The organism is Mesorhizobium sp., from assembly GCF_004963255.1.
Lineage (GTDB): Bacteria > Pseudomonadota > Alphaproteobacteria > Rhizobiales > Rhizobiaceae > Mesorhizobium.
In genome coordinates, this window is sequence record NZ_SUGA01000005.1 from 156,815 (window position 1) to 271,204 (window position 114,390).

A 114,390-nucleotide genomic window follows, 5' to 3' on the forward strand; every position below is an offset into this window, starting at 1 on the left:
TCGTCGGAGAGTTTGACGATGTCGGCCATCGCCATCATCTCGCGGATGCGCCGCAGGTGCTTGGCCTTGTCCGGGATGAAATTCGGCCGGATATTCGGGTCGAGCATCATCACACGGGCTTGGTGCTCGCGCCGCATGAACTCCTCATAGGCCGATCCGGCAGGCTCCGAGATCAGGCTGATGGCGCCGAACAGCATCGCCTCGATCTCGGCGCCGAGCTTCGGCAGGTCCTCGATGGTCAGCATGCGCCCGGCGGTGTTCTCGTCATAGAAGGTGTAGGTCGCCTGGCCGTTGGTGAGCCGCACGAAAGCGAGCGTCGTCGGGCGAGGGGACGTGTGCGCATAGGTGGAACTCACCTTGCTGGCGCCGAGCGCGTCGCGGAACTGGCCGCCGAACAGATCTGAAGAGAGGCCGGAGAAGAAGCCGGCCGGGGCGCCCAGCCGTCCAAGCGCGATCGCCGAATTGAACACCGCGCCGCCGACATAGGGGGCGAAGGCGGCTTCGCCCTCCGTGGTGATGCGCGGCAGCATGTCGATCAGGGCTTCGCCACAGCAAAGGATCATGTCGTCTTGGTCTCCGGCGGATGAATCACGCCCTTGCGGATGATAATGTTGGCAAAGAGCCTGGGTTCGCTGGTCGCCACGATTGCATGCGCGGCCTTGACGCGTGCATAGAAGTCGGGTCCGGCCAGCGCAACCACCTTGTGACCCGGCGCGCGTCTGGCGCAGACCGCTTCCATCTCGCGATGCACGGGGTCGGCCAGCGTCGGGTCGCCCTGCACCGAGGCGCGGAACAGCGCTTGCGGCACCGCTTCGTCCACCGGCAGCACGCTGAGCACGGCGTCGAGGACCGGTATGACCCGGTGGCCGTCGGCGCGGATCAGCCGCCGCGCCTGTTCCTCGGCCGGATAATTGCCGTCGACGATCGCGATCTCGTCGCCATGGCCCATCGCCCTGAGCGTCGCCAGGAACTGCGGCCCGAGCAGCGAGGGGATGCCGATCAGCATGTCAGGCGCCTCCGGTCGTGTTCGGTCTGACCAGGAAACGCTCGGAAAGCGGCAGGCTGGCGCCGCCCAGCGCCCGCGCATGGATGCCGACGGTGCCCTCGCGCACGAAGGGCAGCTTCAGTCCCTCGGCATCGATGCCGGAGATGGCGTGCCGGATCGCCTCGACAAGACGGCGCCGGACCTCGAGCGGCATCCAGCCGTCGATCACCGCCGCTTCGAAATCGATGACCGACGAGGCCGCGACGATGGCATAGGCAAGCGCGCGCGAGGCGCTGGCGATCCATTCGTCGAGCTCGGGGCTGATGTTGCCCCAGTCCTGCGGCGAGGTCCAAAGATAGGAGCCGTCGATGCCCTTGGCGGAAAGCGCCTTCTCGAGCATTGCAATCGAGGCGACGTCGATGAGCTGCGTCGGCTTGCCGTCCGGCCCCGGCACCGGCATCGATCCGAGCGCGCCGGCGTTGCCCTTCGGCCCGCTGTAAAGACGGCCGTTGAGAACGATGCCGCCGCCGGCAAAGGCGCCGATATAGAAATAGACGAAGTCGCGCGCCGCGCCCGCCTGGCCGAAGACAAGCTCGGCGCCGCAGGCCGAAGTCGCGTCATTCTGCAGGTAGACGGGGAACTCGCACTGCGCCTGGATGTCGGCGCGTATGTCGCGATGACGCCATTCATCCATGACGTCGCGCGGCGCGCCGGCCGTGTCGGCCCAGTTCCATAGCTCGAACGGCATGGCGATGCCGAGGCCGGCGATGCGCTTGTCCTGCGCCGGCGTCAGCTCGCCGCGCATCGTCCTGATGCCGGCGGTGACGAATTCGACGGTCTCCCGCGGCGCCGGATAGCGATAGGAATGCTGCAGCATGGCGCGCACATTGCCGAGAAAATCGATCAGCACCAGCTCGGCCGAGCGTCTGCCGATCTTGAGGCCGATGAAGAAGGCGCCTTCCGGGTTGAGCGCCATCGGGATCGAAGGTTGGCCGATCTTGCCGCGCAGCGGCGCCTGGCGCACCAGCAGCTTGTCTTCCTCGAGCTCGCGCATGATCACCGACACCGTCTGCGCCGACAGCCCGGTCATGCGCGCGATATCGGATTTGGCCAGGCTGCCGTGCTGGCGCACCAGGGACAGCACCAACCGTTCATTGTGGTCGCGCATGCCGCTTTGGTTGGTGCCGCGATGCAGCCGACTCTCCAAAGCCTCGGGCGAACCGTGCCTCGCAATGCCGGTCTCCACCCTGTTCCTCCCGTTTGTTTCCCCGCGATGCTTTTCGTTCAGAATGAGTGAACGACGCAAGAGTGTCAATAATAAATAAGAGTGATTTAATTATTGACAGCCGTTCAGTCCTGGTGTTTTTTGAGATGTATCCACGCTGGGAGAAAAAGGTGGATGCGCTTGGGATGCCGGGTGGCCGGCGTCCGCAACAGTTCCATTGGGAGGAAAATCGTGACCAAGAAATCACTGCTGAAGTCTACCGTGTTTGCGGCCGCAGGCTTGGGCCTGATGGCGTTCGCTTCGTCGGCATCGGCCGCCGGCGTCGGCGCCTGCCTGATCACCAAGACCGACACCAACCCCTTCTTCGTCAAGATGAAGGAGGGCGCGACCGCCAAGGCCAAGGAGCTTGGCGTCGACCTCAAGACCTATGCCGGCAAGATCGACGGCGACAGCGAAAGCCAGGTGGCGGCGATCGAAAGCTGCATCGCTGACGGCGCGAAGGGCATCCTGATCACCGCGTCCGACACCAAGGGCATCGTGCCGACGGTGAAGAAGGCGCGTGACGCCGGCCTGCTGGTCATCGCGCTCGACACGCCGCTCGATCCGATCGATGCCGCCGACGCCACCTTCGCCACCGACAACCTCGAAGCCGGCAAGCTGATCGGCGCCTGGGCCGCCGCGACGCTTGGCGACAAGGCCAAGGATGCCAAGATCGGCTTCCTCGACCTCACTCCCTCGCAGCCGACCGTCGACGTTCTGCGCGACCAGGGCTTCATGATGGGCTATGGCATCGACGTGAAGGATCCCAACAAGATCGGCGACGAGGACGATCCGCGCATCGTCGGCCATGACGTGACCAACGGCAACGAGGAAGGCGGCCGCAAGGCGATGGAGAACCTTCTCCAGAAGGACAACACCATCAACGTCATCCACACCATCAACGAGCCCGCCGCCGTCGGCGCCTATCAGGCGCTCAAGGCTGTCGGTCTCGAAAAGCAGGTGCTGATCGTCTCGGTCGACGGCGGTTGCCCGGGCGTGAAGTCGGTCACTGAAGGCGTGATCGGCGCCACCTCGCAGCAATATCCGCTGCAGATGGCCGCGCTCGGCATCGAGGCCATCGCCAATTACGCCAAGGACGGCACCAAGCCTAAGCCGACCGAAGGCAAGAACTTCTTCGACACCGGCGTCAACCTCGTGACCGACAAGCCGGCCAACGGCGTGAAGTCCATCGACACCAAGGAAGGCCTCGCCAAGTGCTGGGGCTGATGCCCGCCTGAGCGCACAAACCTCGCGGCTGGGGACTTGATCCCCGGCCGCATCGGGTGGACGATGCATTTTCGTAAGCGCTGATAAGCCCGGCGACAGACCGGAATGCGTAAACGCGGCACGGAGCCATGACGAAGTTCCGTGAGACGGGAGGAGATATGTCCCAAATCCAGGAATTCGAGAAGGTTCTCTCGGGCAGCGATACCAACGTCGCCGCCTTCGAGGAGCACGGCAAATCGTTTGTGAAGCGCGCCCAGCATTTCCTGCATTCCACGCCGGCGGCGGTGCCGCTGATCGTGCTGGTGCTGTCGATCATCATCTTCGGTGTCGCCATCGGCGGCCGCTTCTTCTCCTCCTACACGCTGACGCTGATCCTGCAGCAGATCGCCATCGTCGGCATCCTAGGCGCCGCCCAGACGCTGGTCATCCTGACCGCCGGCATCGACCTTTCGATCGGCGTGATCATGGTGATCTCGGCCGTGATCATGGGCAACTGCGCCATCACCTACGGCATGCCGACCATCCTGGCCGTGCTGCTCGGGCTTGCCGCCGGCGCGGCCTGCGGCCTGCTCAACGGCCTGCTCGTCGCCTACATGAAGCTACCGCCCTTCATCGTCACGCTCGGCACCTGGAACATCGTCATGGCGACGAATTTCATCTATTCGGCCAATGAGACGATCCGCGACGCCGACGTCGACGCCCAGGCGCCGCTGCTGCACTTCTTCGCCCTGAGCTTCCGGGTCGGTTCCGCCGTGCTGACGGCCGGCGTCATCGCCATGGTGCTGCTGGTGATGCTGCTCTGGTATGTGCTGAACCACACCGCCTGGGGGCGCCATGTCTATGCCGTCGGCGACGACCCCGAGGCGGCCAAGCTTTCCGGCATCCAGACCAAGAAGGTGCTGATGGCCGTCTACACACTTGCCGGCCTGATCGCCGCCTTCGCCGCCTGGGTCTCGATCGGCCGCAACGGCTCGATCTCGCCGTCCGCCGCCGTCACCGACTACAATCTGCAAGCCATCACCGCCACGGTGATCGGCGGCATCTCGCTCTTTGGCGGCCGCGGCTCGATCCTCGGCACGCTGTTCGGCGCCATGATCGTCGGCGTCGTCTCGATGGGTCTCAACATGCTGGGCGCCGATCCGCAATGGAAAGTGCTGCTCACCGGCGTGCTGATCATCGGCGCCGTCGCGGTCGACCAGTGGATCAGAAAGGTTTCGGTGTAATCATGAGCCAAGTGCCTGTTCTTACCGCGCGCGGTCTCACCAAGCGCTACGGCCGCGTGACGGCGCTCAACAACTGCGACTTCGATCTCTATCCGGGCGAGATCCTGGCGGTGATCGGCGACAACGGCGCCGGCAAGTCGACGCTGATCAAGGCGATCTCCGGCGCCGTGATCCCCGACGAGGGGACGATCGAGCTCGACGGCAAGCAGGTGTTATTCCGCTCGCCCATCGAGGCGCGCGAGGCCGGCATCGAGACCGTCTATCAGAACCTCGCTCTGTCGCCGGCGCTGTCGATCGCCGACAACATGTTCCTTGGCCGCGAGATCCGCAAGCCGGGCCCGCTCGGCAGCTGGTTCCGGATGCTCGATCGTCCGGCGATGGAAAAGCGCGCCCGCGACAAGCTTACCGAGCTCGGCCTGATGACCATCCAGAACATCAGCCAGGCGGTGGAGACGCTTTCCGGCGGCCAGCGCCAGGGCGTGGCGGTGGCGCGCGCCGCCGCCTTCGGCTCGAAAGTGGTGATCATGGACGAGCCGACCGCAGCCCTCGGCGTCAAGGAAAGCCGGCGCGTGCTGGAACTGATCCTCGACGTCAAGAAGCGCGGCCTGCCGATCGTGCTCATCTCGCACAATATGCCGCATGTTTTCGAGGTGGCCGACCGCATCCACATCCACCGGCTCGGGCGCCGGCTCTGCGTCGTCGATCCCAAGCAGATTTCGATGTCGGACGCCGTCGCGCTCATGACCGGCGCCAAGAAGCCGCCGGAGGATGCGCTGGCGGCTTGATCTCCAGGACAAGTCAATTGCAGCAGGCAGGCTGTCGGCTCGATCACTTAATCGATTGAACGCATGCTGCAATGCGATAGGATGGGCTGGGAGAAACGGCGAAAGCCGGTATGATCAGGCCAACTGAACGAGAGGCGATATGACATCCGCCATGACGATCGAAGCCCCAGTCCTCGACCATCCCGATCCAAAGACGCTTGCCGAAGAAGTCCTGATGTCGCTCAAATACCGGGTCGGCAAGGATACCACCGTCGCCACGCCCTATGACTGGCTGACCGCCTCGATCAAGGTGGTGCGCGACCGCATCGTCGACCACTGGATCCAGGCGACCAAGGAAGCCTACGACCAGCAGGAAAAGCGGGTCTATTACCTGTCGCTCGAATTCCTGATCGGCCGCCTGATGCGTGATGCCTTCTCCAATCTCGGTTTGATGGAGAACATGCGCGAGGCGCTGTCCTCGCTCGGCGTCGACCTCGATCTCATCGCCGGCCTCGAGCCGGACGCAGCGCTCGGCAATGGCGGCCTCGGCCGTCTCGCCGCCTGCTTCATGGAAAGCATGGCGACCGTCGATATCCCCGCCCATGGCTACGGCATCCGCTACGCCAACGGCATGTTCCGCCAGGAAATCCAGGGCGGCTGGCAGGTCGAATTGCCGGAGACCTGGCTCGACCACGGCAACCCGTGGGAGTTCGAGCGGCGCGAGCGCTCCTTCGAGGTCGGCTTCGGCGGCTCGGTGGAATCGATCACTTCGAAGGACGGCCGGCTGGAGCGCCACGTCTGGAAGCCGACCGAGCACGTGCTGGCCGTCGCCTATGACACGCCGGTGGCCGGCTGGCGTGCCAACCGCGTCAACACGCTGCGGCTCTGGTCCGGCATGCCGATCGACCCGATCCTGCTCGACAAGTTCAACGCCGGCGATCACATCGGCGCGCTGGCCGAAAGCAACAAGGCCGACGCGCTGTCGCGTGTGCTTTATCCGGCCGATTCCCACATGGCCGGCCAGGAGCTTAGGCTCAGGCAGGAATATTTCTTCTCGACCGCCTCGCTGCAGGACATCGTCCAGCGCCATCTCAGCCAGTATGGCGACCTGAAGTCCTTGCCCGACAAGGCGGCCATCCACCTCAACGACACCCATCCCGCGGTCGCGGTGCCGGAGCTGATGCGGCTGCTGATGGACGTCCATGGCATGGATTTCGACCTTGCCTGGGATATCACGAAGCGCACCTTCGGCTACACCAACCACACGCTGCTGCCCGAGGCACTGGAAAGCTGGCCGGTGCCGCTGTTCGAGCGGCTTTTGCCGCGCCACATGCAGATCGTCTACGCCATCAATGCGCAGGTGCTGCTGGAGGCCCGGGCCACCGGAAAATTCTCGGGCGACCAGATCGCACGCATCTCGCTGATCCAGGAAAATGGCGACCGCCGCGTGCGCATGGGCAACCTGGCCTTTGTAGGCTCGCATTCGATCAACGGCGTCTCGGCGCTGCACACCGAGCTGATGAAGGAGACGGTGTTCGCCGATCTCCACAAGCTCTACCCCGACCGCATCAACAACAAGACCAACGGCATCACGCCCCGCCGCTGGCTGATCCAGTGCAATCCGGGGCTGACCTCGCTTGCCCGCGAGGCGATTGGCGACCGCTTCATGGACGACATCGAGAAGATCAAGGATCTCGATCCGCTCGCCGAAGACGCCGCGTTCCGCGAGAAATTCGCCGCTGTGAAGCGCCAGAACAAGGCGCGGCTCGCCAACCTCGTCGCCGACCGTCTCGGCATCAGGCTCGACCCGTCGGCGCTGTTCGACATCCAGGTCAAGCGCATCCACGAATACAAGCGCCAGCTGCTCAACATTCTTGAGGCGATCGCGCTCTACGACCAGATCCGCTCGCATCCCGAGCGGGACTGGATGCCGCGCGTGAAGTTCTTCGGCGGCAAGGCGGCGCCGAGCTACCACAACGCCAAGCTGATCATCAAACTGGCCAACGACGTCGCGAAGGTCATCAACGGCGATCCGTCGGTGCGCGGCCTGCTGAAAGTCGTGTTCGTGCCGAACTACAATGTCAGCCTGGCCGAGGTGATGATGCCGGCCGCCGACCTCTCCGAGCAGATCTCGACCGCCGGCATGGAGGCGTCGGGCACCGGCAACATGAAGTTCGCGCTGAACGGCGCGCTCACCATCGGCACGCTCGACGGCGCCAATGTCGAGATCAAGGAACATGTCGGCGACGACAACATCTTCATCTTCGGCCTCACCACCGCCGAAGTCGCCGAGCGGCGCAACAATGGCTACAATCCGCGTGAAGTGATCGAGGCCTCGCCCGAGCTGTCGCAGGCGGTGTCCGCCATTTCCTCCGGCGTCTTCTCGCCCGACGATCCCGGCCGCTATCGCGACCTGATGAACGGCCTCTACCAGAGCGACTGGTTCATGGTGGCGGCCGACTTCGATTCCTACGCCGCCTGCCAGCGCGAGGTCGACGCCGTCTGGCGCAACAGCCCGGACTGGCACGCGCGCGCCATCCGCAACGTCGCCCGCGTCGGCTGGTTCTCGTCCGACCGCACGATCCGCCAATATGCGAAAGACATCTGGAACGTGCCCGTCTGATATGATTGCATGAGCCACCAGGAATGTGGCCCCGGTGCATGCCGCCCAAATCACGGCATGCACCAAGACTAAGTTAGTGCATGCCGCCCAAAAGTGCGTAGCGGTTTTGGGATCGCGACATGCGCCAAGACAAAGAACGGCGCGTGCCGCACCAAGGCATGCGCCAGAACAAAATGCCCAGGGAGGGCGACCGCTTGATGAGGAAGCCGGGCGCGACCGCTGCGACAAGCGGGCCGGACGGACTGGCGCCAGCCGGTGATGTCGCGGCGATTGTCGCCGGAACGCATGGCGATCCCTTCGCGGTTCTGGGCGTGCATGAGGCCGGCAAGGGCTTCGTCGCCCGCTGCTTCGTGCCCAACGCCGAATTCGTCACCGCCTATACGCTGACCGGCAAGGAGGCCGGCGAGCTCTCGCGCCGCGACGATGCCGGCTTCTTCGAGGGCAAGGTCTCGATCCGCAAGCGCCAGCCGCTGCGCTATCATGCCCGGAATGGCGGCGGCGACTGGTGGCTGACCGATCCTTACTCCTTCGGCCCGGTGCTGGGACCGATGGACGACTATTACATGGCCGAGGGCTCGCACTTACGGCTATTCGACAAGCTCGGCGCCCACATCATGGACCATGAGGGCGCCACCGGCGTGCATTTCGCGGTCTGGGCGCCCAATGCCAGGCGCGTCTCCGTGGTCGGCGCGTTCAACGACTGGGACGGTCGCCGCCACACCATGCGCGACCGCAAGGACACCGGCATCTGGGAGCTGTTCATTCCCGATATCGGCGCGGGCCAGCCCTACAAATTCGAGATCATCGCGCCCGACGGCGTGCGCCTGCCGCTCAAGGCCGACCCGTTCGCCTTCGAATCGGAACTGCGCCCGGCGACCGCCTCGGTGACGGCGCCGCCGATGGCGCATCAGTGGGGCGACGAGGCGCATCGCGGCTACTGGCGCAAGGCCGATCCCCGGCGCGAGGCGATCTCTATCTACGAGGTCCACGCCGGCTCCTGGCAGCGCCGCGACGACGGCACGTTCCTCTCCTGGGACGAGCTTGCGGCGCGGCTGATCCCTTACGTGGTCGACACGGGTTTCACCCATATCGAATTCCTGCCGATCTCGGAGCATCCTTACGACCCGTCCTGGGGCTACCAGACCACCGGCCTTTATGCGCCGACGGCCCGTTTCGGCGACCCCGACGGCTTCGCCCGTTTCGTCGACGGCGCGCACCGTGCCGGCATCGGCGTCATTCTTGACTGGGTGCCGGCGCATTTCCCGGTCGACGAGCATGGGCTGGTGCAATTCGACGGCACCGCGCTTTATGAGCATGCCGATCCGCGCCAGGGGTTCCACCCGGACTGGAACACCGCGATCTACAATTTCGGCCGCCGCGAGGTGGTGTCGTTCCTCGTCAACAACGCGCTCTTCTGGGCCGAGAAATACCATGTCGACGGATTGCGCGTCGACGCGGTCGCCTCGATGCTCTACCTCGATTATTCGCGCAAGGCGGGCGAATGGATCCCCAACGAGAAGGGCGGGCGCGAGAACCTGCAGGCCGTCAGCTTCCTGCAGAAGATGAACAAGGAGCTTTACGGCCACCACCCCGGCGTGATGACGATCGCCGAGGAATCGACCTCATGGCCGAAAGTGTCGCGTCCAGTGCACGAGGGCGGGCTCGGCTTCGGCTTCAAGTGGAACATGGGCTTCATGCACGACACGCTGGAGTACCTTTCCAAGGAACCGATCTTCCGCAAGCACCACCACAACGACATTACCTTCGGCCTGGTTTACGCTTTCTCCGAAAACTTCGTGCTGCCGCTGTCGCATGACGAGGTCGTGCATGGCAAAGGCACGCTGCTGAACAAGATGGCCGGCGACGACTGGCAGAAGTTCGCCACGCTGCGTGCCTATTACGCCTTCATGTGGGGCTATCCCGGCAAGAAGCTCTTGTTCATGGGCCAGGAATTCGCCCAGCGCCGCGAGTGGAGTGAGGAACGCGCGCTCGACTGGAACCTGCTCGAATTCGCGCCGCATCGCGGCGTCTGGCAGACCGTGCGGGACTTGAACTACCTCTACCGTTCGCGCCCGGCCCTGCATGCGCGTGACTGCGAGCCGGAAGGCTTTTCCTGGCTGATCGTCGACGACCGCGACAATTCGGTCTTCGCATGGCTGCGCAGCGCGCCGGACGGCAACCCGGTCGCCGTCATTTCCAATTTCACGCCGGTGCCGCGCGAGAACTATCGCGTGCCGCTGCCGAAGGCGGGAAAGTGGCGCGAAATCATCAATACGGACGCCGCCGACTATGGTGGCTCCGGCATGGGCAATGGCGGCGCGGTCAAGGCGAGCGGGGAAGGGGGCGGCGTATCGGCGACGATGCTTCTGCCGCCGCTGTCGACGATCATGCTGGAATTCGTCGCGGACTGAAGCAGATGATGTCTCATCCTGCCCTTGCAACGGTCCGGGCAGCTTGTTTGGGAGGGTAACAAAATGGCAGAGATCAAAAGAACCCAGCCGCTGGCGCGCGACGCCATGGCCTATGTGCTGGCCGGCGGCCGCGGCAGCCGCCTCAAGGAGCTGACCGACCGGCGCGCCAAACCCGCCGTCTATTTCGGCGGCAAGACGCGCATCATCGATTTCGCGCTGTCCAATGCGCTCAATTCCGGCATCCGCCGCCTCGGCGTCGCCACCCAGTACAAGGCGCATTCGCTGATCCGCCACCTGCAGCGTGGCTGGAACTTCCTGCGGCCGGAGCGAAACGAAAGCTTCGACATCCTGCCGGCGTCGCAGCGCGTTTCGGAAACGCAATGGTATGAAGGCACGGCCGACGCCGTCTACCAGAACATCGACATCATCGAGGCCTACGGTCCCGAATACATGGTCATCCTTGCCGGCGACCACATCTACAAGATGGACTACGAGCTGATGCTGCGCCAGCACGTCGATGCCGGCGCCGACGTCACCGTCGGTTGCCTGGAAGTGCCGCGCCTCGAGGCGACCGGATTCGGCGTCATGCATGTCGATGCCAAGGACAACATCATCGCCTTCGTCGAAAAGCCGGCCGATCCGCCCGGCATTCCGGACAAGCCGGAATTCGCGCTCGCCTCGATGGGCATCTATGTCTTCAAGACCAAGTTCCTGATGGAACAGCTGCGCCGCGACGCGGCCGAGCCCGGCTCCAGCCGCGACTTCGGCAAGGACATCATCCCCTATATCGTCCAGCACGGTAAGGCGATCGCCCACCGCTTCGCCAAATCCTGCGTGCGCTCCTCGCATGAGTCCGAGCCCTACTGGCGCGACGTCGGAACCGTCGATGCCTATTGGGAAGCCAATATCGACCTGACTGATATCACGCCCGAGCTCGACCTCTACGACCGCGACTGGCCGATCTGGACCTATGCGGAACTGAAGCCGCCGGCAAAGTTCGTGCATGACGAGGATGGCCGCCGCGGCGAGGCGATCTCCTCGCTGGTGTCCGGCGACTGCATCGTCTCGGGCGCCTCGCTGCGCCGCAGCCTGATCTTTACCGGCGCGCGCATCAATTCCTACTCCAAGCTCGAGGAAGTGGTGATGCTGCCCGACGTGACTGTCGGCCGCAACGCGCGCCTCAAGCGCGTCGTCATCGACCACGGCGTTAACATTCCGGAGGGCCTGGTGGTCGGCGAGGATCCGGCGCTCGACGCCAAGCGTTTTCGCGTATCGGAAAAGGGCATCTGCCTGATCACGCAGGACATGATCAACAAGCTGTCGATCCCATAGGGTCGATCAAGCCGTCAATTTGCCGATCAACCCTATCGGGTTGACGGCTTGATCAACAGATTGTCACTTTGACCTGTCACGTTGAGATCGGAATGTGGAGCGCATGCAGGTTCTGTCGGTCACGCCCGAAATCTTCCCGCTGATCAAGACCGGCGGTCTGGCCGACGTGACCGGCGCCCTGCCGATCGCGCTGGCTGGCAAGGGCGTGGCGATGCGCACGCTGGTTCCCGGCTATCCCGTCGTGATGGCTGCCTTCGCCAAGAAGAAACCCGTCTACCAGTATCCGTTGCTGCAGGGCGGCAAGGCTTCGATCCATGCCGTCAAGATCGGCGACCTCGACCTCTTCGTTTTGGACGCGCCGCATCTCTTCGATCGCCAGGGCGGCCCTTACGGCACCGCATCCGGCGCCGACTGGCCGGACAATTGGCGCCGCTTTGCGGCGCTGAGCCAGGTCGGCGGCGACATTGCCGGGGGCGCGATCTCCGGTTACCAGCCCGACATCGTGCATGCCCATGACTGGCAGTCGGCGATGACGCTTGCCTATATGCGCTACGGCAAGGCGGTCGGCGTGCCGTCGCTGATCACCGTGCACAACCTTGCCTTCCAGGGCCAGTTCGGCGCCGGCATCTTCGGCGAGCTCGGCCTGCCGGGTGTGGCGATGCAACTCGACGGCGTCGAATATTATGGCGGCGTCGGCTTTCTGAAGGCCGGTCTGCAGGCGGCCTGGGCGATCACCACGGTGAGCCCGACCTATGCGCAGGAAATCCGTTCGGCGGAGTTCGGCATGGGCCTCGACGGCCTGATCAACATGCGCGCCACCGACCTCTACGGCATCGTCAACGGCATTGATGTCGACATCTGGAATCCCGAGACGGACAAGCATCTGGTCGCCAAATACTCAGCGACGACTCTCGAAGCCCGCGCGAAGAACCGCAAGGCGGTCGAGGAGCGCTTCGGCCTGGAGGCGGATGGCAGCCCGATCGTCTGCGTCGTCAGCCGGCTGACCTGGCAGAAGGGCATGGACATCCTGGCGGCGGTCGTCGACGGCATCGTCGCCGCCGGCGCGCGCCTCGCCATCCTCGGCTCGGGCGATGCCGGCCTCGAAGGCACGCTGCTTGCCGCCGCCGCGCGCCATCGCGGCCGCGTCGGCGTCGTCGTCGGTTACGACGAGGGGCTTTCGCATGTCATGCAGGGCGGCTGCGACGCCATCATCATCCCGTCGCGCTTCGAGCCCTGCGGGCTGACCCAGCTCTACGGCCTGCGCTATGGCTGCGTGCCGGTCGTCGCCAGGACTGGCGGTTTGGCCGACACCATCATCGACGCCAACGAGGCGGCCTTGTCGGCCGGCGTCGCCACCGGTTTCCAGTTCGCGCCCAACAATGGCGGCGCGATGCTCCATGCCATCCAGCGGCTGGTCGAGCAGCATGCGCGGCCGGCGACCTGGGCCTCGATCCAGCGCCAGGGCATGAAGGCCGATGTCTCCTGGGACAAGAGCGCCGAAAAATACGTCGAACTCTATCGCTTGCTGCTTTCGAAAAGGGCTGCCTGAGGCATGATAAAAACCGTCCCCACCAAACCCTATACCGACCAGAAGCCCGGCACGTCCGGCCTGCGCAAGAAGGTGCCTGTGTTCCAGCAGGAGCACTACGCCGAAAACTTCATCCAGTCGATCTTCGACGCGCTGGACGGTTTTCAGGGCAAGACGCTGGTGATCGGCGGCGACGGCCGCTTCTACAACCGCGAGGTCATCCAGAAGGCGATCGCCATCGCCGCCGGCAACGGCTTCGGCAAGGTGATGGTCGGCCAGGGCGGCATTCTCTCGACACCCGCCGCCTCCAACGTCATCCGCAAATACAAGACATTCGGCGGCATCATCCTGTCGGCAAGCCACAATCCCGGCGGCCCGCATGAGGATTTCGGCATCAAGTACAATGCCGGCAATGGCGGCCCGGCGCCGGAAAAGATCACCGACGCGATCTTCGCCAAGTCGAAGGAGATCAAGAGCTTCAAGATCGCCGATATCGGCGAGATCGACATCGACACGATCGGCACCGTCAAGGCCGGCGATATGACGGTCGAGATCATCGACCCGGTCAAGGACTATGCCGAATTGATGGAGACCCTGTTCGACTTCGACGCGTTGAGGAAGCTCTTCAAATCGGGTTTCCGGATGCGCTTCGACGCCATGCACGCGGTGACCGGTCCCTATGCCAAGGAGATTCTGGAACGCCGGCTCAGCGCGCCGGACGGCACCTGCCGCAACTTCAAGCCGCTGCCGGACTTCGGCGGTCATCATCCCGATCCGAACCTCGTGCACGCCAAGCATCTTTATGATGAGATGATGGGCCCCGACGCGCCCGACTTCGGCGCCGCGTCGGACGGCGACGGGGACCGCAATCTGATCATCGGCAAAGGCATCTTCGTCACCCCGTCGGACTCGGTGGCGATGCTCGCCGCCAATGCCAAACTGGCGCCGGGCTACAAGGACGGCCTGAAGGGCATTGCCCGCTCGATGCCGACCAGCGGCGCCGCCGACCGCGTCGCCGAAAAGCTCGGCATCGGCATCTACGAGACGCCGACCGGCTGGAAGTTCTTCGGCAACCTGCTCGACGCCGGCATGGCGACCATCTGCGGCGAGGAAAGCGCCGGCACCGGCTCCAACCATGTGCGCGAGAAGGACGGCCTTTGGGCGGTGCTTCTGTGGCTCAACATCCTCGCCGCGCGCGGCGAGAGCTGCAAACAGGTCGTCACCGAGCACTGGGCGACCTACGGCCGCAACTACTATTCGCGCCACGACTATGAAGAGGTCGAGAGCGACCGCGCCAACGCGCTGGTGGATGAGCTGCGCGCCAAGCTCGGCTCGCTCCCCGGAACGAGCGTGCGCGGCCTGAAGATCGCCAAGGCCGACGATTTTGCCTATCACGATCCGGTCGACGGCTCGGTGAGCAAGAACCAGGGCATCCGGATATTGTTCGAAGGTGGCTCGCGCGTCGTGCTGCGCCTCTCCGGCACCGGCACCTCTGGCGCGACGCTGCGCGTCTATATCGAGCGATACGAACCGGACAAGGCCAGGCACGACCTCGACACGCAGGAAGCGCTGGCCGACTTGATCGCCGCCGCCGACGACATCGCCGGCATCAAGAGCCACACCGGCCGCAACAAGCCGAGCGTGATTACTTGAGGGGGGTAGCAGGCTCCTTTCCTTCCCCCTTTGTGGGGGAAGGTGGATCGGCGCGCAGCGCCGAGACGGATGAGGGGTGTTGGCCGGATCGCCGGCATCGCCAAGCTGGAGCACCCCTCATCCGTCGCCTTCGGCGACACCTTCTCCCACAAGGGGAGAAGGGGGAGCCTACATGACCCTCGGCGCCGTCATCACTCCCGAAGGCATCCGCTTTGCCGCCTGGTCCTCATCGGCGCGACGCCTCTGGGTCTCGCTCTTCGACGACAGCGGCAACCGCGAAACCGACCGGCTGGAGCTGAAGCCTGAAGGCGAGGGGGTGTTTGACCTCCTCGTCGCCGGCCTCGCCGAGGGCACGAGATACGGCTTTCGAGCAGACGGTGACTACGCGCCGGAAAGCGGCCTGTGGTTCGATCCGGACAAGCTGCTGGCCGACCCCTACGCCATCGAGATCGATCGTCCCTATCAATATCACTGGCGTCTCGCCGCCAAACGTAACGAGGGCGCCGACACTGCACCCCTGATGCCCAAGGCAATCGTGGTAGCGCCGCTTGAGGTGGTGGCGCCTTTGCCACCCCTCTTCAATCCCGGCGGCCTGATTTACGAACTGAATGTCCGCTCCTTCACCAGGCTCCATCCCGACATCCCGGAAGCGCAGCGCGGCACCATCGCGGCGCTCGCCCATCCCGCCATCATTGAGCACCTGAAACGTCTCGGCGTCTCTGCCGTCGAGCTGATGCCGGTCACCGCGTCGATCGACGAGCGGCATCTGCCGCCGCTGGGCCTCAGCAACGCCTGGGGCTACAACCCCGTCACCTTCATGGCGCTCGACCCGCGTCTTGCGCCTGGCGGCCTCAACGAGTTGCGCGACACCGTCGCCGCGCTGCGCAAGGCTGGCATCGGCACTATCCTGGACCTCGTCTTCAACCATACCGGCGAAAGCGACCGGCTCGGGCCAACGCTGTCGTTGCGTGGGCTCGATGCGCTGGCTTACTACGGGCATCAGCCGGATGGCCGGCTGGTCAACGACACCGGCACCGGCAACACCGTCGCCTGCGATCATCCGGTGGTGCGGGAGATGGTGCTCGACACGCTGCGCCACTTCGTCCGCTTCGCCGGCGTCGACGGCTTCCGTTTCGATCTGGCGCCGGTGCTCGGCCGCGTCGACGGCGCCTTCGATCCGGAGGCGCCGCTGCTCGGGGACATCGCTGGCGATCCGGTGCTCGCCGACCGCGTGCTGATCGCCGAGCCCTGGGATATCGGCCCGAACGGCTATCAGCTCGGCAATTTCCGCCCGCCCTATCTGGAATGGAACGACCGTTACCGCGACGATGTCAGGCGCTTTTGGCGCGGCGACGCCGGCGCGATCGGTGCGCTGGCGACACGGCTTGCCGGCTCCTCCGACGTCTTCGGCAGGGACGGCCGGCCGACGACCCGAACGGTCAACTTCATCGCCGCGCATGACGGAATGACGCTCGCCGATATCGTCGCCTATGAGCGCAAGCACAACGAGGCCAATGGCGAACAGAACCGCGACGGCCATAACGACAATCTGTCCTGGAACAACGGCGCCGAAGGCGAGACGGACGACGAGGCGATCAGCCTGGCCCGCTCCAACGACCGGCGCGCGTTGCTCGCCACCCTCTTTGCCTCGCGCGGCACCATTATGCTGACGGCCGGCGACGAGTTCGGCCGCACGCAAAACGGCAATAACAACGCCTATGCGCAGGACAACGCCATCACCTGGCTCGACTGGGCCGGCCGCGATCAGGCACTGGAGCGATACGCATCATCGCTGGCCACGCTGCGCCGCGCCTTCCCGGTGCTGGCGGATACACGCTTCCTGACCGGCGTGCCCGCCGTCGTATCGGAAGTCCCCGACGTCGCCTGGCTGAGCGAAACCGGCGCGCCGCTGGGTGAGGGCGATTGGAACGATCCCGGACGACACCGCCTCGTCATGCTGCTCGGCGATAGACAAGGCGAGCGCCTCGCGATCCTCGTCAATGGCGACCGCCGCCAATGCGTTTTCTACTTGCCGGCGCGCGAGGGTTTTGAGTGGCGCCCCGCAATCGAAGGACAGCCTGACGACATCGCGCGACCGCTCTCCGGACGCAGCGTCAATTTCATGATCGAGCAGCGTGCCGCTGAGGCGCGCAGCAGGAAGGGTTCCTAATGGCTGACGAGAATGCGGAGCGGAGGAGCGAATGGTGGCGCGGCTGCGTCATCTACCAGGTCTATCCGCGCTCCTTCCAGGACACGACCGGCAACGGCAGCGGTGACCTCAAGGGCATCACGTCGCGGCTCGCCCATATCGCGTCGCTCGGTGTCGACGCCGTCTGGCTCTCGCCCTTCTTCAAGTCGCCGATGGCCGATATGGGCTATGACGTGTCCGACTATCGCGACGTCGATCCGATGTTCGGCACGCTGGAGGATTTCGACGCGCTCATCGCTGAGGCGCACCGGCTCGGCCTGAGGCTCATCATCGACCAGGTGATCTCGCACTCTTCCGACAAGCACGAATGGTTCGTCGAAAGCCGCGCCAGCCGCGACAACGCCAAGGCTGACTGGTACGTCTGGGCCGATGCGAAGCCGGACGGCAGCGCGCCTAATAATTGGCAATCGCTATTCGGCGGCCCCGCTTGGGAGTGGGATGCCACCCGCCGGCAGTATTACATGCACAATTTCCTCGCCGCGCAGCCGGACTTGAATTTCCACAATCCGGAGGTCCAGGATGCGCTGCTCGACACCGTGCGCTTCTGGCTGGAGCGCGGCGTGGACGGTTTCCGGCTGGATACCGTCAACTACTATGTTCACGACCGCTGGCTGCGCGACAACCCGCCTTTGGCCGCGAGCGTCGCCGGCACCAACGGTGCGACCAGCACCTATGCCTTCCAGGAGCATCTCTTCGACAAGACGCGGCCCGAGAATCTCGAATTCCTGAAGCGCTTCCGCGCGCTGCTCGACGAATATCCGGACCGCGCTGCGGTCGGCGAGGTGGGCGACGAGGAGCGTTCGCTGCAGACGCTCGCCGCCTATGTCTCCGGCGGCGACAAATTGCAGATGTGCTACACTTTCGACCTGCTCAGCCCGCAATTTTCCGCCGCCCATGTGCGCGGCTGCGTCGAGGCATTCGAGACGACCGCCCCGGACGGCTGGGTCTGCTGGGCCTTCTCCAACCATGACGTCGTGCGCCACGTCAGCCGCTGGACACGGCCGGGCGAGAGTCCCGACGCGATGGCGAAGTTCTCGATCGCGCTGCTGTCATGCCTGCGCGGCTCGATCTGCCTCTACCAGGGCGAGGAGCTTGGCCTCGAAGAAGCGGAACTCGCCTATGAGGATCTGCGCGATCCCGTCGGCATCCGCTTCTGGCCGGTCGTGAAGGGCAGGGACGGCTGCCGCACGCCGATGCTCTGGCAGGCGGACGCCGAAAATGCCGGTTTCTCGACGGCCAAGCCCTGGCTGCCGGTGCCGCTGGCGCATCGCGGCCGCGCGGTCGACATTCAGGATGGCGAGGGCGGTTCCGTGCTCGCGGCCTATCGTTCGATCCTTGGCCTGCGCAGGCGCCATCCGGCGCTGATCGCCGGCTCGATCCGTTTTCTCGAGGCCGAGGGCGATGTGCTGGCCTTCATACGCCAGCGGGAGGATGAGAGACTGCTGTGCGTCTTCAACTTCGCCGCCGAGCCGGCGAGCTGGGCGCTGCCGGCCGAGATTGGGGATGTCGAGATAACGGCCTTTGACGTCGACGCCGCCGGCGTTCTTGGCGGCGTTGTCGAGGAGAGCGTGCTGGCGCTGCCGCCCCTGGGCAGTTTCGTCGGAAGGATTGGCTGATAGCGGGCTACTGGACGAGCACCGAGCGGCCGCAGGTCGCGCCGGTCACGCGCACATCGGCCTCGCCGACATGCACGCCGAGCGCCCCAAGCACATTGTAGACCAGGTCGTCGACCGGCGCGGTCACGCCGTTGAGCAGCGTTGTCACCGCCGGCTTGACCGCGCCGAGCAGGGCGGTCACATCGAGGCCGAGCCCCAGCGCATTGACCGAAAGCGACAGGTTGTTGATCAACGATGTTGTGAGCGACTGCGTCAGGTTCCTTGTCGACACCGTCTTGATTGCCTTGTTGGCGATGTCGGCGGCACTATAGGTCAGCGTGGTCGGCGCCATGTTGGTGATTGAAAAGGCCGACGATCCTTTGATCTGCAGCAGGTTGAGGTTGATCAGCAGCAGCTTGAGGCTGACATCCGCGATCTCGGCGTCGGAGAAGGATTGCGGCTTGGTGAAGTCCGCGAAACCACTGGTATTGCTGTCGGCCAGATGAGCCTCGACGACACCCGGCTGCGCCGCGATCGAGACCTTGATGCTGGAGGGGCCGGTCGGGCAGGTGATATCGGTCAGCTTGGCCTCGGCATAGGCGACCTCGATATTGAGCGGCAGGTTGACAGCAAGCAGATTGATGCCGCCGCCCAGATTCACACCTGCATTGCCGTTTCCATTTGCATTGCCGTAGCCGTTGCCATTGTTGCCGTTTCCAATGCCGACGCTGGCGTTGAGCTTGATGCGCGTCTGCGCCGTGCGCACCACGGTGCCTGCTTCTCCCACCGCCAGCCAGGCCGAGTTTTGCATCGGCTCGCCGATGGCTATCGAAACCGTCGTCGATGTCAGCCCGGGTATGGTGGCGCCGAGATTGACCGCGACCTGATTGGTGCCATTGGCCAGAGCGGCCGCCGCGGTGACCATGCTGAGCGCGCTGGCCGTCACGTTAAGCCCAGCCGGCTTTTGCCCGATGCCGAGATCGCCGACCGAGCCGAGGTCGATAAAGGTGCTGAGCGGAATCTTGACCGTGCTGGTGGCGCTGGAAGCCATGGTCTGCAGGGCGATCTTGGCCGGGTGGTCGAGCCCGGGCACATTGGCCATGGCGGTGGCGATCTGGCCGATCGTTGCCTTGGAGGCGAGCACGTCGGAATAGCTCACGCCGGTCAGGTGCAATTGCGTCGCCAGCGCATCGGTGAACGAAAGAACGTCGACATCAGCCGACACCAGTGAATTGTAATCCATCACGCTGAGCGAGATGTTGCCGCCGAGAAGGCCGCCAAGAAGCGCGTTGAGAATGCCGCCGTTGAGGCTGGCGAGTCGCGAACCGACCGAGAAAGCCGCTTGCGGCTGCGCGCTGGCGATTGCCGTCGTGCCGAGTGTGGGCGGCGCCATGATCGAGCCGGCGAAATAGAGCGTGCCTTGCTTCTTCAGCGACACCTGCACGGCATTGTAGGGCAGCTTGCCCGCCTCGAACCGGTTGCCGGCGGCAATGGTGCTGACGCCTGTGTAGCGCCCCGGCACGATCTGGACGACCGCCTTGGTGGCGGTTGGCGCCACGTTGGTGCCTTGTTGCTGCACCGCGACCGAGGTGATGCCGTTGTCGGCGAGCGTCGTCAGCACCGCCTGCCGGGCATTGGTGATGTTCGAGGCCGCGGTGATGGCGGCGAGGTCGACGATCGACTGCGCGGCACGGCGCTCGTTGTAAAGGGAACCCTCGTCGATCGCGAAGGCGGTCAGCGCCAGCGCCACTGGCGTGCACAGCGCCGTCATGACGGCGAAATTCGCGCTACGGTCGGCGACGAGCCTCCTCGTCGCCGCCATCAATCCCCCCTTGATGGACATCATATGCCTCCGACACGAATCGTCGACTGGCGCTGTATCGTCGTACCCGGCAGCGGCAGCGTCCTGAACAGGTTCCAGATCGGCAGGTTGCGCGCATCGTAGGTGACGGAGACGATGAACTGGCTGCCGTCGGCGACACTGTCCTGTGCGTTGACGGTCAGCTTGTTGGGATCGACGAACGGATAGCCCGAGACGTCGTGAGCAATGAAATTGGTCACCAGTGCTTGCCGTTCGGTCTGGTTGAGGCCGGCGATCGCCGTTCGCGCCGCATCGGCGGCGATCTGCTGCACTGAGTGGCTGGCGCCGAAATAGATTCCGTATGCAACCATGCCGAGCAAAAGCAGGATGAAGACCGGCGCAAGCATGGCGAATTCAATCGCCGACGTGCCCGTGGCGTCTGCCCGGAAAAAAGACCAAGAGACAAGGAATTTTCGGTTTTTCAGCATGTTGCGGAGAATGCCAAAACCTGCTTGCAAAAACAGAAAACGCATCGAACAACCGGCAGGTGTGCCAAGTTGAAGTAAGGTTTTGAGCATTAGTTTTCGCTGTTTTAGCGTGATGACGCTCACTTTGCGTCAAGCAGGCAATGGTTGAAATAAGATTTCGGTCTGTCTAGTGTCCTGCCACCAGCCACCGGAAGGGACCGGTGGCACGCCTGAAAGGGGCCGTTTCAACGGTTCCGGGGCGTCAACATTTAAGAAAGGCGCGGCTGAGGGGCTGCGCCGACAGGGAGAACTTCATGCTGACAAACATGCTGAAGGCGACGGCGTTCGCCACCACCTTGGCTCTGGCCACGGGCTCCTTCTACACGCATGCTTTCGCCGAAATCGTCTACAACCGCGGCAGCGCCGCGGAGGCGGAGACGGTCGATCCACACAAGACGTCGACGACCTACGAAGCCGATATCATACGCGACCTGTTCCAGGGCCTCGTCATGCATGACCAGAAGACGAACCTCATTCCGGGCGCCGCCGAAAGCTGGACGGTGTCCGACGACGGCACGGTCTACACCTTCAAGCTGCGCAAGGACGGCCTCTGGTCGGACGGCACCCCGGTGACGGCGGACGACTTCGTCTATTCGTTCCATCGGCTGGAAGATCCGGCCACCGCCGCGGAATACGCCTCGATGCTCTATCCGGTGAAGGGCGCCGAGGACTTCAACACCAAGAAAGGCAAGGCCGAGGATATGGGCGTGAAGGCGATCGACGCCAACACGCTTGAAGTCACGCTGAAGGCGCCGACGCCTTATTTCCTGGAGATGCTGACCCATCAGGCGACCTATCCGGTCAACAAGGCTTCCATTGACAAGCTCGGCGCCGATTGGATCAAGCCCGGCAAGCTGGTTTCCAACGGCGCCTATACGCTGGCCGAATGGGTACCCAACGACCATCTCAAGATGGTCAAGAATCCGAAATTCTGGGACGCAGCGAGCGTCAAGCTCGACGTGGTGAACTACATCCCGACCGAGGATCGCTCGTCGGCGATGAAGCGCTTCGAGGCTGGTGAGCTCGACAGCTATGGTGACCTGCCAACCGAGCAGCTCGCCGATCTCAAAGCCAAATTCGGTGACCAGGTCCGTGTCGGGCCATATCTCGGCACCTATTATTATGCGGTCAAGACCGACAAGGCGCCGTGGGACAATGTCGAGCTGCGCAACGCCATCTCGATGGCGATTGATCGCGACTTCCTGGCCGAGAAGGTCTGGCAGAACTCGATGCTGCCTGGATATTCGATGGTGCCTCCGGGCATCGAGGGCTACACGCCGTCGCTGGCCAAATACGCCGACATGCCGCAGATCGATCGCGAAGATGCGGCCAAGAAGATCCTGGAGAAGCTCGGCTACACGCCCGAGCATCCGCTGAAGATGGAAATCCGCTACAACACCTCGGAAAACCATAAGAATACGGCGGTTGCTATCCAGGAACAGCTGAAGCCGCTCGGCGTCGAGGTCACGCTGCTCAACACCGACACCAAGACCCACTACGGCTTCCTCGAGCAGAAGGGCAACTACGACGTCGCTCGCGCGGCCTGGATCGCCGACTACAAGGATCCGGAGACCTTCCTCGGCATCTCGCGCAAGGCGAGCGGCAACAACTACTCGAACTACAACAGCCCGGCCTATGAGGCTGCGATGGACAAGGCGGCCGCTGCCGGCGGCAAGCCCGAAGAGCGCATGAAGGACCTCGCCGAGGCCGAGCGCATCCTCGTCGACGATGTCGGCGAGATTCCGCTTCTCTACTACAGCTATCACGACATCGTTTCCTCGAAGCTGCATGGCTTCGAGGACAATGTGATGGACATTCATCCGTCCCGCTTCATCTCCAAGGACTGACAATCAACCTTGGCCGCGTCGCCGCTCTCTTTTCGAGAGCGGCGCTCGCGGTCTGTCGTCGTGCCGGGCCGAAAGTCGGGTTGGATTTTCGAGTGCCCCGGTGCGAAGATCAGAGATGCCAGCGCGCCACGATCTCGTCTGGAGAGCCGTCGCCCTGGCTGAAGCGGGGCGCCGATGCTGCGTTATGTCTTCCGGCGGCTGTTGACCGCCATCCCGACGCTGTTCGTCATCGTGACGGTGGCGTTCTTCCTGATCCGCGTCGCGCCTGGCGGCCCGTTCAACCAGGAGCGGGGCCTGAGCCCCGAGATCAGGGCCAATCTCGAAGCCCAGTTCGGCCTCAACGATCCGCTCTGGCTGCAATATCTCCACTATCTCGGCAATCTTTTGCGTGGCAGTTTCGGCCCGAGCTACAATTTGCCGGATTTCACCGTCACCGAACTCTTCGCCAAGGGCCTGCCGATCTCCGTTCAGCTCGGCACGTCGGCATTGGTGCTGGCGCTGATTGTGGGCTCGATCCTGGGTACGATCGCGGCGCTCAACCAGAACAAAATCGCCGACTATTCGGTGATCGCGCTCGCCACTGCCGGCAGCACTATCCCGACCTTTGTCATCGCCCCGGTGATCCAGCTTGTCTTCGGGCTGTCCTGGAAGCTTTTACCGATCGGCGGCTGGGGCGACGGCGCCTTGATCAACAAGGTCGGCCCCGTGCTGACGCTGGCCTTGCCGCAGATCGCCATCGTCGCCCGCCTGATGCGCGGCTCGATGATCGAGAGTCTGCGCTCCCACCACATCCGCACCGCCCGCGCGCTCGGTCTCTCCGACTGGTCGGTGGTGGTCAAGCACGCGCTACGCGGCGCCGTGCTGCCGATCGTCTCCTTCACCGGCCCGGCGGCCGCGGCCCTGCTCACCGGCTCGATCATTGTCGAGACGATCTTTTCCATCCCCGGCGTCGGCCGCTACTTCGTCGATGCCGCGCTCAACCGCGACTACACGCTGGTCATGGGAACCGTGGTGGTGATCGCGCTCTTCACCATCGTCTTCAACCTGATCGTCGATCTTCTCTACGCGGTCGTTGATCCGAGGGTGCGCTATGACTGACCTTGCCGTCGCCGTGCCCGAGCCGATCGTCGGCCGCTCGCTCTGGGGCAACGCCTGGGCGCGGCTGAAGCGCAACCGCGCCGCCATGTTCAGCCTTTATTACCTGGCCTTCATCGCCGTCATCAGCGTGTTCGGCCCAATGGTGGTGCCGCATGAATACACAACCATCTACGGCGACTATGTGCGCATGCCGCCGAGCCTGTCGGCCTATCCGAAGCCCGACATGATCCAGGGCGCGCTGGGCGACGCCATCAAGCGCATGCGCGCCGACATCAAGGAATGGCATCAGGACGGCAATCGCGTCATCGTCACCGTAACCTCGACCAGGCCGATCGACGACCGCAACATTCGCTATCTCGACCGCTCCGACGCTTTCGACGACACCAGGATCGAGAACAAGTCGCCCGACGGCCGCGAAGTGACGATGAGCTCGGCCGTCAAGCAGCAATATTTCTACTTCGGCACCGACAACACCGGACGCGACCTGCTTTCGCGAACACTGATGGCCGGCCGCATCTCGCTCGCCATCGGCCTGCTTGCCGGCGTCGTCGCCGGCGTCATCGGCGTCATCTACGGCGCGACTGCGGGCTTCGCCGGCGGCCGGGTCGACGAGGTTATGATGCGGATCGTCGACGTGCTCTATTCGCTGCCCTTCATCTTCTTCGTCATCATGCTGGTGGTGTTCTTCGGCCGCAACTTCGTGCTGATGTTCCTGGCGGTGGGCGCCGTGCTGTGGCTCGACATGGCCCGCATCGTGCGCGGCCAAGCGCTGTCGATCCGCAGGCAGGAATATGTCCAGGCGGCGGAAGCGATGGGCGTCGGCCAGCGCGGCATCCTGCTCCGCCATGTCATCCCCAACCTGCTTGGTCCGGTCGTGATCTACATGACGCTCTTGGTGCCGCAGGTCATCATCCTGGAGAGCTTCCTTTCCTTCCTGGGCCTCGGCGTGCAGGAGCCGATGACCAGCTGGGGCGTGCTGATCTCGGTCGGCGCCAAGAACATCGGTTACGCCAACTGGCTGCTTCTGTTCCCGGCCTTCTTCCTCGTCTCGACGCTGTTCGCGCTGAACTTCGTCGGCGACGGCCTGCGCGACGCGCTCGACCCGAAAGATCGATAAAGATGGGGACCGCCGACATGGCCGCCGAAACGATCCTCAGCGTCAAGGACCTGCGCGTCCGCTTCCAGACCCTCGACGGCCCGGTCGAGGCGGTGAAAGGTATCAACATCAAGGTCAATGCCGGCGAGACCGTCGCCGTCGTCGGCGAATCCGGCTCCGGCAAGAGCCAGACGATGATGGCGGCGATGAGCTTGCTGTCTTCCAATGGCGAGGCGACTGGCCATGTCGACTATCGCGGCAGCAATCTTCTGACCATGACCAAGAGCGAGCTCAACAAGGTTCGCGGCCGCAAGATCAGCATGATCTTCCAGGAGCCGATGACCTCGCTCGACCCGCTCTACACCATCGGCAATCAGCTGATCGAGCCGATCCGCCGGCACCGCGGGCTCTCCGGACCGGCGGCGCGCGAAGAAGCGCTGAAGCTGCTCAGGCTGGTGCACATCCCCGATCCCGAGCGGCGCATGAAATCCTACCCGCACGAAATGTCGGGAGGCCAGCGTCAGCGCGTCATGATCGCCATGGCTCTCGCCAACGATCCCGACATCCTGATCGCCGACGAGCCGACGACGGCGCTCGACGTCACCATCCAGGCGCAGATCCTGATGCTGCTGGCCGAACTGCAGCGCAAGCTCGGCATGGCGATCGTCTTCATCACCCACGATCTCGGCATCGTGCGCCGTTTCGCCGACCGGGTCTATGTCATGCGCCAGGGCGAAGTGGTGGAGGAGGGCGCGGCGGAAGCGCTCTTCGCCAATCCGCAGCATGCCTACACCAAAATGCTGCTCGCGGCCGAGCCGACCGGCAGCAAGGCGGCGCCGCCGGCCAATTCGCCGGTGCTGCTCGAAGGCCGCAATGTTGAGGTCGTCTTCAAGATCGGCGGCGGTTTCCTCGGCGGCGAGCCGCTGATGCTGCGCGCGGTGGACAAGATCTCGGTCAGGCTGAAGCGCAACCAGACGATCGGCATCGTCGGCGAATCCGGTTCGGGCAAGTCTACGCTCGGTCGCGCCTTGCTCAGGCTCCTCCCCAGCGACGGCGTTATCCGCTTCGGCGACCGCGACATCTCAGAAGCCGATCGCCAGGCGATGCGGCCGCTCAGGCGCGAATTGCAGCTCGTCTTCCAGGATCCGTTCGGCTCGCTGTCGCCGCGCATGACCGTCGGCCAGGTGATCACCGAGGGCCTTCTGGTGCATGAGCCTTCGCTGACCGGCAAGCAGCGCGACCAGCGCGCCGTCGAGGCGCTGCGCGAGGTCGGCCTCGATCCTAACGCCCGCAACCGCTATCCGCACGAATTCTCCGGCGGCCAGCGCCAGCGCATCGCCATTGCCCGCGCCATGATCCTGAAGCCCAAAGTGGTGGTGCTGGACGAGCCGACCTCGGCGCTCGACCGTTCGGTGCAGAAGCAGATCGTGGAATTGCTGCGCAAGCTGCAGGCCGACCACGAGCTGTCCTATCTGTTCATCAGCCACGACCTCGCGGTGGTGCGCGCCATGGCCGACTACATCATCGTCATGAAGCAGGGAAAGATCGTCGAGGAAGGCCCGACGCAGGAAATCTTCGACAATCCGCGCGAGGCCTACACCCAGACGCTGATGAACGCGGCGATCGATTCGACACGGTTCCGCGTCAGCGCTTGAAGCCGGGCGAGCCCGACCGGGCGCCGGCTCACTGCGCGGAGGGGCACCGTTGCTTTCTGGCTGTGACGATCGCCTGCTGCTGTTGCTGCAGCCGTTCGATCCGGGCGGTTTCGCGATTGGCAACCACTGTCTTCACACGTTCGCCGCCGAGCAGCCAATTCGGCACGCTGGTATTGGCGACCTTGCCGCGGGCGATTGCGGTGCGCGAAATATCCGTGGCGGTGTCGCCCACCGCATTGTTGAGCTCGGCGCAGTTCATCTTGTCGTATTTCGCCGGGCTGATCGACGCGGTGGTCGATGAGCAGCCTGCCGTCAGAAGCAGCGTCGCGATCGAGATGGCTGTGAGCTTGAATGTCATTCTCTCATTTGGCCGTTCTGCTGGGGCCGCGCTTAGTCGAACCGGGACAGAACGCCATTAGGTCAAACTAAGGGCCGGCTGTCGAGCCCGATGGATGGCGGCAGCCGTTTCGGACGCCGGTGCGATGAGGAACCGCCTGGACGGGAGGTGATCGCCCCTCGCCTCGAAGCGCCATCGTGCGGGGCGGATGAGTTCAGCTCAGGTCTCTTTAGACCTCGGATAGATTTTGCCGGTATTGATCGGAGAAAAGGAGCAGGAAGTCATGACCGAAATCTGGCGCTCACTCCTCGCTAATCTTGCCCTGGTCTCCATCTTGGTCGTCGCCTGGGACCTTGTGGCTGATTTTACCGGACGCCTTCCACGGCTGGTGCAGTCGCTGCTTCTCGGCGTGGTCATGTGCGCCGGTTCGGTCATCTCCATGGCAACGGCTTTGTCCGTCTCGGGCTTCGTCGTCGATCTGCGGGCCGCCTTCATTGGTGCTGCCGCCTTCTTTGGCGGATGGCCGGCAATGTTCGTCGCGACCGCCGGCTCCATCGCCTACCGTGCCTATCTTGGCGGGCAGGGCGCGAGTGTAGGCATCATGAGCATCCTGATCACGGCCGTCGTCGGGCTGGCTTGGCACCATGTCGTCGCGGTCCGCTCGCGTACCATGCTCGATATACTCGGCCTTGGCGTGACGGTGGCGCTTGCCCCGCTGATCACGCTTGTGGTCATCCCTCAGCAGGTCCTGACCGGCTTGGTTCAGCAGAGCACGCTTCCTTCCCTGGTGTTCCGGTTTCTCGGCACCTTCATCATCGGCGTGCTGCTCGACCGGCAGCAGCGGCGTCGCGATCTCGCCATGTCCAACATGATCTACCGCGCCATGGTTCGCGAGCTGCCGGATTGCCTCAACGTGAAGGATGCCGCCGGCCGCTTCGTCGTTGCAAACCCCGCCACCGCCGAAATGATGCGCGCCGCATCGGCCGAGGACCTTATCGGCAAGACCGATTTCGATTTCTATCCAAAGGATATCGCCGAGCGTTTCAGGCAGGATGAAATGGGTCCCCTGGAAACGGGGCAGACATTGCGCATCGACCAGCCCGCGCTCTTCCTGGATGGTAGCCAGGGCTGGCTCTATACCTTGAAGGCTCCCTTCCGTGACGAGAGCGGCGAGATCGTCGGGGTCATCACCTACAATCGCGACATCACTGAGCAGAAGAAAAACGCGCAGCTCAAAAACGACTTCATCTCGACCGTCAGCCACGAACTGCGCACGCCGCTGACGTCCATTCGCGGCTCGCTCGGGCTGATCGCGGCGGGCGTCGCGGGCGAATTGCCGCCCAAGGCGGCCAATCTCGTCAACATCGCCCACAACAACAGCGAGAGGCTGGTTCTTCTCATCAACGATATCCTCGACATCGAGAAGATCGAATCGGGCGTCATCAGCTTCAAGATCAAGCAGATGGCGGTGCGACCGGTCCTGGAGCAGGCCATAGCCGCCAGTTCGAACTACATGGCCGAGAGCAGGATACGCATCGTCCTGGTCGACGATGCGCCGCGCGCCGAGGCCAATATCGACCCGGACCGTCTGCACCAGGTGATGGCGAACCTCCTGTCCAATGCGATCAAGTTCTCCGATCACGGCGGCGCCGTGATGGTGAAGCTGCAGCGCCGTGACGGCGGCATGCTGCGCATCTCCGTGATCGACCAGGGCGCCGGCATTCCCGAAGCATTCCGCAGCCGCGTATTCGGCAAGTTCGAGCAGGCCGACGCGTCCAGCACCCGCAGGAAGGGAGGCACGGGCCTCGGCTTGAGCATCGTCAAGACCATCGTGGAAAAGTTGGGTGGCGCCGTTTCCTTCGAGACGGAGGAAGGCAAGGGAACGTCGTTTCACGTCGACCTTGCGGAAGCGCAGAGGCAGGAGGCGAAACCGGTCTTCGTCGAGCGCCGGTCGAAGAAGCGCGACGGCCGTCTGCGTGTCCTGATCTGCGAGGACGAGCCCGATGTCGCCGCCGTGATCGCGGCTCTTCTCGATGCGGAAGGCTTCTCCAGTGACGTCGCCCCCGACATCGACACCGCCAAGGCTCTCCTTAGTTCCCGCGATTATGTGGCGCTGACGCTCGACATCAAGCTGGCGGGGGAATCCGGCATCAAGCTCTTCCATGATATCAGGGCGTCGAAGGTCAATTCCGACATCTCGGTCATCGTCATCTCTGCAGTCGCCGACGAGACCAGGCGTTCGCTGAACGGCACCGCGGTCGGCATCGTCGACTGGTTGGAAAAGCCGGTTGATCCGAAGCGCCTTCACGCCGCTCTCGCCAAGATCGTTGGCCGCAGGGTCGAGCCGAAGCCGCGGATTCTGCATGTCGAGGACGACGAGGGCGTGCTCGCGGTGATGTCGGAAGGACTGGGTTCGGGTGTCTCGATCACCTCGGCGAAAACGCTGAAGGACGCACAGCAGGCGATCGCGACCCATCGCTTCGATCTGGTCATCCTCGACATCGCGCTGCCAGACGGATCGGGGCTGGATCTGCTTGCCGATCTGCCGCTCGAAACAGGGGTCATCGTGTTCTCGGCGGCGGAGCTGGACGACAAGCTGGGCGATCGGGTCCAGGCGATCATGACCAAGACCAAGGCGTCGGAGATCGACGTCGCAAGGCTGGTCAGGAACATGTTGACCCGCCACGGCGCGGGAGCCAGCGCGCAAGCCAAGGAGTGACCCTCATGCCGGCAAGAATCCTTTATGTGGACGATGAGGACGACATCCGCGAAATCGCTCAGATGTCGCTGGAGCTCGAGCCGGAGTTCGAGGTGCGGTCCTGCGCATCGGGCGCCGCGGCGCTGGTCGATGCGGCAGCATGGCGGCCCGACCTCATTCTGCTCGACGTGATGATGCCGGACATGGACGGGCCGGAGACGCTTAAGCGCCTGGCCGCTTCGCCGCCGACGGCGTCGATACCCGTGGTGTTCATCACCGCGCGCACCCAGACGCATGAGGTCGAACGCTATCTCGCCATGGGCGCGGTGGGCGTCATCGCGAAGCCTTTCGACCCAATGGCGCTTGCCGGTGACGTGAAGAAGCTGCTTGCCTCGCGCGCCGGCGGTCCGGTGGCTTAGCAGGGAGAGCGCCGCCAGCGGCTAAAAGCCAGTCGGCAAGACCCTGCCCGGTGTTTAAGCCTCCTATACCATGCGCCGATATTCATCTACTGATTGCATTAAGGTGCGACTTGCGCGAATCGGCTTTGTCTATGATTTGCGCAGTCACTCAGCATGGAACGCATTTGGCGGATGCAGGTCCATGGGTGATCACTCCGGGGGGCGACGGAACCGGAGCAGGACTGGTGGATGGAACGAAGGCAAGAGTTCTGATCTGCGATGACGACCCGTTGTTGCTCGAGCTGATGGAATTCAGGCTGAGGGCGAAGGGATACGAGGTCATCAAGGCGGTCGACGGGGCGGAGGCGCTGGAGAAGGCGCAGCAGGGCGCCCCCGACGTCATCGTGCTCGACGCGATGATGCCGAAGGCCGACGGCCTTGAAGTGCTGGCGCGCATCAAGGGCGACCCGGCTTTGTCCGATACGCCGGTCATCATGCTGACTGCCCGTAAGGGCCAAAAGGACATTGTCTCGGCCTTGGACAAGGGCGCCGACGACTATCTGGTGAAGCCGTTCATTCCCGAGGAGCTTTTGGCTAGGCTCGCACGGCTGATCGCTCGCAAGAGCGGGAAGCGCTGATGCGGCGTGGCCGGCGCCTCAGCTTTGCCGCATGCCTGATCCTGGCTGTCGCCGCCGCTCCGCGCGGGGCCCTCGCGCAGACAGCCGACGAGCTCTACGCCTCAGCCGTGAAGGCGAGGCAGGCGCAGCATTTCGATGAGGCCGCCGACCTCTTGAAGCGCGCGCTGGCGCTCAAGCCAGACAATGCCGACGCGCTGGTCCAGCTTGGCTTCGCCGAGCTCGGCCGTAACGACCTTTCGTCCGCGCGCGACGCTTTCTCCAAGGCGCTTTCTGTTGCCCCGACCTACCGCGATGCCTCCTTCGGCTTGGCAGAGGTCGAGTTCCGCTCCGGCAATCTGGATGCTGCGCTGCCGCTGGCCGAGCAGGTCGCCAAGGCCGACCCGGCCAATGCCGATGCCGCAAAGCTGGTCGAGACCATCCGCGCGGCGAGACAGGCGGCGGCCAGCAAGCCAAAGCCGGCCGCCGCGGCCCCGGCGGCGGTGAAGAAACCACCGCATCACCGGCCCGATCCGGTTCCTGGCCTGTTTGAGAAGGGCAGGCGCCTGCGCGAAGCAGGCAAGCTCCCCGAAGCGGAGAAGGTCTATCGCCGCGCGCTCAAGCTGGCGCCGGAAGACACAGACATCCTGGTCGCGCTTGGCCTCGTCATCGGCTCCAGCCAGCGCTTCGACGAAGCCGACCATTTCTTCGACCGCGCGCTGGCCGTCAAGCCCGGCCTTCTCGACGCCAGGCTGGGCAAGGTCCGCCTGGCGATCTGGCAAGGCGACACGCCGCGCGCCCGGGCGCTGATCGATGGCGTGCTGGCGATCGTGCCGGACAATGTCGAGGCGCTCGATCTCGACGGCAGGATCGCCCTACTCGAGGCCGACTACACGCGGGCCGGGCGGTCGTTCCAGCGCGCGCTGGCACTGGAGCCGCGGAATGCCGAGGCGCTGGTGGGGATCGGCGATGTGCGCCGCGCCGCAGGCGACGATGAGGCCGCGCGGCAGGCCTATCATCAGGCGCTCGCCCTTCTGCCGGGCTCTGCCGATGTCGAGCAGAGGCTGGCCGTACCGCCGCCGCGCAACTGGCGACTCGACCTCGGCAGCGAGGTGAGCGATCTCACCAACGGGCTGGGCGACTGGACCGACAGTTCGGCCGGTCTTGCCTATCGGCTGTCGCCGCGCGCGACGATTTCCGGCCACACCCGGCTGGCGACCCGCTTCGGCCACACCGACGTCCAGATGGAGGGCCGCATCGACCAGGCCTTCACGCCGGTCTTCTCCGCCTATGCGCTCGCAGCAGTGACGCCGGACGCTGACTTCCTCGCCCGTTATTCGATCGGCGCAGGCGCGTCCTGGCAGGTCGTGGCGCCGGCAAAGGCGTTCGGCCCGCTCTCGCTCAACATCGACACCCGCTACGACAATTTCGCCGATACCAGCGTGACCAGCATCCAGCCTTGGTTGCAGGCCTATATCCTCGACGGCCGCCTGGGCCTCTCCGCCCGCTGGGTGCATGCCGAGGACGATACCGGGACGGTTGCGGACGGCTATGTGCTTCGCGCCGACCTTGCGGTGACGGAGCGCTTCAACCTCTTCGCCGGCTATGCCGACGCCCCCGAGATCGACGACGGCGCGCTGGTGCCGACGCGCACCGTCTTCGGCGGCATTTCCTTCGAGCTCAGCGATCCGCTGACGCTGCGCGCCAGCATCGCGCATGAAGAACGCCCGACCTTCGACCGCAACATCTTCGGCCTCGGCCTGACGGCGCGGTTCTGACCATGTGGTACATCTGGGACCTCTCGATACTGCTCAGCGCTCTGTCCCTGGTGATCATGCTGCTTCTGATCGCGCGGCGCGTGTGGCAGGAGCGGCGAGACAGGGCGGCGGCCGACCAGCGGCGCCAGGTGCTGACCGCGCTGATCGCGTTCACGGAAAGCCGCGATCGCGAGGCGCTGAAGGCGACCGTGCTCGACGTGCCGCCGGGCGTGGCGATCGAAGCTGGCTTCGAGTTCATTTCGCTGCTGCGCGGCGAGGAGAGGGACGACGTGCTTGTCGCCTTCAACGAATGCGGCCTCCCTGCCCGCGTCAACAGGCAACTGCGGAAAGGCAATATCGCCGACCGCATCCACGCCGCGGAGATGCTGGCGGCGCTGGGTTCGGACGATGCGACGGAAAACCTGCTTTCCGCGCTGACCCAGGACCGTTCGCGCGAAGTCCGGATCGCGGCGGCCATCGCGCTCTGCGATCTCGGCAGCCTGCCGCTGCTCGGCACCGCGCTGGACTTCATCGGCGTGGCCGGGCAGCGCTCGCGGCGGCTGATCGAGCTGTTCAGGCGCTTTCCGCGCTCGCGCTTCAACGAGCTTGCGGTCCATGCGTCGCGCGCGGACGCCTCGCCCTTCATCCGGGCGGCAGCGATCGACGCGCTTGCCCACGCCGGCGGCTTCGGCTTCGCCGATTTCTTCGCCGGCCTGACCGGCGATGCCGCGCCCGAAGTTGCCGCCGCCGCATTGCGGGCGCTGGGCCTGACGGGTCACGCCGAGGCGCCGGCCATCCTGAAGCACGCCATGGCCAACGATGACTGGGAGGTGCGAGCCGCCGCGGCCGAATCCGCCGGGCGCCTCGGCCTGCCCGGGCTCGCCGCGCCGCTCTCCAGGCTAATGGATGATGAGATCTGGACCGTGCGCTATGCCGCTGCCAACGCGCTACGCTCCTTCGGCCAGCCGGGCGAGCGGCTGTTGCGAGAGATCGCTTCCGCCGAGGTCTCGCGCAGCCAGCGCACCGCGTCGCTTATACTGGCCGAGGGGCCGGTCCTATGATCGCCGACTGGACCCACGAGGTCGTTCTTGCCGCCACCATCCTGTCCTGGTTCATCATCGGGGCGGGGCTGGCGCAGACCACGATCTATCTCCTGCAGCTTGTCTTTGCCGGCTACGCCCTGTCCAAGCGCCCACCTGTGGCGCGCTCGGCGCTGCTGTGGCAGCGCTATGGCGATGTCGCGCCGCCGATCGCGCTGCTGGTGCCGGCCTATAACGAGGCGTTGAACGTGGTCGAGAGCGTGCATTCGATGCTGGCGCTGGAATATCCGAATTTCGAGGTGGTCGTGATCAATGACGGCTCAAAGGACGACACGCTGCAGCGCCTGATCCATGCCTTTAAGCTGGTGAAGTTCCAGCGGCCTTACGAGGAGGCGCTCGCGCACCAGCCGATCCGCGGCCTCTATTCCTCGCCGATGACCGAACGGCTGTTCGTGGTTGACAAGGAAAATGGCGGCAAGGCCGATGCTCAGAATGCCGGCATCAATGTCTGTCGCGCGCCGCTCTTCTGCGTCATCGACGGTGATTCCATCCTCGAGCCTGATGCGTTGATGCGCGCCGCCCAGCCTTTCATTGACGACCCCGAGCGCACCATCGCCGTGGGCGGCACGATCCGCATCGCCAACGGTTCGCGGATCGAGGCGGGCAGGGTGCGCGAGATCCATTTGCCGCGCCGCCTGCTGCCTTTGTTCCAGGTGGTCGAATATCTCAGGGCCTTCCTGATGGCGCGGCTTGCCTGGAGCAGCATCAACACGCTGATGCTGGTGTCCGGCGCCTTCGGCATGTTCCGCCGCGCCGAAGCGGTGGCGGTGGGCGGCTTCACCAAGGGCTCGATGGGCGAGGACCTCGACATCGTCATCAAGCTGCACCGCCATATGCGAGACAAAAAACGCAAATATCGCATCCAGTTCATTCCCGAGCCGGTGTGCTGGACCGAGGCGCCGGAAACGCTGAGCGTGCTGGCCCGCCAGCGCTCGCGCTGGCAGCGCGGCGCGCTCGAATGCTTCTTCCGCTACCGCTCGATGCTCTTCAACCCCCGCTACGGCCGCGTCGGCTTCCTCGGCTTCGGCCACATCTTGGTCGTCGACGTGCTGGGACCGGTGGCGGAGGTGCTGGGCTATATCCTGATTCCGGCCTTCTGGCTGCTCGGCATCCTTTCGGCGGAATATCTTCTCGCCTTCACTGCCCTTATCTTCACTTACGGGGTCTGCGTCAGCGTCTGCTCGCTGATCCTCGAAGAGGCCGAGCTACAGCGCTTTCCCCGCGCCCGGGACCTCGCCGTACTGACGGTCGCCGCCGTGATCGAGAATTTCGGCTACCGCCAGCTCAACAATTTCTGGCGCGTGAAAGGCTGGTGGCAGTATCTGCGCGGCAACCAGGGCTGGGGCGAGATGACTAGGACCGGCCTCGGCGCCGCCAAGAAATAGACCCGGCGGCCGCAGACCAAGGCCATGTCACGCCAGCGTCCGCTTGATCTCCTGGATCAAGGCATCGAGCGCCGCATGCGTGCTCCCGCCATCGGCCTGCTCGACGATCAGCGTCTCCAGCGCCGACGCGCGCGCGCTGATCTCTGCAAAGCCGAATGTGCCTGCGGCGCCGGCGAGCGAGTGGGCGAGCCGGATGAGCGAGTCGTTGCCGGGGAGGGGAGTGGCCTGATGCGCGATGGTCTTCAGCTCGGCGAGCTGATCGGCGCACCTGGCGAGGAAACGTTGACGCAACGGGGCGAAAGGATCGTTTGCGATGAGGCTGGCTCCATTGCGAGAATGCGCGTGAGCAAGCTGGAACGGGAGGTTCTGTTCTATTTGTGCAGAAACATCTGTGAGCGGACTGAAATGCCGCTAACCCGTTGTTTCTTCTGGTCGGAGTGGCAGGATTTGAACCTGCGACCCCCTCGTCCCGAACGAGGTGCGCTACCAGACTGCGCTACACTCCGTGACCAGACGGCGGGCTTATAGCCGCCGCCTTTCGATACTGCAAGCGGCAATGGCAGCACTTCTGTCGCATTTCGTCGGCTTTCGTCGCGCCGGTCGGGACAACAGCGGGTTGAGGCAGTTCGTGAAAGGCGAGTTCCAGCCTTGTGTGACCAACCATGACCCCGCTAAAACGGGTCCCGCAGCCGCCTGGAGTTCCGAATCTTGCCTCAGCGCATCGTCAGTTTCGTCATGAGTGGCGGCGTCGGGTCGCGGCTGTGGCCGCTGTCACGCGAGGACAACCCCAAGCAGTTCCATGATTTTTCCGGCGATGGCTCGATGCTGGCCAGGACCTTGCGCCGGCTGGCGGCGCGGCCGGACGGCGAGACGCCGATCTTCCTGATCGCGGCGGAGCGTCACGCCGAGCGCGTCCATGCCGACCTTGCCGGCGTTGATCTCAAGGGCGGCGGACCGCTGTTCGAGCCGACGGGCCGCAACACGGCGGCCGCGGTGGCGCTGGCCAGCCTGCGCACGCTCTCCGAATATGGCGACGAGCTGGTGCTGGTGGTGCCGTCGGATCACGAGATATCGACGCCTCGCCAGTTCTGGCAAAGCATCGAGGCGGGCGCGGCCGCGGCAAATGCCGGCCGGCTCGTTGTGTTCGGCCTGAAGCCAACCCAGCCCGAGACCGGCTACGGCTATATCGAGGTCAGGGCGGACAAGGGCGGCGTGTTCGACGTCTCGCGCTTTGTCGAGAAGCCGGATCTCGCCACCGCGCAGGCCTATCTCGATGCCGGCAATTTCTACTGGAACACCGGTATCTTCCTGTTCCGCGCCGGCGCCATGCGCGACGCCTTCGCGGCCTATGAGCCAAAAATCTGGCAGGCGACCGAGGCTGCCTACAAGGCGGCAACCAGCGATCTCTCGGGCCTCTACATGCCGCTGGAACTCTACTCGGCCATCCCGTCGACCTCGATCGACTATGCCATCATGGAGCGTGCCAAGGATATTGCCATGGTCCCGGCCGGCTTCCGCTGGAACGATCTCGGCTCGTGGCAGTCGCTGCTCGATGTCGGCCCGTCCGACAAGCACGGCAACGTCATCATCGGCGATGTCGTCGCTATCGATTGCGAGAACTCCTACATCCGCGGCGATGGCCGGCTGCTGTCGGCCATCGGCATGAAGGATGTGGCCATCGTCTCTACCGCCGACGCAACCTTCGTCGCGCCGGTCAGTCACAGCCAGCACGTCAAGAAGATCGTCGAGCAGCTGGAGAAATCCGGCCGGCTGGAGACGCGGTTCACGCCAGCGCATGATCGCGTCATCGAGAGTGGCGCCTGGCGGCGGCGCGTGCGCCACTGGCTGTTCGAGGAGACGCTGCCGCTGTGGTCGACGGTCGGCGTCGATGAGCGCCATGGCGGCTTCCACGAGGCGCTCGGCTTCGACGCCGCGCCGCTGATGAAACCCAAGCGAATGCGCACGCAGGCGCGCCAGGTCTACGCCTTCGCGGTGGCCAAGGAGCGTGGCTGGGACGGTCCGGCGGACAAGCTGATCGCCCACGGCATCGACTTCATGGCTGGTCAGGGCCGTACCGACCGTGGAGGCTGGGTCCGCACGCTCAACATCGATGGCTCGGTCGCCGATCCTGTCGAGGACGCCTACGATCATTCCTGCGTTCTCCTGGCGCTGGCGCACGCCCATATGTCGGGCCATCCAGATGCGTTGCGGCTCGGCGAGGAGACGTTTGCCTTCCTTGACACACATTTGGAAGACAGCCGCATGACCGGTTTTCTGGAAACCTCCGATGGGGCGGAGGAGCGGCGCTCCAACCCGCATATGCATCTGCTCGAGGCCTTCCTCGCCTGGCACAAGGCGACGGGCGAGCGCGCCTATCTGCGGCGCGCCGCGCGCATCATCGACCTCTTCCGCAGTCATTTCTTCGATGCCGAAAGCTGGACGATTGGCGAGTATTTTGACAAGGGCTGGAAGCCGGCCGCGGGCGAGAAGGGGACTTGGACCGAGCCTGGCCATCATTTCGAATGGGCCTCGCTGCTGGTCGATTTCGCCGCCCGCAGCGGCCAGAGCGAACTTACCGCCTTCGCCCGCAAGCTCTACGCCTCGGCCATTGCCAACGGGCTCAACCGCGCAACCGGCCTCGCCTACGGCGCCATCTCGCGCCAGGGTCTGCCGCTGGATACCGTCTCGCGCGGCTGGCCGCAGGCCGAGGCGATCAAGGCGGCGATCGCGCTGGACGGCTCGGGCGGGCCGGACCTCAAGCCCGAGATCGAGGCGCGGGTCGGCCGCCTGTTCCGCTGGCACATCGATCCGGCGCCGCTCGGCCTGTGGATCGACCGCATCGACGAGCGCGGCCGCTCACTGGCGACCGAGGTGCCGGCCAGCATCTTCTATCATCTGGTCTATGCGCTGACGCAGTATCTGGACGGCACGGAGCAGAAGGGGTGAGCCGGTTCCGGCACGGCCCGACCAAACATCGTCGTCATGGCGTCGCGCTCCCGCGGACGACCAGCGACAGCATCGCGACGACCGGCGGCGCCGCAAACGACCAGACACCGATCTGGACATGGAGCAGCGCGGCCGTTCCGCATCCGAGCGCGAAGACGGCCACCATCATCGACATCCGCGCAAGGCGCGATCGGGCGGCAGTATCAACAGCGGACGAGCCGTAGATCAGGTCGGCCAGATCAAGCATGATCTGGGTCGTGGTGCCCGTCATCAGCGTCGAAGGCGGCAGGCTGGCGAGATGGACGCGGTGCGCGGCGTTTTGAACTGCCATCGCCGAAACCAATATCATTCCCGTCACGATGGCGGCCCAATGGTCGCCATCCGGGAAAGGCCCGAGCCGGACCGCCAGAACGGCGGCCGCGATCAGCAACACGAGCATGATCGTCAGCAGGTAGCGAAACACCGGCGCCTCCCGGTGTCTCAGCGTGTTCGACAACAACCGGCTGAGGATGACAACCACGCAAAAGACCGGCAGCGCTAGCAGCTTCGACAGGGCGCCTGACGTGCCGAGCGCCAGGGAGGCGCCGAGCGTCACAAAGTTGCCGGTGACATGCGCGGTAAACAGCCCCTGGAGCGCCAGGAAACCCATCGTGTCGACATAGCCGCCGTTGAAGCCGAGCAGCAGCGGCAACACGACGGCTCGCTTGTCCTTGGCTTCACCCGCCATCTTGGCCTCCTTTGCCTCCGGCAAGGTTGTGGCAAACCGCGGCAAGGAGAACAGCGCGATGATCTGCCGGAACGGGTCGCGATATCAATAAGGCGCCGCCACGTCGCCCGTCTCGACATAAACCGCCTTGAGCTGCGAGTAATGCGCCAGCGCGGCAAGCGAGTTCTCGCGGCCGATGCCGGACTGCTTGACGCCGCCGAAGGGCATTTCCACGGGCGTAAGGTTGTAGGCGTTGATCCAGCAGGTGCCGGCCTGCAGTTCGGCGATCACCCGATGCGCGCGCGGCAGATCGCGGGTGAACACGCCGGCCGCGAGGCCGAATTCGGTGTCGTTGGCGCGCTCGATCACCTCGTCCTCGCTGTCGAACTTCAAGACGCTCATCACCGGGCCGAAGATCTCTTCGCGCGCGATGCGCATGGTATCGGTGACGCCGGTGAACACAGTCGGCTCGATGAAGAAGCCGCCTTCGAAGCCCTGCAGCGACGGCACATTGCCGCCGCAAGCGAGGCTCGCGCCTTCCTGCCTGCCGGCTTTGATATAGGAGACGACCTTCTCCTGCTGCAGGCGGTTGACCAGCGGTCCCATCTGCGTTTCGGGATCGAGCGGATCGCCGATGCGGATTTTCTTGGTGCGCTCGACCAGCCGCTCGACAAAGCGGTCATGCAGGCCTTTCTGCACGAAGACGCGCGCGCCGTTGGAGCAGATCTGGCCGGTGGAGTAAAAATTGCCGAGCATGGCGCCGCCGATGGCGTTCTCGAGGTCGGCATCGTCGAAGACGATGAGCGGCGACTTACCGCCGAGCTCCATGGTCGCATGCTTCATCTTGGAGCCGGCGAGCGACAGCACCTTGCGACCGGTCGGCACCGAGCCGGTCACCGAAACTTTTGCCACCACATCATGGCCGACGAGACCGGCGCCGACATCGCCATAGCCTTGCACGACATTGAACAGGCCATCGGGCAAACCCGCCTCGCTGTAGATCTCGGCCAGCGCCAGCGCCGAAAGCGGTGTGTTCTCCGAGGGCTTGAACACCATGGCATTGCCCATGGCCAAGGCCGGCGCCGACTTCCAGCCCGCGATCTGGATCGGATAGTTCCAGGCGCCGATGCCGACGCAGACGCCGAGCGGCTCGCGGCGCGTGTAGGCAAACGGTCCGCCGAGATCGATCATTTCGCCGTTGAAGGCGGCGACCGCTCCGGCGAAATACTCCAGGCAGTCTGCGGCCGAAGGGGCGTCCGCCACCAGCGTCTCCTGGATCGCCTTGCCGGTGTCGAGCGTCTCGATGCGGGCGAGATCGGCGTTGCGCGCGCGCAGAATGTCGGCGGCGCGGCGCAGGACGCGGCCGCGCTCGACAGGCTTCAGCCGCGCCCATGCCGGCTGGGCGGAGCGGGCCGCCTCGATCGCCAGCTCCAGCAGGTTCGGCGTCGCCGAATGCAGAGTGGCGATGGTCTCGCCGGTTGCCGGATAGATCACCGGCAGTGGCGTGCCGCCCTCATCCTCGATATAGCGGCCGTTGACATAGTGCGATGCGGTCGGCTGGGCGCGCATGGCTTTCTCCAAGTCTGTTCGCCGGGAGGGCGGTCAGCCCGACAATGCCCTATCGGTCCGCCACCTGCCAGCGCGGATTGATCCAGGGTTCCTGGTTGGATGGCGCCAGCGGCGTGCGGCCGAGGATATGGTCGGACGCCTTTTCGCCGGTCATGATCGAGGGCGCGTTGAGGTTGCCGTTGGTCACCCGCGGAAAGATCGAGGAGTCGGCGACGCGCAGGCCCTCGACGCCGATTACCCGGCATTCCGGATCGACGACGGCGGTCAGGTCGTCGGCGCGTCCCATCCGGCAGGTGCCGCAGGGATGGTAGGCGCTCTCGGCATGGTCTCGGATGAAGGCGTCGAGCTCGTCGTCGGTCTGCACATGGCTGCCGGGCGAGATCTCCTTGCCGCGGAACCCGTCGAAGGCCTTCTGCCCAAAGATTTCGCGGGTCAGCCGGATGCAGTGGCGGAACTCGCTCCAGTCGTCCGGATGCGACATGTAGTTGAAGCGGATCACCGGCTTCGCCTTCGCATCCGGCGAGCGCAGCGTCACCGAGCCGCGCGACTTCGAGCGCATCGGCCCGACATGCGCCTGGAAGCCATGCGACTTCGCCGCCGACTTGCCGTCATAGCGCACCGCCGCGGGAATGAAGTGATACTGGATATCGGGGTAGTTGACGCCGGCCTGCGAACGCACGAAGGCGGCCGCCTCGAAATGGTTGGTGGCGCCAAGCCCGCTCTTGAAGAACAGCCACTGCGCGCCGATCAATGCCTTGGAGAAAGGATTGAGCACCGAGTTCAGCGTGATCGGCCTGGTCGATTCCTGCTGGATATAGAGCTCCAGATGGTCCTGCAGATTGGCGCCGACACCCGGCCGGTCGGCGATCACCTTTATGCCGTTCTCCTGCAGATGCGCGCCCGGGCCGATGCCGGACAACATCAGGATCTTTGGCGAGTTGATCGACGACGCCGCGACGATCACTTCACGCCGCGCCTTAACGACTTGAATCTTCTTGTCAGCTTCGATCTCGACGCCGACAGCGCGTTGATTCTCGATCACCACGCGCCGGGCGAAGCCTTTGACCAGACTCACATTCTTGCGTTTGAGAGCCGGCTTCAGATAGGCGTTCGCCGCCGACCAGCGGCGACCGCCAAGAATGGTTTGCTCCATCGGCCCGAAACCTTCCTGCTTGGAGCCGTTATAGTCGTCGGTGAGTTCGAAGCCGGCCTGGCGGCCAGCCTCGACGAAGGCGCCGTAGAGCGGATTCTTCCGTGTGCCGCGCTGCACATGCAATGGTCCGCCGTGGCCCCGCCAGCCATCCTCGCCGCCGTCGGAATCCTCCATGCGCTTGAAATAGGGAAGTACGTCTGCGAAACCCCAGCCGGCCGCGCCCTGTTCTGCCCAATGGTCGAAGTCGTGCGCATGGCCGCGCACATAGACCATGCCGTTGATCGAGGACGAGCCGCCGATTACCTTGCCGCGCGGCGTGGCAAGCACGCGCCCGCCAAGATGCGGCTCCGGCTCGCTGGCGAAACCCCAGTCGTAAAGGCTCATATTGAGCGGGATCGACAGCGCCGACGGCATCTGGATCAGCGGCCCCATATCGGTGCCGCCGAACTCGATGACGATCACCGAGTGCTTGCCGTCTTCCGACAGCCGATAGGCCATGGCCGAGCCGGCGGAGCCGGAGCCGATGATGACGAAATCCGCTTCAAGCATTGTTCATATGCGCCATAAAATCGGCGAGCGAGACATTGCCGCCGGTTGCAACCACGAGGACAGTCTTGTCCTTCACATCCACCTTGCCGTCGAGAAGGGCGGCCAGCGATGCCGCGCCCGAGGGCTCCAGCACCAGCTTCATCCGCTCGAAGGCGATCTGCATCGCCCGCCGCACCGAGGCGTCGTCAACGGTAACGCCGCGCACGCCGGCGGCGCTCACCGCCGCGAAGGGCGCATCGCCGGGCTTGCGCGCCATCAACCCGTCGCAGATCGATTTCGGCCCGATCGGCATCGTCTCGATCGCGCCATGCGCCAGCGATGAGCCCATGCCGTTGAAACCCTCCGGCTCGACGGCGATGATCTCGGTCTTCGGGGACAGATAGTGGAAGGCGAGTGAGACGCCGCCGATCAGCCCTCCGCCGCCGACCGAGCAGAACACCAGATCGGCATGCGTCTTCTTCGCTGCGAGCTGCTCGAGCGCTTCAAGCCCGGCGCCGGCCTGTCCGGCGACGATTTCCGGATCGTCGAAGGGATGCAGCAAGGTCAGGTGCTCTGTCTCGGCGATCTCGCGCGCCTTGGCGGCGGCGACCTCCTCGCGGGCGCGGTCGCCATGATCGGTCAGCACCACACGCGCACCGTAGCCGGCGGTGGCGTCCCGCTTGGCGGCCGGCGCGTCGATCGGCATGACGATGGTGACGGGAATGCCGAGCGCTTGGCCGGCGGCCGCCAACCCCTGCGCGAAATTGCCGGAGGAATAGGCGACGACCCCCTTCTTCGCTTCGTCGGGAGACAGCCGGCTCAGCCGCCAATAAGCGCCGCGCACCTTGAAGGAGCCGGCCCATTGCAGCGACTCCGGCTTGACGAAGACGCGCGCCGCGCCGGTCTCCCTGGCCAAGGCCGCCGACTCCAGGAGCGGCGTCACCTGCGTGGCCGTCGAGGTGACGGCATAAGCCTGCCTCAGATGATCAAGCGGCGGGACGAGAATGTCTGCCATCATTCGCCTCTCGGATACCGTTTGCTCTCCTCGAGATTGTCGAGGTTCATGTGATTGCGCATGTAGCGTTCCGACGCCTTCTGCAGCGGCTGGAACTCCCACGGGTAATAGGCGCCGTTGCGCAGCGCCGGGTAAACGACCCAGCGGCGCGCCTGGCTTTCGCGCACGGCGGCGTCGAAGTCCGCCATGTTCCAGCGCGCGCGAACCTTTTCCATGAAGGCCGAAACCAGATCGGCGTAAGCCGGGTTGGCGCCGAGATTGTCGAGCTCGCGCGGATCGGCGTCGAGATCGAAGAGCTGCGGCGGATCGAGCTCGCAATGGACGAATTTGTATTTGCCCTCGCGGATCGCCACCATCGGCGCGTAGGAACCTTCAGCCGCATACTCCATCAGCACCGGCGCCGCGCGCTCCTTGCCGGCGGCAAGCGGCAGCAGCGACTGGCCGTCCGTCCATGGCGCGATCCCGCTCATGTCGATGCCGGCGAGGTCGCAGAGCGTCGGCGCCACGTCGAGATTGGAGACGGGCGTCCCGATCAACCCAGCCTTGATACCCCTGCCGGCCATCATCAAAGGCACGCGCGCCGCGCCCTCGTAGAAGCACATCTTGAACCACAGGCCGCGCTCGCCCAGCATGTCGCCATGGTCGGAGCAGAACAGCACGATGGTGTCGTCCAGCATGCGGGTGCGTTCGAGCACCGACAGCAATTCGCCAACCTTGTCGTCAAGATAGGAGATGTTGGCGAAATAGCCGCGCCGAGAGCGGCGGATCTGCTCCGGCGTGATATCGAAACTGTCGTAGTCCGATGCCTTGTAGAGCCGCTTCGAATGCGGATCCTGGCTGTCATAGGGGATGAAGCCCACCTCCGGCTCCAGCGCCGGGCAGTCCTCGTAGAGGTCCCAGTATTTGCGCCGCGCGACATAGGGGTCGTGCGGATGGGTGAAGGAAACGGTAAGGCACCAGGGGCGCCGGTCTGCATCGTCCGACACGCGCGCGAACTCATAGAGCTTCTGCGTCGCATGGAAGGCGACCTCGTCGTCATACTCCATCTGGTTGGTGATCTCGGCGACACCGGCGCCGGTCACCGAACCCAGATTGTGATACCACCAGTCGATACGCTCGCCGGGCTTGCGATAGTCCGGCGTCCAGCCGAAGTCGGCCGGATAGATGTCGGTGGTCAGCCGCTCCTCGAAGCCGTGCAACTGGTCGGGACCGACGAAATGCATCTTGCCGGAGAGCACCGTGTGATAGCCGGCGCTGCGCAGATGATGCGCGTAGGTCGGGATCGAGGAGGCGAACTCCGCGGCGTTGTCATAGACCTGCGTGCGCGACGGCAGTTGCCCGCTCATGAAGGAGGCGCGGCCCGGCGCGCAGAGCGGCGAGGCGGTATAGTTGTTGGCGAAGCGCGCCGAGCGTGCGGCCAGCGCCTTCAGATTGGGGCCATGCAGGAACTCGGCCGGGCCGTCCGGGAAGAACGTGCCGTTGAGCTGATCGACCATGACGATCAGGAAATTGGGTCGCCGGGTGGTCAAGGCAGGCTCCGTCCGTTGAGCTTGGTTTCGAGATAGTCTTCCACGAGCGCGATCGCGGTCTGCGCGTCCGGCACGCCGTCCTTCAGCGCGCGGCGGATATAGAGCCCGTCGATCAGCGCCGCGGTCGCTTCCGCCACGCGGTCGGCCTCGGCCCGGGGCAGGATGCCGGTCAGCCCGCTCATCAGGTTGGAATGCAGCCGCCGCGCATAGATGCGCAGCAGCCGCCGCAGCTCGGTCGATTTCTGCGCCTCGACATAGAAGGCGAGCCATGCGGCGATGATCTCCGCCTGGAACTGATCGTCGGAGAAGCTGACCGCGACCACGGAGGAGACGCGCTCACGCGCCGTGCCGGCGGTGTGAAGCGCGCGCCTGGTGTCGATGTTGAGCTCCGTCAGGATGTGCCGCATCGTCGCGAACAGCAGCTCGTCCTTGGCGCCGAAATAGTGATGCGCCAGCGCCGACGACACACCGGCGCGTCCGGCGATCTCCGACATCGTCACGTCCAGCGATCCGCGCTCGCCGATCGCCGAGATCGTCGCGTCGATCAGCGCCTTGCGGCGCACGGGTTCCATTCCGATTTTCGGCATTTTGGGGGTCCGGTTCGGGTCGAGATTATTTTTTATTGACGCGTCAATCAATAAAAATCGACACTGGGATCAACCGATCGTGTCGTTCTGGCCCATGGCGGAGGGTTGGAAAACGGTTCACTATTGAACAATATTGAATCATGCGCCGCCCAAGATCGTGCTAGGCTGCGGCGCAAATGGAGGTTGCCATGACCGCATGCATCGTCGGCTGGGCGCATTCGCGCTTCGGCAAGCTCGAAGGCGAGACGCTGGAGGGCCTGATCACCAAGGTTGCCGTCGAGGCGCTCGACCATGCCGGCATCGGTCCGGACGATGTCGACGAGATCGTGCTCGGCCATTTCAACGCCGGCTTCTCCCCGCAGGATTTTACCGCCAGCCTCGTGCTGCAGGCCAATGACCGGCTGCGCTTCAAGCCGGCGACGCGCGTCGAGAATGCCTGCGCCACCGGCTCGGCCGCGGTCCGGCAAGGTATCCGCGCCATCGACGCCAACGCCGCCCGCATCGTGCTGGTGGTCGGCGCCGAGCAGATGACGACGACGCCCGGTCCCGAGATCGGCAAGAACCTGCTCAAGGCATCCTACCTGCCCGAAGACGGCGATACTCCGGCGGGCTTTGCCGGCGTCTTCGGCAAGATCGCGCAGGCTTATTTCCAGCGCTATGGCGACCAGTCGGATGCGCTGGCCATGATCGCCGCCAAGAACCACAAGAATGGCGTCGACAATCCCTACGCCCAGATGCGCAAGGATTTCGGCTATGAGTTCTGCCGCCAGGAAAGCGAGAAGAACCCGTTCGTCGCCGGTCCGCTGAAGCGCACCGATTGCTCGCTGGTGTCGGACGGCGCGGCCGCTCTTGTGCTCACGGATACCGCGACAGCGCTGAAGATGCGCCGCGCCGTCGCCTTCCGCGCCAATGAGCATGTCCAGGATTTCCTGCCGATGTCGAAGCGCGACATCCTGGCCTTCGAGGGTTGCGAGCACGCCTGGAACCAGGCGCTGAAGAAGGCCGGCGTCACGCTCGACGACCTTTCCTTCGTCGAGACGCATGACTGCTTCACCATCGCCGAGCTGATCGAATACGAAGCGATGGGCCTGGCCAAGCCAGGCGAGGGCGCCAGGCTGGCGCTGGACGGCACGACGGCCAAGGACGGCCGCCTTCCGGTCAATCCGTCCGGCGGCCTGAAGGCCAAGGGCCATCCGATCGGCGCCACCGGCGTGTCGATGCATGTGCTCACCGCCATGCAACTGACCGGCGAGGCCGGCGGCATCCAGGTGCCGGGCGCGAAGCTCGGCGGCATCTTCAACATGGGCGGTGCCGCCGTCGCCAACTACGTTTCCATTCTCGATCGCATCAGGTAGAAGCGGCCCGCATTAAAAGCAGCGCCCTCTGGGCGCGTGCGGGAGGCAGCATGTCCAATCCGGTTCTGGTTGAAGTCACGCGGGGTTCTGTGGTCGAAAGCAGGCACCGCGGCGCGGTTTCGGTCTTCGACGCCGACGGCAAGCCCGTCTGGGAGATCGGCGACACCGACCGTCCGGTTTTCCCGCGCTCCGCGGTGAAGGCCATCCAGGCATTGCCGCTGGTCGAATCGGGCGCCGCCGACGCCTACGGCTTCGGCAACCGTGAACTGGCGCTGGCCTGCGCCTCGCATTCGGGCGAACCCGCCCATGTCGAACTGGCGCGGGCAATGCTCGCCAGGGCCGGTCTCGATAAAACCGCGCTCGAATGCGGCGCGCATTGGCCCAACCATGAAGCGACCCTAGCGCTCGCCCGCGCCGGCGATGTGCCGAGCGCCTTGCACAACAACTGTTCCGGCAAGCATGCCGGCTTCCTCTGCACATGCGTGCATTCGGGCATAGTCCATCAGGGCTACGTCAAGGAGGGACACGCGCAGCAGGAGATGGTGCGCGACGCCATGCAATCCGTCACCGGCGCTGCCCACAACACCGACAACAGCGCCATCGACGGCTGCTCGATCCCGACCTACGCCGTGCCGTTGAAGAATTTTGCGCAGGGCTTTGCCCGCATGGCGACGGGCAGGGGCTTTTCGCCCGAGCGCGCCAAGGCGGCGAAGCGTCTGCTTTCGGCCTGCATGGCCGAGCCGTTCCTTGTCGCCGGCACCGGCAAGGCCGATGTCGCGCTGATGCAGGCGGCACCTGGCCGCATCTTCGTCAAGACCGGCGCCGAAGGCGTCTATTGCGCGGCATTGCCCGAACTCGGCCTCGGCGTTGCCTTGAAATGCGACGACGGCGCCAGCCGCGCCTCCGAGGTGATGATCGCGGCGTTGGTGGCTAAACTGCTGCGCGCCGACGAAGCGCTCGCTGCGACGCTTGCCGAGCTCATCCATCCGCCTGTCGCAAGCCGCATCGGGGCCAAGGTCGGCACGCTGCGGCCGACGGCTGCACTCAGCTAGCCGTCTTCAGCGACAACACCAAAGTCATCGGATTCTGTGGCGAAGCTTGAAAGCCATAGCGCTCATAAAACGCTTTGGCCTGGTTCGATATGGCGTGAACCAAGAGACCGCGAATACCGAGGATGGCAGCGGCTTGACCGGTCCGCAGCACCGCGTCCTGCAGCAGAGCGACGCCCAGACCCTTGCCTTGCCAGCTGGCATCGACAGCCAAACGGCCAAGAATGGCCATGGGCACGGGATCGGGCATATTGCGCCGGATCGAACCGGGCGCATCTGCGAGATCAAGTCCGCCCGATGAAAGGCAATAATAACCGACGACGCGCGTGCTTTCCGCAATCACATAGGTTCTGGACGCACCGCTGACTTGATTGGCGCGCGCCCGCCGTCGAAGCCATTGATCCAGGCTGTCGGTCCCGCTTTGAAAAAGGTCGAGGTCGTGCGCGTCGGCAAGAAGGACTGGTGCCGACAGCATCAGTCCCGCCAGGGCTTGGGCGCATTCATCAGCCGGGCAAATCCCTCGCCGCTCGGCGGCTGGTCGAGGATATCGAGATAGTGCTGATAGCTCTCCGCATCGACCTTGACGAGCGTCTGGTCGAGCAGCGTGTCTTCGGCGGCGCGGTAGGCGGCGTCGATCATGAAATCGGAGCGGGTCTTGCCGCGTATCTTCGCGGCGCGATCGATCACGATGCGGACATCCTCGCGGATGCGCAGATTGACGGGCTTGGCGAGGTTGTCCTGGTTTTTGGTGGCCATGGCGGTGAATCCTTCCTCACCAATATAGCACTTTTGCATACACAATGTGTATCTGAATCTAAGGTCAGCCAACGTCCTCGCCTTGGCCCGGAAAAATGCTGCGCCACCAGCAAAACTGAACAGCAACGAGTTCATGTTTTTTGCTAGCCTCCCCGCAACCGAATGGACGGGTGCTGGCCATGCTGGAAGCCGATAAATTGTTTGCCGGGTCGATCCCGGAAAATTACGATCGCCATATGGTGCCGCTGATTTTCGAGGCCTATGCGGTGGAGACTGCAAGGCGGGCGGCTTCCTTCTCGCCAGCCGCCGTTTTGGAGACCGCCGCGGGCACCGGAGCAGTCACCCGTGCCCTGGCGCCGAAACTCTCTCCCGATGCCAGCTATATCGTGACCGATCTCAACCAGCCGATGCTCGACTATGCGGCGTCGCGCCAGGGTCCGGACAGCCGCATTACCTGGCGCCAGGCGGATGCCTTGAAGCTGCCCTTCGACGACGCTGCCTTCGACCTCGTCTGCTGTCAGTTCGGCGCGATGTTCTTTCCCGACCGCCCCGCTGCCTATCGCGAGGCAAAGCGCGTCCTGAAGCCCGGCGGGCACTTCCTGTTCAGCGTCTGGGATCGCATCGAGGAGAATATCTTCGCCGACGACGTGACGAATGCCCTGGCCAGGATCTTTCCGCACGATCCGCCGCGCTTCCTGGCGCGCACGCCGCATGGCTATCACGACAAGGACCTCATCCGAGGCGATCTGGCCGCCGCCGGATTCTCCGATGTGCCGATCGATACGAGGGCCGAGCAGAGCCGCGCATCCTCGCCGCGCGTTCCCGCCGTTGCCTATTGCCAGGGAACCCTGCTTCGCAACGAGATCGAGGCCAGGGAGGCCGGGAGCTTGGCGTCCGCCACCGACTATGCGGAAGCCGCGATCGCCGACAGACATGGCCGCGGCGCGGTTGCCGCCAAGATCCAGGCGCACATCATCGTGGCCGCGGCCTAGCTCACCTTGTTGCGCTCGACGGTGAGATGCGCATAGCCGGTCTCGCTTGCCTTCACGAGGTCGCCGGTCACCGGATCGGCCCAGCGCTGGCCGATGATGGCGCCGTTCTGCGCGCCGTCGATGACATTGTCGGAGATGACGGCCGTGCCGGACCCTTCGACGACCGAAACAACGATGCCGGTGCCTGCCCGGCGGATGATGTTGCCCGTCGCCACGACATTGCGCAGATAGGGACCCCAGCCGAGCTGCATGCCGTAGAGCGGCGCGTTCTCGACCACATTGCCCGAAACGGTCGTGTCGGCCTCGGCGCTGATGCCGACGCCGAAGCCGGGCGGATCGGCGGTGTAGGGGCCAACCGTCGTCAGGTTGCGCACGATGTTGTTGGAGCAGACGGCCATGCGGCCGCCTTCGTTGAAATTGACGATCGAGATGCCGTTGGCGGCACCGTCGACGAGATTGTTGCTGAGGATCGCGCCCTCGAAGGAGAATTCCGAATAGATCCCGGTCTCGCCGGAGCGCGAGCAGGTGTTGCCGGTGATCTGCAAATTGCTGGCGCTGTTGGCGCGGATCGCGGTGAAGGCGCAGTCAGAGACGACGTTGCCGGAGATGATGACGTTGCCGGCGCGGAAGGCATTGATGCCGTTGCCGTTCTGGCCGGTGCCGCCGCTGCGCGCGCCGATCCGCTGGACGCGGTTGCCGCTCACGATGGTGCCGTCCTCCGCCGCCTGCCAGCGATGCACCAGAATGCCGCCATTGGCGCAATCGGACACGCTGTTGCCGGAAATCTCCAGCCCGCCGGCCTCGATCGAATAGATGCCGGCATCCGCCGCGCCGGAAATATCGCAGCGGCCGATACGGCCGGCGGCATGCTCGAGCGCCAGCCCGTTCTTGCCGCTGCCGGTCACCTGGCAATTGTCGATTGTCAGATGGGTGACGCGGCGAAGGTCGAGCAGCCCTTGCGCGTAGTCGGCCAGCCAGCGGTTGCTGCCGTCGAAGACGAGGCCGGTAAGCTCGATATGCTCGGCCTGTTCCGCCATCATCAGATGGCCGTTGCCGCCGTAGACGATGCGCGTCGCGCCGGGCACGCCCGACAGCCGCACCCGGGCCGGCAGCTTAAGGTTCGAGACGAGATAGGTGCCGGGCGGCAGGAACACCGGCTGGTCGCGGTCGCTGGCCTCGGCCAGCATCCTGGCGAAAACCTTGCTCTGGTCGTCTACCGCACCCGGCTGCACGCCGATCTCGGTGGCGTCGATCGAGCCGCGCATCGCCGCCATCTCGATGCCGGGCAGCGACTTCGCCGATGCCTTGCCGGCAAAGAGTCCGGCGACGGCGAAGCCGGCGGTCCGGGCAAGCAGCGTTCGTCTGTTCAACATCGGCACAGGTCCTGGCGTTTCGCCCTGTCTGTCGCAGGAATCGTGCCAGGGTGGGCTTGCCGGCAAACCGCTTGTGCAGTCGCCTCGCCAAGCCTAAGTTCACTTCATGAGCAGAGCTTTCACCCGCGAAGAAGACAGCGAAAACGCCATTGCCGGTGTCGGCGAACGCCCGGTCAGCACCCACCGCAATCTGGTGACGGAGCGCGGCCTGGCGATGATCGAGGACAATCTCGCCGACTTGCGTGATATGCTCGCCAAGGCCGAACGCAAGGGTGACCGCGAGCGCATCGCGGTGGTTTCGCGCGACCTGCGTTACTGGACCGCGCGGCGCGAGAATGCCGAGCTTTCGGTGCCTGAGCCGGGCAGCGACGTGGTGCGCTTCGGCATGGGGGTCACGCTGGAAGGCGACGACGGCAAGAAGGTGCACTGGCGCATCGTCGGCGAGGACGAGGCCGACCCGTCGAAGGGATCGATTTCCCATGTCTCGCCGATGGCCGTGGCGCTGTTCGGCAAGAAGGTCGGCGAAGTCGTCACCGTCAACGGCAAGGAGTGGGAAATCGTCAAGCTCTCGGACAAGGCCGAGAATTAGCAGCCAAGCCTACTTGGCAGCTGCTGTAACCCAGCTTCGTATTTGTCCATGACGTCGCGAGCGGCGTTCATTTGCCGTTCGTGGTTCTCATGGCGGATGGGCCTTAGAATGAGGCCGTCCTCGGTTTCGATGATCTGGAACTCATCGTCAACTTGAAGGTCCAAGCTGTCAAGCAATTCGCGTGGCAGCAGCAAGGCCCCAGATCCGTCCTCAAGCCCGTGGATGATTGTCGTGAACATTATCGCGCCATGGTTGTATCTATTTCCATAGAACAACCTTTCAGCCAAATCGGCAAGCCTCACCGACCGGCCAGCAACCGATCCATCAGCCGGTTCGCAGCTTCCGGGATAACCGTCCCAGGCGGGAAGATTTCCGCAGCGCCCGCCGCCAGCACCGCGTCATAGTCCTGCGGCGGGATGACGCCGCCGGCGACAACCAGCATGTCGGCATGGCCGAGCTTCTTCAGCGCTTCCTTGAGCTCGGGGATCAGCGTCAGGTGCCCGGCCGCGAGCGAGGACGCGCCGATGATGTCGACGTCGTGCTGCACCGCCAGCTTCGCGATCTCGTCCGGCGTCTGGAACATCGGCCCGACGGTGACGTCGAAGCCGAGATCGGCAAAGGCGCTGGCGATCACCTTTTGGCCGCGGTCATGGCCGTCCTGGCCCATCTTTGCGACGAGGATGCGCGGCTTGCCGCCGGATTTCTTTTCGAACGCCGCGATCTTCTCCTGCAACCGGTCGAGCGCCGGGTTGTCGCCGAGCGCATCGCGATACACGCCTGAGATCGTCTGGACCGCAGCCGTATGCCTGCCGAACACTTTTTCCAGCGCCAGCGAAATCTCGCCGACGGTCGCGTTGGCGCGTGCCGCGCGGATCGCGAATTCGAGCAGGTTCTCGCCGCTCTCGGCGGCACGCGTCAGCGCCGCCAGGGCGTTTTCCAGGGCCGCCACATCGCGCGTGCCTTTGAGCCGCTGCAGCTTCGCCAATTGCCGGGCCTTGACCTCGGCATTGTCTATCTTCAACACATCGACTTCGATATCCGTCTGCGGCCGGTGCGCGTTGACGCCGACCAGAATTTGCTCGCCGGAATCGATGCGCGCCTGGGTGCGGGCAGCCGCTTCCTCGATGCGCAGCTTCGGAATGCCCTTCTCGATCGCCGCCGCCATGCCGCCGAGGCTTTCGACCTCCTCGATATGGGCGAGCGCCCGCGCCGCAAGATCGTGCGTCAGACGCTCGACATAGGCCGAGCCGCCCCACGGGTCGATCATGCGCGTGGTGCCGGATTCCTTCTGCAGGATGAGCTGCGTGTTGCGCGCGATCCGCGCCGAATGGTCGGTCGGCAGCGCCATCGCCTCGTCGAAGGAATTGGTGTGCAGCGACTGGGTGTGTCCCTGCGTCGCGGCCATCGCCTCGATCATCGTGCGAGTGATGTTGTTGTAGGGATCCTGCGCCGTCAGCGACCATCCGGACGTCTGGCAATGGGTGCGCAGCGACAGCGAGCGCTCGTCCTTGGGCGCAAAGTTCTTCTGCATCAGGCTCGACCAGAGCAGCCGCGCGGCCCTGAGCTTGGCGACCTCCATGAAGAAATTCATGCCGATCGCCCAAAAGAAGGAGAGGCGCGGCGCAAAGCGGTCGATATCGAGCCCGGCGGCGACGCCCGCGCGCGCATATTCGATGCCATCGGCGATCGTGTAGGCAAGTTCGAGGTCGGCCGTCGCTCCGGCTTCCTGCATGTGGTAGCCGGAGATCGAGATCGAGTTGAACTTCGGCATGTGCCTGGAGGTATAGGCGAAGATGTCCGACACGATCCGCATCGAGGGCTTCGGCGGGTAGATGTAGGTGTTGCGGACCATGAACTCCTTCAGAATGTCGTTCTGAATGGTTCCGGCGAGATCCTTCTGCGCGACGCCCTGTTCCTCGGCCGCGACGATGTACAGAGCCATGATCGGCAGCACGGCGCCGTTCATCGTCATCGACACGGTCATTTCGTTGAGCGGAATGCCGTCGAACAACTGCCGCATGTCGAGGATGGAATCGATCGCCACGCCCGCCATGCCGACATCGCCGGCGACGCGCGGATGGTCGCTGTCATAGCCGCGATGCGTGGCAAGGTCGAAAGCGACCGACAGGCCTTTCTGGCCGGCCGCGAGGTTGCGCCGGTAGAAGGCGTTGGACTCCTCGGCCGTCGAGAAGCCGGCATATTGCCGGATCGTCCAGGGCTGCTGGACATACATGGTGGGGTAGGGGCCGCGCACGAAGGGCGGCAGGCCCGGATAGGTGTCGAGATTGGCAAGCCCCTTGAGGTCGCCTTGCGTGTAGAGGTGTTTTACGGCGATGCCTTCCGGCGTCATCCGCTGGCCCTTGAGCTCGACCGGCGTGCGACGCGGCGCCGACCAGCCGATCTTGCTGAAATCCGGGATCATGATCCGGCTCCGATCGACTGATCGATGCGCACCGGAAACAGCGGCTCGCAGGTCGCCACGCCTTCGGTCAGCGCCGGGCGCCTCTCCTGCGGCAGTGTCTCGACCGGGCGCTCCGTGCCGGCGCGGTAAAGCGTCGTGCCGACGATACCGCGCTCGCCGGCCCGGTAGGCGCCGTTGCGCTTGGCCGCCGCAGTCTGCACGCGGTTCTGGATGTAGCCCTGCTGCAAGCTGGCGAGCACGCCGCCCTCGGCCTCGATGCGCTGGAATTCTTCCCAGGCAGCAGTGCAGAGATCGTCGGTCAGCGCTTCTACTGAGCCCGAGCCGCTGGCGGGGTCTGCGACTTGGCCGAGATGGCTCTCTTCGGCCATGATCAGCTGCGCGTTGCGGGCGATGCGGCGGGCAAAGCCCGCCGGCAGCCCATGCGCGATCGTGTGCGGCAGGATCGAGATCGAATCGGCGCCGCCGGTAGCCGCCGCGAAGGCCGCGATCGCTGTGCGCAATATGTTGGTCTCCGGGTCGGCCGTGGTCATCATGCGGTAGGAGGTCTCGGCATGGATGCTGGCGGTCGAGGCCGGGATCGAGCAGGCTTCCTGGATGCGCGCCCAGAGCTTGCGCAAAGCCCGCACCTTGGCCATCGACAGGAACTGGTCCTGGTCGACGCTGAGCGCGAAGCCGATATGCGGTGCCGCATAGACCAGCGGCTGGCGCGCCTTCTCGAACATCCTGAGATAGGACACGACCGAGGCCATCATCGTGCCGAGCTCCTGCGCCTCGGTGGCGCCGGCATTGTGGAAGACGCGGCCGTCGGCCTCCAGCAGCACGCCCGGCACGCCCATCGAGAAGAAATGCGCCAGCGACTGCGGCATCGATTCCTGCAGCGCCTCGATCGAGGTGCGCAGCCGGCCGGTTCCGGCGAAGATCGCCGCCGGGTCGATGCCGAAGGAGAGGTTCAGCTTGCTCGGATCGGAGCGGCGTTTGCTCAGGAAGGCGAGCAGCCAGTCGGCCACGGCGCGGCTCCAGGGATGCGCGTCGATGCGCACCTGCACGCGGTTGAGCGGCACGCCGTCGAGCACCCGTTCCAACGCTTCCGCGGTGCGCGGCAGGCCGTAGCCGAAGGCATTCGGCGCGCCCTCGAAGACAAGCGACAGGCCGGTGGCGCCTTGCGCGATGTCTTCCAGGGCTTGCGCGCTGGCCCGGGCGATGTCCGGGTCGTCGACGCGCTGGCTGACGATCCAGGGCGTCGCCGGGTTTGTGCGCGGCCATGGCTCGGCGGCCGTCGAACGTTGGCTGAGCGGCTCGATGCGGATGCCGTCATCGGTGCGGGAGACGAGCTTTTCCTCGAAGGAACCGCCGGCAAGCGCCTTTTCCGCCAGCGCCCGCCAACGCTTGGCGTCCGGGTTCGGAAGGTCGACATCCCTGGTCATGGCGCCGGCGCCCATCGCTCCTCCTCTTCTCGGCCGCATCGACCGGGTCCAGCCAATCTAAGGTCGGGAACCGGATATCACAATGCGTCATCCGCCCGGGTTCTCCCGCGGCCAGCCAATCGATTGCCAAACATGCGCAAAATCCGCAAGCGCAAATGGCCAGATTCCGGACCGCTCCCAAATCGATACTGGGCATTGCCGCATGCGGCGCGCGTTACTATACCTCCGGGTGAGGCCCTTTGAGCGGAACAGATTGCGGAGACCGGACATGGTTGACGAGACCAGCATCTTCATCGGCGCCAGCCGCAAGCCCGACGATTCCTATCAGCGCGCGGAAGAGCTGCTGCTGCGCTACGGCAACCGCCACGGCCTCGTCACAGGGGCCACCGGCACCGGCAAGACGGTCAGCCTGCAGATCCTGGCCGAAGGTTTTTCAAACGCCGGCGTGCCGGTCTTTTGCGCCGACATCAAGGGCGACCTTTCCGGCATATCCATGATGGGCGAGGCCAAGGATTTTCTGGTCAAGCGCGCCGAACAGGTGAAGCTCGATCCCTACCAGTTCCAGGAATTCCCGGTCATCTTCTGGGACTTGTTCGGCGAGCAGGGCCATCCGATCCGCGCCACCATCTCCGAGATGGGGCCGTTGCTGCTCTCGCGGCTGATGAATCTCACCGAGGCGCAGGAAGGTGTCATGAACATCGCCTTCCGCATCGCCGACGAGGAAGGCCTGCTGCTGCTCGACCTCAAGGACCTGCAGGCGCTGCTCGCCAACATCGCCGAGCGCGCCGACGAGCTCAGCGCGCGCTACGGCAATGTCACCAAGCCTTCCGTGGGCGCCATCCAGCGCACGCTCCTGGTGCTGGAACAGCAGGGTGCTGCGAACTTCTTCGGCGAGCCGGCGCTGCGCATCGCCGACATCATGCGCACCACGCGCGACGGCCGCGGCGCCATCAGCGTGCTCGCCGCCGACAAGCTGATGATGAATCCCAGGCTCTATGCCACCTTCCTGCTGTGGCTGATGTCGGAGCTGTTCGAGGAACTGCCCGAGGTCGGCGATCTCGACCAGCCGAAGCTGGTCTTCTTCTTCGACGAGGCGCATCTTCTGTTCGAGGACGCGCCGAAGGTGCTGATCGACCGTGTCGAGCAGGTGGTGCGGCTGATCCGTTCCAAGGGCGTCGGCGTCTATTTCGTCACTCAGAACCCACTCGACATTCCGGAAAAGGTGCTCGCCCAGCTCGGCAACCGCGTCCAGCACGCGCTGCGCGCCTATACGCCGCGCGAGCAGCAGGCGGTGCGCACGGCGGCCGAGACGTTCCGGCCCAATCCCGATTTCGATTGCGCCACGGCCATCACCCAGCTCGCCACCGGCGAGGCGCTGGTCTCGATGCTGGAGGACAAGGGCGTGCCGGCGATGGTCCAGCGCACGCTGATCCGGCCGCCGTCCTCGCGGCTCGGCCCGATCACGCCGGACGAGCGCCGCAAGATCATCGCCGAGAGCCCGGTCGCCGGCCAGTACGATCAGGTCGTCGATCGCGAATCGGCTTTCGAGATGCTGCAGAAGAAGACAAAGGAAGCGCAGGACGCCGAGGCGCAGGCACAGCAGCAGAACAGCGGCGGTTCGCGCTGGACCATTCCCGGCTTCGACGATGTTCTGGGAACCGGCAACCGGCGGTCCTCCAATCGCCAGACCGTGGCCGAAGCCGCCATCAAGTCGGTGGTGCGCTCGGTCGGCTCCTCCGTCGGCCGCGCCATCGTGCGCGGCATCCTGGGCAGCTTGGCCAAGGGGCGGTAGAGCGCCGCGGCGGGGCTTCCGCATTCCGACGGTTGGTCTGACGCTCGCCTCCCCAAGCGAATTGCTGATGGCGCCCTGAGCCGTCAGAGGCTGTCTTTGTTACCGCACGACGAAAAAATCTAACCTGAGAACAAGCGGATAACATCAGCGGCGTCTAAAGTTTTCGTGACGGAAATTTTTCCACGCCGAACCGCAATTTCGTGAAATACCGGATGCCTCAAATCATGGCTGTTGCATGGTTGCCGTCGATCGGAATCCGATGGCGTTCTACCAACCATGCGCTTGATCACGATTTGTTTTGCCTGGGGAACCGAAAACACGTGTTGAGGTTGGGCCAAGACGGGCGGAGGCTGAGCATCAGGAGGCCCCGTTGCGGCGCGACGATGACTTGCCGGCCCTGTTGTCGGAGATCGCTTCCGACAAGGCTCCCTTGCCGAACGCGAAAGGCGGATTGTCGGCAAGGCATACCCACCAGATCCAGCAATTCCTGAAAGAGAATTTCTCGCGCAAGCTGTCGCTGTCCGAGATGGCTGCGGTGTGCGACTTGTCCCCTTACCATTTCGCCCGCGCTTTTTCGAAGACCTTCGGCGTGTCGCCGTACCAATATGTTCTGGGCCTTCGCCTCGACCTTGCCGAGAAGCTGCTGGCCGAAAGCCGCATGTCGATCACGGACATTGCCGATCTCGCCGGCTTTTCGAGCCAAAGCCACTTCACCACCATGATGAGGAAGTATCGCCATGCGACGCCTCAGCAGATGCGCACGGGGCAGCGCCGCTCGCAATCCAAAAAATAAGACCATTCTAAATTAGAGGTGCACAAGTTTAATGCCTGCTAATTAAATATATTTCTTGAATAACTCATTGTTAACCCCCGATTTACCGCTGAATTTTTTTGGATATAACAGCAATTTATTGGAATACCTCAGTTCAAAAACATGACCTCCTGAGGCAATCCCGGACTGACCCGGATTCTGATTTGGCTGCGTGGGGGACATGAGCGACGATACAGCGCTTCGCCGAAGCCTTTCCGAGGAGATCGGCTATTGGCTGGAGTCGGCCGCAAGGACGCTCGAGAAGCGCTATGGCGATGGCGTTCCACAGGGCAAGCAAGACATCCTGCTTGCGCATTACCTCTATGGTCTCACCGCTGTCGTCCATGCCGGCGAGACGCCAGCCTCGCATCTGGCCGCGATGCGCTCCTATCTCGGCCGCCTCCTTCCGGAAGATCGGGTCGCCCAGGCGCTTCGGGCCGTGCCCGAAGAGGGCGATTCCTGGCTTGAAAACACGCTCGATCGCGTCGAGGCGATCGGGGAGAAACAGGGCCATGCATTGCTGGCCCAAGGCATCGATATCGTCATTCCATTTCCAAGCAGACACGCGTCAGTGGCAGGATCGGCGGAACCTGTCGTGATCGAGCGCGACCTACCAACGGAGGCACTCTCGCAATGAATCTCGGGCAAGCACGAAACATCCGGCATGGATCGGCCGGCTTCGTTGGAAACTGGATCTCGGGCGCGGCCGACAGCCGTTCGCTGCGGCGCCGCCTGATGGCGGCGCTGCGCAACGCGCATCGCGTGCTCGGCATGCGGCGCAGGGGCATGGGGCTCGGCACGCTCGGCGCCGGCAGGGCGCTGGCGGCGGCACTGGGTGTAATTGCATTCGGGGGCGTCGCTACGCCGGCGCTGGCGCAGTTTGTCGGCGGCGGCGGCACGGCGAACGGTGTGCGCGGTATCGCGATTGGATCTGGAGCCGTGCAAAACGGCGCCGACTCGATAGCCGAGGGCACCAATGCCAGCGCGGGCAGCCAGAACGCTGTCGCGATCGGCTTTGGAACGATCGCCTCGCAGATCAACTCCATCTATCTTGGCTCACGAACCGTGGCCGGAACAGGTGCCACTGCCACTAGCGCCATCGCCATCGGCACGGATGTTACGGCATCGCAGGCCGACGCCATCGGAATGGGGCGGTCATCCGTTGCATCGGCGCAATACTCGGTGGCTCTCGGCCTGAACGCGCAAGCCACAGGCGGAGGCGGCGCTATGGCGCTGGGCCAAGGCACGATCTCAAGCGGCATCAATTCGGTGGCGCTCGGCGTCCAGGCCAACGCCACCGGGGCTGGCGCCAACGCCTTGGGCACCTTCTCCGTAGCTTCAGGAGGGAACTCCACTGCCCTCGGTACCAGCTCCTTAGCCAGTGGCAACTATGCCACGGCCACAGGCTGGGGATCCGTCGCTAGCGCGGTCCGGTCGACGGCTTTGGGCGTAAGCGCTCAAGCCACAGGGGCTGATAACACCGCCGTCGGTTCAAACGCTAAGGCGACCGGTACAAGCGGTGCCGTAGCTCTCGGCGTCAACGCTTCGGCAAGCTTCACGAATTCGGTTGCTCTCGGATTTGCGACGACGTCGTCCGGTTTATCCTCCACCGCGCTTGGCCAGGGTGCGAACGCTGGGGCGGATTACTCGACGGCCATCGGCCGTGGTACTCAGGCGACGGGTCTTGCTTCCATCGCGGGCGGGAATCAGGCCCAGGCGCAAGCGGATTACACGGTTGCCTTCGGCTCGGGGGCTGTGGCTGCCGGCACGGCTTCGGTCGCCATAGGCCAGGGAGCGGGTTCTGCTTCGACGACCGGCAATGTCAATTCCGTCGCATTGGGCATCGCATCCGGCGCGCTCGTCAGCGGCGCCCAGAACACCGCGATCGGCGGAGGCATCGCGAGCGTCATGAGAGGCGCCGGCTCGGGCGTCTCCGGGACGCGCAACATCGCCATGGGTTCCGGCGACGGCTCCGTGGCGTATGACGCCACGCTCAAGGCGTCCGCAGGCAGCTTGGTGACGGGTAACGACAATATCGCGATTGGCACCAACGCTGGTATCGGCGTCACGAGCAACGCAACGACGTCGATCGGCTACAACGCGATGGCCAGCGCGACCAACGCGATCGCGATCGGCCCCCAAGCCAATACGACAGGGATTGACGCAGCAGCGCTCGGCAACGTCGCCACGGCTTCGGGCGATTTCGCGCTCGCCCTGGGCAATTCGGCCGTGTCGAGCGGCGTAGGCTCGGTCGCCGCGGGTTCGGGAGCGCAGGCCACGGGCGTCTCCGCCTCGGCTTTCGGCAACAACGCCACAGCGACCGCAGCAAACGCAACCGCGATGGGACTCGGCGCAACGGCGAGCGCACAGGACGCTATTTCTGTCGGCACAAGCTCGAGGGCGGATTCAGCCGAGGCCGTGGCTATGGGCAAGAACGCGGTCGCCACCGGCGGCAAGGCCGTCTCCATTGGCTCCGGCAACACCGCCTACGGCGACGGCGCTGTCTCGATCGGCGATCCGAGCTATGCCAGCGGCACCGGCGCCTTCACCGGCGGCGCCAACAACATCGCCAACAGCGACGGCACGGCAACCGCCACCGCCGCCAACATGGCCAACGGCGCCGTCGCCATCGGCAACAACAACAAGGCGATCGGGCAGGGGTCCGTGGCGCTCGGCAACGGCTCCACCGCGGGGGCCGCGGGCTTCGTCGGCAACGTTGCGCTGGGCAATGGCGCGCTCGCTACGGCAAGCTCCGGCGATGTCGCGCTGGGTTCAGGCTCGGTGACCGCCGTGGCCGTCGGCACGCCCAGCGCTGTGATCAACGGCACTACCTACGCCTTCCAGGGAACCGCTCCGACCTCGACGGTCAGCATCGGCGCGCCCGGCGCCGAACGCACGCTCACCAATCTTGCGGCGGGGCGTATCAGCGGATCCTCGACCGACGCGGTCAACGGCTCGCAGCTCTTCGCGACCAATCAGGCCGTCGACAGTCTCGCCAGCACGGTCACCAACATCAACACCGGCGGCGGCATCAAATATTTCCACGCCAATTCGACGCTGGCCGATTCCCAGGCGCTGGGAGCGGATTCCGTCGCCGTCGGCCCGAATGCGATCGCCAACAATGCCGGCGACGTGGCGATCGGCCTTAACTCGGTGTCCGGCACCACGACAGCGGTCGGCGGCACGACGATCGGCGGCGTCGCCTACACCTTCGCCGGAACCACGCCGGCCGGCGCGTTCTCGGTCGGCTCGGTCGGCGCGGAGCGCCAGATCCAGAATGTTGCGGCCGGACAGTTGAGCGGCTCGTCGACCGATGCCGTCAACGGCTCGCAGCTCTTCGCCACCAATCAACAGGTGACGCAGAACACCACCGATATCGCCGCCAACACGGCCGACATCACCACGCTCGGCAACACGATCAACAACTTCGCCGGCGACACCTCGACGGCCTACACCGACGCCAATGGCGACGGCATTCGCTATGTCCGCACCAACGACACGACGCTTCCGGTCACCGATGCTTTCGCGCAAGGGGTCGGCTCGTCGGCGCTTGGCTACCAGGCGACGGCCTCCGCCGCCAACTCGCTGGCGCTCGGCCGCGGCACCACGGTCTCCATCACCGACGGTGTGGCGCTCGGCTCCGGCTCGGTTTCCGATCGCGCGGTGGCGCCGGCATCGGGATCGATCCTCTCCGGCACCGGCCTCATCCCGTACAACACCGCGGACATGAGCCTGCTCGGCGCCGTCTCGGTGGGTAACTCGACATCCTATCGCCAGATCACCAACGTGGCCGACGGCACGCTGGACCAGGACGCCGTCACGCTTCGCCAGCTGAAGGGCGCGCTGAGCTCCTTCGCCGTGACCGGGACCATGTACTTCCACGCCAATTCGACTGCCTCGGATTCGCTTGCCGTCGGCGCCGAATCGGTGGCGATCGGTCCGCGCACCACCGTCAACGGCGACAACGGCATAGGCATGGGCAACGGCGCCATCGTGCAGCAGACCGCCCCTGGCGGCATCGCCATCGGGCAGACGGCGACCGTCAACCAGGCCGACAGCATCGCGCTTGGCACCAATTCCACCGCCAATGGCGCTCAGTCCATGGCGCTCGGCGCCGGCGCCACCGCCAACGAGCCCGGCAGCGTCGCGCTCGGCGCCGGCTCGAAGACGGCGGCCGCTGTCGCCACCACGGGCACCACCATCAACGGCGTCGCCTACACCTTCGCCGGAACCGCTCCGACGAGCACGGTGAGCGTCGGCGATGTCGGCAACGAGCGCACCGTCACCAACGTGGCCGCTGGCCGGATCAGCCAGACTTCGACTGACGCAATCAACGGCAGCCAGCTTTACGCGACGAATCAGGCCGTCGAGGCCATGCAGGGGAGCGTCGGCGATCTGAACGAGTTCGCGATCCAGTACGATAAGAACACCGACGGTTCGAAGTCGAACTCGGTGACGCTGGTCGGCGGCGACGTGAACGCGCCGGTCGTCATCCACAATGTCGGCGCCGGCACCGCCGACACCGACGCGGTCAACGTCCAGCAGCTCAATCTTGGACTGGCGACCACGCTCGACAACTCCAAGACCTACACCAACCAGGTGGCGGCCACCACGCTGCAGCAGGCCAATGCCTACACCGACTCCAAGCTCAGCCAGCTCAACATGGACATGAGCGAGGCGCGCGGCGAAGCGCGACAGGCGGCCGCCATCGGCCTCGCGGCCGCATCGCTGCGGTACGATGACCGTCCCGGCAAGCTGAGCGTGGCGGCCGGCGGCGGCTATTGGCGCGGCGAGGGGGCTGTCGCCTTCGGCGCCGGCTACACCAGCGAGGACGGGCGCGCCCGGGCCAACCTGTCCGGCACGACGGCGGGCGGGCACTGGGGCGTCGGTGCCGGTGTCAGCTTTACCCTGAACTGAGTCTCCAGATGGCCAGGCAAGCCGGCTCTGCTGTCGCACTCTGCATGATTTGCCTGCTCCTGTCCGGACCGCGCGCAGCCGGACAGGAGCAGGCGCCGTCTGCCTATCGGATAAAGCCTTCGGACGTCGCGGTGCCCGCGGGAGTAAAACTCGGCGACTACCAACGGACCACGCGCCCGTTCGAGAACTGGACGCTGATCTGCGACGAGAATCTCCAAGCCAGGAAGAAGGTGTGCAACATCAGCCAGTCCTTCGTCGACCAGAGCCAGGCCCCGGTCTTCAGCTGGACGCTGGCGGCCGACGAGAAGGGCAAGCCCTTCATGATATTGCGCACCCCGAGCCAAGCCGGTGCGGGAAGCAAGCTCTCGCTCAAGCTTGCCGGCCGCAAGCAGCCCGTCGACGTTCAGCTGCAGGGCTGCGATGCGTCGGTTTGCGTCGGCTATGTGCCCGTAGGCCCCGTGCTTCGCGAGCAGATCGGCAAGGAGACCACCGTCCAGGTTTCGTATTCCCTGCCGACGGGGGCGACCGTCAGCCTCGATGCTCCGTTCAAGGGGCTCAAGACCGCGCTTTCGGCCATCAAATAGAAAGACTTTGAAATGACACGCCAATCCATCGAAGACAGAATCCTGGCGCGCGCCGAGCCGGTTGCGCTGTCGGAGCCACAGGGCTCGCCGCCACGCTCGCAAGCCTGGCGCCTTGTGCGAAACACGGCGCTACTCGGCGCGTTCGCCGTCCTGGTGGCGGCGGCGGTCGTCCTGTCGTTCCGTCTCTATCCCGCTCTTGGCACATTCGTCGCAGGCACGGCTTCCGCGCAGGCACAGGCGCCCGTGCAGGGCGAGCCGACGCAAGTCGCGCCTTCGCCGGCAGACGCCTCGGCGAACAAGAATCCGTTTCAGGCGCATGTCGCCCAGGCGGGCGTGCGCACCTGCGCCAATCTCTTTGCCACGCTCGGAGAGGCTCTGACCGCCGGATCGACCTATGCGGTCCAGACGCAATGGGACAAGACCTCGCCCGACACCCACGCCGTGCAGGCGGTCGCCGGGATGAGCTACAATCTGCCGGACTATAAGACCCAGGCCGCGGGCATCGTCTATGCCTCGCCTGTCGGCCAGACCTGCGAGGGCGGCTTCGTGCGGGTGGCTCCTTTCCAGAAGTCCTGCCAGGAGGTCGCGCAGAGCCTGCCGAAAGGCAGCGTTCCGGCGGACAATCTGTCGAACACCAGCCTTTTCAACCTGGCCAACAATGGCGGCCAGGCCCTGCTGGTCCCCACCGGCAACACCTGCATCGTCGTCTCGGTCGCGCGCATGGGCGGATAGGGGCTGGCATCGCCACGGGTTATCGCCAGGGTTCAAGAATGGCCACAAGCTGGAGCACGAAAATGCTGATCGACCGTCGCCTCTCATTCCCGCTGCTGGCGGCACTGGCCGGGCTCACCATCGCCAGCCATGCCGCCGACCTGGTGGCGCCGCCGCCGGCCGAGACGGGCGAGGAAAAGGGCATCTGGGGCGCGATCGCCTATTCGCCGGATGACGGCCGTCACGGCTTCTTCTGGGGCGCCCACAAGCGCCAGGAAGCCGAAGACATCGCGCTCAAATATTGCGAGAACGCGGACGGCAAGGGCTGCCGGGTGGTCGAGGTGTTCCGCAATCACCGCCATTGGGACGATGACGACGGCACCGGCTTTCCCTATGAGCACTGCGCCGCCCTGTCGGTCGGCAAGAGCCGTGGCGCGGCGACGCCGTTCTGGGCTGCAGCCTCGGCCGCGACGCGCCGTGAGGCCGAGGACAAGGCGACGGCGCAATGCGGCGGCGAGGGGAAGGAGTGCAAGATCCGCGAGTGGGTTTGCACCTGACGTCGCCGCGGAATTCGAGCGGCCGCGGCGATCAGCCGGCCCTGGCGCGGTTCACAGCGGAATGAGTGGCGCGACCTCGCGGTCGGACGACCGCTCGCTCGCCGCCAGGCCTGCCAGCACGCCGGCGCGATCAGCCGCGTTGCGGTTCTGGCTCATCTTGCGCTTGCCTTCGAGCTTCGTGATCGGCATGCGCAGGCCGACAATGCCCTTCAGCTGCGACTGGATGAAATCCGCCGGCGCGTCCGATACGGCCCAGGGGGCGGCGCGCTCGCCTTCATGCAAATTGGTCAGGCGCGTCACCACCTCGAGCAGCCTGTCCGCATCCTCGAAAAACTCGATCGGCCCATGGGCGTGAACGGCGACGTAATTCCAGGTCGGCACCACCTTCCCGGTCTCCTGCTTGGTCTGATACCAGGCCGGCGTCACATAGGCGTCCGGTCCCATGAAGATCGCCAGGCCGTCGCCCAGGGGCGGCACGCGCCAGTGCGGGTTTGCCTTCGCGACATGGCCGTAGATGACGCCACGCTCGCCTTCGTTCTCATCGAGGAAAAGCGGCAGCGGCGTCGCCACCGGGCCATCGGCCGTGGCGGTGACCAGCGTCGCCAGCCGCGCGGAGCGGATCGTTGCCGTGAGGCTCTCCTTGTCGTCGTCACGGAAGGCGGGTGGCGTGTACATGGCAAAACTCCTTGCAGGCATAAAATGCCTGAAGTCCGGCCTGCTTAGAACATCCTGTCGCGAAAGTTTTGTGTGGTCCAGCTGGGCTGCAGGCCCGGGACCTGATAACCGATTTTCGTCCCGGCGGGTTGCGGTGCCGGCCGCCATATTGGCAGGCACCGCTGATGGGTCGATAACTTAGAAAATCTCGTTGGTGAGCCGCTTCACCGGACCGAGCAGGATCGAGCCGGTCGGCACGCCATTGTCGATCGGGATGGCCTGGCGGTCCGGCATGTCCTCTTCCGGCGCGCCGATATTGGCCGTCACGATGACCGGTGTCTTGGTCGGCACGCGGTCGTAGAGGTCGATGATGTCCTGGTTGATCAGGCGCACGCAGCCGGACGACACCGACTTGCCGATCGACCACCATTCGGGCGAACCGTGCAGGCGGTAGAGCGTGTCCTGGTTGCCCTGGAAGAGATAGAGCGCACGCGCCCCGAGCGGGTTCTTCAGGCCGCCCGGCATGCCGCCATTCTTGGCGCTGTATTGCGTCAGCTCCGGCTGGCGCGCCACCATCTCGTCCGGCGGCGTCCATTTCGGCCATTTCTGCTTCCACTGCACGACCGCGTCGCCCGACCATTCGAAGCCGGCGCGGCCGAGGCCGACGCCGTAGCGGATCGCCTGGCCGCCCTCGCGCACCAGATAGAGGAAGTGGCCGGTGGTATCGACAACGATGGTGCCCGGGCGCTGCCCGGTCGGATCGGGAACGATCTGGCGCAGGAATCTGTGATCGATCTTATTCACCGGAATGGCCGGCAGGTCAAAACCATTGTCCGACATCGCGCCATACATCGTCTCATAGTCGCCGAGCGGCGGCTCGACAGGGGCCTGAGGCGGCGGCGTCTGGATGGGTGCTGGGCCTTGATCGCTGGTCGTGGTGCAGGCGGATAGGGCAGCCGAAGCAGCGCCGAGGGCTGTGAAATTGAGGAAGCCGCGGCGGCTGATGCGGAAGGAAGCGTCTGACATGGTTGCCTTTTCTAGGTCTCAATTCGCAAGAAAGCATGAATGCGAGGGTCCGTCGCCGGCGCCATCCATAACAGTCGGGGCGATAGGCGGTTCCAATTCTGGCCTGAGGGTGGACAGAAAAAGGCGAAGCTGTGACCACGCCACAGCTGTTGCGCTGCAGCAACAGCGGGGTCAGGGCGGTTCGCCACTTCACGGAAACACCGACCGCCCTTTCTTTTGTTTTGACGCAATTCCGGACGGAAAGCCGCTTCACACTTTTCCTGGAATTGCATCAGAGACCTGCCAGCAGCCCGTCGAGCGACGGCAGGATCAGCCCTGGCGGAAGGTCGCGGTATTCATCCGGCTGGTTGGTCCGGTTGATCCAGACCGTACGGAAACCGAACTTCGTAGCGCCCGCTATGTCCCAGCGGTTCGACGACTGGAACGACACCGCTCCCGGATAGAGCCGCCAACTGGTGACCACCATGTCGTAGACTGACGGGTCGGTCTTGAAGCGTTTGACCTGGTCGACCGAAAATACGTTGTCGAGGATCTGGTCGAGCGCGGCGGATTTGACCGCGGCGTCGAGCATTTCCGGCGAACCATTGGAGAGGATTGCAAGCTTCGCGCCGGACGCCTTGAGCGCCTTCAGCACGGCCGGCACCTCCGGATAGCAATCGAGCCGCCAATAGGCTTCGAGCAGCTTCGTCCGCAGCGCCGGATCGGCCGAGGGCACCTTGCGCAGCGCAAAGTCGAGTGCCTGCTCGGTCAGTTGCCAGAAGTCGGCGTAGGAGCCCATCAGCGTCCGCACCCAGGAATATTCGAGCTGCTTGGCGCGCCATATCTCCGACAGCAACTGGCCGTCCGGCCCGATCTCGCCGGCGTGGCGGCGCACGGCGGCGTGCACGTCGAACAACGTGCCATAGGCGTCGAAGACATAGGCCGCATGATGCATGCTTGAGTTTTGCGGCGCGCAGGCCTGCCATGCAAGCATTGATTGCAGTCAAGTGCCTCTGGCCTCAACGATTTTTCCCGATGTCGGTTGACGCCGGCCGCCAAAGCATCGTCCTATGCCGGCCTGAAGTCATCGATCTGGACGGCAAACATGACACTGGCGACGGCGGCGCAAACCGCGACTTGGACCTATGTGGACGGCGACTGGTACGAGGGCAACGTTGCCATTCTCGGACCGCGCAGCCACGCCATGTGGCTCGGCACCAGCGTCTTCGACGGCGGCCGCTGGTTCGAGGGCGTGGCGCCCGACCTCGAGCTTCACGCCGCCCGCGTCAACGCTTCCGCCACGGCGCTAGGCCTGAAGCCGTCGATGACGACGCAAGAGATCGTCGGCCTGACCTGGGACGGCCTGAAGAAATTCGACGGCAAGACGGCGGTCTATATCAGGCCGATGTATTGGGCCGAGCATGGCGGCTATATGGGCGTGCCGGCCGATCCGGAGTCGACCCGCTTCTGCCTCTGCCTTTACGAGGCGCCGATGATTCCGCCCTCCGGTTTCTCGGTCACGGTGTCGCCGTTCCGCCGCCCGACCATCGAGACCATGCCGACCAATGCCAAGGCCGGCTGCCTTTACCCCAACAACGGCCGCGCCATCCTGGAAGCCAAGAACCGCGGCTTCGACAACGCGCTCGTGCTCGACATGCTGGGCAATGTCGCCGAGACCGGCACCTCCAACATCTTCCTGGTCAAGGACGGCCATGTGATGACGCCGGCGCCGAACGGCACGTTCCTGTCGGGCATCACCCGCTCGCGCACCATCAACCTGCTCGGCGACTACGGCTTCAGGACCATCGAGAAGACGCTGTCGGTTCGCGATTTCCTGGACGCCGACGAGATCTTCTCGACCGGAAACCATTCCAAGGTCGTGCCTGTCACACGTATCGAGAGCCGCGACCTGCAGCCCGGACCGGTGGCCAAGAAGGCGCGCGAGCTCTATTGGGAGTGGGCGCATTCGACGTCCGCCGCCTGAGCGGCTGGAGTTTCAGCGTTTCACGGAACGGCGACCCACACTTTCTCCTGTTTGGCGCAATTGCGGACGGAAAACCCTTTCACACTTTTCGGCGAATTGCTCTAAAGTCGCTCGGCGCTTCATTCCGGAGTTGCCCCAACCCATTCCAGACCTATCTAAGTTCGGCAGTTTCACCGGATTTTTCCTCGAGGGAGTACCATCCATGGCTTTTGAGTTGCCCGCCTTGCCTTACGACTACGAGGCGCTTCAGCCCTATATGTCGAAGGAGACGCTGGAGTATCACCACGACAAGCACCACAAGGCCTATGTCGACAACGGCAACAAGCTGGCCGCCGAGGCCGGCCTTGGCGACCTGTCGGTCGAAGAGGTGGTCAACCAGTCCTTCGGCAAGAATGCCGGGCTCTTCAACAACGCCGCCCAGCACTACAACCACATCCATTTCTGGAAATGGATGAAGAAGGGCGGCGGCGGCAACAAGCTGCCCGGCGCGCTGCAGAAGGCTTTCGACAGCGATCTCGGCGGCTATGACAAGTTCAAGGCGGATTTCATCGCCGCCGGCACCACCCAGTTCGGCTCCGGCTGGGCCTGGGTCTCGGTCAAGAACGGCAAGCTGGAAATCTCCAAGACCCCCAACGGCGAGAACCCGCTGGTGCATGGCGGCTCACCGATCCTCGGCGTCGATGTCTGGGAGCACTCCTACTACATCGACTACCGCAACGCGCGGCCGAAATATCTCGAGGCCTTCGTCGACAGCCTGATCAACTGGGATCACGTCCTGGAGATGTATGAAAAGGCCCGCGCATGACCCCGAAAATCGAGATCGATTTTCGGAAAGGATCATGCGCAGAATCAAAGCGTTACAGCGTCCTTTGCGCGCCGAAAGGCGCGCGGCGCTGTAAAGGCTGATCGATTTCAGGGAAAAGCCCCGGAGTGCCGGGGCTTTTCTTTTTCGGGCGGGAAAAACGGCAAGCCGGCCAGCAAAATCGTCACGGCGAAGGGGAATAATCCTGCTGTCGTGCCCGTTAACACGTAGTCCCGAACTCTCTTCATCCCACGGAGCCAATTGAATGAGAAAGCTTGTCCTCGCCATCTCTATGCTCGCCTTTGCCGGCTCGGCCGCCTTTGCCGATCCGATCCAGGAGCGCCAAGCGCTGATGAAGGAGCGCGGCAAGCTCGCCGGCCAGTTGTCCAAGGTGGTCAAGGGCGAGGAGGATTTCGACGCGACCGCCGTGCTGACGACGCTGAAGGCCCTTCAGGCCAATGCCGAGAAGTTCGATGCCGAAAAACTGTTTCCGGCCGGCTCCGACAAGGGCGACACCACGGCCGCGCCCAAGATCTGGGAAGACATGGCCGGCTTCAAGGCCGCTGAGGACAAGTTCCTGGCCAACACGAAGGAAGCGGTCGCCTCGCCGCCGGGCGATGTCGATGGTCTGAAGGCGCAGCTCAACACGCTGGGCGGCGATTGCGGCGCTTGCCATCAGAGCTACAGGATCAAGAAGGGCTGATCGCCTGATATGGCCGCCTGGCTGAAGAAGCTCGTCGGCGCCGCCATCGTGCTTGGCGGGGCGGCGGCCGCCGCCGGCTGGGCCCTGTCGGCGCCGGTCAGGCTTGACGCCGGGGCCATCGCGCGGCTCGGCCCCGGCGACGCCGCCAAAGGCAAGCGCATCTTCTATGCAGGAGGCTGCACCTCTTGCCATTCCAAGCCTGGCGCCCAGGGCGACGCCCGGCTGCAGCTGGCCGGCGGGCTGGAGCTCAAGACGCCGTTCGGCACCTTCGTTCCGCCCAACATCTCGCAGGACCGGAATGACGGCATCGGCGCCTGGAGCGAGGAGGACTTCGCCAACGCCATGCTGAAAGGCGTCTCGCCTTCGGGCGAGCATTTCTATCCGGCCTTTCCCTATGCGTCCTACGCGCGCATGAAGCCGGCCGACATTGCCGATCTCTACGCTTTCATGAAGACCCTGCCGGCGGTCGCCGGCAAGGCGCCGGACCACAAGCTTTCCTTCCCCTTCACCATCCGCCGCGGCATCGGCCTGTGGAAGCTTCTCTATCTCAGTCCAGAGCCGGTGATCGCGCTGCCCGACGGCACGCCGGACAAGGTGCTGGCCGGCCGCTACCTCGTCGAGGGTCCCGGCCATTGCGGCGAATGCCACACGCCGCGCGATTTCGCCGGCGGCGTCAAGAAGGGCGAGTGGCTCGCCGGCGCCGTGGCGGCCGAAGGCTCGGGCATCGTGCCCGACATCACTCCCGACGGGAAGAGCATCAAGGACTGGTCGGAAGCCGATATCGCCAACTACCTCGAGACCGGCTTCACGCCCGATTTCGATTCCGTCGGCGGCGCCATGGTCGAGGTGCAAAAGAACATGGCGCAGCTGACCGCCGATGACCGCGCAGCGATCGCCGCCTATCTCAAGGCTGTCCCGCCGCATCCCAACGGCTATCCGCCGCGCAAGCCGGCGAATTGACGTTTATCTTACGGGTGGCGGTCACCCAGGAAATCGAAGCCGTTTTCGAAAAAGTGGTTGTAGTCGCAGGTCAATTCCTCGCCGGGCGCGATATCGCGCAGCGCGTAGGTTTCCTCGGGCGAGGACACGTCGCAGTTCGGCTCGTCCGCGTGGTTCATGTAACGCGCGTCATCCGCCTCGAAGACGATGTAGTTGGGGTCGCGCCGGTCCGGATAGGAATAGCGGTCGAGATAGGACTTCACCGGCCCGCTCTCGCCCTCATAGGTGTCGACGGGAATGCGCCGGTCGAACCTTGGGTCGAGCTTCCAGATCAGCGTGCCCTTTGCAATGCGGTGTTTGGCGAACACGCCGATGCCCTGGATGGGTGATTTGTCGAGATAGACGTCGACGAGCAGCATGACTAACCTTGTGATTGAGCAGTCGGCGCGGTCCAAGGGCCACGTCCAAAAAAGCAGAGCATTGCGTAACGCGCGCCCTTGTCAATTGCGAGTGGAAAATCAGGTCTTCCCGGTCACTTTCAGGGCATAGGCGTAAATGTAGGCGATCTCCTCCAGGCGCGAGAAGCGGCCCGACGCACCGGCATGGCCGGAATCCATATTGATCTTGAACAGGACCGGGTTGCCGCCTGCCTTGCGTTCGCGCAGCCGTGCCACCCATTTCGCCGGCTCCCAATAGGTGACGCGCGGATCAGTGAGGCCCGCCAGCGCCAGAATCGGCGGGTAGTCGAGCGCCGCGACATTGTCATAGGGCGAATAGGCGGCGATCGTCTTGTAGTCGTCGGCGGAAGCGATCGGGTTGCCCCATTCCGGCCATTCCGGCGGCGTCAGCGGCAGGCTGGCGTCGAGCATGGTGGTGAGCACGTCGACGAACGGCACCTCGGCGACGATGCCGCCGAAATCCTCCGGCGCCATGTTGGCGATCGCCCCCATCAGCATGCCGCCGGCGGAGCCGCCTTGCGCGACGATGCGGTCATGCTGCGTGTAACGCTCGGCGACGAGATGGCGGGCGCAGGCGATGAAGTCGGTGAAGGTGTTCATCTTCTTCGCCCGCTTGCCGTCCTCGTACCAGCCATAGCCCTTGTCCTTGCCGCCGCGCACATGCGCGATGGCGTAGACAAAGCCGCGGTCGACCAGCGACAGGCAATTGGTGTTGAAGGCCGAAGGCACCGTGATGCCGTAGGAGCCATAGCCGTAGAGCAGGCACGGCGCCGAGCCGTCCAGCGGCGTCTCGCGATGGTAGAGCAGCGAGATCGGCACCAGCTCGCCATCGGCGGCGGGCGCCATCAGCCGGCGCGTGACATAGTGCTCCGGATCATGGCCGGAGGGCACTTCCTGCGTCTTCAGGAGCACGCGCTCGCGGCTGCGCATATTGTAGTCGTACACCTGCGCCGGCGTCGTCATCGACGAATAGGTGAAGCGCATCGTCTCGGTGTCGTACTCGTAGGAGCCGGAAAGGCCGAGCGAGAAAGCCTCCTCGTCGAAGGAGATGAAATGCTCCTCGCCGCTGGCGCGCTCGCGCACCACGATGCGCGGCAGGCCGTCCTTGCGCTCGAGCCTGACCATGTGGTGCTTGAAGCCGAGCACCGAGAGGATCAGCCGTCCCGGCTCGTGCGCCACCAGTTCCTGCCAGTTGGCGCGCACCGGATTGTCGACCGGCGCGGTCATGATCTTGAAGTCCTTGGCGCCATCGGCGTTGGTCAGGATGAAGAAGATGTCGCCGCCTTCTTCCAGGTCGTATTGCAGCCCGGCCTCCCGCACCGCCACCAGCCGGGGCGCCGCGGATGGATCATCGGCCGGCAGAAGCCGATACTCGGACGTCTCATGGTCGTTGATGCCGATCAGGATCCAGTCGTTGGCGCGCGTTCCGCTGACATCCATGAAGAAGCCCGGATCGGTCTCCTCATAGATCAGGCGGTCGTTCTCGGGCTTGTCGCCGAGCTTGTGGAAGAACACTTTCGACGGGCGATGGTTATCGTCGAGGCGGGTGTAGAAGAAGCCGTCATCGCCGGCATTCCACACCCCGCCGCCGCCCGTATCGGGGATCAGGTCACCAAGGTCGGTGCCGCCGGCGACATCGCGCACGCGCAGCGTAAAGAATTCCGAGCCCTTGTCGTCGAACGCCCAGATGAGCTTCTTGTGGTCCGCTGAATGGTCGACGCCGCCGAGCCGGAAATAGGCCTTGCCCTCGGCCTCCGAGTCGCCATCGAGCAGGATTTCCTCGCTGCCGCCATCGCGCGAGGTGCGGAAATAGCGCGGTTGCTCGCCGCCCTGCCGGAAGGAAGAGCCGTAGGCATAGGGGCCGTCCTTCATCGGCACCGTCGAGTCGTCCTCCTTGATGCGTCCCTTCATCTCGGCAAACAGCTTGCCGCGCAGATCCGCGGTGCCGGCCATCAGAACGGCCTGATAGGCGTTCTCGGCCTCCAGATGAGTGCGGATCCGGCCGTCGAGCAAAGAAGGGTCCCGGAACACGGCCTGCCAGTTGTCGGCCCGCATCCAGGCATAGTCGTCTGAGCGGGTAATGCCGTGATGCGTGTCGGACACCGGATGTTTCTCAGGCGTCGGCGGGTTGGCGGCCGGGAAGGCGGAAATCAAGGCAGAAGTGCTGGTCATTACGTCTCGCTGCGGAATTTGCTTGAATGACGAATGAACACGCCGCTCAGCGGCTGTTCAAGGGGCGCGGCTCAAGATGGTCTACAGAAGCCAAGTCGAAGGGGGAAAGATGAAATCCTGTGTTTCTACCGCTATGTCTGTCGCCGTCCTCGCGGCGGGTCTGGCTTTTTCCAGTCCGTCTCATGCAACCGTCTTTGCCGCCTGGCAAGTGGCGGGCGTGCCGTTCGGCGACACGCTCAACGCGCGAAAATATCCTTCCAACGCATCGCAAAAACAGGCCGCCTATTCGAACGGCACCGTGCTGCAGATGACCGGCCGCTGCACAGGTGGCGTAAATCTGCTCGATATCGCCCGGCAGCCGCGCTGGAAGCAGCGCCAGGCGATCCGCTATCGCTGGTGCGAGGTGTGGCACGACCCGGCGCAGAGTGGCCATTTCGTCACTGGCTGGGTCTACGGCAAATATATCGCGCCTTATTGACCGACCGCCGGCTCGCCTTGTCGGGCCGGCCGGCAGGGCAGCCTGCCTGCGCTACATTTCGCCACAGGATTCATCGTGCTGGCGCAACAGGCATCCAAGCATTGCTCAAGCATCGCGGGTCATGTCGTGCGGCGAGCGGATGTCTAACATGAGGATGACGCAGCGTCACGGTATGCTGGTCTGGCCAGAAGAATCTCGCGAAGTTACACGCCGCACGAATTTTTGAAGGTGAAACGGCAATATTTGATGAATATCGGCCAATATAAGTCAATATGCGAATTGACTTACTTGCGATGCGGCGTCATTAAGATGACCGACGCGAATCGCAGGGTTTTCCTGAATGAAATTCGCGCGATGCCCGACCTCGGAAAAAAGGGCACAGTTTTAGAAACAACTCTCGTTGGGGCCTAAGCACTATGGAAATCGTCGAAACACCTTCGAAAAACGGTGATGCGCTGATCGAGCTGACCGCCGATGTCGTCGCCGCCTATGTCAGCAACAACCCGGTGCCCGTTGGGGAATTGCCGAACCTTATCGCCGACGTCCATGCAGCATTGGGCCGTGTCGGTGGTTCGCCGGAGCAGCCGTCGGCCGAAAAGCAGAAGCCGGCCGTCAATCCCAAGCGCTCCGTCCATGACGACTACATCGTCTGTCTCGAGGATGGAAAGAAGTTCAAGTCGCTGAAGCGTCACCTGATGACCCATTACAATCTCACGCCGGAAGAATACCGTGAGAAGTGGGGGCTGGACGCCAGCTATCCGATGGTCGCCCCCAATTACGCGGCTGCCCGCTCGCAGCTCGCCAAGAAGATGGGTCTGGGCCGCAAGCGCAAGGGCCGCTGATCGGCTTCGTTCCTCAGGCAAAGTTCGACGGCGCCCTTGCGGCGCCGTTTTGCTGTTCCGGATAGCGAAGGCGATATGGACCGGATCAGGCCGTCTGCTTCAGCGCCGCTTCCGCGTCGCGCTTGATGCGCTTGACCATCGAACGCAGGCCGTTGGCGCGCTGCGGCGACAGATGCTCGTCCAACCCGAGCTCCTTTAGCGTCGCCTCCGCGTCCGTGTTCTGGATCTCGCTTGCCCGCCGGCCCGAAAACAGCGCCAGCATGATGGCGACGAGGCCGCGCACGATGTGGGCGTCCGAATCGCCCTGGAAGCTGATCACCGGATCGGCGCCCGCTCCCTGCTCGGTGGTGAGCCACACCTGGCTGACGCAGCCGGGCACCTTGTTCGCGGCCGTGCGTTCCTCCTCGGGGAAAGGCGGCAGGCCTTCGCCAAGCTCGATCACGTAGCGGTAGCGGTCCTCCCACTCGTCGAGCAGGGAAAAGTCGTCGCGGATCGTCTGGATCGGGGCGGTCATGGCCCGCATATAGTGGCACGGCAACGCCGCGTCACGGAAAAAGAAAGACGCCGCGGGCGTCGAGAGGTCGGACGGGCCCGCGGCGTAGCCAAGTGGCGGCTGAAGATTGTCTCAGTTCTTGGAAGTCAACAGCACTGGTATGTTGACCTTGGCGGGCAGCACGATGTCCTCGGCGACGCTGCCGGTGGTCATCTTGGCCGTGTCCGCAACCTTCGGCTGGGCCGCGCCTGCCTGCTCTGATTTGTCGTCGATCATGGCGGCGGCGATCTTGGCCGTTTCCTGGGCCCGCACTGTAATGGTGTACATGGCAGATTTGCCGGTTTCGCAGACATCGGGCTTGCGCTCGCACAGCCCCGCGATGTCGCCCACCGCCTCGCGCGCCGCGAACAGCGCCTGGATCGGCCCGACGCTCTGCTGGCCGTCCTCGCCCGGGCCGACGCCGAGCGGCAGCGCCAGCAGCACCAGCGAAAACCAGAAAGCCATCCTGATCAGAAAGCCCATCTCACTTGCCTCTCGTGCGGGATGGATCCTGCATCCATCCGTGACGGATCATGCATCCATCGGCATGACCTCTTTTATGGGCACGATAATGGCACGGTCACGCAAAGGACGGCTTGCCCCGAAGCCGCGAATTTGTCTCAAATTTTAGGCGAATTGGAAAGGAATTGGTTTTGAAGCGGACTTGTGTCGAATCTCATCGACAGCATTAACTTTACGATAACCATATATCGCATTGTAATTTCTCGATTTTATTCGCAATAGAAATTAGCCGCGTCAGGTTTGGGCCCGTTTTGGGACAGGCCTCGCGGCTAACGCGCCGTTTACCATGGCGCCAACTCGGCGCGCTTTGCGGGGCCGGCATCACAATATTTGCCTTGGGGCGGTCGCTGGCACCCGCCAGCCTTATCCATTCCTTAAACGCTGGATGCGAGTTTCAAGTCATTGATTGAGTCACCTGCCAGGCAGGATGTTTTTTACCACCGGGTACGCGTGCGTTGAGTTCGATTTCAGCCAGATACGTTCAATTGCCCGGCGCGGTTGCCGCCGGCTGCGAACGCTTGGTTCACCCCACCGTGACGAGTGAGGCGGAACGCCTACACCAGCGCCGCTTCATCGGCGTCATGCTCGCCGCGCCTTTCCTTGCCGCGGGTGCTGCGGTGACGCTGGTCACCTCGAGCCTCGGCGCGGCCGTCACCATGGCCGCCATCTTTGCCGCTTTCGGCCTGTGCTGGTTCGCCGCGCTTCTGGTCGCCGCCACCGGCCACATGGCGCTCGCCGGCCGCATGGCGGTCGCCTTGGGCGGCCTTGCCCTTGCCGGCGCAATAGCGGCGGCAGGGGGATTGGCCTCGCCGGTCGCGCTGCTGGGCTTGGCATTGCCGGTCGAAACCTGGTGGGTTTCCGGGTCGCGGCGCGCCGCGCTGTCCAGCGTGCTGGCGGCGGTCGCCGCGATCGTTCTCCAACCCTTTGCCGGCCAGCTCCTGCCGCCTGGCGAAATCGCCGCCTGGCACTGGCTGCTGCCGCTGGCCTGGGCGCTGACATTGTTGCCGCGTGCCGCTGCCTTCGCCGATCCTGCCGGCCTGCGGCCGGCGGAGCCCGCCGGCGATCGTCTCGAGGAGGTGATCGACGCCGTCGTGCTGCGCGTCGGCCGCCAGGGCGAAGTGCTCGACGCGTCCGCCAAAGCGCGTTCGGTGCTGAAACTGGCGCCGGAGCTCCTGCTCGGCACCGGCCTGTTCGACCGCGTCCATCTGTCCGACCGCGTCGCCTATCTCACCGCCTTGGCCGACATGCGCGAGGGGGCGCCGAAGCGCCGGCTTGAGCTGCGCATTCGCCTGCCGCGCGAGGGTTCGAGCGCTGCCGACAATTTCCGTCCGTTCAGTCTCGACTTGCTGCGCGGCGAAGCCGAACGCGACGTCTTCATGCTGGTGCTGCGTGAGAACGACGATGTCGCGGCGCTGCGCGAGGAGCTTGCGGAAGCCAGGGAGGCCGCCGCGGCGGCCGAAGTGGCCAAGGGCCGCTTCCTGGCGGTGGTCAGCCACGAGCTGCGCACGCCGCTCAACGCCATCATCGGCTTTTCCGACATGCTGCTGCATGAGATGTTCGGCGCCTTCAAGGACCCGCGCCAGAAGGAATATGTCGGCCTGGTCAGGGAGTCCGGCCAGCACCTTCTGTCCGTCGTCACCTCGATCCTCGACGTCTCGCGCATCGAGGCGGGCGCCTATGCGACCGAGCTGGAGACGTTTCGTTTCGTCGAGGCCGTCGACATGTGCCGCTCGATGATGCGGCCGCTGGCCGACGCCAAGGGCATCGTTCTTGCCACCCAGATCGCGCCGGATGCCGGCGAGATCAATGCCGACCGTCGCGCCGTCCAGCAGATCCTGATCAATCTCGCTTCGAACGCCGTCAAGTTCACGCCCGATGGCGGCAGCGTGGTGATCGGCGCCAAGCGCGTCGGCTCGCGCCTGCATTTCTGGGTGAGCGACACCGGCATCGGCATTGCCGAGGCAGATATGGCCAATCTCGGCAAGCCGTTCATGCAGATCCAGAACGACTACACGCGCCGCTTCGAGGGAACCGGTCTCGGCCTGTCGCTGGTCAAGGGTCTGGTGGCGCTGCACGAGGGCACGATGTCGATCGAGAGCGCGCCGGGTGAGGGCACCACGGTGACGATCGGCCTGCCGGTGAGCGGGCCGAAGCAGCATTCCGGTGCGCAGCCCGGCGTGCTGGCCATGCCGGCGGCTAAGCCGAAGGGGGATAGAGATGGGGAGGGGAATGGCTCGCTCCGCAAAACGGCCTAAGGTGGTCGAACCCGAACGCGGCGTCCTTGCTGAAGGCGCGGTCGCCGTCGGCCAGCTGATCGCAAGCAATCCGGTCCTGGTCGGCGGTTCGACCGCCTTCCTGGTGACGCTGTTCTATGTCTCGGCCAATGCGCTCTGGTATCAGCCTTTTCCGCACACCGGCGCCTTCTTTGCCACCCGCAGCATCGAGAATTTCCCGCATACCGTCTCCAACGAGCCTGAGACCACCATCAACATCGTGCGCCAGCCGCCGGCACAGCCGGTGGCCAAGCCGGACCCGGTCGTCCAGCAGGTGCAGGGCATCCTGAAGGACCTCAACTTCTATGACGGCACAGTCGATGGTCTGACCGGACCGGCGACGCGCAAGGCGATCCAGGCCTACCAGCTGAAAGTCGGGCTGCCGGGCTCGGGCGAGATCGACGGCGCGCTGCTCGACCAGCTTGGCACCCGCCAGACGACCGCGGCGATTCCCCATCCGGCGCCGCGGCCGGCCGATGGTGTGGCCGTCCCGGCCGCCAAGCCGCCGGTGATTCCGGTTTCCGCCCCGGCCGACGGCGTCACGCAATCGCCCGATGCCCGCATCGTCAAGATCCAGGCCGGCCTGAAAGCTTTCGGCAACAACGACATGCAGCTCGACGGCAAGGTCGGCGCCCGAACCAAGGCCGCGATCAAGGAATTCCAGGCCTTGTTCGGCCTGCCCGAGACCGGCGAGCCGGACGAGGCGGTCTATGTCAAGATGCGCGAGATCGGCCTGACCAACTGAGCTGCGGCAACGATCGTTTCGGTTCCTTCATTCTTGCGGTAAGGAACCGCGCATGACATCCGGAAACCACCCATGCGCGTGACCACCGATCTCTGGGTTTCGGCCCTTGTACGCCGCGTCTTCGGCGCCGGCGGCTTTGCTGCGGTGGTCAAGCGCGGCGCGACCGAGGCGGGCGCCGTCTTCGTGCTGTCGCGCGGGCGGATGGGGGAGGTCGCTCTTTATGGGCCGGCGCCGCAGACGAGCTACGATTCGGCCAAGCCGGATGAGCGCTTCTTCACCTTGCTCGATGCCGGCGACGATAGCGGCGCCTTCGATGCGCGGTTGGAGCGCGAGAAGAAATTCGATCCCGACATCTGGGTGGTCGAGATCGAGGCGGGAGCCGTTCCGGTCGAAGAGCTTCTTTCGGTAAAGACCGGCTAAGGTGTGTTGAGATTCAGGTCAGGCCAAGCCGAAAACGGTGGATTCCGAGAACCGGAGCGGAGCGTACTTAAAGTACGTGAGCACCGGAAGCGCAGGAAGCCGCCGTTTGCAGGCCGGCCTCACCTGAATATCAACACGCCTTAGGGCGTCTCATGGGTCGGATCGCGGTGAGAGCAAGAGCGCCGGGCGTACGTCAAGGAGCGGAGTTCATCATGCCGCTTCCCCCTTCTGGACGGGAAACCGGGCAGCGAAGACGTCCTTGGCCGCAAACAGCCCGTTGAGCGCCGCAGGAAAGCCGGCATAAACCGTCATCTGGATGATGGTTTCGATAATTTCGTCCTTGGTCAGCCCGACATTGAGCCCCGCCTCGATATGGACTTTCAGTTGCGGGGTCGCGGTTCCCATCGCAGTCAGCGCCGCGATGGTGGCGATCTCACGGGCGCGCAGATCGAGGCCGGGGCGGCTGTAGATGTCGCCAAACGAGAACTCGAACACGTAGTTCGCGAAGTCGGGGGCAATGTCCGCCAGGGCGGCGATGACGTTGTGGCCGGCTTCGCCATCTATTTCAGCGAGCGCCCGCTTGCCGCGTTCCAGCCGGCTTTCGCTGATGTTCGGGGATTGATGCGTCATAGTCCTTCATCCTCTTTTCAACGCCGGCATATCCGGCAATCTTGGTGTCGAGGACGAGAAGGCAGGCTTGCAGTTTGGCCAGATGCGCACGGACACGCTCACGGTGCTGCTCGAGCAACGCGCCGCGCTCCGCTTCCGTGTCGACGCCGCGCTCCCGCAAGGCCGCGTAACGCAGCATTTCCCGAATAGGCATCCCTGTCGTTTTGAGGCGATCGAGAAATTCTATCCAGGTCAGGATTGATGCGTCGTAGTCACGTTGGCCCGATTGGTCCCTGTCGGCATTGGGAAGCAGCCCGATCCGCTCATAGTAACGGATGGTGTAGGCAGACAGTCCCGAACGCTTCGCCAGCTCGCCAATCTTCATCGACGCCTTCTTTCGTCACGACGCACGGGAAGCTACGAGTTAGAGTGCGCTCTAAGTCAAGAGGCGTTTGTCACTTCGTCGTGACCCGGAAGGCTAAGTTTCGCGACGACATTGGCTCGTTGATTTTAAGTCGAAAAAAGAAGGCTTAAAAAGCGCGTCCCCTGGTCCCTTTCAGCGCGAAGCGATTGAGGCCGGTCAGGATGCCTTGAGGCTGGAGTTCGCGTCGTCGCCGTTCGACGCGGCGCGTCGCCCGCCACCGATCGTGTCAGCCGCTTTGTCGCGGATGGCACGCGAAAGGGTCTCGGCCTTCCAGGCGCGCACCTTGTCCAGCGCCGCCTCGCGGTGCAGCAGCCGGTATCGGTCGAGGAACAGCCGGATCGCCTGCGGATGCGGGAATTCGCCGGGATAGACCGCGACCGCGATCAGGAAGGCCCTGTCCTCGCTGAGGTCGAGAGCGCGCAGCGCCGCAAGCAGGGCGGTATAGTCCGATTGCCGGGTCACCGAGCGGGCAGTCGCGAAGTCGATCTCCAGCGCGTCGGCAAGCGCGGTCTGGAAGAAGGCCGCATTACCGGTCAGCGCCGTCTCGCGCAGCCTCACATAGGCCGGCTGGCCGAGGAAGGTATTGACGTCGGCAGTGTCGCCGGCCGGGCGCATCATCGACCGCAGGCGGCGCCGCGCGTTCTCCGCCGCTTCGCCGGATGCGGCACGGTCGGCGTCCGCCTTGGCCACAGGCTCCGGTTTCGGCGTGAGCTTCGTGACCGTTTCCGGCGGTCGCGTCTTGACCAGCGTCGGTCTTTCCAGCGCGCGGATCAGGTCGGCGATCGTCGGATTGAGCTCCTTGCGGCGCGCAATGGCGCGCGCATGCGGCAGCCCATGCCGGCCGATCAGCGCGATGAGGTCGATGTCGCTCAGCGCGTTGGAGCGGGTGAGCAGGGGGGCCGCGATCTCGACCGGCTCCTCCGCCAGCCGCCGCACCAATGCGGTCGGCGCGTATTCGCACTCGGAAAGGGCCGCGGCGACATAGCGGCGCGACTCGACCGAGACCTCGCCGAACAGCGGCAGCGTCAGGTCCTCGAGCTGGGCGATCTCGCGTCGTGAAGGGCGCGTCAGCGAGCAGAAGGCCGACACCGCGGCGCGGAACAGCCTTTCGGCCTTTCCCGCTTCGGTCCGGATAGCGATTTGCCTGAAATCCGAAGATGACACGGAGGATACGCCCGACACTCGACACAATTCCTGAACCGTGCAATCCGGCCGGGCCGGTTCGCAACTCCAGGAAAAACAAACATCAAATTAGCCGCGATCCGTTAGCGCTCCGTTAACCCTCTACGCCCCTTAATCAACTTTGGAGGCGTTGCGTTGTGCTCCGGTCAAACCGAGAGGGAATGCGCGAACCATGGGCATGGTCCTGTCTTTTGTGCCGCGTGCGGCACCTGTAAATCGAGCAAGTCACGACACCAATACGGCGGCGGTGATCATTTTCCCCGGCGTCCGCTATGAGTTGCACCCGCAGGACGCTGCGGCCCGGCCCGGCGACAGCGGCTCCGACAGGCCAGTCTCCCCGCCGCCCGCCAAGCCGCATCACTGAACGGGCTCGCCTTTCTCAGTCGTCCTGCAATTCGCAGCTGCTCTGCTCGAGGAAGCGCGACACGATCGGCTTCCAGCTCTCGTCCGGCACGAAGGCGCGGACGACGAAGATGCCTTCCTCGATCGGCGCCTCGACAAAGATCGCGCCTTGCAGATCCTCCGGAAGGTCGCGCCGCACATCGATCATCTGCGCCGGCGTCAGCACCACCGTATCGAGCTTCTCGCCATTGGCGTTGTGATCGTTGAAGGAATAAATGTTGTGGCCGCCGCGGTCATAGACCGAGGCCGACCAGAACGGCACGTCGCCGGGCGCCTTGATCCGCACCAGGCCGTCGGCAAGGTTGAAGCGGCAGGCGGCGGCATAAAATAGCGGATCGACCGATTTCACCACCGGTGCGCCGCCGGCTTCGGCGTCAAGCCGTGTCATCTTGTATAGGTCGGAGGCCATCGCCAGCCGCGACCAGGCATCGCGCTCGGAAAATTCCGGCACCAGGAACAGCACGACGATATGCACGATGCCGGCGCCGAGCAGGCCGAGGATGAGGGCGTGCAGCAGCCTACGCATTGCAGCCCGCCTTCAGGATGCGCGGCAGCGTCACGTCGGAGAGGCCTGTGCTCGAGGCGATCGGCGTGTCGTAGAAGGTCAGCACGAAATACATCTTGCCGGATCCGCCGGTGAGCAGCCAGTTGCCGGGCGCCGGGCGGCTGCCGACCGAAATGACGACCGAATTGTCGGGCCGCCGCAGCACTTCGTAGGACTGCAGCGCCGCTTGCCTCGGCTTGCCGGTATCGATCACGCCAAGCGACTGATCTGCGGCATAGAGCGTCCAGAAGCGGGCGGTCGGGTAACCGCCTTCGATCGTGTAGGTGCATTCGCGTTTCAGCGGTTCGCCTGCATCGTCACGCTCGGCGACGAAGGCCAGCCCCTCGGCCTGGCCGAGCGCCAGCACGCCCTCGCGCGCCACGCGCGCCTTGGAATAGGGGTCGGCGGCGAGAGTCCCGACTTCGGGGAAGGCCGTCCATTGGCCGATGCGTATCGCCCCGACCCCATCCTGCGCGTTGAGCGCGTACCAGACGCTGTAGCCGCCAAGCCCGATGGCCATGGCAAGCGAAAGCAGCGTCAGGATGGCGTTCTTGAGCATGAGAGCCGCAAACAGAGGAGGTTGCCCGGGATATCGCGGCGCGGGGTGCCGTGGCAAGCCGGCTTCACGCAAGCGCCGTCCTAAAGCGCCGAAAGTGTCTCCGGCAGAGCGGGGGCATCGAGCACGGGCGCGGCCTGGAACGCCTTGGTCATGTCCCTCAGCGTCTGGGTCGTGCGGCTGGAAAGCACCGGCGGGCGTTCGGCCTCGGCTTGCGCCTCTGCGGCGTCGGCTTCCTTCTTGGCCGCTTCCTCTGCCTTGGCCGCGACCTCCGGGTCGACGAACGGATGGTCGAGACCGGGGATGGGCTTCAGGTCGATGTTCTGGTGCGCATAGACCATCAGGCGCTGCCAGACCATCGCCGGCAGCGAGCCGCCGGTCATCTTGTTGGTTGCGGTGAAGTCGTCATTGCCCAGCCAGACGGCCGCCGTGTAATTGCCGGTGAAGCCGACGAACCAGGCGTCGCGGTAGGATTGCGTGGTGCCGGTCTTGCCGGCGACAACGATGTTGGGGAGCTGGGCGCGCCGCGCCGTGCCGATCACCGGCACCGCCGCCAGCATGGTGTTCATGTATTTCAGCGCCTTTTCCGACAGCACGCGGTGTGGCGGCGGCGCGTCCTTGGCCCAGTCATAGACCACCTCGCCGGTGCGGGTGACGAGCTGGGTGATGCCGTGGCGCGAGCCGACGAAACCGTTCTGGGCAAAAACGCTGTAGCCGGTCGCCTGGTCCATCACCGTCATGCCGGATGTGCCCAGCACCATGGTTTTGTGCGCTTCCAGTGGCGATTCGACACCCATCGATTCGGCCATCGCCTTGATCGGACCGATGCCGAGGTAATCCTTGGCGAGCCGCACCGGCACCGTGTTGATCGACTTGGCGATCGCCGTGAGCAGCGTGACATTGCCGGCCGATCCGCCGCTGTAATTGTGCGGGGACCAGTTGCCCCAGCTGATGGCGCCGCCCGAAACCACCGAGTCCGGCGTGAAGCCATGCTCCATCGCGGTGGCATAGACATAGGGCTTGAAGGATGAGCCGGTCTGCCGCAACGCCTTGGTGGCGCGGTTGAACTGGCTGGCGCCATAGTCGCGGCCGCCGACGATGGCGCGCACCGCGCCATTGGTCTCGATCACCACCACCGCGCCTTCGGTGACGTTGTATTCCTTGCCGAACTGCCTCAGATGGAACTCGACCGACTCCTCGGCCGCCTTCTGGATGTTGGCGTCGAAGGTCGTGTGGGCGACGAGCGAATGCTGGCCGGGCTTGGCGATCTTCTTCACCTCGTCGAAGGCCCAGTCGAGGAAGTAGTCCGGGCTCTTCTGCTCGCCGCGGTCGACCACGTCGGCCGGATGCAACCGCGCCTGCAGCACCTGGCCCTCGGTCATGAAGCCGGAATCGACGAGGTTGGAGAGCACCACATTGGCGCGCGCGCGCGCCGCCGGCAGGTTGATGTGCGGGGCGTATTTCGTCGGCGCCTTGAACAGGCCGGCCAGCATTGCTGCCTCGGCAAGGTTCAGATCCTTGACGCTCTTGCCGAAATAGAAATCCGCCGCCGCCTCGATGCCGAACGTGCCGCCGCCCATATAGGCGCGGTCGAGATAGAGCTGCAGGATCTCCTTCTTGGAGAGGTTCGCCTCCAGCCACAGCGACAGGAAGGCTTCCTTGATCTTGCGCTCGAGGGTGCGCTCGTTGGACAGGAACAGGTTCTTGGCGAGCTGCTGCGTGATGCTCGATCCGCCCTGGACCACCGAATTGGCGCGCACGTTCTCGAAGATCGCGCGCGACAGGCCCAGCACATCGATGCCGTAATGGTCGAAGAAACGCCGATCCTCCGTCGCCAGCACCGCCTTGATGACGATGTCCGGCATTTCGTCGACCGGCACGGAATCGCGCTGGATGATGCCGCGCTGGCCGATCTCGTTGCCGTAGCGGTCAAGGAAGGTGACGGCGAAGTCGCCCTGGTTGCGCCAGTCGCCGGTGGTGATGTCGAAGGCGGGCATGGCAAGCGCGAGCAGCACCACGAAGCCGCCGGCGCCCATGGTGAAGCCCTCGCTCAGCACCTCGACGATGGCGCGGCGCCAGCCCTGCACACGGAAGCGGCGGGAAAAGATGGTCGCCGCTTCCCAGAATTCGCGTGCCTTGAAGCCGATCTCGTAGAGCGAGCTATCGAGCCACGCGTCCACGGCGAGCAGCGCCGAAGCGATCCGGCCTCTTCTCCTGCGTGGTTTAGAGGGATTGTCCATTCCAGAATTCCACCCCGGCACTTCCGCCCGAAACAGCCGTGGCAGTTCCGGGGCGCCCTCCCTGTCAGACTAATCGACCATTTTAGCACCACTCACAAGGGCAGCGAAGCCACACCCAGGCTTTGTTGAACGCCATGGTTGATTGTGCCCCGAGCAATTCCAGAAAAAGTGAGCACTTCCTGGAAAAGTGAGCAGCGGTTTTCCGTCCGGAATTGCGTAAAAAAATACCGAGGGCGATATCACCGCGCCGCGATGAAGCGCATGAAATGCGCCACATCCGCCTCGCTCGGCTCCAGTCCGGTGAAGGAGCGCAGATAGGCCGCGAGATGGCTGACACGTGCCTCGACCGGTTCCTTGAGGTCGAGCACGTAATAGCCGATCTGCATGTAGTAGAGGACGCGGGCGCGGATGAAGGCGTCCTCGCTCTCATAGCCGTGCCGGCGGTACATGTCGCGTATGGCCAGCAGTCGCTCCTCGTCGGCCTTGTCGATCATGCGACGCACGTCGTCCGAGCGCCTTGCCCATTCGCGAACGGCGAAATCGAGCCTGGGATCGAACAGGCGCTCGTCGGCCCAGCATTCGAACACGTTCATCACACCCATGATGATGGTGTCGGCCGGCCGGCGCGCCCGCTCGACGATCGCCGTGGTGTTGGTCTCGTGCCAATGCTTGAGCAACTGGTCGAGCAGGTCCTGCCGGCTTTCGAAATACCAGTAGAAGCTCGAGCGCGAGACGCCGAGCTTCTGTCCCAGCGTCAGCACGCGCACGCTCTCGATACCGTCGGAAATCAGCGTCTGCAGCGCGAGGTTGATCCAATCCGCGCGGGTTACCTTGATGTTGCCGGGCGCCGGCTCGTCCTGGGGAGCGGTCATCGTCATGAGCCAACAAGTGGCACGGCGAGGAGCAGCGCGCAAGCTCTGGACAGAAGTGTCTAGACACATGTGTACGGGGCGTATATCTTGACGGCCTCCAACGAGAGGGGAGAGGCTCGTGAAATCGCATTACCGGGCAGTGGTCATCGGCGGAGGCGTGGTCGGCGCCTCGGTGCTCTATCACTTGGCGCGCTTTGGCTGGAGCGACGTGGCGCTGATCGAGCGCGCCGAGCTGACGGCGGGCTCGACCTGGCATGCGGCGGCCGGCTTCCACGCGCTCAACGCCGATCCCAATGTCGCCGCGCTGCAGGACTACACTATCAAGCTCTATCGCGAGATCGAGGCCGAGTCCGGCCAGAATGCCGGCCTGCACATGACCGGCGGTGTCAACATGGCGAGCGACCCGCAGCGTTGGGAATGGCTGAAATCGGCCTGGGCGGTGTTCCAGTCGGTCGGCATCGAGACGGCGCGGCTGGTGACGCCGGAGGAAATCAAGGAGATCTGCCCGATCGTCGATGTCAGCGGCGTGCTGGGTGGCCTCTATGATTCCAACGAGGGCCATCTCGACCCTTATGGCACCACGCATGCCTATGCGGGCGCTGCCAGGAAGCGCGGCGCCGACGTCATCCTGCGCAACCGCGTCGTCGAGCTGAAGCAGCGCGCGGATGGTGGCTGGGACATCGTCACCGAGAAGGGCACGATCGTCGCCGAGCATGTCGTCAATGCCGGCGGTCTCTGGGCCAAGCAGGTCGGGCTGATGGCCGGCGTCGACCTGCCGGTTACGCCGATGGAGCATCATTACTTCGTCACCGAGGACATTCCGGAGGTCGCGGCGCTAGACAAGGAGCTTGGCCTTGCCGTCGATCTCGACGGCTTCTCCTATCTGCGCCAGGAGCGGAAGGGCGTGCTGCTCGGCGTCTATGAGCAGAACCCGAAACACTGGAACATGGACGGCGCGCCCTGGGATTACGGCATCGAGCTGATCCCGGAGGATATCGATCGCATCAGCCCCGAGCTTGCCAAGGCCTATGAGCGCTTTCCCTGCCTGGCCACGGCCGGCATCCGCAAATGGGTGAACGGCGCCTTCACCTTCACGCCGGACGGCAATCCGCTGGTCGGCCCGGTGCGGGGCTTGAAGAATTACTGGGTCGCCTGCGGCGTCATGGCTGGCTTCAGCCAGGGCGGCGGCGTCGGCAAGTCGCTGGCCGAATGGATGATTTACGGCGAGCCGGAAGCCGATATCTTCGGCATGGACATCGCCCGCTACGGCGCCTTCGCCGCCAACCGAGAATATCTCGGGCAAACGACGCGCCAGTTCTATGCCCGCCGCTTCGTCATGACCTTCCCCAATGAGCGCCTGCCGGCGGGCCGGCCGCTGAAGCGCCCCGGCGCCTATGATGGCATGAGCGACGCCGGCGCCGAGTGGACGGCATCCTGGGGCCTGGAGATCCCGGCCTATTTCGCGCCGATGGGGTTCCGCGAAGACACGACGCTGAAGCGCTCCAACGCCTTCGACATCGTCGGCGACGAGGTGCTGCAGGTGCGCCGCGCCGCCGGCCTCGTCGATACAACGGCTTTCTCGCGCTACGCCGTCTCCGGCCCTGGAGCAGAGGCGTGGCTCGACCGGCTGCTCGCTTGCCGGCTGCCGAAGCCTGGCCGCGCCAAGCTCGCGCCGATGCTTGGTTCCGACGGCCGGCTGAAGGGCGACCTCACCGTGCTCAACTGGGGTGACGGCGAATACTGGATCATGGGCTCCTATTATCTGCGCGAATTCCACATGCGCTGGTTCGAGGCGCACATCGCCGAAGGCGTTTCCGTAACCGACATCTCGGATGCCACATCCGGCTTCCTCGTCACCGGACCGAACGCACGAAAGATCGTCGAATGCACCACGCATCAGGACATCTCCGCCAAAACCCTGCCGTTCATGGCTTGCGGCGAGTTCGATATCGGCATGGTGCGGGCTCGGGTGGCCAGGCTCTCCATCGCCGGCGAGCTCGGCTTCGAGATCAACTGTCCGGCCACCTTGCATGCGACGCTTCGCGAAACACTGCTTGCCGCCGGCCAAGGCCTCGGCCTTGCCGAGATCGGCTATTACGCGCTGAATTCGCTCAGGCTGGAAAAGAGTTTCGGCATCTGGTCGCGCGAATTCACGCAAGGCTACACGCCCGGCCAGACCGGGATCGACCGCTTCATCGCTTTCGACAAGGGCGATTTCATCGGCCGGGAGGCGGCGCTGAAAGAGCGCGAGGCCGGTGCCTCGCGACGGATCGTGACGCTTGAGGTCGACGCTATCGACGCCGATGCCAGCGGCTTCGAGCCGGTCTGGTCCAAGGGTTGCCGCGTCGGCTTCGTCACCTCCGGCGGCTACGGCTACAGCATAGGCAAGAGCGTCGCCCTGGCGTTGCTCGATGACGGTTTCGCCGGGGAGGGCACCGAACTTTCCGTCCACATTGTCGGGGTCGAACGGCCGGCGCGCGTCATCGCGGCCTCGCCCTACGACGCCGAAGGCAAAGCGATGCGGCAATGAGGAAGAACGGTCATGGTTGAGGAAGCCGCACGTGTTCTCAGGCGCGAGCGTCGGCGGGGACGCACCGGCGAGGCGGGCAGCGAGTCGAGCCGGCACCCGAACTACCGGTCGCTGAGGAACCCCTTTCTGCCGCAGCCGATCTTTTCCGAGGACCAGGTCGCCGCCATCCACGCTACCGCGCTGCGCGTGCTGGAGGAGCTCGGCATCAAGGTGCTGCTGCCCGAGGCCCGCGCCGTCTATGCCAAGGCCGGCGCCTTGGTCGACGAAGACAGCCAGATGGTCAGGATCGGCCGCGACATGGTCGAGGCAGCACTTGCCTCGGCGCCGCGCTCCATTCCGGCACTTGGCGGCGACCGCTCGCGCGACCTGACACTTGAGCTCGGCTCGATGGCCTTCCTGGCGGGCTCCGGCGCCCCCAACGTCACCGATCTTGAGCGCGGCCGCCGGCCGGGCACGCTCGCCGCATTCGAGGAATTCATCAAGCTGATCCAGCATTTCGACGTGCTGCACATGCTTGGCCCCTGCGTCGAGCCGCAGGACATCGACAACCGCTTCCGCCACTATGCCGTCAACCGGGCGCAACTGACGCTGTCGGACAAGTTCCCCTTCATCTTCGCGCGCGGCACGCCGCAGGTCGAGGACGGTTTCGAGATGATCCGCCTGGCGCGCGGCCTCTCGGAGGACCAGTTCCGCGCCGGCGCCCATTGCTATACCGTCATCAACACCAACTCGCCGCGCCAGCTGGATATTCCGATGGCGCAAGGCATCATCGACTTCGCCAAGGCTGGCCAGGTCCTGATCATCACGCCCTTCTGCCTGGCGGGCGCCATGGCGCCGATCACGGTTGCCGGCGCGCTGACGTTGCAGCACGGCGAGGCGCTTGCCGGTTTGACGCTCGCCCAGATCGTGCGCCCCGGCGCGCCGGTGGTCTATGGCTCCTTCTCCTCCAATGTCGACATGAAATCCGGCGCCCCGGCCTTCGGCACGCCGGAACATATCAAGGCGACGCTGGGCGCGGGCCAGCTCGCCCGCTACACCGGCCTGCCTTGGCGCTCCGGTGGCGGCAGCGCCGCCAACATCTCCGACGCACAGGCGGCACATGAGACGCAGTTCGCGCTGTGGGGCTCGGTGCTGGCCGGCGCCACCGTCTGCATCCACGCCGCCGGCTGGCTGGAAGGCGGCCTGAGCGTCTCCCTGGAGAAGCTGATCACCGACATCGAGGCGCTGCAGACGGTCGCCGAGCTTTGCGCCACCACGCCGGGCGACGAGGATGCCATCGGCTTCGAAGCCATCGCCGAAGTGCAGCCCGGCGGCCACTTCTTCTCGGCGACTCACACCATGACGCGCTACCGCACCGCCTTCTACGAGCCGCTGGTGGCCGACTGGTCGAATTTCGGCAATTGGACGCAATCCGGTTCGAAGACGGCGACCGAGCGCGCCACCGGTATCTGGAAGCGGATTCTTTCCGACTTCCAGCCGCCGGCCTCCACTGCCGCCACCGCTGGCGTGCTCGACGAGTTCATTGCCAGGCGCACCGAAGAAGGCGGCGCCGCGCCGGTCTCGTGATTTGACGAAAACGTAACAAATTCGAGACCTTCGCCATTCACGTTATAGTCAAAACGATTCGCGATCTGGCATCCGATCGCGAGCGCGGCTACGTTGCCGGGCAGCGTGAGGAGATATGTACTGGCGATGGACGGTAGATGACGGCGCCTCGCGATTTGATGCAGGCCTTGTTCCTGAGGCTGAAGACCGATGCGTCGCTGTCGGCGCTGCTTGGCGGCGTCGGACTGCTCGAGCAGGCGAGCGACAAGGCCGCCTTTCCGAACGTGACTTACGGCCGCACAAGCGCCTTCGACCTCGAGACCGGCGCCGACAACGACAGCGACCAGTTGGTCACCTTGCATATCTGGTCGAAAGCCCAGGGCGAGGCCGAGACACGCCTCATCATGGACAGCATCAGGGCGCGGCTCGACGGCGCCGCATTTTCGATCGGTTCGCGCGGCCAGACGCGCCTGTCGCTGGAATTCGCCGAGGCCCGCTATGACGAGGATCTGGCCGTCCATCATGGATTGCTGCGCTTCCGCGCGCTAACTCAGGAAGCCGCCTGAGAGACTGCGCCGAAACATGTTGCCCAGGAGTAGAGCGGCGGCTCCGGAATATTCATCAAAACAACGGTTTAAGCGCGCCGTTTGAATCGGTTTCGCGCGAAGTGCCTTGGCCTACAGCTGCGCTTGGATGGCGGCCTTGTCGATGACCGACCAGACTTCGCGAATTCGCCCCTCATGGAACTCGTAAAAGACGTTCTCGGCGAAGGAGATGCGCTTGCCGTGGACGGGCAGGCCGAACAGCACGCCCTTGGGCCGGCAGTCGAAATGCAGGCGCGCCGCCACGCGCGGCGGCTCCGAGATCAGAAGCTCGATGTTGAAGCGCAGGTCGGGAATGGCCTCGAAATCGCCCTCCAGCATGCGGCGGTAACCCGAAAGCCCGATCGTCTCGCCATTATACTGCACCTCCTCGCCGACGAAGCGGCCGAGATTGTCCCAATCCTGCTCGTTCAGGCAGGCGATGTAGCCCCGATAGAGACCGGCAATATCCTCGCGCGTCATCGCATCCTCCATGGCTGTCCGGCGTTTCTACACTAGCTAGCGCAGTGCGCTGTGAAGGCAGGCAAAAAGCGTAGCGGATCAAGTGCTTTTCCGGCTATGAATTCGAAGCCGGGCTTGAGGGAGCCTTGGCACCGTCACGCGCGCAGGGGGAATGGCGGGCATGATTTCGATCGTTCACCGTTCATTTCACGTTCAGCCCATATGCGTTAGAACCGTGATCATGAAAAACCTTGGCTCACATCTCCGCAAAGCAGTGCTGGCGCTTGCCGCGGCCGGGCTTCTTGCGTCGCAGGCGATCGCCCTGCCGGTCATCGAGCCGTCGGCCGATCAGCCGGTGGTGCTCGCCGCCGGCGATTGCTACGCCATCGGCCAGCAGGTCGCCGCGCAGAACGGAGGCACGCTCGCCAAGGCGTCGCAGGCGACGCGGGGCGGTCAGCAGGTCTGTGTCATCGTCGTGCTCGTCCCAGGCAAGGACGGCCAGCGGCCGCGCCGCTCGGAAATCGTCGTCCCGATGGGCTGACCCTCTCGTTTCCCAGGCCGGCGGAATCGGCCTATACGTCTATCCAGCAACAGGCTTCAACCCATGCGCGTGCTCGTCGTCGAGGATGACAAGGATCTCAACCGGCAAGTGGCCGAGGCGCTGGTCGATGCCGGCTATGTCGTCGACCGGGCCTATGACGGCGAGGAGGGCCATTTCCTCGGCGACACCGAGCCTTACGATGCCGTGGTCCTCGACATCGGCCTGCCGCAGATGGACGGCATCAGCGTCGTCGAGCGTTGGCGCCGCGGCGGCCGCAAGATGCCGGTGCTGATCCTCACCGCGCGCGACCGCTGGAGCGACAAGGTGGCCGGCATCGACGCCGGCGCCGACGATTATGTCACCAAGCCCTTCCACATCGAGGAGGTGCTGGCGCGCGTACGGGCCTTGATCCGCCGTGCGGCCGGCCATGCATCGTCGGAGCTCACCTGCGGGCCGCTGCGCCTGGACACCAAGGCGTCCAAGGCCGATGTGAACGGCGTGCCGCTGAAGCTCACCTCGCACGAGTTCCGGCTGCTCGCCTATCTGATGCATCATATGGGCGAGGTGGTGTCGCGCACCGAGCTGGTCGAGCATCTCTACGACCAGGATTTTGACCGCGATTCCAACACCATCGAGGTGTTTGTCGGCAGGCTTCGCAAGAAGATGGGCATCGACATGATCGAAACCGTGCGTGGCATGGGCTATCGCATGCGAGAGCCGGAGGCGTGACGCGGAACCGCTGAAGCCAGCGATGGGAAGGTGGATTTCAAGGCTGCGGCTCTGGCCGCGCTCGCTGACCTTCCGCGTCATCGCTTTCTCGACCATCTGGGCGATCCTGACGCTGGTCGTCATCTTCACCCTCATCACCACGCTTTACCGCCAGGCCAGCGAGCGCGGCTTCGACAGCCTGCTCTCGGCGCATCTGTTCAACCTGATCGGCTCCGTCGGCATTTCCGACAATGGCGCGCTGACCGGGGCACCCGACCTTGGCGACCTGCGCTTTTCCGAGCCGAATTCCGGCTGGTACTGGTCGGTGGAGCCTGCCTCCGAGGGCGTGCATGGCGAAATCCATTCTTCCTCGATGACGACCTCGCTCCTGTCGCCGAGCGTCGCGGAGGTCCCGTTCAACGCGAACTTCCAGCGCAGCTACTCGATGCAGGGCATAAAGGGCGAGCAGCTCGAAGTGTTCGAGAGCGAGTTCGTGCTGGACGCCAAGAACCGCGCCGCCCGCTTCCGCGTCATGGGCAATCACAGTGAGCTCGAGCAGGAGATCGCGAGCTTCCAGCGCCGCCTGCTCACCTATCTGTCGCTGTTCGGCGTCGGCATGATCGCCATCAACGCTATCGCCATCCTCTTGGGCCTCCAGCCCTTGCGCCGGGTCCGCAATGCGCTCGCCATGGTGCGCGAAGGCACGGCCCAGCGCCTCGACGGCAGCTTCCCGGCCGAGATCGAGCCGCTGGCCAACGAGACCAATGCGCTGATCGAGAACAACCGGCGCATCGTCGAGCGCTCGCGCACCCAGGTCGGCAACCTTGCCCATTCGCTGAAGACGCCTCTAGCCGTGCTGATCAATGAGGGCCGCGCGCTCGGCGGCGCCAAGGGCCAGCTGATCGCCGACCAGGCGGCTTCCATGCAGAAGCAGGTCGATCATTACCTGCAGCGCGCCCGCGTCGCCGCGCAGCGCGACAGCGTCGTCTTCCGCACGCCGGTTTCGCCGCTGGTCGAGCGCATGGTGCGCGTGCTGCGCAAGCTCAACCCGCAAACGCGGCTGACGCTGTCCCTGCCGCCGGCCGAGATCGTCTTTGCCGGCGAGCGCGAGGATCTCGAGGAACTGCTCGGCAATCTGCTCGACAATGCGATGAAATGGGCAAAGAGCGCTGTTGCCGTGACGATCGCCACTATTTCGGGAAGCGGCAACCTGTTTGAAATCGTTATAGAGGATGACGGTCCGGGCATTCCCGAGGACAGCGCGCGAGAGGTGTTGAAGCGTGGCAAAAGACTGGACGAGACGAAGCCGGGAACCGGGCTTGGCCTTGCCATTGTCGCCGATCTCGTCAACGAGTATGGAGGCTCGCTGGCGCTGGAACGGTCGGGCATGGGCGGCTTGAGGGCGGTGGTGAGATTGCGGAGCCTTCAATGATGTTTTTTATCGATTTGCGAGCAGGGGCTGACGGCCAAATTTCCGACAAATATCAACACTATGGCCAGGATGCTTCCCTGATGGCGCGGTCGCCTAACCATCTCTCTCAAGAAGTCCATTTCGCTCAAGAAGCTCATCCCGCTCAAGAGAACCGGTTGTTGGCATGAAGATCCGCGTCGCGCTCGTTTCCGCCCTGCTCGCCGTTTCCGGCTGCACGACACTCGGCAGGGGCGGTCCAACCTCTCCGGCCACGCCGGTTTCGACGCCGCCTTCAGGCGGCAAGGTGTCGACAAGCATCGTCTCGGCGATGAATGGGGGGCTGATCGGCGGGTCGATCGGCTCGGGCCTGAGCGACGCCGAAAAGCGCAAGGGGCTGGAGGCGGAGTACAAGGCGCTGGAATACAACACCAGCGGCCAGAAGGTGACATGGAAGGGCGACAACGCCTCCCATTATGGCGAGGTCGTCGCGGCCCAGCCTTATCGGGTCGGCTCCCAGGATTGCCGCCAGTACACCCACACCGTCTTCACTGGCGGCGCGGGCGTCACCGCGCGCGGCACCGCCTGCCGCAACGCCGACGGCAGCTGGACGCCGCTCACCTGATAAATCGGCCCAATTGATATACATCAAAGCCGGACAGAGCATCCGCCGTCAAAGCGTCGCAGTATGCTTGTGTTGGCAGGGCAGGGCTCTGCCTTTATTGGAAGAGCCATGCTGTTCTGGGTCATAGCCGCAATCCTCACGCTGGGCGCCAGCCTGGCGGTGCTATTGCCGCTCACCGGCGGCATCAAGGGTGCATCGGCGCCTGGCGATCATGACCTCGAAGTCTATCGCGACCAGCTTTCCGAATTGGATCGCGACGTGGCGCGCGGCCTGATCCAGCCGGGCGAGGCTGAGGAGGCGCGCGCCGAGATCGGCCGCCGCATCCTGCGTCTCGGCACGGCCGAGCGGCCGGCCTCCGCCAGCGCCTCCTCCCGCGGCATCAGGTTGGTCGCCAGCCTGGCCGTGCTTGCCGTTCCGCTGCTGAGCTGGGGGCTCTACGGCGTGCTCGGCTCGCCCGATTTGCCTTCACAGCCCCTGGCCGAACGTCTCGCCAAGAATCCCGCTGATTCCTCGGTCGACGAGCTGGTCGCACGCGCCGAAGCGCATCTTGCCGCCAATCCGTCGGACGGCAAGGGCTGGGACGTGCTGGCGCCGATCTATCTTCGCCTGCAGCGCTTTCCCGACGCGATAACCGCCTACCGCAACGCCATTCGCCTCGACGGCGACAGCGCGGTGCGCCAGGCTGGCCTCGGGGAGGCGATCGCGAGTGCTGCCGGCGGCATCGTTTCGGCCGATGCACAAAACGCCTTCGAGGCGGCTCTCAAGCTCGATCCGGCCAATGCCAAGGCGAATTTCTACCTGGGCGTAGGCCTTGCCCAGGAAGGCAGGAAGGACGAGGCTGTCGCCGCCTGGCAAAAGATGCTCGGCCAGCTTCCGCCGGATTCGCCCTGGCGCAGCGCCGTCCAGCAGGCGCTTGCCGAGGCTGGCCAGCCAGCGGTCGCGGCGAGCGGGCCGGATGCCCAGCAGATGGAAGCCGCGCAGCAGATGTCGCCGCAGGACCGGCAGGCGATGATCGAAACGATGGTCGCGGGCCTCGACGACAAATTGAAGCAGAATCCCCGTGACGAGGAAGGATGGATGCGCCTCATCCGTTCCTATGCCGTGCTCGGCAAGCCCGATCAGGCGCGCGAGGCGCTCGGCCGCGCTGTCGCCGCCTTTGGGGCCGACAGCGAACAGGCCAAGAAGTTCACCGCCTTCGCCGCCTCCCTCGGCGTGACGGCGACGGAGTAAGAGATGACGCGCAAGCAGAAGCGATTGTCGGTGATCGTGGCGGGGCTGGCCTTCCTCGCCGCGGCCGCCGGACTCACCTTCTACGCGCTCGGCCAGAAGGCCTCCTATTTCTACATGCCGGCGGAGCTGGCAACCGCAAGCGTCCCGCCCGGACAACGCATCCGGCTTGGCGGCCTCGTCGAAAACGGCACCGTCGTGCGCGGCAGCGGCGCAACCGTCGCCTTCTCGGTCACCGACACGCAGAAATCGGTCAAGGTGACCTACACCGGCATCCTGCCCGATCTCTTCCGCGAGGGGCAGGGCGTCATAACCGAAGGTGCTTTCGGTCCGGACGGGGTTTTCGTCGCCGACAGCGTGTTGGCCAAGCATGACGAGCGCTATATGCCGAAGGAAGTCGCCGACGGCCTGAAGGCCAAGGGCGTCTGGGTGGAAAGCAAGAGCCAATAATGGTTGAGACCGGACATTTCGCCCTCGTGCTCGCCTTCGCGCTGTCGCTGGTGCAGATGCTGGTGCCGCTGGTCGGCGCCCGCACCGGCAATCAGCGGCTGATGGCGGTCGGCGGTCCTGTGACCGTCACCGGCTTCGCGCTGACCGCGCTGTCCTTCACGGCCTTGGCGAGCGCGTATGCCGGCTCGGACTTCTCGGTGGCCAATGTCTGGGAGAATTCCCATTCGCTGCAGCCGATGATCTACAAGATCACCGGCACCTGGGGAAACCACGAAGGCTCGATGCTTCTGTGGGTGCTGATCCTGACCTTCTTCGGCGCGCTCGTCGCCGTCTTCGGCAACAATCTGCCGGCGACGCTCAAGGCCAATGTGCTTGCCGTGCAAGGCATGATCGGCGCGGCCTTCTTCCTGTTCATCCTGACGACCTCCAACCCGTTCATCCGCCTCAATCCGGCGCCGGTCGAGGGGCGCGACCTCAACCCGGTCCTGCAGGACCTCGGCCTCGCCATCCATCCGCCGCTGCTCTATCTCGGCTATGTCGGCTTCTCGGTCTGCTTTTCCTTCTCGGTCGCCGCCCTGATCGAAGGCCGCATCGACGCCTCCTGGGCGCGCTGGGTGCGGCCGTGGACGCTGGTCGCCTGGATGTTCCTCACCGGCGGCATCGCCATGGGTTCCTACTGGGCCTATTACGAGCTCGGCTGGGGCGGCTTCTGGTTCTGGGATCCGGTCGAGAATGCCTCCTTCATGCCCTGGCTTGCCGGCACGGCGCTGCTTCATTCGGCCATCGTCATGGAAAAGCGCTCGGCGCTGAAGATCTGGACGCTGCTGCTTGCCATCCTCACCTTCTCGCTGTCGCTGCTCGGCACTTTCCTGGTGCGTTCGGGCGTGCTGACCTCCGTGCATGCCTTCGCCACCGACCCGGCGCGCGGCGTCTTCATCCTGTGCATCCTGACCTTGTTCATCGGCGGCTCGCTGGCGCTGTTTGCGCTGCGCGCATCCAGCCTGACGGCCGGCGGCCTGTTCCATCCGATCTCGCGCGAGGGCGCGCTGGTCCTCAACAACCTCTTTCTCACCACCGCCACCGCGACGGTGCTGGTCGGCACGCTCTACCCGCTGGCGCTCGAAGCGCTCACCGGTGGCAAGATCTCGGTCGGCGCCCCTTTCTTCGACCTGACTTTCGGCCCGCTGATGCTGCCGCTGCTGGCGATCGTGCCGTTCGGCCCGCTGCTCGCCTGGAAGCGCGGTGATGTGATTGCCGCCTCGCAGCGGCTGATGGCGGCCTTTGCGCTCGCGATCGCCGCGATGCTGGTCACCGGCCTGTTCATCGACGGCGCCTCGGTTTTTGCCGCGCTTGGTGTCGGCCTCGCTGTCTGGCTCGTCGCCGGCGCGCTGACCGACCTTGCCGTCAAATCCGGCGCCGGCTCTGTGGCGCCGGCCGTCATGCTTCGCCGTTTCACCGGCCTGCCGCGCTCGGTCTTCGGTACAGCGCTGGCCCATCTTGGCCTCGGGCTGACCTTGCTCGGCATCGTCGGCACGCTCTGCTTCGGCACCGAGCGGATCCTCACCATGCGGCCCGGTGAGACGGTGGAACTCTCCGGCCACACGCTGCGCTTCGAAGGGCTTTTTCCCCAGAAAGGTCCGAACTTCACCGAGGATCGCGCCCGCTTCCTGCTGATCGGCGCAGACGGAAATGCCAATGGCGAGATCTCTTCGGCAAAACGGTTCTTTCAGGCCCGGCAGATGGCAACGACCGAGTCCGGCATCAGGACGCTCGGCTTGAGCCAGCTTTATCTGTCGCTCGGTGACGAAGGTAATGACGGCTCCGTCGTCGTGCGCCTCTGGTGGAAACCGCTGGTGACGCTGATCTGGGGCGGCGCCCTGGTGATGATGGCGGGCGCGGCCATGTCGCTGGCCGACCGCCGCCTGCGCGTCGGCGCGCCCGCGAGGCGCCGCAAGCCGGCCGCCGCGTTGACGAGCCCGACATGAAAGCGAGGTTTTCACTCGCCTCGCTGATCCTTCTGCTCGCCCTGGCGTTTACGGGCGCCGCGCAGGCGGTGAAGCCTGACGAAGTGCTGCAGGACCCGGCATTGGAGGCGAGGGCGCGTGCGCTGTCGGAAGGCCTGCGCTGCATGGTTTGCCAGAACCAGTCGATCGACGAATCCGATGCCGATCTGGCCCGCGACCTGCGCATCCTCGTGCGTCAGCGCCTCGTCGCCGGCGACACCGACCAGCAGGTGATGGATTACATCGTCTCGCGCTATGGCGAGTTCGTGCTCTTGAAGCCGCGCTTCAGCCTGCGCAACGCGCTTTTGTGGGGCACGCCGGTGCTCCTGCTTCTGGCTGGCGGTCTGTTCATCCTGCTCAGCGCCCGCTCGCGCCGCCCGACGTCGGACAGCGCTCTCAGCGCCGAGGAACAGGCGGCACTGGACAAGATGCTAAGCGATCAGTCCGGCCATTCCTCCGGCGGCCAATCGCGCGATGTGTGAATAACGCGCAAGATGATAACACTCTCACGGCCACCGATTGGCCGAAGCGTATAGGCTACGATGTACGGCAGGCGTACGACGGGCTTTTCGTAGGTCCCCGCCACGCGACCTGGTCGACCCGTCGCCATGTCGCCAAGATTTTGGCTCACAGCACGAATTCGATCCGCTACGCGCTTAGCTGCGACCGGATTGTCGCGCGCGATAAAAGCGACCTGCTGTTTGAAGTCGTCGAGTGCTTCTGTTGACCAGCTAACGGCTCGCTTCACGCCTTGCCCGCTCGGTTGGCTTCCGCAGCCTCGATTATCGCGTCGATTTCGAGCATGGCTTCATCGTGGGATACGAGACGGCCTGCCTTAGCGTCCGCCAACCCACGTTTGATACCGTCGATGATCTCGAGTTCCCGATCGACATAGTCCGAAACCGCTTCGGCCGCGAGAAAGGATTTGCTGCGCCTTGTGTCGGCGGCGATCCGCTCGAGTTTCTGTTTGGTTTCGGCCGAGACTCGGATTGTCATGGTAGTGCTTGCTGTCATGGGAAAGCCTTACGCTAGGTTGTGTACAAGATAGCACAAGTGGCAGATTCTACCAAGGGAGGAGTGGGGCGAAAGCGGTGCAGAACCCAAACGACGAGCGTCGGCAACATTACAAAACTTTCATGTACCGGAAATGGCGCCGTAATGTGCGGCTCCCTAATTCTCTTGCCCGAGGATGCTTCGCCTGAGCGCATCCACGTCGAAAGAGGAAACGAGACCCCATGAATATTGCCCCCAATTCATATTCCCGCACCCGAAAGCGCCTGATGGCCGCCGTCGCTTCCCTGGCCGTTGTCGGCACGGTCGGCGCGGGCATGCTCGCAACCGGCACCGCCCCCGTGCTGGCCGATGCCGTGCGCGTCGAGGCCCCGCAGATGCCGAGCTTCGCCGATGTCGTCGAGCACGTCTCGCCGGCGGTGGTCAGCGTCAAGGTCAAGGCCAAGATCCAGCCGACCGCCGATGACGGCCAGGACGATCAGGGCGGTTTCGACAACCTGCCCGACAACCCACAGCTGCGCCGCTTCTTCAAGGAGTTCCGCGGCTTCGGCGACCAGGGACAGGGCGGCCAGTTCGGCATGCGCCGCTTCGGCCATCGCGACCATGGCAATGGCGAGCCACGCCCGGTTGCCCAGGGCTCGGGCTTCTTCATCTCGGAAGACGGCTATCTCGTCACCAACAACCATGTCGTGTCGGAAGGCTCGGATTTCACCGTCGTCACCAATGACGGCAAGGAACTCGATGCCAAGCTGATCGGCACCGATCCGCGCACCGACCTTGCCGTGCTCAAGGTCGATGGCGGCGGCAACAAGTTCACCTATGTCGACTTCGCCGACGATTCCAAGGTCCGCATCGGTGACTGGGTGGTTGCCGTCGGCAATCCGTTCGGCCTCGGCGGCACCGTCACCGCCGGCATCGTCTCGGCCCGCGGCCGTGACATTGGCGCCGGCCCCTATGACGACTTCATCCAGATCGATGCGTCGGTCAACCGCGGCAATTCCGGCGGCCCGACCTTCAACCTCAACGGCCAAGTGATCGGCATCAACACCGCCATCTTCTCGCCGTCGGGCGGCAGCGTCGGCATCGCCTTCGACATCCCGGCCTCGACCGCCAAGCAGGTGGTCCAGGACCTGATGAAGAGCGGCTCGGTCCAGCGCGGCTGGCTCGGCGTCGAGATCCAGCCAGTCACCTCCGACATCGCCGAATCGCTCGGCCTGAAGTCGGACAAGGGCGCGCTGGTGTCGAGCGCCCAGGATGGCGGGCCGGGCAAAAAGGCGGGCATCGTCGCCGGTGATGTCATCACCCAGGTCGACGGCAAGGACGTCGCCTCGCCGAAGGAGCTCGCCCGCATGATCGGTGCATTCGCGCCCGGCAAATCGGTCGATGTCACCGTCTGGCGCAACGGCAAGGACGAGACCGTCAAGGTCGATCTCGGCACGCTGCCCGCGAGCGACAAGCAGGCCTCGAACGACGACAACAACAAGCAGTCGGCGCCGGCCGCCAAGGCAGACACGCTGGCCGATCTCGGCCTGACCGTCACCAAGGCGGAAAAGGGCAAGGGCCTCGTGGTTACCGACGTCGATCCAGACAGCGACGCTGCCGACCGCGGCATCCAGCCCGGCGACGTCATCACCTCGATCAACTCGAACGAGGTGAACACCACCGACGACGTCTCCAAGGCGATGACCGATGCCGCCAAGGCTGGCCGCAAGGCCGTGCTGATGCAGATCACACGCGACGACTCGAACCGCTTCGTCGCGCTGCCGGTCGGCAAGGGCTGACACCAACTTTCAGCTTTCCCCATGGCGGTATCAACACCCCCGAGCCGCCGTGGGGAAACATGGGGCCGAGCACGTAAGTCAGTCACCGTGTTTCGCTCCTGGCGGCAGCGGGTTTCCCATCACCCGCTGCCGCTTTATCGCATGTCGCTCAAAAGTGGCTGCCGGTTTTGGGAAGACGACATGCGAAGCGAAAGAACGCATGTCGCCCAAAAGTGGCTGCCGGTTTTGGGAAGAAGACACGCGACCAATCAAGGCAAAGCAGGAAGCAATGACTGCCTCTCAAACTTCCAGTGAAATCGCGTATAACGGTCCCATGAAGATTCTCGTCATGGAAGACGATCGCGAGGCGGCGGACTACTTGCAGAAAGCCTTCGCCGAGGCGGGCCACACCGCCCATGTCGCTGGCGACGGCGAGACCGGCTTCGCGCTGGGCGACGCCGGCGACTATGACGTGATGGTGGTCGACCGCTTGATGCCGCGCCGCGACGGCCTGTCGGTGATCGCCGCGCTTCGCTCGCGCGGCAACACGACGCCGGTTCTGATCCTGTCCGCGCTGGGCGAGGTTGACGACCGCGTCACCGGCTTGCGCGCCGGCGGCGACGACTATCTCACCAAGCCGTATGCCTTTTCTGAATTGCTGGCCCGTGTCGAGGTGCTGAACCGCCGTGCCGGCGCGCGCGAATCCGAGACAGTCTACCGCGTCGGCGACCTCGAGCTCGATCGGCTATCGCATTCGGTCAAGCGGGCCGGACGCGAGATCACGCTGCAGCCGCGCGAGTTCCGCCTGCTCGAATATCTGATGCGCCATGCCGGCCAGGTGGTGACCCGCACGATGCTTCTGGAAAATGTCTGGGACTATCATTTCGATCCGCAGACCAACGTCATCGACGTCCATGTCTCGCGCCTGCGCGGCAAGATCGAAAAAGGCTTCGACAAGCCGATCCTGCACACGATTCGCGGCGCCGGCTACATGCTGAAAGGCGGTTAAGGAGCAAAATGGCTCTTTCCCTGCCGGCCATCATGAAGACGACGGCGGCCCGGCTGTCGGCGCTCTATCTTCTGCTTTTCGCGCTTTGCGCGGTGTTGCTCGTCTTCTACATGACGTCGCTGTCGGCGCGCATGCTGACCGCGCAGACGCAGGAGACCATCAACGACGAGGTGCTGGGCCTCGCCCGTGCCTATCAGCGCGGCGGGTTGCCCGTGCTGGTGCGCGTCGTCGAAAACCGCTCGCGCCAGCCCGGCGCCAACCTCTATCTCATCGCCGACGCCAACGGCCAGATCCTGACCGGCAATGTGCAGAGCCTGGAGCCCGGCGTCATCGAGACCGAGGGCTGGACGACCGAGCCCTTCTCCTACCAGCGCTTCGGCGAAGGCGAGCTCGACCGGTTGCGCAGTGGAGCTACCGACCAGCCCGCGCCCCAGGCCGGCGACAACGGCACTCCCCAGTCGACAGGCGAAAAGGGCCACAACGCCATCGCCTTGGTGCTGCGACTGCCAAACCAGATGATCATGCTGGTCGGCCGCGACCTCGGCGAGCCCGAGCGCTTCCGCGCCGTCATCAGCCGGGCGCTGACGCTGGCGCTCGGCATGATGGGCCTGGGCGGGCTCCTGATCTGGTTCTTCGTCGGGCGCGCCGCGCTGAAACGCATTGACAGTGTGTCCGATGCCAGCCGCCGCATCATGGGCGGCGACCTCAGCGGACGGCTGCCGGTCACCGGCGCCGGCGACGAATTCGACCGCCTGTCGGAAAACCTCAATGCGATGCTGGCCAGGATCGCCATGCTGAATGAGGGGCTGAAGCAGGTCTCCGACAACATCGCCCATGATCTGAAGACGCCGCTGACCAGGCTGCGCAACCGCGCCGAGGCGACGCTTGCCGGCCGGCACAAGACGGAAGACTACCGCCAGGCGCTGGAGGGCACGATCGCGGAGTCCGACCAGCTCATCAAGACGTTCAACGCCATACTGATGATCTCGCGTCTGGAGGCCGGCTATTCCTCGGAACAGACCGGCCCGGTCGATCTCGCCGCGACGGTGAGCGACGTCGTCGAGCTCTACGAGCCGGTGGCCGAGGAAGCGGGCGTCACATTGGAGGCGACCGTCCCCGAGGCCTTCACGATCAACGGCAACCGCGAGCTGGTCGGTCAGGCGCTGTCCAACATCGTCGACAACGCCATCAAATACTCGACCGACGCCGCCGAGACGCCGAAGGTGCGTGTGGCGCTGGAGCGCGCCGGAAGCGAAATCAAGCTTACCGTCACCGACAATGGCCACGGCATTCCCGACGACGCCGATCGTGCCCGCGCCACCGAGCGCTTCGTGCGCCTGGAAAAGAGCCGCTCGCAGCCGGGCTCGGGCCTCGGCCTCAGCCTCGCCAAGGCCATCATGACTTTCCACAACGGCAGGCTTGATCTTTTGCCCGCCAATCCAGGATTGTCCGTGGTCATGAGTTTTCCGTTGCGGGAGACGCATTAAAGCAGGTCCGCGAGAAAAGGGATTCCCGCGACCTGCTTTAAGTTTTTGATTAAGCATGTCTTTGTCCCGAAACCGGGCTCACTTTCGGGAGACATGCTTTAATGGTTCGGGCAAATGGCGAAGAAGAAGATCGAATTCGAGTACCGGCTTAGCCCGACATTGGCGCTCCAGCCCCTGGACGCGGAGCATGCCCGGCGCGAATTGTCGGAGATCGCCGATGCCGCCGAGGAGGAGGGGCTTTCCCGCCTCGCCGCGTTCCTGGCGGGTGAGGGACCGCTGCAGGACCTGCTGGCGGCCGTCTTCGATCTCTCGCCCTTCCTGCGCGATGTGGCGCGCCGCCGGCCGGCAATTCTCGAGACGCTGTTCGACGAGACGGTAGAGGCGCGGCTCGGAGCCATCGGCGAAGCGATCGGCGGCGCGGCCAAGGCCGAGGATGTCTCGGAAACCGCGCTGATGATGCAGCTCAGGCAATCGAAGACCGAAGCGCATTTCCTAATCGCGCTGGCCGATCTTTCGGGCGAGGCGGAGACCTCGGTGACGGTGCGCCGGCTTAGCGATCTCGCGGACGCCTGTACAAACGCCGCCGTCGATTTCCTGCTGCTCGACGCGCACCGGCAAGGCAAGCTCAAGCTGCCGAAGCCGGCGGTGCCGGCCAGGGATTCAGGCTGGATCCTGCTCGGCATGGGCAAGCTCGGCGCGCATGAGCTGAATTTTTCCTCCGATATCGATCTTGTCGTCTTCTTCGATCCGGAAGCGCCGGCCGTCATCGATCCGCTCGACGCGACGGAGCTGTTCTCGCGCCTCACCCGCCGGCTCGTGCGCATCCTGCAGGACCGCACCGAGCATGGCTATGTCTTCCGCACCGATCTCAGGCTGCGCCCCGATCCCGGCTCGACGCCGCTGGCGATCCCGGTCGAGGCGGCGCTTCGCTACTATGAGGCGCGCGGCCAGAACTGGGAGCGCGCCGCCATGATCAAGGCGCGGCCGGTGGCCGGCGATCGTGTCGCGGGCGCGGCCTTCCTCAAGGAATTGCAGCCCTATGTCTGGCGCAAATACATGGACTACGCGGCGATCGCCGACGTCCATTCGATCAAGCGCCAGATCCATGCCCATAAGGGCCATGGCGAGATCGCGGTGAAGAGCCACAACGTGAAGCTCGGCCGCGGCGGCATCCGCGAGATCGAGTTCTTCGTCCAGACCCAGCAGCTCATCGCCGGCGGCCGCTTCCCGGAACTGCGCGGCCGCGAGACCGTGCCGATGCTGGGCGCGCTCGCCGCGCGCGGCTGGATCACCGCCGATGCGCGCGATGCGCTCACCCGGCAATACTGGTTCCTGCGCCGCGTCGAGCACGCCATCCAGATGGTGGCCGACGAACAGACGCATATCCTGCCCGACAGCGATGAGGAGCTGGAACGCATCGCGCTGATGCTGGGCTTTGCCGGCGAGGCGGAGTTCACGCAGGCCTTCCGCGCCTCGTTGCAGCAGGTCGAGCGCCACTATGCGGCGCTCTTCGAAACCGCGCCCGAGCTTTCGGCCGGCATCGGCAACCTGGTCTTCACCGGCGATGTCGACGATCCCGATACGCTGCAGACGCTGCATCGCCTGGGTTTCCAGCGGCCGAGTGACATCTGTCGCGTCATCCGCGGCTGGCATTTCGGCCGCTACCGCGTTACCCAGTCGGCCGAAGCGCGCGAGCGGCTGACCGAGCTGACGCCTGCTCTGCTCAAAGCCTTCGGCCAGACGCGACGCGCCGACGAGGCGCTGATCCGCTTCGACGAGTTCCTTGCCGGCCTGCCGGCGGGCATCCAGCTTTTCTCGCTGCTGCAATCCAATCCGGCGCTGCTGAAGCTGATGGCGACGATCATGGGGGCAGCCCCGCGGCTGGCGGCCATCATCACGCGTCGACCGCATGTCTTTGACGGGCTGCTCGACCCGGCGCTGCTCACCGAATTGCCGGATCGCGCCTATCTTTCGGCCCGCCTTGCCGCCTTCATCGAGGGCGACCGCGCCTATGAGGACGTGCTCGATCGCCTGCGCATCTTTGCTTCCGAACAGAAGTTCCTGATCGGCGTGCGGCTGCTGGCCGGCTCTATCGATCCGGCGCGGGCGGGGCGCGCCTTCTCCGATCTCGCCGACCTCACCATCGAGGCGGCGCTTCAAGCGGTGATCGCCGAATTCGCGCTGCGCCACGGCGGCATCGCCGGCGGCAGGGTGGCGCTGCTCGGCATGGGCAAGCTCGGCAGCCGCGAGCTCACCGCCGGTTCGGATGTCGATCTCATCCTGCTCTACGATCATGACGCCGATGCGGAGGACTCCGACGGCGACAAGCCGCTGGCGCCGTCGCATTACTATACCCGCATGACGCAACGCCTGATCGCCGCCGTCTCGGCGCCAACGGCCGAAGGCGTGCTTTACGAGCTGGACCTGCGCCTGCGCCCATCCGGCAACAAGGGACCGGTCGCCACCCATATCGACGCGTTCAAGAAATACCAGCGTCAGGACGCCTGGACCTGGGAGCACATGGCGCTGGCGAGGGCGCGCGCCATCGGCGGCGATGCCGAGCTTTGCGCCGAGCTCGAGACGGAAGTGGCGGCGGTTCTGGCGCAGCCGCGCGATGCCGCCAAGGTAAAAGCAGAGGCCTCGGACATGCGCGCGCTGATCGAGAAGGAAAAGCCGCCGCGCGATCTCTGGGACATCAAGCTCACCCAGGGCGGGCTCATCGATCTCGAATTCATCGCCCAGGTCGCGGTTATCACCGGCAATGTCGAGCCCGGCCGCCGGGTGACGGCGACAGCCGACATCCTGGCGCGGCTTGCCCCCAGTTTCGCCGCACCCGATATCCGTGAAGAGCTTGCCGAGGCCTACCGGCTCTATCTGGCGCTGACGCAGATGATCAGGCTTTGCCTCACCGGCGAGTTCCAGCGCGACGATGTCCCGCCGGGGCTTGCCGACCTGCTTCTGGCGGTCACCGACCTACCGGATTTCACCGTGCTGGAAGCGCATCTCAAGGAGACATCGCGGAAGGTCAGGAGAGATTTCGATCGTCTGCTTCGTGCGGGAGCGTCGCCATCAGTCGCATCGTCGCCATGAGATTCTCTGGGTGGCACATTAGCCACAGTTAATATTAATCGGCGATCCGGTCTTGTACCGTCGGCAGAGGTGTCCCGTAATGGGTCAATGGGTCTGGCACCGCAATTGCACTGTCAGCAATGCCGGGGAGTCAATTCACCCCGACGAAGGGGGGCCTCGCCGCTTCGCAAATGGAGCGGCGGGTTCTTTCACAACGGCTGACGTGAAAGCCCTCCAAATCGCCAAAACTTGGGGCGCTGGGCAACTATGGAACTTCAGAAATTCTTGGTGGGCATGTTCGCAGCGTCATTCTTGGTGGCGGTCTGGGCTGGCATGGAAACAGGTTCCGTCTGGACGGCGCTCGGATGGGCAATGCTGGCCATGGTCATTCTGCAGGTCGGATATTTCGGTCTCGTCGTCGCCTTGGTCTATGGACCGGCATCGAAAGGCGTCGAGGCAACCCCGGCGCCGGCTGCCGCAAACGATCTAAACCCCACTGGTTCGAAACCGGTCTAACCTAGGCCGCAGCCTTCACCGCGGCCGGCGCCTTCTTCAGCGGGATGCGCACCGACACGATCGTGCCGACGCCTTCGGTCGAGCGGATCTTCAGTGCGCCGCCCTGCAGCTCGGCCAGCGAACGCGAGATGGCGAGGCCGAGGCCCGAGCCGGTGTGGTTCTTGGAGAATTGGTTCTGCACCTGCTCGAACGGCCGGCCGAGCTTGCTCAGCGCATGCTTGGGAATGCCGCAGCCATTGTCCTCGATGGTGAGCAGCAGCGCGCCCGAAGTGTTGCGCGCCCTGACAGTGATCTTGCCGCCCTGTCCGGTGAACTTCACCGCGTTGGAGAGAAGGTTGATGGCGATCTGCTTGATCGCGCGGCGGTCGGCATAGACCCGCATCGTGTCGGCGATCCGCGTCTCGACATTGATCGACTTCTCCGCCGCCTGCAGCGAGATCACCCGCACCGTTTCCCTGATCAGCGGGCAGAGGTCGATCTCCTCGCGGTCGAGCGAGAACTGGCCGGCCTCGATCTTCGACATGTCGAGGATGTCGTTGATGACGCCGAGCAGGTATTTGCCGCTGCCGTTGATGTCGGTTGCGTATTCCTCGTAGCGCTCGGAGCCGAGCGGCCCGAACAGGCCCTGCTGCATCAGCTCGGAGAAGCCGATGATGGCGTTCAGCGGTGTGCGCAGCTCATGCGACATGTTGGCGAGGAACTCAGATTTGGCGCGGTTGGCCGCCTCGGCGCGCTCGGTTTCCTTCATGTATTTGCGGTTGAGCTCGACCAGTTCGCTGGAGCGTTCCTCCTCGGCGCGGCGGGCGAGGCTGAGATCGTGGATCGTCGCCATCAGCCGGCGCTCGCTGTCGACCAGCTTCTCCTGATGCAGCTTGATCTGGGTGATGTCGGAGCCGACCGAGACGGTGCCGCCGTCGCGGGTCCTAAGCTCGTTGACCTGCAGCCAGCGGCCATCGGCAAGCTGGCGCTCCAGGGTGACGCCGCCATGCGGCCCGTTGGCGTTGGCGAGCCTGCGCTCCGAGGCGAAGGCCAGCATCCGCTCCTCGAGCGCATCGCGACCGACGCCCGGCACGACGTCGCGGTCCGAGAGCCCATTGTCCTTCTGGAACTTCGAGTTGCACATGATCAGCCGCTCGGAGGCATCCCACAGCACGAAGGATTCGTTGATGTTCTCGATCGCGGTCCTCAGCCGCATGTCGGCCGCTTCCGAACGCAGCGCGAGATGCCGCTGCTCTGTGACGTCGACGGCGATGCCGATCAACTGGATCTCCGGCGCCTCCGGGTCGATCACCTGCGCGCGGGCCCGCATCCACACCCATTGCCCGTCGGCATGGCGCATGCGGAAGACCTGGTCGATATGGTCGATCTCGCGTTCGACGATGCGGTTGGCGAGCTCGAACAGGTCGCCGTCCTCGGGGTGGATAATCTCGTCGACCTCGCCGAAGGAGAGCATCGTATCGCAGGGTTCATAGCCAAGCATGTCGTACATCGAGCGCGACCAGTACATCTTGCCGCGCACCATGTCCCAGTCCCACAGCCCGCAGCGGCCGCGCACCAGCGCCATGTCGATGCGCTGGTGCGCCTCGAGATAGATGCGGTCCGCCGCCTGGGCGCGCGCCGCCTGACCGAAATAGGCATAGAGGATGACGATCAGCACGCCCGCCGTCAGGACGAACAGCGTGACGTTGAGCGACATCGACTTGCGCCAGCTGTCGAACACCGCTTCCTGCGGCACCAGAACGGCGGTCGCGTGCCTGCGATCCCCGGTGAGGCTGACGGCGGCGAACCAGTCCTTTCCTGCGATCGAGACATCCATCACCCCGGCGCGGTCGCCGAACATGAACAGCGGCTGGCCGCCCAGGACCAGACTGTCCAGCGTACGGCCCTGCCAGCCTGTCGACAGCGGCGAGACGGCGATGACCTTGAAGGCGCCGTCGGTGATGGCAAGCACATGGGCGCGGCTCATGGCGCCCTGGCGGCTGGTGCTTTCCAGCAGGCTGACGGCGTTGGCGCCCGCGGCGTTGGGGTCGGCGATGATGGCCTGCGCCATCTGGCCGGCGGCTAAAGCCAGCACCGCCTTGGCGTCGCGCTCGATCTCGTCATGCTCGTTCATCAGTGACAGGAAGCGCAGCGCCGCGATGACGATGAGGAAAATAACAATCAGCGCCGGGATTGAACGGCGCAGAAACGGCTCGGCGGCCAAGAGCCGCTGATAGGTGGGTTCGGCGATCAGGCGCGTATTGCCGGCAAGTCCATCGCCCCTTGCCTTGCGACGCGCAAAAGCCTTCCCTCCGGGCGCGCCCCACGCGTCCGCCTTGGCCATAAATGGCACTCCCCGATCTGCCGTATACTGGATGATCCGGATACGCCGCACGCCCGAATCGCCATTAAAGAATCAAACGTGATTCGCCTTGTCCAGAGGGCCGGGCGAAAAAGATTAAAAGTTGATTGAAATTTGCCTTTTTTCCTTCTCCCCTTGTGGGAGAAGGTGGATCGGCGCGTTAGCGCCGAGACGGATGAGGGGTGTTCCAGCGGAGTGTGACGCTGGTGACATCTGGAGCCCCCCTCATCCGTCGCCTTCGGCGACACCTTCTCCCGCAAGGGGAGAAGGGAAGCTGGCGCTAAGCCAGCGTCCGCTCCACGATATCCCGCAAATCAGCCGATAGGTTCTCGACCTTCGCCATATCGAGCAGCGCCTGCTTGGCCTTGGCCTGGCGTTCGGACTCCAGCGAGCGCCAGGAGCGCAGCGCCGTCGCCAGCCGCGCCGCCACTTGCGGGTTGCGCTTCTCGATCTCCAGCACCGTCTCGGCGAACAGGCGATAGCCTTCGCCATCGGCCCGGTGGAAGCCGGTCTGGTTGGCGCTGGAGAAGGTGCCGATCAGCGAACGCACCCGGTTCGGATTGGCGATCGAGAAGGCAGGGTGCTGCATCAGCGCGCGCACCTTGTCGACAGTCTTCGGGCCGGGAACTCCGGCCTGGATCTGGAACCATTTGTCGAGCACCAGCGCGTCATCGCGATAGCGGGCCTCGAAGGCCGCCAGCGCTTCTTCCGCCTCGGCCATGCCCGAATGGCGATGCGCCAGCACGGCCAGCGCCGCGGCACGGTCCGTCATATTGGTGGCGGCATTGAAGTGTCGCGCGGCGAGGGCGGCGCCTTCCGGCAGCAGCGAAAGATAGTCGAGCAGGATGTTGCGGAGCGCCCTGCGCCCTGCGCTCGCCGCGTCCGGGCTGAACGGACCCTTGTCGGCGAGCCTGTCATAAAGAGCGGAGAAGGCATCGCGATTTGTCTCGGCGATCGTCCGCGCCAGCGCCTCGCGCGCGGCGAAGATGGCGTCGGGGTCGATGCCTTTGCCGATGTCGCGGGCAATGTCGGCTTCACCGGGAAGCGTGAGCGCCAGCGCCCTATAGGCCGGCTCCAGCGCCTCGTCGCCGGCGATCTGGCCGGCAAGCTCGGCCAGCCGTGCCGCGAAGGTCGGCTCCTTGCCGCCGAGCAACTGGCGGAAGGCGGCGATCAGCGCCTCGGTCAAAAGCGTGTTGAACGCCTGCCAGCGCGAGAAAGGGTCGCTGTCATGTGCGGCGAGGAAGAACTGGTCGTCGGCCTTCTGCTGCACCGAAAGCGTGATCGGCGCCGAGAAGCCGCGATTGAGCGACACCGAGGGCCGTTCCGAAACGCCGGAAAAGCGCACTGTGTGCCGGCGCTTGCGGATATGGATGACGCCGTCATCCACCGTCGCGCCCTCGACGGCATCCCAGGTGACAGGCTTGCCGTCGGCGCCGACAAGTCCGAACGCGAGGGGAATATGCATCAGCCGCTTGCGGCTCTCCGATGGCGTCGGCGGCACCGACTGCTCGATTTCCAAGATGAATTCCCTGGCCGCCGCATTATGCGTGGAGCTCACCGTCAGGTTCGGCGTGCCGGCCTGGTGATACCAGAGCGCGAATTGGGCGAGATCCCGGCCCGAGACATCCTCGAACACTTTGAGGAAATCCTCAATCGTGGCGGCTTCGCCGTCATGCCGCTCGAAATAGAGGTCCATGCCTGCGCGGAAGGTTTCCGGCCCGAGAATGGTGCGGATCATGCGCACCACTTCCGAGCCCTTCTCGTAGACGGTCGCCGTGTAGAAATTGTTGATCTCGCGGTAGCGGCGCGGCCTGACCGGATGCGCCAGCGGCCCCTGGTCTTCCGGGAACTGATGCGCGCGCAGCGTGCGCACCTCGGCGATGCGCTTCACCGCGCGAGAACGCTGGTCGGCGGAGAATTCGTGGTCGCGGTAAACCGTCAGCCCTTCTTTCAGGCAGAGCTGGAACCAGTCGCGGCAAGTGATTCTGTTGCCTGTCCAATTGTGGAAATACTCATGCGCGATGATCGCCTCGATATTGGCGAAATCGGCATCCGTCGCGGTCTCCTCGTCGGCCAGCACATATTTGTCGTTGAAGACGTTGAGGCCCTTGTTCTCCATCGCGCCCATGTTGAAGTCGGACACGGCGACGATGTTGAAGACGTCGAGGTCGTATTCGCGGCCGAAGGCGTCCTCGTCCCATTTCATCGAGCGTTTCAGCGCGTCCATCGCATAGCCGGCAAGCCGCTCCTTGCCGGGCTCCACATAGATGCCGAGCTCGACCTCGCGGCCGGACATGGTGGTGAAGCTGCCCGCCACCTTGCCGAGCGCGCCCGCCACCAGGGCGAAGAGGTAGGAGGGTTTGGGGAAGGGGTCGTGCCAGACCGCATAGTGCCGGCCGTTGGCGAGCGCGCCGCGCTCGACGGGATTGCCGTTGGAGAGCAGCAGCGGCGCCTCGTTATGCGGGGCCTCGACGCGCACGGTGTAGACGGACAGGATATCGGGACGATCGAGGAAATAGGTGATGCGGCGAAAGCCCTCGGCCTCGCATTGCGTGCAATAGACGTTGTTGGAGCGATAAAGGCCCATCAGCGCCTCGTTGCGCGAAGGCGCGATCTCGGTCTCCAGGCGAAGCTCGAAACGCTGTGCCGCTGGCGGCTTCAGGATCGTCAGCCGGTCCGGCGTCGCCTCGTAGTCGCCGGCTGCGAGCGCCTGCCCGTCGATGGCTAAGCCAAGCAGCGTCAGCCCATCGCCGTCGAGCACCAGCGGCGCCGTCGGCGCGACGCCCTCGCGCCGTTCGATGGTGAGCAGCGCGGTGACGCGCGTCGCGTCCGGCGACAGGCGGAAGTCGAGGCTGGTCCTCGGGATGAGATAGTCGCTGGGGCGATAGTCTTCGAGCTTGAAGACATGGCCGGTATCGGTGCGCATTCCTTGGGTTTTTCCTGTCGATTTCGGTCGGGAGCCAGCGTGGCCGGTCCAGGAATTTTGAGATGCGCGCTCTTTACACGAAACCGTCACGCGACAAAACCGCGGGATAGGGTGTGTTTCGCAATTCCGATTGCACACTTTTCCTGGAATTGCTCTTAGGCTATTTGGCGGCTTCGTTTTTCGACATTCTGACGAGGCAAGATGACCGTCGATCATGCCGTCGGCCACAGCACGCTGCGCGGCATCACACTGAAAATCGTCTCGGTGACGGTTTTCGTCGGCATGCAGACCTGCATCAAGGCGACCGGCGACGTGCCTGCCGGGCAGATCGTCTTCTTCCGCTCCTTCTTCGCCATCTTCCCGATCATCGCCTTCCTGGCCTTCAAGGGCGAGCTCGCCACCGCCTTCACGACCAGGCGGCCGTTCAACCACATCGCGCGCGGCCTTGTCGGCGTCGGGGCCATGGGGCTCGGCTTCTTCGCGCTGACCAGGCTGCCATTGCCCGAGGCGATTACGCTCAACTATGCCCAGCCGCTGCTGGTCGTCGTGTTCTCGTCGATCTTCCTCGGCGAGACGATCCGCGTCTATCGCTGGAGCGCGGTCGTCGTCGGTCTTGCCGGCGTGCTGGTCATCTCCTGGCCCGAACTGACGTTGCTCAATTCCGATCAGGGCCTCGACGACCAGGAGGTGCTTGGAGTCATGGCCGCGCTGATCGCCGCCGCGATTTCGGCCGTCGCCATGCTCCTGGTGCGCAATCTCGTGCAGACGGAGAAGACGGCGACCATCGTTCTATGGTTCTCCTCGACGGCTTCAGTGCTGTCGCTCTTCACCCTGCCTTTCGGCTGGCAGGAGCTGACGCCGCTGCAGGCGGCGCTCCTAGTTTTTGCCGGCTTCTGTGGCGGCCTCGGCCAGATCCTCATGACGGCGGCCTACCGCCACGCCGAAGCCTCGGTCGTGGCGCCGTTCGAATACACCTCGATGATCCTCGGAGTCGTCGTCGGCTATCTCGTCTTCGGCGACGTGACCTCGCTCAACACGCTGATCGGCGGCGTCATCGTGGTCGCCGCCGGTATCTTCATCATCTGGCGCGAGCGGCAGCTCGGCCTGGAGCGCACGCGCACCAGGACAGCCGCACCGCCGCAGGGGTAAGCTACGAAGCTGCTGCGCGCTCTTTCGCCAGCCGCACCAGCACCGCTCGGGTCTGCTCATCGGCCGGGAAAAAGGATTCGATCGCCAGTTCCGACAGCGTGACGTCCAGCGGCGTGCCGAACACGGTGATTGTGCTGATGAAGGAAAGCACCTGATCGCAATGCGCGAGCCTGAGCGGATGCACGATGCCGCTCGGCTCGACCGGCGCCGGCCGGCTGCTCTTCAGGCCGGACGGATAGGCGCGCAGCTCCCGCTCCAGTTCGATCAGCACCGGATCGCCGGTCGCGTCGCTCAGGTGCTTCATCCGTTCGAGCAGATGCGCGCGCCATTCCGCCAGATTGACGATGCGAGGCGCCACGCCGCCGGGATGCAGGCTCAGCCTCAGCACATTGACCGGCGGCGCAAGCAGCGACTGTTCGGAAATATCGGCGAGGAATGGGGCGATCGCCGCATTGGCGGAAACAAGGTTCCAGTGCCGGTCCACCGCCAGCGCCGGAAAGGGCTCGTGGCCCTTGAGCACGGTCTCGACCGCGGCCATCGCCGGCGCCAGCGTGGCGTCGGTCAGTGGCCTCTCGCTGAAGCTCGGCGCGAAGCCCGCCGCGAGCAGCAGCTGGTTGCGTTGACGCAGCGGGATCGACAGCTGCTCGGCCAGATGCAGCACCATCTCGCGCGACGGCTGCGCGCGGCCGCTCTCGACGAAGGAGAGATGCCGCTGCGAGATATCGGCCTCCATGGCGAGGTCGAGCTGGCTCATGCGCCTTCGTGTGCGCCATTCGCGGATCAGGCTGCCGGCGGAAATGTCGGATGTGATCATGCGGTAGGACTAGGCTGGGCAGGGAGGGAATTCAATTACGTTCGAGGTAATTGGCGAAGGCGCAGAAGCAGCCAATCTCCCCCTTGTGGGGAGATGTCCGGCAGGACAGAGGGGGGCGCGAAGGAACGCCAGCTTCTGAAATCCCAAAATTCTCGGCTGGCGTACCGGCCCAATGTTGACAGGCTGGCGGGACAGCGCCCCCTCTGCCTTGCCAGGCATCTCCCCCACAAGGGGGGAGATCAGCTAGTCGCCTACGCCCGCAGTTTCGCCTTCACCTCGAGAAAATCCCGCCAGGCCAGTTTCTTGTGCGCCGGCGTCCGCAATAGATAGGCCGGGTGCAGCGTCGGCATTGCTGGTATCGCAATCCCGGAGGCGGTC

99 protein-coding genes and 1 tRNA gene (2 of these 100 only partly in view) are annotated in these 114,390 nt (G+C 64.6%); 59 read left to right on the plus strand and 41 right to left on the minus strand.

The window, feature by feature from the left end; all coding sequences use genetic code 11:
• The 3 genes in view from E5X34_RS08660 to E5X34_RS08670 are tightly spaced (at most 1 nt apart) and all read right to left on the minus strand, a layout consistent with a single transcriptional unit that may run on beyond the window.
• A protein-coding gene (locus E5X34_RS08660) for a carbohydrate kinase (protein ID WP_292563076.1) crosses the window boundary here: on the minus strand, nt 1-563 show its 5' portion. It extends 361 nt beyond the left edge of the window; only the first 563 of its 924 coding nucleotides appear in the window; its start codon is at nt 561-563; its stop codon lies off the left edge, out of view.
• Nucleotides 560-1,006 carry an RbsD/FucU domain-containing protein gene (locus E5X34_RS08665; RefSeq protein WP_292563078.1) on the minus strand — a complete coding sequence of 149 codons (447 nt, stop codon included), beginning with the start codon at nt 1,004-1,006 and terminating at the stop codon, nt 560-562. Before E5X34_RS08665 ends, E5X34_RS08660 begins: the two co-directional genes overlap by 4 nt.
• Nucleotide 1,007: 1 nt before the next feature.
• A complete protein-coding gene (locus E5X34_RS08670; RefSeq protein ID WP_292563080.1) occupies nt 1,008-2,231 on the minus strand; it encodes an ROK family transcriptional regulator in 1,224 nt (407 codons plus the stop codon).
• 267 nt (nt 2,232-2,498) lie between these two features.
• Here E5X34_RS08670 and E5X34_RS08675 point away from each other — a divergent pair, with 267 nt between their 5' ends.
• The 10 genes from E5X34_RS08675 to E5X34_RS08720 all read left to right on the plus strand — a co-directional run bounded on the left by E5X34_RS08675 (nt 2,499) and on the right by E5X34_RS08720 (nt 18,835).
• Nucleotides 2,499-3,476 (plus strand): sugar ABC transporter substrate-binding protein, encoded by a 978-nt coding sequence (locus E5X34_RS08675; protein ID WP_042642090.1) that lies wholly within the window; start codon nt 2,499-2,501, stop codon nt 3,474-3,476.
• Nucleotides 3,477-3,634: 158 nt separating this feature from the next.
• Nucleotides 3,635-4,699, plus strand: a complete 1,065-nt coding sequence (locus tag E5X34_RS08680; protein WP_041005280.1) for an ABC transporter permease — start codon at nt 3,635-3,637, stop codon at nt 4,697-4,699.
• Between the two features lie 2 nt (nt 4,700-4,701).
• On the plus strand, nt 4,702-5,484 hold the full coding sequence (locus E5X34_RS08685) for an ATP-binding cassette domain-containing protein (RefSeq protein ID WP_128257508.1): 783 nt from the start codon (nt 4,702-4,704) through the stop codon (nt 5,482-5,484).
• A 139-nt stretch (nt 5,485-5,623) separates the two neighbouring features.
• Nucleotides 5,624-8,086, plus strand: a complete 2,463-nt coding sequence (locus E5X34_RS08690; protein ID WP_292563082.1) for a glycogen/starch/alpha-glucan phosphorylase — start codon at nt 5,624-5,626, stop codon at nt 8,084-8,086.
• 197 nt (nt 8,087-8,283) lie between these two features.
• A complete protein-coding gene (glgB, locus tag E5X34_RS08695; RefSeq protein WP_292563293.1) occupies nt 8,284-10,497 on the plus strand; it encodes a 1,4-alpha-glucan branching protein GlgB in 2,214 nt (737 codons plus the stop codon).
• A gap of 63 nt (nt 10,498-10,560) precedes the next feature.
• A complete protein-coding gene (gene glgC, locus E5X34_RS08700) occupies nt 10,561-11,829 on the plus strand; it encodes a glucose-1-phosphate adenylyltransferase (protein WP_292563084.1) in 1,269 nt (422 codons plus the stop codon).
• 103 nt (nt 11,830-11,932) lie between these two features.
• Nucleotides 11,933-13,378 carry a glycogen synthase GlgA gene (glgA, locus tag E5X34_RS08705; protein WP_292563086.1) on the plus strand — a complete coding sequence of 482 codons (1,446 nt, stop codon included), beginning with the start codon at nt 11,933-11,935 and terminating at the stop codon, nt 13,376-13,378.
• Between the two features lie 3 nt (nt 13,379-13,381).
• Entirely contained in the window at nt 13,382-15,010 is a 1,629-nt protein-coding gene (locus E5X34_RS08710; RefSeq protein ID WP_292563088.1) for an alpha-D-glucose phosphate-specific phosphoglucomutase, read from the plus strand.
• Between the two features lie 172 nt (nt 15,011-15,182).
• Nucleotides 15,183-17,180, plus strand: a complete 1,998-nt coding sequence (gene glgX, locus E5X34_RS08715; RefSeq protein WP_292563090.1) for a glycogen debranching protein GlgX — start codon at nt 15,183-15,185, stop codon at nt 17,178-17,180.
• The gene (locus E5X34_RS08720; RefSeq protein WP_292563092.1) at nt 17,180-18,835 is read left to right on the plus strand and encodes an alpha-glucosidase family protein; all 1,656 of its coding nucleotides are present in this window, start codon (nt 17,180-17,182) and stop codon (nt 18,833-18,835) included. The genes glgX and E5X34_RS08720 overlap by 1 nt, the downstream gene beginning before the upstream one ends.
• 7 nt (nt 18,836-18,842) lie before the next feature.
• On the opposite strand, the gene E5X34_RS08725 is transcribed toward E5X34_RS08720, so the two are convergent.
• Nucleotides 18,843-20,657: a pilus assembly protein TadG-related protein gene (locus E5X34_RS08725; RefSeq protein ID WP_292563094.1), complete on the minus strand. Its 1,815-nt coding sequence runs from the start codon at nt 20,655-20,657 to the stop codon at nt 18,843-18,845.
• Complete coding sequence (locus E5X34_RS08730) at nt 20,657-21,226, minus strand: TadE/TadG family type IV pilus assembly protein (protein ID WP_292563096.1); 570 nt, start codon at nt 21,224-21,226, stop codon at nt 20,657-20,659. Before E5X34_RS08730 ends, E5X34_RS08725 begins: the two co-directional genes overlap by 1 nt.
• Before the next feature lie 170 nt (nt 21,227-21,396).
• Between E5X34_RS08730 and E5X34_RS08735 the strand changes: the two genes are divergently transcribed.
• From E5X34_RS08735 to E5X34_RS08750, 4 genes are all read left to right on the plus strand, one after another.
• Entirely contained in the window at nt 21,397-22,989 is a 1,593-nt protein-coding gene (locus E5X34_RS08735) for a peptide ABC transporter substrate-binding protein (protein ID WP_292563097.1), read from the plus strand.
• Between the two features lie 174 nt (nt 22,990-23,163).
• Nucleotides 23,164-24,087 carry an ABC transporter permease subunit gene (locus tag E5X34_RS08740; RefSeq protein WP_127386125.1) on the plus strand — a complete coding sequence of 308 codons (924 nt, stop codon included), beginning with the start codon at nt 23,164-23,166 and terminating at the stop codon, nt 24,085-24,087.
• Entirely contained in the window at nt 24,080-25,204 is a 1,125-nt protein-coding gene (locus tag E5X34_RS08745; RefSeq protein ID WP_292563099.1) for an ABC transporter permease subunit, read from the plus strand. The genes E5X34_RS08740 and E5X34_RS08745 overlap by 8 nt, the downstream gene beginning before the upstream one ends.
• Before the next feature lie 17 nt (nt 25,205-25,221).
• Entirely contained in the window at nt 25,222-26,838 is a 1,617-nt protein-coding gene (locus E5X34_RS08750; protein WP_292563101.1) for an ABC transporter ATP-binding protein, read from the plus strand.
• A 28-nt stretch (nt 26,839-26,866) separates the two neighbouring features.
• Here the strand turns inward: E5X34_RS08750 and E5X34_RS08755 are convergent, their stop codons facing one another.
• A complete protein-coding gene (locus tag E5X34_RS08755; RefSeq protein WP_292563102.1) occupies nt 26,867-27,196 on the minus strand; it encodes a hypothetical protein in 330 nt (109 codons plus the stop codon).
• A 262-nt stretch (nt 27,197-27,458) separates the two neighbouring features.
• On the opposite strand from E5X34_RS08755, the gene E5X34_RS08760 reads away from it, so the two are divergent.
• The 6 genes from E5X34_RS08760 (at nt 27,459) to E5X34_RS08785 (ending at nt 35,127) form a co-directional block, all read left to right on the plus strand.
• A complete protein-coding gene (locus E5X34_RS08760; protein WP_292563104.1) occupies nt 27,459-29,894 on the plus strand; it encodes an ATP-binding protein in 2,436 nt (811 codons plus the stop codon).
• 5 nt (nt 29,895-29,899) lie between these two features.
• Nucleotides 29,900-30,292: a response regulator gene (locus E5X34_RS08765; RefSeq protein WP_129554786.1), complete on the plus strand. Its 393-nt coding sequence runs from the start codon at nt 29,900-29,902 to the stop codon at nt 30,290-30,292.
• Nucleotides 30,293-30,516: 224 nt separating this feature from the next.
• A complete protein-coding gene (locus E5X34_RS08770; protein ID WP_292563106.1) occupies nt 30,517-30,909 on the plus strand; it encodes a response regulator in 393 nt (130 codons plus the stop codon).
• Nucleotides 30,909-32,663 (plus strand): YaiO family outer membrane beta-barrel protein, encoded by a 1,755-nt coding sequence (locus E5X34_RS08775; RefSeq protein WP_292563107.1) that lies wholly within the window; start codon nt 30,909-30,911, stop codon nt 32,661-32,663. Before E5X34_RS08770 ends, E5X34_RS08775 begins: the two co-directional genes overlap by 1 nt.
• 2 nt (nt 32,664-32,665) lie before the next feature.
• Nucleotides 32,666-33,703 carry a HEAT repeat domain-containing protein gene (locus E5X34_RS08780; protein WP_292563109.1) on the plus strand — a complete coding sequence of 346 codons (1,038 nt, stop codon included), beginning with the start codon at nt 32,666-32,668 and terminating at the stop codon, nt 33,701-33,703.
• Nucleotides 33,700-35,127, plus strand: a complete 1,428-nt coding sequence (locus E5X34_RS08785) for a glycosyltransferase (RefSeq protein WP_292563111.1) — start codon at nt 33,700-33,702, stop codon at nt 35,125-35,127. Before E5X34_RS08780 ends, E5X34_RS08785 begins: the two co-directional genes overlap by 4 nt.
• A 27-nt stretch (nt 35,128-35,154) precedes the next feature.
• On the opposite strand, the gene E5X34_RS08790 is transcribed toward E5X34_RS08785, so the two are convergent.
• Both E5X34_RS08790 and E5X34_RS08795 read right to left on the minus strand, forming a co-directional pair.
• Nucleotides 35,155-35,418, minus strand: a complete 264-nt coding sequence (locus E5X34_RS08790; protein WP_292563113.1) for an Hpt domain-containing protein — start codon at nt 35,416-35,418, stop codon at nt 35,155-35,157.
• 138 nt (nt 35,419-35,556) lie between these two features.
• Nucleotides 35,557-35,633, minus strand: a tRNA-Pro gene (locus tag E5X34_RS08795).
• A 202-nt stretch (nt 35,634-35,835) separates the two neighbouring features.
• On the opposite strand from E5X34_RS08795, the gene E5X34_RS08800 reads away from it, so the two are divergent.
• Nucleotides 35,836-38,073: an AGE family epimerase/isomerase gene (locus E5X34_RS08800; RefSeq protein ID WP_292563115.1), complete on the plus strand. Its 2,238-nt coding sequence runs from the start codon at nt 35,836-35,838 to the stop codon at nt 38,071-38,073.
• Between the two features lie 34 nt (nt 38,074-38,107).
• Here E5X34_RS08800 and E5X34_RS08805 read toward each other — a convergent pair whose 3' ends face one another.
• The 6 genes from E5X34_RS08805 to betI form a co-directional block, all read right to left on the minus strand.
• Nucleotides 38,108-38,800 (minus strand): YoaK family protein, encoded by a 693-nt coding sequence (locus E5X34_RS08805; protein WP_292563117.1) that lies wholly within the window; start codon nt 38,798-38,800, stop codon nt 38,108-38,110.
• A gap of 84 nt (nt 38,801-38,884) precedes the next feature.
• The gene (gene betB, locus E5X34_RS08810; protein ID WP_292563119.1) at nt 38,885-40,348 is read right to left on the minus strand and encodes a betaine-aldehyde dehydrogenase; all 1,464 of its coding nucleotides are present in this window, start codon (nt 40,346-40,348) and stop codon (nt 38,885-38,887) included.
• A 49-nt stretch (nt 40,349-40,397) separates the two neighbouring features.
• Nucleotides 40,398-42,050: a choline dehydrogenase gene (betA, locus tag E5X34_RS08815; protein WP_292563121.1), complete on the minus strand. Its 1,653-nt coding sequence runs from the start codon at nt 42,048-42,050 to the stop codon at nt 40,398-40,400.
• A complete protein-coding gene (locus E5X34_RS08820) occupies nt 42,043-43,047 on the minus strand; it encodes a threonine/serine dehydratase (RefSeq protein WP_292563122.1) in 1,005 nt (334 codons plus the stop codon). Before E5X34_RS08820 ends, betA begins: the two co-directional genes overlap by 8 nt.
• Complete coding sequence (gene betC, locus E5X34_RS08825; RefSeq protein WP_292563124.1) at nt 43,044-44,573, minus strand: choline-sulfatase; 1,530 nt, start codon at nt 44,571-44,573, stop codon at nt 43,044-43,046. Before betC ends, E5X34_RS08820 begins: the two co-directional genes overlap by 4 nt.
• A complete protein-coding gene (gene betI / locus E5X34_RS08830; RefSeq protein WP_127303214.1) occupies nt 44,570-45,160 on the minus strand; it encodes a transcriptional regulator BetI in 591 nt (196 codons plus the stop codon). The genes betC and betI overlap by 4 nt, the downstream gene beginning before the upstream one ends.
• A 188-nt stretch (nt 45,161-45,348) precedes the next feature.
• Between betI and E5X34_RS08835 the strand changes: the two genes are divergently transcribed.
• Together E5X34_RS08835 and E5X34_RS08840 are read left to right on the plus strand one after the other, a co-directional pair.
• Nucleotides 45,349-46,515, plus strand: coding sequence for an acetyl-CoA acetyltransferase (locus tag E5X34_RS08835; protein ID WP_292563127.1), 1,167 nt, complete (start codon nt 45,349-45,351; stop codon nt 46,513-46,515).
• 50 nt (nt 46,516-46,565) lie between these two features.
• Nucleotides 46,566-47,567, plus strand: a complete 1,002-nt coding sequence (locus E5X34_RS08840) for an asparaginase (RefSeq protein WP_292563129.1) — start codon at nt 46,566-46,568, stop codon at nt 47,565-47,567.
• On the opposite strand, the gene E5X34_RS08845 is transcribed toward E5X34_RS08840, so the two are convergent.
• Together E5X34_RS08845 and E5X34_RS08850 are read right to left on the minus strand one after the other, a co-directional pair.
• The gene (locus E5X34_RS08845) at nt 47,560-48,039 is read right to left on the minus strand and encodes a GNAT family N-acetyltransferase (protein ID WP_292563131.1); all 480 of its coding nucleotides are present in this window, start codon (nt 48,037-48,039) and stop codon (nt 47,560-47,562) included. The two genes, E5X34_RS08840 and E5X34_RS08845, sit on opposite strands and share 8 nt — an antisense overlap.
• Nucleotides 48,039-48,320: a DUF1778 domain-containing protein gene (locus E5X34_RS08850; protein ID WP_292563133.1), complete on the minus strand. Its 282-nt coding sequence runs from the start codon at nt 48,318-48,320 to the stop codon at nt 48,039-48,041. Before E5X34_RS08850 ends, E5X34_RS08845 begins: the two co-directional genes overlap by 1 nt.
• 179 nt (nt 48,321-48,499) lie before the next feature.
• On the opposite strand from E5X34_RS08850, the gene E5X34_RS08855 reads away from it, so the two are divergent.
• Nucleotides 48,500-49,312: a methyltransferase domain-containing protein gene (locus E5X34_RS08855; protein ID WP_292563135.1), complete on the plus strand. Its 813-nt coding sequence runs from the start codon at nt 48,500-48,502 to the stop codon at nt 49,310-49,312.
• Here E5X34_RS08855 and E5X34_RS08860 read toward each other — a convergent pair.
• On the minus strand, nt 49,309-50,685 hold the full coding sequence (locus tag E5X34_RS08860) for a TIGR03808 family TAT-translocated repetitive protein (protein ID WP_292563137.1): 1,377 nt from the start codon (nt 50,683-50,685) through the stop codon (nt 49,309-49,311). The genes E5X34_RS08855 and E5X34_RS08860 overlap by 4 nt on opposite strands.
• A 106-nt stretch (nt 50,686-50,791) precedes the next feature.
• Here E5X34_RS08860 and greA point away from each other — a divergent pair, with 106 nt between their 5' ends.
• Nucleotides 50,792-51,274, plus strand: coding sequence for a transcription elongation factor GreA (gene greA, locus E5X34_RS08865; RefSeq protein ID WP_292563139.1), 483 nt, complete (start codon nt 50,792-50,794; stop codon nt 51,272-51,274).
• On the opposite strand, the gene E5X34_RS08870 is transcribed toward greA, so the two are convergent.
• From E5X34_RS08870 to E5X34_RS08880, 3 genes are read right to left on the minus strand one after another with little or no spacing between them, the layout of a single operon-like run.
• A complete protein-coding gene (locus E5X34_RS08870) occupies nt 51,271-51,513 on the minus strand; it encodes an AbrB/MazE/SpoVT family DNA-binding domain-containing protein (protein WP_292563141.1) in 243 nt (80 codons plus the stop codon). The genes greA and E5X34_RS08870 overlap by 4 nt on opposite strands.
• Before the next feature lie 59 nt (nt 51,514-51,572).
• Complete coding sequence (gene scpA / locus E5X34_RS08875) at nt 51,573-53,696, minus strand: methylmalonyl-CoA mutase (RefSeq protein WP_292563143.1); 2,124 nt, start codon at nt 53,694-53,696, stop codon at nt 51,573-51,575.
• Nucleotides 53,693-55,135 (minus strand): methylmalonyl-CoA mutase subunit beta, encoded by a 1,443-nt coding sequence (locus E5X34_RS08880; protein ID WP_292563145.1) that lies wholly within the window; start codon nt 55,133-55,135, stop codon nt 53,693-53,695. Before E5X34_RS08880 ends, scpA begins: the two co-directional genes overlap by 4 nt.
• A 253-nt stretch (nt 55,136-55,388) precedes the next feature.
• Between E5X34_RS08880 and E5X34_RS08885 the strand changes: the two genes are divergently transcribed.
• The 7 genes from E5X34_RS08885 (at nt 55,389) to E5X34_RS08915 (ending at nt 64,492) form a co-directional block, all read left to right on the plus strand.
• Nucleotides 55,389-56,912, plus strand: a complete 1,524-nt coding sequence (locus tag E5X34_RS08885; RefSeq protein WP_292563147.1) for a helicase HerA-like C-terminal domain-containing protein — start codon at nt 55,389-55,391, stop codon at nt 56,910-56,912.
• Between the two features lie 298 nt (nt 56,913-57,210).
• A complete protein-coding gene (locus tag E5X34_RS08890; RefSeq protein ID WP_292563149.1) occupies nt 57,211-57,705 on the plus strand; it encodes an AraC family transcriptional regulator in 495 nt (164 codons plus the stop codon).
• Nucleotides 57,706-57,904: 199 nt separating this feature from the next.
• Entirely contained in the window at nt 57,905-58,360 is a 456-nt protein-coding gene (locus E5X34_RS08895; protein ID WP_292563151.1) for a hypothetical protein, read from the plus strand.
• Nucleotides 58,357-62,640: a YadA-like family protein gene (locus E5X34_RS08900; RefSeq protein ID WP_292563153.1), complete on the plus strand. Its 4,284-nt coding sequence runs from the start codon at nt 58,357-58,359 to the stop codon at nt 62,638-62,640. Before E5X34_RS08895 ends, E5X34_RS08900 begins: the two co-directional genes overlap by 4 nt.
• 8 nt (nt 62,641-62,648) lie before the next feature.
• Nucleotides 62,649-63,224 (plus strand): invasion associated locus B family protein, encoded by a 576-nt coding sequence (locus E5X34_RS08905; RefSeq protein ID WP_292563155.1) that lies wholly within the window; start codon nt 62,649-62,651, stop codon nt 63,222-63,224.
• A 12-nt stretch (nt 63,225-63,236) separates the two neighbouring features.
• Entirely contained in the window at nt 63,237-63,956 is a 720-nt protein-coding gene (locus E5X34_RS08910; RefSeq protein ID WP_292563157.1) for a hypothetical protein, read from the plus strand.
• 62 nt (nt 63,957-64,018) lie between these two features.
• Complete coding sequence (locus E5X34_RS08915) at nt 64,019-64,492, plus strand: DUF4189 domain-containing protein (protein WP_292563159.1); 474 nt, start codon at nt 64,019-64,021, stop codon at nt 64,490-64,492.
• Nucleotides 64,493-64,543: 51 nt separating this feature from the next.
• Here the strand turns inward: E5X34_RS08915 and E5X34_RS08920 are convergent, their stop codons facing one another.
• From E5X34_RS08920 to E5X34_RS08930, 3 genes are all read right to left on the minus strand, one after another.
• A complete protein-coding gene (locus E5X34_RS08920) occupies nt 64,544-65,167 on the minus strand; it encodes an FMN-binding negative transcriptional regulator (protein ID WP_292563160.1) in 624 nt (207 codons plus the stop codon).
• A 177-nt stretch (nt 65,168-65,344) separates the two neighbouring features.
• Nucleotides 65,345-66,172 carry a L,D-transpeptidase gene (locus tag E5X34_RS08925; RefSeq protein WP_292563162.1) on the minus strand — a complete coding sequence of 276 codons (828 nt, stop codon included), beginning with the start codon at nt 66,170-66,172 and terminating at the stop codon, nt 65,345-65,347.
• 271 nt (nt 66,173-66,443) lie between these two features.
• Entirely contained in the window at nt 66,444-67,106 is a 663-nt protein-coding gene (locus E5X34_RS08930) for a haloacid dehalogenase type II (RefSeq protein ID WP_292563164.1), read from the minus strand.
• A gap of 150 nt (nt 67,107-67,256) precedes the next feature.
• On the opposite strand from E5X34_RS08930, the gene E5X34_RS08935 reads away from it, so the two are divergent.
• From E5X34_RS08935 to E5X34_RS08950, 4 genes are all read left to right on the plus strand, one after another.
• On the plus strand, nt 67,257-68,135 hold the full coding sequence (locus E5X34_RS08935; RefSeq protein WP_292563165.1) for a branched-chain amino acid aminotransferase: 879 nt from the start codon (nt 67,257-67,259) through the stop codon (nt 68,133-68,135).
• 202 nt (nt 68,136-68,337) lie between these two features.
• Nucleotides 68,338-68,940 carry a superoxide dismutase gene (locus tag E5X34_RS08940; protein WP_292563167.1) on the plus strand — a complete coding sequence of 201 codons (603 nt, stop codon included), beginning with the start codon at nt 68,338-68,340 and terminating at the stop codon, nt 68,938-68,940.
• Nucleotides 68,941-69,202: 262 nt separating this feature from the next.
• On the plus strand, nt 69,203-69,640 hold the full coding sequence (locus E5X34_RS08945; protein ID WP_292563169.1) for a cytochrome c: 438 nt from the start codon (nt 69,203-69,205) through the stop codon (nt 69,638-69,640).
• Between the two features lie 9 nt (nt 69,641-69,649).
• Entirely contained in the window at nt 69,650-70,600 is a 951-nt protein-coding gene (locus tag E5X34_RS08950) for a cytochrome c (protein ID WP_292563171.1), read from the plus strand.
• Between the two features lie 8 nt (nt 70,601-70,608).
• Here the strand turns inward: E5X34_RS08950 and E5X34_RS08955 are convergent, their stop codons facing one another.
• Both E5X34_RS08955 and E5X34_RS08960 read right to left on the minus strand, forming a co-directional pair.
• Complete coding sequence (locus tag E5X34_RS08955) at nt 70,609-70,998, minus strand: SET domain-containing protein-lysine N-methyltransferase (protein WP_042642111.1); 390 nt, start codon at nt 70,996-70,998, stop codon at nt 70,609-70,611.
• Between the two features lie 99 nt (nt 70,999-71,097).
• Nucleotides 71,098-73,209, minus strand: a complete 2,112-nt coding sequence (locus E5X34_RS08960; protein WP_292563173.1) for a S9 family peptidase — start codon at nt 73,207-73,209, stop codon at nt 71,098-71,100.
• A 133-nt stretch (nt 73,210-73,342) separates the two neighbouring features.
• On the opposite strand from E5X34_RS08960, the gene E5X34_RS08965 reads away from it, so the two are divergent.
• Complete coding sequence (locus E5X34_RS08965) at nt 73,343-73,687, plus strand: SH3 domain-containing protein (RefSeq protein WP_292563175.1); 345 nt, start codon at nt 73,343-73,345, stop codon at nt 73,685-73,687.
• A 416-nt stretch (nt 73,688-74,103) separates the two neighbouring features.
• Nucleotides 74,104-74,529, plus strand: coding sequence for a MucR family transcriptional regulator (locus E5X34_RS08970; RefSeq protein ID WP_292563177.1), 426 nt, complete (start codon nt 74,104-74,106; stop codon nt 74,527-74,529).
• 85 nt (nt 74,530-74,614) lie between these two features.
• Here the strand turns inward: E5X34_RS08970 and E5X34_RS08975 are convergent, their stop codons facing one another.
• Nucleotides 74,615-75,043: a SufE family protein gene (locus tag E5X34_RS08975; RefSeq protein WP_292563178.1), complete on the minus strand. Its 429-nt coding sequence runs from the start codon at nt 75,041-75,043 to the stop codon at nt 74,615-74,617.
• 111 nt (nt 75,044-75,154) lie between these two features.
• Nucleotides 75,155-75,544 (minus strand): DUF5330 domain-containing protein, encoded by a 390-nt coding sequence (locus E5X34_RS08980; protein WP_292563180.1) that lies wholly within the window; start codon nt 75,542-75,544, stop codon nt 75,155-75,157.
• A gap of 557 nt (nt 75,545-76,101) precedes the next feature.
• Between E5X34_RS08980 and E5X34_RS08985 the strand changes: the two genes are divergently transcribed.
• The 3 genes from E5X34_RS08985 (at nt 76,102) to E5X34_RS08995 (ending at nt 79,021) form a co-directional block, all read left to right on the plus strand.
• Entirely contained in the window at nt 76,102-77,838 is a 1,737-nt protein-coding gene (locus tag E5X34_RS08985; protein WP_292563182.1) for a HAMP domain-containing sensor histidine kinase, read from the plus strand.
• The gene (locus E5X34_RS08990) at nt 77,813-78,601 is read left to right on the plus strand and encodes a peptidoglycan-binding protein (RefSeq protein WP_292563184.1); all 789 of its coding nucleotides are present in this window, start codon (nt 77,813-77,815) and stop codon (nt 78,599-78,601) included. Before E5X34_RS08985 ends, E5X34_RS08990 begins: the two co-directional genes overlap by 26 nt.
• A 72-nt stretch (nt 78,602-78,673) precedes the next feature.
• The gene (locus tag E5X34_RS08995; protein ID WP_292563185.1) at nt 78,674-79,021 is read left to right on the plus strand and encodes a DUF1491 family protein; all 348 of its coding nucleotides are present in this window, start codon (nt 78,674-78,676) and stop codon (nt 79,019-79,021) included.
• A 210-nt stretch (nt 79,022-79,231) separates the two neighbouring features.
• On the opposite strand, the gene E5X34_RS09000 is transcribed toward E5X34_RS08995, so the two are convergent.
• The 7 genes from E5X34_RS09000 to E5X34_RS09030 all read right to left on the minus strand — a co-directional run bounded on the left by E5X34_RS09000 (nt 79,232) and on the right by E5X34_RS09030 (nt 85,856).
• Nucleotides 79,232-79,651 (minus strand): carboxymuconolactone decarboxylase family protein, encoded by a 420-nt coding sequence (locus tag E5X34_RS09000; protein WP_292563186.1) that lies wholly within the window; start codon nt 79,649-79,651, stop codon nt 79,232-79,234.
• Nucleotides 79,587-80,015, minus strand: coding sequence for a MerR family transcriptional regulator (locus E5X34_RS09005; protein ID WP_292563187.1), 429 nt, complete (start codon nt 80,013-80,015; stop codon nt 79,587-79,589). Before E5X34_RS09005 ends, E5X34_RS09000 begins: the two co-directional genes overlap by 65 nt.
• Nucleotides 80,016-80,210: 195 nt before the next feature.
• Entirely contained in the window at nt 80,211-81,218 is a 1,008-nt protein-coding gene (locus E5X34_RS09010; protein ID WP_292563296.1) for a DUF2336 domain-containing protein, read from the minus strand.
• 397 nt (nt 81,219-81,615) lie between these two features.
• Entirely contained in the window at nt 81,616-82,164 is a 549-nt protein-coding gene (locus E5X34_RS09015) for a DUF1254 domain-containing protein (protein WP_127305243.1), read from the minus strand.
• Nucleotides 82,157-82,741 carry a DUF1214 domain-containing protein gene (locus E5X34_RS09020; RefSeq protein ID WP_292563189.1) on the minus strand — a complete coding sequence of 195 codons (585 nt, stop codon included), beginning with the start codon at nt 82,739-82,741 and terminating at the stop codon, nt 82,157-82,159. Before E5X34_RS09020 ends, E5X34_RS09015 begins: the two co-directional genes overlap by 8 nt.
• 80 nt (nt 82,742-82,821) lie before the next feature.
• Nucleotides 82,822-84,978: a transglycosylase domain-containing protein gene (locus tag E5X34_RS09025; protein WP_292563190.1), complete on the minus strand. Its 2,157-nt coding sequence runs from the start codon at nt 84,976-84,978 to the stop codon at nt 82,822-82,824.
• A 239-nt stretch (nt 84,979-85,217) separates the two neighbouring features.
• Entirely contained in the window at nt 85,218-85,856 is a 639-nt protein-coding gene (locus E5X34_RS09030) for a TetR/AcrR family transcriptional regulator (protein ID WP_292563192.1), read from the minus strand.
• Nucleotides 85,857-85,968: 112 nt separating this feature from the next.
• Here E5X34_RS09030 and E5X34_RS09035 point away from each other — a divergent pair, with 112 nt between their 5' ends.
• The 3 genes from E5X34_RS09035 to E5X34_RS09045 all read left to right on the plus strand — a co-directional run bounded on the left by E5X34_RS09035 (nt 85,969) and on the right by E5X34_RS09045 (nt 90,491).
• Nucleotides 85,969-88,380, plus strand: a complete 2,412-nt coding sequence (locus E5X34_RS09035) for an FAD-dependent oxidoreductase (RefSeq protein ID WP_292563194.1) — start codon at nt 85,969-85,971, stop codon at nt 88,378-88,380.
• A 12-nt stretch (nt 88,381-88,392) separates the two neighbouring features.
• Nucleotides 88,393-89,946, plus strand: coding sequence for a trimethylamine methyltransferase family protein (locus E5X34_RS09040; protein ID WP_292563197.1), 1,554 nt, complete (start codon nt 88,393-88,395; stop codon nt 89,944-89,946).
• Nucleotides 89,947-90,083: 137 nt separating this feature from the next.
• Complete coding sequence (locus tag E5X34_RS09045) at nt 90,084-90,491, plus strand: DUF3168 domain-containing protein (protein ID WP_292563200.1); 408 nt, start codon at nt 90,084-90,086, stop codon at nt 90,489-90,491.
• 111 nt (nt 90,492-90,602) lie between these two features.
• Here E5X34_RS09045 and E5X34_RS09050 read toward each other — a convergent pair whose 3' ends face one another.
• Nucleotides 90,603-90,989 carry an ester cyclase gene (locus E5X34_RS09050; protein WP_292563203.1) on the minus strand — a complete coding sequence of 129 codons (387 nt, stop codon included), beginning with the start codon at nt 90,987-90,989 and terminating at the stop codon, nt 90,603-90,605.
• Between the two features lie 220 nt (nt 90,990-91,209).
• Here E5X34_RS09050 and E5X34_RS09055 point away from each other — a divergent pair, with 220 nt between their 5' ends.
• The 9 genes from E5X34_RS09055 to E5X34_RS09095 all read left to right on the plus strand — a co-directional run bounded on the left by E5X34_RS09055 (nt 91,210) and on the right by E5X34_RS09095 (nt 98,412).
• Nucleotides 91,210-91,509 (plus strand): hypothetical protein, encoded by a 300-nt coding sequence (locus tag E5X34_RS09055; RefSeq protein ID WP_292116640.1) that lies wholly within the window; start codon nt 91,210-91,212, stop codon nt 91,507-91,509.
• Between the two features lie 63 nt (nt 91,510-91,572).
• A complete protein-coding gene (locus E5X34_RS09060; protein WP_292563206.1) occupies nt 91,573-92,238 on the plus strand; it encodes a response regulator transcription factor in 666 nt (221 codons plus the stop codon).
• A gap of 22 nt (nt 92,239-92,260) precedes the next feature.
• On the plus strand, nt 92,261-93,649 hold the full coding sequence (locus E5X34_RS09065) for an ATP-binding protein (RefSeq protein ID WP_292563208.1): 1,389 nt from the start codon (nt 92,261-92,263) through the stop codon (nt 93,647-93,649).
• Nucleotides 93,646-93,816 (plus strand): hypothetical protein, encoded by a 171-nt coding sequence (locus E5X34_RS09070; RefSeq protein ID WP_292563211.1) that lies wholly within the window; start codon nt 93,646-93,648, stop codon nt 93,814-93,816. Before E5X34_RS09065 ends, E5X34_RS09070 begins: the two co-directional genes overlap by 4 nt.
• On the plus strand, nt 93,813-94,250 hold the full coding sequence (locus tag E5X34_RS09075) for a hypothetical protein (RefSeq protein ID WP_292563213.1): 438 nt from the start codon (nt 93,813-93,815) through the stop codon (nt 94,248-94,250). Before E5X34_RS09070 ends, E5X34_RS09075 begins: the two co-directional genes overlap by 4 nt.
• Before the next feature lie 108 nt (nt 94,251-94,358).
• Nucleotides 94,359-95,480 carry a c-type cytochrome biogenesis protein CcmI gene (ccmI, locus tag E5X34_RS09080; RefSeq protein ID WP_292563216.1) on the plus strand — a complete coding sequence of 374 codons (1,122 nt, stop codon included), beginning with the start codon at nt 94,359-94,361 and terminating at the stop codon, nt 95,478-95,480.
• Nucleotides 95,481-95,483: 3 nt separating this feature from the next.
• Nucleotides 95,484-95,927, plus strand: coding sequence for a cytochrome c maturation protein CcmE (gene ccmE, locus E5X34_RS09085; protein WP_042642035.1), 444 nt, complete (start codon nt 95,484-95,486; stop codon nt 95,925-95,927).
• The gene (locus tag E5X34_RS09090; protein ID WP_292563219.1) at nt 95,927-97,912 is read left to right on the plus strand and encodes a heme lyase CcmF/NrfE family subunit; all 1,986 of its coding nucleotides are present in this window, start codon (nt 95,927-95,929) and stop codon (nt 97,910-97,912) included. The genes ccmE and E5X34_RS09090 overlap by 1 nt, the downstream gene beginning before the upstream one ends.
• Complete coding sequence (locus E5X34_RS09095; RefSeq protein WP_292563221.1) at nt 97,909-98,412, plus strand: cytochrome c-type biogenesis protein; 504 nt, start codon at nt 97,909-97,911, stop codon at nt 98,410-98,412. Before E5X34_RS09090 ends, E5X34_RS09095 begins: the two co-directional genes overlap by 4 nt.
• On the opposite strand, the gene E5X34_RS09100 is transcribed toward E5X34_RS09095, so the two are convergent.
• Complete coding sequence (locus E5X34_RS09100) at nt 98,370-98,678, minus strand: type II toxin-antitoxin system RelE/ParE family toxin (protein ID WP_292563224.1); 309 nt, start codon at nt 98,676-98,678, stop codon at nt 98,370-98,372. The genes E5X34_RS09095 and E5X34_RS09100 overlap by 43 nt on opposite strands.
• On the minus strand, nt 98,675-98,944 hold the full coding sequence (locus E5X34_RS09105) for a CopG family ribbon-helix-helix protein (protein WP_292563227.1): 270 nt from the start codon (nt 98,942-98,944) through the stop codon (nt 98,675-98,677). The genes E5X34_RS09100 and E5X34_RS09105 overlap by 4 nt, the downstream gene beginning before the upstream one ends.
• A 221-nt stretch (nt 98,945-99,165) precedes the next feature.
• Between E5X34_RS09105 and E5X34_RS09110 the strand changes: the two genes are divergently transcribed.
• The 5 genes from E5X34_RS09110 to E5X34_RS09130 all read left to right on the plus strand — a co-directional run bounded on the left by E5X34_RS09110 (nt 99,166) and on the right by E5X34_RS09130 (nt 106,782).
• Nucleotides 99,166-100,722, plus strand: coding sequence for a Do family serine endopeptidase (locus E5X34_RS09110; RefSeq protein ID WP_292563230.1), 1,557 nt, complete (start codon nt 99,166-99,168; stop codon nt 100,720-100,722).
• A gap of 313 nt (nt 100,723-101,035) precedes the next feature.
• Nucleotides 101,036-101,710, plus strand: a complete 675-nt coding sequence (locus E5X34_RS09115; protein ID WP_292563232.1) for a response regulator transcription factor — start codon at nt 101,036-101,038, stop codon at nt 101,708-101,710.
• A gap of 8 nt (nt 101,711-101,718) precedes the next feature.
• Nucleotides 101,719-103,197 (plus strand): HAMP domain-containing sensor histidine kinase, encoded by a 1,479-nt coding sequence (locus E5X34_RS09120; protein WP_292563235.1) that lies wholly within the window; start codon nt 101,719-101,721, stop codon nt 103,195-103,197.
• Between the two features lie 114 nt (nt 103,198-103,311).
• Entirely contained in the window at nt 103,312-106,287 is a 2,976-nt protein-coding gene (locus E5X34_RS09125; RefSeq protein ID WP_292563238.1) for a bifunctional [glutamine synthetase] adenylyltransferase/[glutamine synthetase]-adenylyl-L-tyrosine phosphorylase, read from the plus strand.
• Between the two features lie 246 nt (nt 106,288-106,533).
• Nucleotides 106,534-106,782 (plus strand): hypothetical protein, encoded by a 249-nt coding sequence (locus tag E5X34_RS09130; RefSeq protein WP_292563241.1) that lies wholly within the window; start codon nt 106,534-106,536, stop codon nt 106,780-106,782.
• Nucleotide 106,783: 1 nt separating this feature from the next.
• Here E5X34_RS09130 and E5X34_RS09135 read toward each other — a convergent pair whose 3' ends face one another.
• Together E5X34_RS09135 and pepN are read right to left on the minus strand one after the other, a co-directional pair.
• On the minus strand, nt 106,784-109,105 hold the full coding sequence (locus E5X34_RS09135) for a PAS domain-containing sensor histidine kinase (RefSeq protein ID WP_292563244.1): 2,322 nt from the start codon (nt 109,103-109,105) through the stop codon (nt 106,784-106,786).
• A gap of 298 nt (nt 109,106-109,403) precedes the next feature.
• Entirely contained in the window at nt 109,404-112,049 is a 2,646-nt protein-coding gene (gene pepN, locus E5X34_RS09140; RefSeq protein ID WP_292563246.1) for an aminopeptidase N, read from the minus strand.
• A 201-nt stretch (nt 112,050-112,250) separates the two neighbouring features.
• On the opposite strand from pepN, the gene E5X34_RS09145 reads away from it, so the two are divergent.
• Nucleotides 112,251-113,198, plus strand: coding sequence for a DMT family transporter (locus E5X34_RS09145; protein WP_292563249.1), 948 nt, complete (start codon nt 112,251-112,253; stop codon nt 113,196-113,198).
• Between the two features lies 1 nt (nt 113,199).
• Here the strand turns inward: E5X34_RS09145 and E5X34_RS09150 are convergent, their stop codons facing one another.
• Both E5X34_RS09150 and E5X34_RS09155 read right to left on the minus strand, forming a co-directional pair.
• A complete protein-coding gene (locus E5X34_RS09150; RefSeq protein WP_292563251.1) occupies nt 113,200-114,012 on the minus strand; it encodes a helix-turn-helix transcriptional regulator in 813 nt (270 codons plus the stop codon).
• Nucleotides 114,013-114,263: 251 nt separating this feature from the next.
• Nucleotides 114,264-114,390, minus strand: the 3' portion of a protein-coding gene (locus E5X34_RS09155; RefSeq protein ID WP_292563254.1) for a uracil-DNA glycosylase. 806 nt of this gene lie beyond the right edge of the window; only the last 127 of its 933 coding nucleotides appear in the window; its start codon lies beyond the right edge, outside the window; the stop codon is at nt 114,264-114,266.

What these genes read in the sequence shown, in the direction of transcription:
- E5X34_RS09135 (WP_292563244.1), bottom strand. Translation starts at nt 109,105, where the DNA reads ATGGCCAAGGCGGACGCGTGGGGCGCGCCCGGAGGGAAGGCTTTTGCG.
- E5X34_RS09060 (WP_292563206.1), top strand. Translation starts at nt 91,573, where the DNA reads ATGCGCGTGCTCGTCGTCGAGGATGACAAGGATCTCAACCGGCAAGTG.
- E5X34_RS09050 (WP_292563203.1), bottom strand. Translation starts at nt 90,989, where the DNA reads ATGACGCGCGAGGATATTGCCGGTCTCTATCGGGGCTACATCGCCTGC.
- E5X34_RS09150 (WP_292563251.1), bottom strand. Translation starts at nt 114,012, where the DNA reads ATGATCACATCCGACATTTCCGCCGGCAGCCTGATCCGCGAATGGCGC.
- E5X34_RS08820 (WP_292563122.1), bottom strand. Translation starts at nt 43,047, where the DNA reads ATGATGGCAGACATTCTCGTCCCGCCGCTTGATCATCTGAGGCAGGCT.
- E5X34_RS08905 (WP_292563155.1), top strand. Translation starts at nt 62,649, where the DNA reads ATGGCCAGGCAAGCCGGCTCTGCTGTCGCACTCTGCATGATTTGCCTG.
- ccmE (WP_042642035.1), top strand. Translation starts at nt 95,484, where the DNA reads ATGACGCGCAAGCAGAAGCGATTGTCGGTGATCGTGGCGGGGCTGGCC.
- E5X34_RS08935 (WP_292563165.1), top strand. Translation starts at nt 67,257, where the DNA reads ATGACACTGGCGACGGCGGCGCAAACCGCGACTTGGACCTATGTGGAC.
- E5X34_RS08750 (WP_292563101.1), top strand. Translation starts at nt 25,222, where the DNA reads ATGGCCGCCGAAACGATCCTCAGCGTCAAGGACCTGCGCGTCCGCTTC.
- E5X34_RS09030 (WP_292563192.1), bottom strand. Translation starts at nt 85,856, where the DNA reads ATGACGATGACCGCTCCCCAGGACGAGCCGGCGCCCGGCAACATCAAG.
- glgC (WP_292563084.1), top strand. Translation starts at nt 10,561, where the DNA reads ATGGCAGAGATCAAAAGAACCCAGCCGCTGGCGCGCGACGCCATGGCC.
- E5X34_RS08840 (WP_292563129.1), top strand. Translation starts at nt 46,566, where the DNA reads ATGTCCAATCCGGTTCTGGTTGAAGTCACGCGGGGTTCTGTGGTCGAA.
- E5X34_RS08945 (WP_292563169.1), top strand. Translation starts at nt 69,203, where the DNA reads ATGAGAAAGCTTGTCCTCGCCATCTCTATGCTCGCCTTTGCCGGCTCG.
- E5X34_RS09130 (WP_292563241.1), top strand. Translation starts at nt 106,534, where the DNA reads ATGGAACTTCAGAAATTCTTGGTGGGCATGTTCGCAGCGTCATTCTTG.
- greA (WP_292563139.1), top strand. Translation starts at nt 50,792, where the DNA reads ATGAGCAGAGCTTTCACCCGCGAAGAAGACAGCGAAAACGCCATTGCC.
- E5X34_RS09020 (WP_292563189.1), bottom strand. Translation starts at nt 82,741, where the DNA reads ATGCTCAAGAACGCCATCCTGACGCTGCTTTCGCTTGCCATGGCCATC.
- pepN (WP_292563246.1), bottom strand. Translation starts at nt 112,049, where the DNA reads ATGCGCACCGATACCGGCCATGTCTTCAAGCTCGAAGACTATCGCCCC.
- E5X34_RS09040 (WP_292563197.1), top strand. Translation starts at nt 88,393, where the DNA reads ATGGTTGAGGAAGCCGCACGTGTTCTCAGGCGCGAGCGTCGGCGGGGA.
- E5X34_RS09025 (WP_292563190.1), bottom strand. Translation starts at nt 84,978, where the DNA reads ATGGACAATCCCTCTAAACCACGCAGGAGAAGAGGCCGGATCGCTTCG.
- E5X34_RS08970 (WP_292563177.1), top strand. Translation starts at nt 74,104, where the DNA reads ATGGAAATCGTCGAAACACCTTCGAAAAACGGTGATGCGCTGATCGAG.
- E5X34_RS09120 (WP_292563235.1), top strand. Translation starts at nt 101,719, where the DNA reads ATGGCTCTTTCCCTGCCGGCCATCATGAAGACGACGGCGGCCCGGCTG.
- E5X34_RS08735 (WP_292563097.1), top strand. Translation starts at nt 21,397, where the DNA reads ATGCTGACAAACATGCTGAAGGCGACGGCGTTCGCCACCACCTTGGCT.
- E5X34_RS08690 (WP_292563082.1), top strand. Translation starts at nt 5,624, where the DNA reads ATGACATCCGCCATGACGATCGAAGCCCCAGTCCTCGACCATCCCGAT.
- E5X34_RS08975 (WP_292563178.1), bottom strand. Translation starts at nt 75,043, where the DNA reads ATGACCGCCCCGATCCAGACGATCCGCGACGACTTTTCCCTGCTCGAC.
- E5X34_RS08680 (WP_041005280.1), top strand. Translation starts at nt 3,635, where the DNA reads ATGTCCCAAATCCAGGAATTCGAGAAGGTTCTCTCGGGCAGCGATACC.
- E5X34_RS08685 (WP_128257508.1), top strand. Translation starts at nt 4,702, where the DNA reads ATGAGCCAAGTGCCTGTTCTTACCGCGCGCGGTCTCACCAAGCGCTAC.
- glgB (WP_292563293.1), top strand. Translation starts at nt 8,284, where the DNA reads ATGAGGAAGCCGGGCGCGACCGCTGCGACAAGCGGGCCGGACGGACTG.
- E5X34_RS09015 (WP_127305243.1), bottom strand. Translation starts at nt 82,164, where the DNA reads ATGCGTAGGCTGCTGCACGCCCTCATCCTCGGCCTGCTCGGCGCCGGC.
- E5X34_RS08860 (WP_292563137.1), bottom strand. Translation starts at nt 50,685, where the DNA reads ATGTTGAACAGACGAACGCTGCTTGCCCGGACCGCCGGCTTCGCCGTC.
- E5X34_RS08845 (WP_292563131.1), bottom strand. Translation starts at nt 48,039, where the DNA reads ATGCTGTCGGCACCAGTCCTTCTTGCCGACGCGCACGACCTCGACCTT.
- E5X34_RS08720 (WP_292563092.1), top strand. Translation starts at nt 17,180, where the DNA reads ATGGCTGACGAGAATGCGGAGCGGAGGAGCGAATGGTGGCGCGGCTGC.
- E5X34_RS09145 (WP_292563249.1), top strand. Translation starts at nt 112,251, where the DNA reads ATGACCGTCGATCATGCCGTCGGCCACAGCACGCTGCGCGGCATCACA.
- E5X34_RS09005 (WP_292563187.1), bottom strand. Translation starts at nt 80,015, where the DNA reads ATGAAGATTGGCGAGCTGGCGAAGCGTTCGGGACTGTCTGCCTACACC.
- E5X34_RS08880 (WP_292563145.1), bottom strand. Translation starts at nt 55,135, where the DNA reads ATGGGCGCCGGCGCCATGACCAGGGATGTCGACCTTCCGAACCCGGAC.
- E5X34_RS09095 (WP_292563221.1), top strand. Translation starts at nt 97,909, where the DNA reads ATGAAAGCGAGGTTTTCACTCGCCTCGCTGATCCTTCTGCTCGCCCTG.
- glgX (WP_292563090.1), top strand. Translation starts at nt 15,183, where the DNA reads ATGACCCTCGGCGCCGTCATCACTCCCGAAGGCATCCGCTTTGCCGCC.
- E5X34_RS08765 (WP_129554786.1), top strand. Translation starts at nt 29,900, where the DNA reads ATGCCGGCAAGAATCCTTTATGTGGACGATGAGGACGACATCCGCGAA.
- E5X34_RS08920 (WP_292563160.1), bottom strand. Translation starts at nt 65,167, where the DNA reads ATGTACACGCCACCCGCCTTCCGTGACGACGACAAGGAGAGCCTCACG.
- E5X34_RS08870 (WP_292563141.1), bottom strand. Translation starts at nt 51,513, where the DNA reads ATGTTCACGACAATCATCCACGGGCTTGAGGACGGATCTGGGGCCTTG.
- ccmI (WP_292563216.1), top strand. Translation starts at nt 94,359, where the DNA reads ATGCTGTTCTGGGTCATAGCCGCAATCCTCACGCTGGGCGCCAGCCTG.
- E5X34_RS08835 (WP_292563127.1), top strand. Translation starts at nt 45,349, where the DNA reads ATGACCGCATGCATCGTCGGCTGGGCGCATTCGCGCTTCGGCAAGCTC.
- E5X34_RS09075 (WP_292563213.1), top strand. Translation starts at nt 93,813, where the DNA reads ATGAAGATCCGCGTCGCGCTCGTTTCCGCCCTGCTCGCCGTTTCCGGC.
- glgA (WP_292563086.1), top strand. Translation starts at nt 11,933, where the DNA reads ATGCAGGTTCTGTCGGTCACGCCCGAAATCTTCCCGCTGATCAAGACC.
- E5X34_RS09055 (WP_292116640.1), top strand. Translation starts at nt 91,210, where the DNA reads ATGAAAAACCTTGGCTCACATCTCCGCAAAGCAGTGCTGGCGCTTGCC.
- E5X34_RS08980 (WP_292563180.1), bottom strand. Translation starts at nt 75,544, where the DNA reads ATGGGCTTTCTGATCAGGATGGCTTTCTGGTTTTCGCTGGTGCTGCTG.
- E5X34_RS08665 (WP_292563078.1), bottom strand. Translation starts at nt 1,006, where the DNA reads ATGCTGATCGGCATCCCCTCGCTGCTCGGGCCGCAGTTCCTGGCGACG.
- E5X34_RS08990 (WP_292563184.1), top strand. Translation starts at nt 77,813, where the DNA reads ATGGCTCGCTCCGCAAAACGGCCTAAGGTGGTCGAACCCGAACGCGGC.
- E5X34_RS09070 (WP_292563211.1), top strand. Translation starts at nt 93,646, where the DNA reads ATGATGTTTTTTATCGATTTGCGAGCAGGGGCTGACGGCCAAATTTCC.
- betA (WP_292563121.1), bottom strand. Translation starts at nt 42,050, where the DNA reads ATGCTTGAAGCGGATTTCGTCATCATCGGCTCCGGCTCCGCCGGCTCG.
- E5X34_RS08805 (WP_292563117.1), bottom strand. Translation starts at nt 38,800, where the DNA reads ATGGCGGGTGAAGCCAAGGACAAGCGAGCCGTCGTGTTGCCGCTGCTG.
- E5X34_RS09065 (WP_292563208.1), top strand. Translation starts at nt 92,261, where the DNA reads ATGGGAAGGTGGATTTCAAGGCTGCGGCTCTGGCCGCGCTCGCTGACC.
- E5X34_RS08960 (WP_292563173.1), bottom strand. Translation starts at nt 73,209, where the DNA reads ATGACCAGCACTTCTGCCTTGATTTCCGCCTTCCCGGCCGCCAACCCG.
- E5X34_RS08940 (WP_292563167.1), top strand. Translation starts at nt 68,338, where the DNA reads ATGGCTTTTGAGTTGCCCGCCTTGCCTTACGACTACGAGGCGCTTCAG.
- E5X34_RS08900 (WP_292563153.1), top strand. Translation starts at nt 58,357, where the DNA reads ATGAATCTCGGGCAAGCACGAAACATCCGGCATGGATCGGCCGGCTTC.
- E5X34_RS08725 (WP_292563094.1), bottom strand. Translation starts at nt 20,657, where the DNA reads ATGTCCATCAAGGGGGGATTGATGGCGGCGACGAGGAGGCTCGTCGCC.
- E5X34_RS08785 (WP_292563111.1), top strand. Translation starts at nt 33,700, where the DNA reads ATGATCGCCGACTGGACCCACGAGGTCGTTCTTGCCGCCACCATCCTG.
- E5X34_RS09045 (WP_292563200.1), top strand. Translation starts at nt 90,084, where the DNA reads ATGACGGCGCCTCGCGATTTGATGCAGGCCTTGTTCCTGAGGCTGAAG.
- E5X34_RS08740 (WP_127386125.1), top strand. Translation starts at nt 23,164, where the DNA reads ATGCTGCGTTATGTCTTCCGGCGGCTGTTGACCGCCATCCCGACGCTG.
- E5X34_RS08850 (WP_292563133.1), bottom strand. Translation starts at nt 48,320, where the DNA reads ATGGCCACCAAAAACCAGGACAACCTCGCCAAGCCCGTCAATCTGCGC.
- E5X34_RS09000 (WP_292563186.1), bottom strand. Translation starts at nt 79,651, where the DNA reads ATGACGCATCAATCCCCGAACATCAGCGAAAGCCGGCTGGAACGCGGC.
- E5X34_RS08710 (WP_292563088.1), top strand. Translation starts at nt 13,382, where the DNA reads ATGATAAAAACCGTCCCCACCAAACCCTATACCGACCAGAAGCCCGGC.
- E5X34_RS08775 (WP_292563107.1), top strand. Translation starts at nt 30,909, where the DNA reads ATGCGGCGTGGCCGGCGCCTCAGCTTTGCCGCATGCCTGATCCTGGCT.
- E5X34_RS08950 (WP_292563171.1), top strand. Translation starts at nt 69,650, where the DNA reads ATGGCCGCCTGGCTGAAGAAGCTCGTCGGCGCCGCCATCGTGCTTGGC.
- E5X34_RS09115 (WP_292563232.1), top strand. Translation starts at nt 101,036, where the DNA reads ATGAAGATTCTCGTCATGGAAGACGATCGCGAGGCGGCGGACTACTTG.
- E5X34_RS08925 (WP_292563162.1), bottom strand. Translation starts at nt 66,172, where the DNA reads ATGTCAGACGCTTCCTTCCGCATCAGCCGCCGCGGCTTCCTCAATTTC.
- E5X34_RS08955 (WP_042642111.1), bottom strand. Translation starts at nt 70,998, where the DNA reads ATGCTGCTCGTCGACGTCTATCTCGACAAATCACCCATCCAGGGCATC.
- betI (WP_127303214.1), bottom strand. Translation starts at nt 45,160, where the DNA reads ATGCCGAAAATCGGAATGGAACCCGTGCGCCGCAAGGCGCTGATCGAC.
- E5X34_RS08855 (WP_292563135.1), top strand. Translation starts at nt 48,500, where the DNA reads ATGCTGGAAGCCGATAAATTGTTTGCCGGGTCGATCCCGGAAAATTAC.
- E5X34_RS08930 (WP_292563164.1), bottom strand. Translation starts at nt 67,106, where the DNA reads ATGCATCATGCGGCCTATGTCTTCGACGCCTATGGCACGTTGTTCGAC.
- E5X34_RS08885 (WP_292563147.1), top strand. Translation starts at nt 55,389, where the DNA reads ATGGTTGACGAGACCAGCATCTTCATCGGCGCCAGCCGCAAGCCCGAC.
- E5X34_RS09125 (WP_292563238.1), top strand. Translation starts at nt 103,312, where the DNA reads ATGGCGAAGAAGAAGATCGAATTCGAGTACCGGCTTAGCCCGACATTG.
- E5X34_RS08965 (WP_292563175.1), top strand. Translation starts at nt 73,343, where the DNA reads ATGTCTGTCGCCGTCCTCGCGGCGGGTCTGGCTTTTTCCAGTCCGTCT.
- E5X34_RS08915 (WP_292563159.1), top strand. Translation starts at nt 64,019, where the DNA reads ATGCTGATCGACCGTCGCCTCTCATTCCCGCTGCTGGCGGCACTGGCC.
- E5X34_RS08895 (WP_292563151.1), top strand. Translation starts at nt 57,905, where the DNA reads ATGAGCGACGATACAGCGCTTCGCCGAAGCCTTTCCGAGGAGATCGGC.
- E5X34_RS08760 (WP_292563104.1), top strand. Translation starts at nt 27,459, where the DNA reads ATGACCGAAATCTGGCGCTCACTCCTCGCTAATCTTGCCCTGGTCTCC.
- E5X34_RS09105 (WP_292563227.1), bottom strand. Translation starts at nt 98,944, where the DNA reads ATGACAGCAAGCACTACCATGACAATCCGAGTCTCGGCCGAAACCAAA.
- E5X34_RS08780 (WP_292563109.1), top strand. Translation starts at nt 32,666, where the DNA reads ATGTGGTACATCTGGGACCTCTCGATACTGCTCAGCGCTCTGTCCCTG.
- E5X34_RS08675 (WP_042642090.1), top strand. Translation starts at nt 2,499, where the DNA reads ATGGCGTTCGCTTCGTCGGCATCGGCCGCCGGCGTCGGCGCCTGCCTG.
- E5X34_RS09110 (WP_292563230.1), top strand. Translation starts at nt 99,166, where the DNA reads ATGAATATTGCCCCCAATTCATATTCCCGCACCCGAAAGCGCCTGATG.
- E5X34_RS08910 (WP_292563157.1), top strand. Translation starts at nt 63,237, where the DNA reads ATGACACGCCAATCCATCGAAGACAGAATCCTGGCGCGCGCCGAGCCG.
- scpA (WP_292563143.1), bottom strand. Translation starts at nt 53,696, where the DNA reads ATGATCCCGGATTTCAGCAAGATCGGCTGGTCGGCGCCGCGTCGCACG.
- betB (WP_292563119.1), bottom strand. Translation starts at nt 40,348, where the DNA reads ATGCGCGCCCAGCCGACCGCATCGCACTATGTCAACGGCCGCTATATC.
- E5X34_RS08755 (WP_292563102.1), bottom strand. Translation starts at nt 27,196, where the DNA reads ATGACATTCAAGCTCACAGCCATCTCGATCGCGACGCTGCTTCTGACG.
- E5X34_RS08745 (WP_292563099.1), top strand. Translation starts at nt 24,080, where the DNA reads ATGACTGACCTTGCCGTCGCCGTGCCCGAGCCGATCGTCGGCCGCTCG.
- E5X34_RS09090 (WP_292563219.1), top strand. Translation starts at nt 95,927, where the DNA reads ATGGTTGAGACCGGACATTTCGCCCTCGTGCTCGCCTTCGCGCTGTCG.
- E5X34_RS08995 (WP_292563185.1), top strand. Translation starts at nt 78,674, where the DNA reads ATGCGCGTGACCACCGATCTCTGGGTTTCGGCCCTTGTACGCCGCGTC.